The following is a 111228-nucleotide window of genomic DNA, read 5'->3' on the forward strand; positions in this document are numbered from 1 at the left end:
GGGGCTGGAGCGTTTCATCTTCAGCTTAGGCATCCGCCAGATCGGTGAGGCCACCGCCAAGCGCCTCGCGCGGCATTACGGCAGCCTCGAAGCGTGGCGCGCCGCCATGACCGAGGAGGCCCGGGACGAACTGGTCAGCATCGAGGATATCGGCCCCTCGGTGGCGCAGGATCTGCTGGACTTCTTCAAGGAGGTCCACAACGTGGCGGCGGTGGACGATCTGGTCGCCGCCATGCGGGACCTGGGCGGCGACGTCGAGGACGCCAAGGTGATCGAGGCCGGCGCGTCACCCGTGGCGGGCAAGGCGGTAGTGTTCACCGGCACGCTGGCCACCATGACCCGGCCCGAGGCCAAGGCCCGCGCCGAGGCCCTGGGCGCCAAGGTGGTGGGGTCGGTGTCGAAGAAGACCGATTACGTGGTGGCCGGCGCCGATGCCGGCTCCAAGGCCGCCGAGGCGGTCAAGCTGGGCATACCGATTCTGTCCGAGCAGGACTGGCTGGCGCTGATCGGCGCGGCGGGCTGACCGCCGGAGCTGCCGCCGGGCCGCGCCCCTCGGTGAAGTTGATGCCGGCGCGGAACATCTTGTCCGCCAGAAAGCCCTGCACGAAGGGTATGCCCATGGCCTGGGCGAAATCCAGCGCGCGTTCGCTGTCGCAACGGGTCAGCACCACCTTGTCGGGACCGAATTCCTTGATGGCGCGGATGGCCACCTCCAGGTCGCGGCGCGGCAGGGTGGTGATCTGCTCGGACCATTTGATCTTGGCGAACTCGGCGGTGTCGGGCAGGCGGAAGACCCGCAGGTCGCTCAGGGACAGGCCATCGACGCACAACGGCACGTTCAGCTCGGCGGCGCGCCGGGTCAGGGCGTCGAGATCGGCCGAATGCTGCAGGAAGTCGCCACGGTCGATCTCGGCGAGGATCTTGCCCGACAGCCGGGCCGGAACCCCGTCCATGAAGGTCTCGAACTCCTTGGAGACCAGGCTGGTGCCCAACAGGTTGATGGAAAAGGCCTTGTGCCGGTATTCGCCGATCTCGCGGCCGATGATCCGCATCAGCCGGGTATCCAGCTCGGCCTTGATCAGGTGGAACAGGGCCGGATTGGCCGCGATGTCGTGCCCGGGGCAGGCCGCCTGGCGAATCTGGTCCAGGGAGGCGAAGAATTCCAGGTATTCGATGCCCGGCTTCTTGCCCGCCCAGCGATAGACCGGCTGATTGAAGATCATGGCGCGGATGTCGCTGTCGCGCACCACGCGCACCACGGCCTCGAACTCCTTCAGTCCGATGGCCGGCCGGGTGGCGACGGGAGCCACCGTGACCAGCGCCTTGATGGAGGTGATCAGCTTGGCCAGATCTTGGCCGGCGTCGAACACCTTGAAATACTTGGCCTCGCCGTAGGAATTGACCCGGGGGGGCTCGTCGCCGAAGAACAGGGCTTCCAGGCGCGAGCACATGGTCTGGATCACCGCCGCCGAGATCTGGGCGCAGATGAACACCATGTCGCCCGACGACAGCACGAAGCAGCCGGAATCGGTGACGCTGAACAGGTTGCGGCTGATCAGGTCACGCCCCTTGGCCAGCTTCTCCCCGTGCTTGGGGTCGCCCTTGGCCCAGGAGGTGAAGACATGGACCACCCGCTTGCCGTAGGGCGAGCGGCGCACCTGGGCGATGGCCTTCAGCAGATCCTGATCGTCGCTCATGTCGAACGCCACCCCATGCTTGCCGATGAACTCACACCACCAGGCCTTCGCGAAGCGCGATGGCCGCCAGGGCGACCGGCGTCCTCACCCCCAGCTTGTTCATGATGTTCTCGCGGTGCCGGTCCACCGTCTTGACGCTGATTCCCAGGATTCCGGCCACCTTCTGGTTGGTGTAGCCCTCGGCCAGCAGCTTCAGCACCTGGCGCTCGCGCCCCGAAAGCGGCGCCGCCGCGCCGGCGGCCTGGCCCGGCCCGCCGTCGCCGGCATCCTGGATCAGGCGGGCCGAGGGCGAGACGTAGCGCCGCCCGGCCAGGGCTTCGGAGATGGCCGTCTCCAGATCCTGCCAACCACCCGTCTTCAGGGTGTAGGCGTCGGCGCCCAAGGCGAAGGCCCGCTTCATGGTCGTTCCGTCCCGAGTCCCGGTCAGCACGACGATCCGGCTGGCGGGACTGCGCCGTTTCACCAGGGGAATGATGTCCATTCCGTCCAGCCCCGGCATGGACAGGTCCAGGATGATCAGGTCGGGCATGGCCTCGGCGATCAGCCGGACCGCCGCCACGCCGTCATCGGCCTCGCCGACCACGTCGATCCACGCCATCTCCTCGAGGGCGCGGCGGATCGCGGTCCGCACGATTCCGTGATCATCGACAAGCACCGTTCGAACCGCCATCCGATCACTGTCCATCCCCGACACCAGCACCGTGATCACCCATCCACCGGAGAAGATATCACGGCACTCCAAGGCTCAGATCGAGACCTCGGTATGATATACCGTCTACATAACAAACAAATACCATATGACATAAGTATTCATACGGGTATTTGCGTCATTTCATCAAAATGAATGCCGACATCAGTTCTCTAACCCGGACCACGCAAAACATGCAATTGGGAGATTCCCCCATTCCGCAGTTGTCATCAATGAACAACCATTTATATTTCAGTTATATTTACACCGCAACTCTCAGTGCCACAGGAAAAATAACAAGTGGAATCAACAGCAGAGATCGACACCATCCAGATTTAAATCGGATGACACGGGAACTCGGCGAACGCTTCGCGTGCAGCGCAGCAAAATCTGGATCAACCTCATTCATAGTCTGGATACAATCCTTTCCACGACACATCGAGACCCAAGTTCGCGACACTTCGCCACGGTAGGGCGGGCGGGCCTCCGCCAGACCAGTTGCCGTTCGCGGCGCACTCCCGTATACGGTGAGACATGGCGGACGATCCCAACGACAGAAGGGCGGAACTGCAGCGCCGGGCGCGCGACCTCGCGGCCATGCGGGGCGCTGGGTCCAAGCCCGCCCAGCCCGAACCGGAGAAGGAAGCGGCTCCCCCCCCTCTGGCCGAGGCGGAGGCCGCCGCCACCGCCGCCCAGGTGGGCGCCGAGGCCCGCTCGTCCGGCCTTTTGGAACTGCTGGTCAGCCTGTTCAAGCCCAAGCCGGCCGCGCCGCCCAAACCGGTCCCCGTCCCCGTCGCCGCCGAGGGGCCGGCCTTCACCATCCTGGTGGCGGCGCTGGCGGGCGATTCCGACGGTGCCGCCGCCACCCAGCTCAATCAGGTCCTCTCCGCCCGCCCGGCCTTCCGGGTCAAGGCCGTACCGCGCATCTACCAGCTGGAGCGCCTGGACGACCCGGCCCAGGTGGCCGGCGTGTCGCTCAACACGAGGCACGCGGTGGCCGAGGAGGACGCCGACCTGCTGGTGTGGGGCGAATTCGGCAAGGACGGCTACCGCCTGCGGCTGGCCACCGCCAGCAACGACGACGAACGCGCCGCCTCGTTCGGCGCCACCACCCGCATCGAGCTGCCGGCCGAGCTGGGCGAGGGGCCGTCCAACCTGCTCTACGCCGCCTGCCTCGCCGCCGTCGAGGTGCCCACCGAGGCCCACCGCAACTCCATCCGCCGCCTGATGCCCGCGGCGGCCGCGCAGGTCGAGGGACTGGCCGCCAAGCCGCCGGTGCAGATGTCCATGGGCCAGCAGCGCTCGTGCCAGCTGGTGTTCGGCCACATCGCCACCATCAACGCCATGGTGGTGCCGCCCGACGAGACCAACCTGTGGTTCGACAAGGCCATCAACGCCTATCGCCAGGCCCAGCGCCGCCTCGCCCGCACCGACCCGTCGTGGGAAGCCGGGCTGATCCACAAGCATGTCGGCGCCGTGCTGTCGGCCAAGGCCGAGCGCTCCAAGGACCCGGCGCCGCTCCTGGAGGAGGCCATCAAGGAATGGCGGAACGCGGTGGAGCATCTGCCCCGCGCCATGATGCCGCAGGAATGGGCCTCGGCCCAGGTGCGGCTCGGCGTGGCGCTCTACCGCCTGGACCTCAAGACCGGCCAGACCGAGCTGCTGCGCGAATCGGTGCAGGCCCTGCAGGCCACGCTCCAGGTCTATTCCCGCACCGAGACGCCGAGCCGCTGGGCCGAGGTGATGCACAACATCGCCCAGGTGCTGGAAGTCTACGGCGACCAGCTGAAGAGCACCGAGGTCTTGAAGCGCTCCATCGACGCCTGCCATTCGGTGCTGGAGATCAGGACGCGGGAGCGCTCGCCCCTGTCCTGGGCCGCCACCCAGAACACCCTGGGCTCGGCCCTGTTCCTGCTGGACCGCCACTCCACCGGCGCCGGGCATCTGGCCGAGGCGGAAGCCGCCCTGGCCGCCGCGCTGGAGGTGTTCCAGGCCCACGGCGCCAAGGGACCGGCCAAGGTGGCGGCCAAGAATCTCGGCCATGTGCGAAAGCTGGCCGAAACCCGCAAGACCCGCCAGGTGATCGAGCCCCACTGGCTGGACGACCCCGACACCAAGTAGCTTCCCAAACCGGGCGCCGCGCACTATGGTCCGGCAGCCCCGAAATGACGTGATCATCCATGACCAAGCTCAGCCACATCCGCAATTTCTCCATCGTCGCCCACATCGACCACGGCAAGTCCACCCTTGCCGACCGCCTGATCCAGGCCTGCGGCGCCATCGAGGCGCGCGAGATGAAGGAACAGATCCTCGATTCCATGGACATCGAGCGCGAGCGGGGCATCACCATCAAGGCCCAGACCGTCCGCCTGGACTACAAGGCCAAGGACGGCAAGACCTACCAGCTGAACCTGATGGACACCCCCGGCCACGTGGACTTCGCCTACGAGGTCTCGCGCTCGCTGGCCGCCTGCGAGGGCTCGCTGCTGGTGGTGGACGCCTCGCAAGGAGTCGAGGCCCAGACGCTGGCCAACGTCTATCACGCGCTGGACGCCGGGCACGAGGTGGTGCCGGTCCTCAACAAGATCGACCTGCCCGCCGCCGAACCCGAGCGCGTCAAGCAGCAGATCGAGGACGTCATCGGCCTGGACACCACCGACGCGGTGATGATCTCGGCCAAGACCGGCATCGGCATCGAGGACGTGCTGGAAGCCCTGGTCACCCGCCTGCCGCCGCCCGAGGGCGAGGAGAACGAGCCGCTGCAGGCCCTGCTGGTGGATTCCTGGTACGACCCCTATCTCGGCGTCATCATCCTGGTGCGCATCAAGAACGGCGTGCTGAAGAAGGGCCAGAAGATCCGCATGATGGCCACGGGGGCCGCCTATCAGGTGGACAACGTGGGCTATTTCACGCCCAAGATGATCCAGTGCAACGAGCTGAAGCCCGGCGAGATGGGCTTCTTCACCGCCGCCATCAAGGCCGTCGCCGACACCAAGGTGGGCGACACCGTCACCGACGACAGAAAGCCCGCCGAAAGCCCGCTGCCCGGCTTCAAGCCCAGCGTGCCGGTGGTGTGGTGCGGCCTGTTCCCCATCGACGCCGCCGATTACGAGGATCTGCGCGACTCGCTCGCCAAGCTGCGCCTCAACGACGCCAGCTTCCAGTACGAGCCCGAGACCTCGGCCGCCCTGGGCTTCGGCTTCCGCTGCGGCTTCCTCGGCCTGCTGCATCTGGAGATCATCCAGGAGCGCCTCGAGCGCGAGTTCAACCTGGACCTCATCACCACCGCGCCGTCCGTGGTCTATCGCGTGCACAAGACCAACGGCGAGATGGAGGAACTGCACAATCCCGCCGACATGCCCGACCCGGCCCGCATCGACCACATGGAAGAGCCGTGGATCAAGGCCACCATCATGGTCCCCGACGAATATCTGGGGCCGGTACTGACGCTGTGCACCGAGCGCCGGGGCCAGCAGGTGGACCTGACCTATGCCGGCCAGCGGGCCATGGCGGTCTACAAGCTGCCGCTGAACGAGGTGGTGTTCGACTTCTACGACCGCCTGAAATCCATCTCCAGGGGCTATGCCAGCTTCGATTACGAGGTGGATTCCTACGCCGAATCCGATCTGGTCAAGGTGTCGATCCTGGTCAACGCCGAGCCGGTGGACGCCCTGTCCTTCGTGGTCCATCGCGCCAACGCCGAAAGCCGGGGACGCGGCATCTGCCAGCGCCTGAAGGAGCTGATTCCGCGCCAGATGTTCCAGATCGCCATCCAGGCCGCCATCGGCGGGCGCATCGTGGCGCGCGAAAGCATCAGCGCGCTCCGGAAGGACGTCACCGCCAAGTGCTACGGCGGCGACGCCACCCGCAAGCGCAAGCTTCTGGAAAAGCAGAAGGAAGGCAAGAAGCGCATGCGCCAGTTCGGCAAGGTGGAGATTCCGCAATCCGCCTTCCTGGCCGCGCTCAAGATGGGTGATTCCTAGGTGATCCCGAACCTGTCATCCTGAGGCGGAGCCGAAGGATCTTTCAGCGCCGACGCCGGTGGCTGAAAGACCCTTCGCTATGCTCAGGGTGACACGCGAGCAGGCGGGACCGGATGACCGGCAAAGCTTCCACACGGACGAATGACGGCGGATCGGCCGAACTGCGCGCCGAGGAGCTGGCGTCGCGCTTTGCGCCGCTGCTGGTCGAGGCCGAGCGGGTGGCGCAATCGGTGGCCCAGGGCGTCCACGGCCGCCGCCGCGCCGGGACCGGCGATGCCTTCTGGCAATACCGCCGGGCACAGCCGGGTGACGGGGCCGGGTCCATCGACTGGCGCCGTTCGGCCCGCTCCGACCACCTCTATGTGCGCGAGACGGAATGGGCGGCGTCCCAGACCGTCTGGCTGTGGCTGGATTCCTCGCCCTCCATGCACTGGCGCTCCGAGGCCGGACTGCCCACCAAGCACGACCGCGCCCGCCTGCTGGTCCTGGCGCTGGCCGCCCTGGCCCTGAGGGGCGGCGAACGGGTGGCCAGTCTGGCCGGCGACGCGCCGCCCTGCTGGGGCAGCGGAGCGCTGGCCCGTTTCGCCCTGGCCCTGGAGCAGGCCGCCGACGCCCCCCTGTCCCCGCCCGCCCGCCTGCCCAGCCACGCCACCCTGGTGCTGGCCGGCGACTTCCTCGACCCCCTGGACGGCATCGCCGCCCGCATCGAGGCCCTGGCCCGCATGGGGGCCGGCGGCCATCTGCTGCAGGTGCTCGACCCCGCCGAGGAAAGCCTGCCCTATGCGGGGCGCCTGCGCTTCCTGGGGCTCGAGGGCGAAGGCGAGCTGGAGACCGGCCGGGCCGAGGATCTGCGCGCCGCCTATCGGGACCGGCTGGCGGCCCAACGGGACGGGCTGGCCGCCCTGGCCCGCGCCCTGGGCTGGAGCTTCGCCACCCACCGCACCGACCGGCCGCCGGCGCCCTGCCTGCTGGCCCTGGCGCAGACGGTGGGAGGTCTGTGATGGGCAAGCCCACTCTTTCCATCGTCATCCCGGAAGCGCAACGCGCTATCCGGGATCCAGGGAAGCCAGAAACCCGAGGAGGCGTCTCCTGGATCCCGGCTCAAGGCCGGGATGACGATATAAGCCGAGGTCTGACCCCATGACCTTCCTGCCCGGCCTCGCCTTCGCCGCCCCCTGGGCCCTGGCGCTGCTGGCCGGGCTGCCGCTGTTGTGGCGGTTGCTGCGGGTGACGCCGCCCCGGCCGCGCAAGGTGCCCTTTCCCGCCCTCGGCCTGCTGCTCGGCCTCGGCACCAATCGGCGCGAGGCCGAGGCCACCCCGTTCTGGCTGCTGGTGTTGCGCCTGTTGCTGGCCGCCATCCTGATCCTGGCCGCCGCCGGCCCCAGCCTCGCCCCCCAGGCTTCCGCCAGGAGCGACGGGCCGCTGCTGCTGGTCATCGACGACGGCTGGGCGGCGGCGCGCGACTGGGACCGGCGGCGCGAGCACCTGGACCGGGTGCTGGCCGCCGCCGAGCGCGCCGGGCGCCCGGTCATGACCCTGGCCACCGCGCCGCCCGCCGATGGCGGACCGCTGACCCTGGGCCGCCTGATGCCGGCCTCGGAGGCCCGCGCCCAGGCGGCGGGCCTGGAGCCCCGCCCCTGGCCCACCGACCGCGCCGCCGCCCTGAAGGCGCTGGACGCCCTGCCCTTCGACCGGGCCGGGCAGGTGGTGTGGCTGCATGACGGGCTGGCCGATCCGGCGGACGGCGCCCTTTCGCGCCGGCTGCAGGGCTTGGGCGGTGGCCTGGAGATCGTGTCGGGACGGAGCGGCCGCCTGCTGCTGCCGGGGGCTCAGGGGGAACGCCTGATTCCGGCCATCCGCCGCCTGCCGGCGGACGAGCCCGAGACCGTCGCCATCCGCGCCCTGGACGCCAAGGGGGCGACCCTGGCGCGGGGCGAAGGCCGTTTCGAGCCCGGCCGGGCCACCGTGGACGTTCCCCTCGACCTGCCGACCCAGCTGCGCAACCGGCTGGCCCGCCTGGAGATCGAGGGCGAGCGTTCGGCCGGTTCCGTCCTGCTGCTGGACGAGAGCAGCCGGCGGCGAAGCGTCGGACTGGCCGGCGGCGATCCCTCGTCGGCGCCGCTGCTCGACCGCCTGTATTACGTGGACCGCGCCCTGTCCCCCCATGCAGAGCTGAAGCGGGGCGAGGCGGCGGAACTGGCCGCCGAATCCGGCCTGGACGTCATCGTCCTGGCCGACGTGCCGCTGCCCCCCGGCCCCACCGCCGCCCGGCTGGCCGCCCGGGTGGAGCAGGGCGCCGTGCTGGTGCGCTTCGCCGGGCCGCTGCTGGTCTCCAACACGACGCAAGGGGGCGCGACCGACGACCCGCTGCTGCCGGTGCGCCTGCTGTCGGGGGGCCGCGCCCTGGGCGGCGTGCTGTCGTGGACGACGCCCATGCGCCTCGCCCCCTTTCCCGAGACCTCGCCCTTCCACGGGCTCGCCATTCCCGACGACGTGGAAATCCGCTCGCAGGTGCTGGCCGAGCCGGGGCTGGAGCTGGCGGCCCGCACCTGGGCCAGCCTGACCGACGGCACGCCGCTGGTCACCGCCGCCCCCCGGGGCGAGGGACTGGTGGTGCTGATCCACACCAGCGCCAATGCCGAGTGGGGCAATCTGGCCCTGTCGGGCCTGTTCGAGGACATGCTGCGCCGCCTCGTCGCCCTGTCCCGGGGCGGACATGGCGCGGCCCTCGGGACGGGCAAGCTGGCCCCGGCCGAGCTGCTGGACGGGCTGGGGCGGCTTTCCCCCGCCGCCGGCATCGCCGCGCCGCTGGACCGCGAGAGCCTGCCCGCCACCGTCCCCCAGCCCCGCCATCCGCCCGGCCTCTACGGACCGGCCGAGGCGCGTGTCGCCTTCAACCTGAGCCCCGCCCTGCCCCCCGCCGAGCGCTTCGTCCCGCCGCCCGGCGCCGCCATGACCCGGCTGGGCGAGAGCCCGTCCGGCCTGGACCTGCTTGCCCCCCTGCTGCTGGCGGCGCTTCTCCTCGCCCTGATCGACATGGCCGCCACCCTGGCGTTGCGCGGGCTGTTGTGGCGGGCCGCCGCCCTGGCCCTTCTGCTGGGGGCGGGAACGGAGGCGAAGGCCGCCTCCTTCGCCCTGGAGGCGGGGCTGGCGACCCGGCTGGCCTGCGTCGCCACCAGGGATGCCGCCCTGGACCGCCTCTGCCTGGCGGGACTGCGCGGGCTGTCGGCGCGCCTCGCCGAGCGCTCCACCGCCGAACTGGCCGAGCCCATGCTGGTGGACCCCGACCGCGACCCGGTACTGTTCTTTCCCCTGCTCTACTGGCGGATCACCCCGGGCCAGCCGCAGCCCACCGAGCAGGCGGTGGAGAAGCTCAACGCCTACATGGCCAAGGGGGGCGTGATCCTGTTCGACACCGGCGACGAGGGCCAGGCCGGGGCCGGTCCCGACACCGCCGAACTGGAGCGCCTGCGCCGTCTGGTGGCCGGGCTGGCGCTGCCGCCCCTTTCCCCCATGGGGCCGGACCACGTGCTGACCCGCTCGTTCTACCTGCTGAAGGGCGTGCCGGGACGCTGGGACGGCGCCACCCTGTGGGTCAGCCAGGGTGCGGAAGCCGGCAATGACGGCGTCTCGCCGGTGGTGCTGGGCGGCAACGACTGGATCGCCGCCTGGGCGGTGGACGAGCGCGGACGCCCCACCCACGCCGTGGTACCGGGCGGCGAGCGCCAGCGCGAGTATGCCTACCGCTTCGGCATCAATCTGGTGATCTACGCCCTGACGGGAAACTACAAGGCCGATCAGGTCCACCTGCCGGCCATCATGGACAGGCTGAAGCGATGAGCGAGGCGCAGCCGAAGCGCAGGCGCGTTGAGCGCCCCGGAGCGAAGCGGAGGAGCCAAGGGCGCGGAGGCGCCCGCCCGGCGCTTGAGGGGCATAAGAAATGAGCTTTCACACGCTGGCCTTCGCACCCTTGTTCCCCTGGCCGGTGATCGCCGCGCTGGGAGCCGCCGCCGTGCTGCTGGTCGGTATCGGCGTTGCGCGGCGGGCCTCCGGCACCGCCTTGCGTGCCCTGGTGCTGGCCCTGCTGCTGGCCATGCTGGCCAATCCCCGCCTGCTGGCCGAGAACCGAACGCCGCTTCCCGACGTGGCGCTGGTGGTGGTGGACGACAGCCCGTCCCAGGCCATCGGCGACCGCCCGGCCCGGACCCGGGCGGCCCTGGACGAGCTGACCCGGCGCCTCGGCCTGCTGCAGGGGCTGGAGGTGCGGGTCGAGCGGGTGGGAGCGGAGCCGGGCGCCGACCGCGGCACGCGGCTGTTCGCGGCGGCCGAGCGGGCGCTGGCCGACGTGCCGCGCCGCCGGCTGGCCGGGGTGGCGCTGATCACCGACGGCCGCATCCACGACGTGCCAGCCGATTCGGGGCGCGCCCTGGGCGCGCCGGTGCACACGCTGCTGACCGGGCAAAGGGACGAGCGCGACCGCCGGCTGGCGCCCGGCATCTCGCCCGCCTTCGCCCTGGTGGGGGAAAACGCCACCCTGGCCTTCCGCGTCGAGGACCAGGGGGGCAAGGGCGAGGCGGTGGTGGCGGTGCGCCTGGACGGCAAGCCCTTCGCCGCCATCACCGTGCCGCTCAACCGCGACGCCACCCTGGAGGTGCCCATCCGCCATGCCGGCGCCAACGTGGTGGAACTGGAGGCCGAGCCCGGGCCGGGCGAGCTGTCCCTGGCCAACAACCGGGTGGCGCTCTCCATCTCCGGGGTGCGCAACCGGCTCAAGGTCTTGCTGGTGTCGGGCGAACCCCATGCCGGCGAGCGCACCTGGCGCAACCTCCTGAAGTCCGACCCGGCGGTGGACCTCGTCCACTTCACCATCCTGCGCCCGCCGGAGAAGGACGACCAGACCCCCATCCGCGAGATGAGCCTGATCAGCTTTCCGGTGCGCGAGCTGTTCGAGGAAAAGCTGTCGGAATTCGACCTGATCATCTTCGACCGCTATCGCCGCCGGGGCGTGCTGGCCTCGACCTATTACCGCAACCTCGCCCGCTACGTGACGGATGGCGGGGCGCTGCTGGCCGCCGTGGGGCCGGAATTCGCCGAAGCCGACGGCATCGCCGAATCCGCCCTGGCCGACGTGCTGCCGGCGCTCCCCACCGGACGCAAGCTGGAGCGCGAGTTCCGCCCCCGCCTCACCGATGCGGGCCGCCGCCATCCGGTCATGTCCGGGCTGCCGGGCACCAGGCCGGGCGACCCGCCATGGGGCAGCTGGATGCGCCAGATCGAGGTGGGGACCGCCAAGGGCGCCACCCTGCTGTCGGGCATCGACGACCGGCCGCTGGTGGTGCTGGACCGGGTGGGCGAGGGCCGCGTCGCCATGGTGCTGTCCGACACATTGTGGCTGTGGGCGCGGGGCTGGGAGGGCGGCGGCCCCCATGCCGAGATGGCGCGGCGCCTCGCCCACTGGCTGATGAAGGAACCCGACCTCGAGGAGAACGCCCTGTCCGCCACGGTGGAGGGCGGACGGCTGGTGGTGGCGGCGCGCGGCGCCGCCGGGGAAATGGAAGCGACCATCACCGCCCCCGACGGCACGCCGACGCCGCTTGCCCTGACCCCCGATGCCGAGGGCGTGGCGCGGGGAGCCGTGGAGGCCACCCAGGCCGGCCTGTGGCGGGTCGCCACCCCCGACGGCCGGGTCGCCCTGGCCGCCGCCGGCCAGGCCAATCCGGTGGAGCTGGCCGAGCTGACCGCCACCTCGGAGCGCCTCGCCCCGGTCGCCCGCGCCACCGGCGGCACGCTGGCCTGGCTGGCCGAAGGCGGCCTGCCCGAGCCCCGCCGGGTGAGCCCCGGTTCCACCGCCGGCGGGGCGGGCTGGATGGGCTTCGAGGCGAAGGGCGACTATGTGGTTGACGGCATTCGCGAAATCGCCCTGGCTCCCGCCCTGGCCCTGGCGCTTCTCGGCCTGGGCCTGCTGCTGGCGGCGTGGCGAAATGAGGCGAGGTGAAGCATTTTTTGCCGGTCATCGACAGATTCGATTTGGAATATCGGTCCAGCCGATGTAAGGAGTTCTTACCTATAGGTTAATGGGGGCCGGGCTGGGTAGACTGTGCCCGCCTCGCGACCAGGCAGGCCATCCGAAACGTGGGGGACGTCAGGACAGTGACCGAGCAGCGACTGATCCCGGCAGCCGGAAAGCGGCTCAAGGCGTTGCGTCGCGCCGCGTCCTGGGCCGTTCCCGAATGGCAGGTCTTCATCCGCCGCCCCAACGGCACCGCCGAGCACTTCACCTTCACCCGCAAGCGCCAGTTGATCCTGCTGGCCATCATGGCCGCCATCACCGTGTGGGCCGGCATCGTCTCGGCCCTCTTGACCCGCCAGCCCGACGAGATCGCCGCCAAGGAACGTCAGCTGGACGAGATGATGGCCGCCACCCGGACCGCCCAGTACCGGCTGGCCTCGTCCCAGAAGATGGTGGCCGACATCGCCCGCGAGGTGGATCTGGTCCATTCCAACATCGTGGTGCTGGCCGAGACCAACGCCGCCCTGGCCAAGGACCAGCCCCCCCGCAAGGTGGCCGCCCCCGCCAAGCGCGGCAAGAGCAGCGAGCCGGCCTTGAGCGACGACGGCGACGACGCCCGCGCCGTGCGCGAGCAGGTCCGCCGCCTGGAGGGCTCGCTGGAGCGCCTGCGCGTCGCCTATTCCCAGGCGGTGCAGAACACCGACGCCGCCGCCCAGTCGCGCATCTCGGACACCGAGCGCCTGCTGGCCCGGCTCGGCCTGGACGCATCCCGCCTGTTCGAGCGCCGCGACCGCGATTCCGGCCGCGGCGGCCCGTTCATCCCGCTCAACACCATGAGCGGCGATACCGGCCTGTCGGGTCTGGTCGATCGCCTGGACCGCTGGAGCGGCATCAAGGCGGTGATGCAGAAGATGCCGCTGGGCGAGCCGCTGCGCGAGGATTACGACCTCAATTCCGGCTTCGGCACCCGCAACGACCCGCTGAACCGCCGCACCGGCATGCACGAGGGTATCGATCTCGGCGCCCCGCACGGCACCCCCATCTACGCCACCGGCGACGGAATGGTGGAGTTCGCCGGCCCCTGGGACCGCTACGGCCTGACCGTTGAGATCAACCACGGCAACGGCGTCACCACCCGCTACGCCCACATGTCGCGCATCAAGGTCAAGGAAGGCCAGAAGGTGACCCGCTCGACGGTGATCGGCCTTCTGGGCAATACCGGGCGCTCCACCGGCCCCCATCTGCATTACGAGGTCCGCGTCGGCGACGTGGCCAAGGATCCCCTCAAATTCATCGCGGCAGGTGAAAATGCTCCCAAAGCTTGGTAAGGCCCTTGGGGCGGTGTCGGCCGCCGCCAATTCCGCGCGCCATCACGGCTCCAACGGCCTGCCGCTGTCGGTGATCGGCGCCGACGTGCGCATCGTCGGCAACATCTTCACCCAGGGCGAGATGCAGATCGACGGCCAGGTGGAGGGCGACATCTCCTGCCACCGCCTGCTGGTGGGCGAGGGCGCCCGCATCACCGGCGAGGTCACCGCCGAGACCGTGCAGGTCCATGGCGAGCTGAACGGCAAGATCAACGCCTCCTCGGTGGTGATCGCCAAGTCGGCCAAGGTGGTGGGCGACGTGATCCAGGACAGCCTGGAGATCGAGGCGGGCGCCTCCATGGAAGGCCGTCTGGTGCGCAAGGGCGGCTCCGCCGTCAAGGCGCTGGAAGGCCCCGCCGCCAAGGGCAACGGCGCCTCCGACCCCGCCGAGGCTCCGCCGCCGGCCAAGCCCGATCTCAATCAGGAAGCCGCCGGCACGGCATGATCGCCACCTATCATGCCACCCCGGGTGGCGTGACCCCAGGTGGCGTGACCCCAGGTGGCGTGCCCCCAGGTGGCGTAACCACGGGCGGGGCCGACGGCGTCACCCTGGGTGCCCTGTGGATCGACCTGCTGGACCCCTCGCCCGAGGAAATCGCCCTGGTCGAGGCCCGCACCGGGCTGGATCTGCCGTCCCGCGACCGCATGCAGGAGATCGAGGCGTCGTCGCGGCTGTCCCGCCTGGGCGATGCCCTGGTGATGACCGTGCCGGTGCTGACCGGCGCCTCGGGCTTCGAGCCGCGCAACAGCGCCGTGACCTTCATCCTGAGCGGCCCGCTGCTGGTGACGCTGCGCCACGACACGCCGCACGCCATGGCCACCTTCTCGGCGGCGCTGCCTTCGGCTCACCCCGCCCCGGTCAACGGCGGCGACGTGCTGCTGGGCCTGATGGAGGCCATCGTCGATCGTCTGGCCGACGTGCTGCAGGACCTGGGCGCCGGGCTGGACGTCATCTCGCACCGCATCTTCCACCAACCCCACGGCCCCGAACGCCGCCGCCGCCGCGCCGGCTCGCGCGAGATGGAGGCCCTGCTGCGCACCATCGGCCGCACCGGCGACCTGTCGGGCAAGGCGCGGGAAACCCTGCTGGGCCTCAAGCGGGCCGCCGCCTTCCTGCCCCACGGCGCCGACGCCCTGGGACTGGGCAACACCGCCGAACGCCTGCGGGCCATCGACCACGACCTGCACTCGCTGGCCGAGTACACCGACTTCCTGGGCAACAAGATCACCTTCCTGCTGGACGCCACCCTGGGGATGATCGGCATCCAGCAGAATCAGGTGATCAAGCTGTTCACCATCATGTCGGTGCTGTTCCTGCCTCCCACCCTGGTGGCCAGCTGGTACGGCATGAACTACAAGCTCATCCCCGAGCTGCAATGGGAATGGGGCTACGCCTGGGCCATCGGACTGGCGGTGGTGTCGGCGGTGCTGCCCTACCTGTTCTTCCGCCGCAAGGGCTGGGTCTGAACCAGCTGTCATGCTGAGCGAACGCGAAGCATCTTTCAGCCTGAAGCGGCAACCATCCTCGCCGGAAAGGCCCTTCGGCTCCGCCTCAGGGTGACAGGCGGGGTCCCTTGGCGGCCTGGGCCAGCCTGGCCTGTTCCGGGGTATAGGCGCTTCCCTGCCACAGCATGGAATAGGCGATCTCCTCGTTGCCGTTCTCGCACAAATCCAGCACGTCCCGGAACAGGGGCTGGAAGGTGGGCGAGCGGTGGGATTGCTCGTGCTCGGCGAAGCTTCTCCAGAAGGTGACGATCAGCGCTTCCCGCCCGGCCAGCGGCGACGCGACCGCCTGGCCCACCGTCGAGCCCTCGTTGGAGATCCGGCCCGAATTCAGGCAGACGAAGCCGCCGATGAAGCCGGTGTCCGAGTGCCAGGTCTTGACGTTCTCGCACAGCAGCGCCACCCGCTCCTCCAGGTCGTCCACCGTGTAGCCGGGGCGCAGCACCACCCGGTTGACCGTCACCACGCCATCGGGCGGAAATCCCTCGATCAGCATCCTCGCCTCCTATATTCGATGATGCTGATATTGTGATCGCCGGGCGGGGTTCAAGCCCCCCCTCTTGCCGCCGGCCCGATCCTCGGGAAAGATGGCGCCTCCAGGGAGGACAGGACATGGCGGCGGACACATCCCCCACACAGGCACAGGCCGCATTCGCCGCCGCCGCCCAGGCATGGCGGGACGGCCGCTGGGACGAGGCCGAACGCGGTTTTGCCGTCGCCGCCCTGCTGAACCCCGCCTGGGCCTCGGCCCATGCCAATCTGGGCGCCGTCCTGCGCCGCCAGGGCAAGCCGGCGGCGGCGGTGGCCAGCTATCGCCGCGCCCTGTCCTTGGGGGGCGACGACGCCTCCACCTTGTCGAACCTGGGCAACGCTCTGCGCGACCTGGGGCGGCTGGAGGAGGCGGAAACCGCCCTGCGGCGCGCCGTGGCGCTGGCCCCGGACAACCAGGGCTACGCCTACAACCTAGCCCTGGTGCTGCGCGACCGGCGCAGGCACGCAGAGGCCCACGCCATGCTGAGCGCGCTGGCGGCAGCCGATCCCGGTAATGCCGAAATCCAGTGGGACCTGGCGCTGGCCGACCTCTATGGCGGCGATTATGAGAAGGGCTTCGCCGGCTACGAATGGCGGACCCGGCTGGCCCGCAACCCGGTCAGCCCCCTGCCGGGGCCGCGCTGGACCGGCGACGACCCTGCGGGGCGCACCGTGCTCTTGCTGTCGGAGCAGGGCTTCGGCGACGCGCTGCAATTCGTCCGCTACGTTCCCCTGCTGGCGGAGCGGGGCGCCAAGGTGGTGCTGGAATGCCTGCCCGAGCAGAGCGAGCTGTTCGCCGGCCTGCCCGGACTGGCGGCGCTGGTGACCAAGGGCGCCGCCCCGCCTCGCCACGATTGCTGGGCGCCGCTGGCCAGCCTGCCCCACCTGATGGGAACGCGCTTCGACGCCATTCCGGCCCGGGTGCCCTATCTGGCGGCGCCGCCCAGGTCCAACCTGCGCCTGGAGGCGCCGCCCGGACAGAAGCTCGCGGTGGGGCTGGTATGGGCGGGCAAGACCACGCCGCGCGACCGCTCCTGGCCGTTGGAGGAACTGGCGCCACTGCTGGCCGATCCCCGCGCCACCTTCTATTCGCTGCAGTTGGGTCCGCGCGCCGAGGACCTGAAGCGCACGGGGCTCGACCGGCTGCTGCGCGACGCGAGCCCGGTGCTCAAATCCTTCGCCGATACCGCCGCCGTGATGGAGCGGATGGACCTGATCATCACCATCGACACCTCGGCCGCCCATCTGGCCGGAGCGCTGGGCCGTCCGGTCTGGGTGCTGCTGCGCTACGTTTCCGATTGGCGTTGGCAGGACGAACCGCTAACGTCACCCTGGTACCCGACCATGCGGCTGTTCCGGCAGCCCGAGCCCTCGGACTTCAAGACCCCGGTGGCCGAAATGGCCGCCGCGCTCGCCTCTCTCATCGACGAAAGAGAATGACATGCAAATCGCCAAGGACACCGTCGTCACCTTGACCTACCGCGTCAGCGATTCCGACGGCAACATCGTCGACGAGGGCGCCGAGCCCATCATCTACCTGCACGGCGGCCATGGCGGCCTGTTCCCCAGGCTGGAGGAAGCCCTGGAGGGCAAGGAAACCGGCCACGAGCTGTGCATCAAGCTGCAGCCCGAGGACGCCTTCGGCGAATACGACGCCGAACTGGTCAGCGTCGAGGAGGCCTCGCTGTTCCCCGACAACGTCCAGGTGGGCATGCAGTTCGAGCGCGTCATGGACGGCAACCAGGACGAAGCCATGCTGTTCTCGGTCACCGACGTGGCCGACGGCAAGGTGGTGGTGGACGGCAACCATCCGCTGGCCGGCATGGCGCTGGTCTTCGACTGCACCGTGGCCGAGGTCCGCGCCGCCTCGGACGAGGAGATCGAGCACGGCCACCCGCATTTCCCCGGCCATCACCACCACTAGAAAAGCGTCATCCCGAGCGGAGCCGAGAGATCTCATCCCGGCACAGCGGTACAGACGGAGATTCCTCGGCTCCGCCTCGGAATGACAGACCGGCATTATTGACTCCCCCGCCGCCCGGAGTATGTTCTGGGCCCCGTTTTCAGACCGCTTGAGCAGGAATCCGCCATGAGCTTCGCCGCCCTCGAAAAGACCATCGACGCCGCCTGGGAGGCCCGCGACGGCATCAACCTCCAGACCACGGGCGAGGTGCGCGACGCCGTCGAGGCGACCCTGGCCGCCCTGGATTCCGGAACGCTGCGCGTCGCCCAGAAGACCGACGGCACGTGGGTGGTCAACCAGTGGGCCAAGAAGGCGGTGCTGCTGTCCTTCCGCCTGTCCGACAACAAGGTGATGGGCGACGGCCCCGCCACCTGGTTCGACAAGGTCCCCACCAAGTTCGAGGGCTGGGACGATGCCCGCTTCCGCGCCGCCGGTTTCCGCGCCGTGCCGGGCGCCGTGGTGCGCCGCTCGGCCTTCATCGCGCCGGGTGTCGTGCTGATGCCCAGCTTCGTCAACCTGGGCGCCTACGTCGATTCCGGCACCATGGTCGATACCTGGGCGACGGTGGGCTCGTGCGCCCAGATCGGCAAGAACGTGCACATCTCGGGCGGGGCCGGCATCGGCGGCGTGCTCGAGCCGCTGCAGGCCGGTCCGGTGATCATCGAGGACAACTGCTTCATCGGCGCCCGCGCCGAGGTGGCCGAGGGCGTCATCGTCGAGACCGGCGCCGTGCTGTCCATGGGCGTCTATATCGGCGCGTCGACCAAGATCGTCGACCGCGAGACCGGCGAGGTGTTCATGGGCCGCGTCCCGGCCTATTCCGTGGTGGTGTCGGGCACCATGCCGGGCAAGCCCCTGCCCGACGGCACCCCCGGCCCCAACCTTTATTGCGCCGTCATCGTGAAGCGGGTGGACGAGCGCACCCGCTCCAAGGTGGGCATCAACGAATTGCTGCGCGACTGACTCTTCGCGGACCCGTGGATGCCCGGATCAAGTCCGGGCATGACGGCTTTTCAGGTTCGTCATTGCCGGGTTTGACCCGGCAATCCACGGCACGCGTGAACGGATGGCCTCTTCCATGACCCTTTCCGATCCCCTTCCCCTAGCCCAGGCCCTGATCCGCTGTCCCAGCGTGACCCCCGAGGACGCGGGTGCGCTGGACGTGCTGGCCGGGGCGCTGGAAGGGTTGGGCTTCGTCTGCCACCACATCCGCTCGGGCACCGGCGGGCCGGAGATCAGGAACCTCTATGCCCGCCTGGGCGCCGAGGGACCCAATGTCTGCTTCGCCGGCCACACCGACGTGGTGCCGCCCGGCAAGGGCTGGACGGCGGACCCGTTCGGCGCGACGGTGGACCAGGGCCGCCTGTTCGGACGTGGAAGCGCCGACATGAAGGGGGCCATCGCCTGCTTCGTCGCCGCCGTGGCGCGCCTCAAGCAGGAGGGAGCGCTGAAGGGCTCGGTCTCGCTGCTGATCACCGGCGACGAGGAAGGCCCGGCGGTGGACGGCACCGTCAAAGTGCTGGACTGGCTGGCGGCCCGGGGCGAACGCCTGGATTGCTGCATCGTCGGCGAGCCCACCAACCCGAGGAAGCTGGGCGACATGATGAAGATCGGCCGGCGCGGCAGCCTCAACTGCCGCCTGACCGTGTTCGGCACCCAAGGCCATTCCGCCTATCCCCATCTGGCCGACAATCCCATTCCCCGCCTGCTGGAAATTCTCCGCCTGCTGACGGAGAAGCCCCTGGACGAGGGCACCCCCCACTTCCAGGCCTCGACCCTAGCGCTGACCACGGTGGACGTGGGCAACCCCGCCACCAACGTCATTCCCGCCGAGGCCCGCGCCGGCTTCAACATCCGCTTCAACGACCTGCATAGCGGCGCGTCGCTGGAAAAGTGGATCAGGGACAAGGTCGCCCAGGTCGAGGGCGAGTGCGAGGTCAAGGTCGAGGTGTCGGGCGAATCCTTCCTGACGCCTCCCGGCGCCCTGTCCGAGGCCATCGCCCAGGCGGCCTTCGAGGTGACGGGATTGCGGCCCGAGGCCTCCACCTCGGGCGGCACCTCGGACGCCCGCTTCATCAAGAACCATTGCCCGGTGGTGGAGTTCGGGCTGGTCGGCCAGACCATGCACAAGTCGGACGAGCACGTGGCCGTCGCCGACATGGTGGCCCTGACCGAGATCTACCGCCGCGCCCTGCTGCGTCTGGCGGAATCGCCATGATCACCGCCGGCGACGTCTTCGCCGGCGTTTTCGGCGCCTGGCGTCTGGCCCGGCGCGATCCCACCGGGCTGGTCTGGTTCGATTCCAGCCCGCGGGGCTTCGTCAATTCCTTCTGGGGGCCGGCGCTGATCCTGCCCGGCTTCCTGGTGCTCAGGGCGCTGAACGGCGCCTTCGAGGAGGATCTGCTGCGGCCGCTGGCGGTGGAACTGATCGCCTACGTCATCGGCTGCGTCGCCTTTCCGCTGGCCCTGAGCCACATCTCGGAAGGACTCGAGCGCTCCCACCTCTATTTCCGCTACATCGTCGCCTACAACTGGTCGCAGGTCATCCAGATGGCGGTGCTGCTGCCGGTGGGTCTGCTGATCCATCTGGCGCCCGGCCCCGGCATGGCGCTGCTCAACCTGGCCATGACCGTGGTGGTGCTGGTCTACCAGGCCTACGTCGCCCACCAGGCGCTCGACGTCAAGCCCAGCGCCGCCGGCCTGCTGGTCCTCCTCGACCTGTCGCTGGGCGCCCTGATCCAGATGGTCGCCGCCCGCCTGCTGGGCGGCTGAACGTCCCCTCACCATGTCATCCCGACGCCTGGAGGGCGGAGGGATCTCATCCTGGCCCGACGTTTCAGAACCGGCACGGCTGATCCAGGCGGAGATCCTTCGCTTCGCTCAGGATGACAACTCACCCAAATAGAAACGGGCCGCTTTCCGGCGAAAGCGGCCCGCTCCTCATTCGATATCCTCGGACAAATTACTTCGCGGCGGCGATGGCGGCGTCGTAATTGGGCTCCTGGGCGATCTCGGGGACCAGCTCGGCATAGGTCACCTTGCCGCCCTTGATCACCACCACGGCGCGGGCCAGCAGGCCGGCCAGGGGGCCGTCGACGATCTTGACGCCATAGCGCTCGCCGAAGCCCTTGTCGCGCATGTCGGACAGGGACTGCACCCGCTCCAACCCTTCCGCGCCGCAGAAGCGCTTGTGGGCGAAGGGCAGATCGGCGGAAACGCACAGCACCGCCACGTTGCCCAGCTTGTCCAGCTCGGCGTTGAAGCGGCGCACCGAGGCGGCGCAGACGGGGGTGTCGATGCTGGGGAAGATGTTCAGCACCACGGTCTTGCCGGCCACCGAATCCAGGCCGACATCGGCCAGGTCGACGCTGGTCAGCGAGAAGGCGGGGGCGGCGGACCCCACCGCCGGCAGAGTGCCGTTGGTGTTGATGGGATTGCCCTTGAGGGTGATGGCAGCCATGGCGGAACCTCTGATTTTGTTCTTGGAAAGGCTCGACTTTGCCCCAGGCGCGCCCGCCAGGCAACCGATCGTCGGAATAAGGGGGAAGAAATTTCAGCGGCGCTTGATGGCGCCCCACACCAGCCAGGCGGTGATGGCCGGGGCGCAGATCAGCAGGACACGGTCCAGCGCCACGGCGAAGCCCCAGCGCTCGCCGGTGAGCAGCAGGGCCTGCTTGCACTTGTAGCGCTGCTGGAAGCTGCCCTCGCAGCTTTTCATCCGCTCCTGCATGGCCTTGCCGGTGTGGTTGTCGAAAATCTCGTCGGGCATGTCCTGGATGAAGAAGGTCCAGGTGGAAAAGCCCAGCCACAGGCAGCAGACGAGCGTCACCAGGATGTCGCCCAGACGCCGCCGCCTCTTGGGATCGGCCAGCCCCTCGGAAATGAAATCAGGCAACAGGAGCGACATCGGCGGCATGGGTCTGGAATCCTTCGAGCCCTGTCACGCTAGCAGGTCCCGGTTAAGGGACGATTAAATCCGACCCCGATACCCGGAATAACCCTTATCAGGTAATTACCTTACGGATAGTCCGCAAGTACCCTTCACTTTGCAGCGGCTCGACGATATTGTGTCGCCGCGTCTAGAAACGTCATATTTCGAAGGGGGGAACTGGCGACGGTTTCCGGCCGGGAAGGGGAAGCCCACGTTGCGTTCATCTCGAACTCGAATCGCCACCCGCCTGACGGCCGGGTTCGCCTCCGTTCTGCTGCTCACCGTGATCATGGCCGGAATGGCGGCCCGCACCATGCTGGTCATGGCCGACATGGCCGCCGACCTCTATGCCCATCCCTTCGCCGTCACCAACGCCCTGATGCAGGTGGAATCGCAGATCAACGCCATCCGCGCCGACATGCTGCTGATGATCTACAACCGCTCGCCCGACGACGTGATCCGGCTGTCGGGACAGGTGGCCGTCAAGGAGAACGAGATGGCCGCCAGCCTGGCGGTGATCCGTTCCCAGTACCTGGGGCCGAAAGATGACGTGAAGCGCCTGTCCGACAAGCTGGCCGAGTGGAAGGTGGTGCGCGACCAGAACATCCATTATTGCCAGAATGGCGAGTTCGATAAGGCGTCCGTGAATTCCCGCCAGTTCGCCTCACCCCAGATCATCGCCCTGCGCAGCGATCTGGCCAGCATCTATACCTTCGCCCAGGACAAGGCCGCCGAATTCGCCCGCCGCATCGCCGAGCGCCGCGACGCCGCGCTGCGCGACATCGCCCTGACCCTGGCGGGGCTGCTGCTGCTCGGCGTGGTGACGGCGCGGCTGATCACCCGGTCCATCGTGATGCCGCTGGGCCGGCTGCGCGACACCATGCACCTCCTGGCGGAAGGCGACCTCAGCGTCGCCATTCCCAACCACTCGCGCGTGGCCGAGGTGGCCCGCATGGCCGCCGCCGTCGAGGTGTTCAAGCAGTCGGCGCTGCGACTGAGAAGCGAGCGCTGGATCAAGGACGGCGTGGCCCGCCTGTCGCCGGCCCTGCAGCAGACCGACACGGTGGCCGAGTTCGCCTCGACCGCCCTGGACTTCCTGGTGCCGCTGGTGGGGGCCGGAATCGCCGTCTTCCACGTCCGGCAGCCGGCCGGCGGCCGGTTCGTGCGGGTGGCGAGCTGGGGCCTGTCGCCGTCCCATCACCAGCTTCCCGATTCCTTCGCCCCGGGGGAAGGCATCGCCGGCGAGGCGGCGCGCGGCGGCCAGCCCATCCTGACCCGGTCGCCGCCGGATTCCTGGCCGCGACTGGCCTCGGCCACCGGGGCGGCACCGCCCGCCGAGATTCTCAGCGTCCCCGTCATGTCGCGCGGCGTGGCCCTGGCCGTGCTGGAATTCGCCGGCTTCACGCCGTTCAGCGACGACCAGCGGGCGGTGATCGAGGCGGCCCTGCCGGTCCTGGCCCTCAACATGGAAATCCTGGAGCGCAACATCCGCACCCAGGACCTGCTGGAAGAAACCCAGACCCAGGCCGAGGAACTGCGCACCTCGGAAGAGGAATTGCGCACCCAGAGCGACGCGCTGCAGGCCGCCAACGAGGAATTGAGAGTCTCGGAAGAGGAATTGAAGGTTCAGCAGGAAGCCCTGCAGGCCGCCAACGAGGAACTGCGCCTGAAGACCGAGGCGCTGGAGGAGCGCGGCCTGGCGCTGGAGGAGGCCCGCGCCGAGGCCGACCGCCGCGCCGTCGAGGTGGAGCAGGCCAGCCGCTACAAATCCGAATTCCTGGCCAACATGAGCCACGAGCTGCGTACCCCGCTCAACAGCGTGCTGATCCTGGCCCGCGACCTGGCCGACAACGAGGCCGGCAACCTGTCCGCCGACCAGATGGAAGCGGCCCGCGTCATCCATGACAGCGGCACCCATCTGCTGGCGCTGATCAACGACGTCCTCGACCTCTCCAAGGTGGAGGCGGGCAAGATGACCCTGGCCCCGGTCACCGTCCCCCTGGCCGAGCTGGCCCAGGGCATCCGGGGACGCTTCACCCCGGTGGCGGCCGACAAGGGGCTGGACTTCCGGGTGGAGATGGCCGCCGACCTGCCGGAAACCCTGATGGCCGACCGGGGCAAGATCGAGCAGATCGTCAACAATCTGGTCAGCAACGCCATCAAGTTCACCTCCCGGGGGGGTGTCGCGGTCCAACTCGCCACCACCGGGGAAGGCAAGGTCCTCCACCTGTCGGTGGCCGACACCGGCATCGGAATTGCCGAAAAGGACCGCCAGCGCATCTTCGCCGCCTTCGAGCAGGCCGACAGCGGCACGTCGCGCCAGTTCGGCGGCACCGGCCTGGGCCTCACCATATCGCGCCGGCTGGCCCGCCTGATGGGGGGTGACATCACCCTGGACGCCAATGGCGATTGCGGCAGCGTCTTCACCCTGGTTCTGCCGCTGGACGGCACGGTCATCGCCACCGCCCCCTGCGCGCCCGAGCCGCCGCCCGCCGCCGCCAAGGAACCCGCCGCCGACGCCACGCCGCCCGCCGACGTGCCCAAGGCCGATGGAACGCTGCTGCTGGTCATCGAGGACGACCCGGTGTTCCGCCGCGTGGTCTGCGACCTCGCCCGGCTGCGGGGCTTCGCCACCATCACCGCCGACGACGGCAAGACAGGCCTGGAGCTGGCCCGCCTCCACCGTCCCGGCGGCATCGTCCTCGACATCGGCCTGCCGGGCATGAGCGGGTGGGAGGTGATCGAAATCCTCAACCGCACGCCGGAGACCCGGGGCATTCCCGTCCACGTCATCTCGGCCGGCGACGAACCGGCCAGGGCGGCCCGCCTGGGCATCGCCGGCCACCTGACCAAGCCGGCCAGCCGCGAGCAGATCGACGCCGCCTTCCAGGTCCTGCTGCGGACCGGACCGGCGGGCGGGCGCCGCCGCCTGCTGCTGGTGGACGGGGACGAATCCAGCCGCGCCGCCATCCACCAGACCCTGGCCGGCCTCGACCTGGACATCACCGTCGCCGAGACCGGCGCCCAGGCCCTCGAACGCATGACCGGGGCATCATTCGACTGCCTGGTGCTCGACCTTGCCCTGCCCGACATGCAGGGCGCCGAACTGCTGGAACGGGCCGAGGCCATGCCCGCCGGCCTGCCGCCGGTGATCGTCTATTCCAGCGGCGAGCTCAGCCGGGAACAGACCCTGAGAATCCGCGAGTTCACCGACAGCATCGTCATCAAGGGACCGCGCTCGCCCGAGCGCCTGCTGGACGAGGTCGGGCTGTTCCTGCACGCCATCGAGGCCAAGTCCAGTGGCAAGGAGAGGACGAGACCCGCAGCGGAATCCGCCGATTCGGCCCTGGCGGGGCGGACGGTTCTGCTGGTGGACGACGACATGCGCAACGCCTTCGCCCTGTCCAAGGTGCTCCGCGCCAGGGGGCTGAAGGTGCTGATCGCCCAGGACGGCACCAAGGCGCTGAGCCAGCTGCAGACCCAGGAGCGTGTCGATCTGGTGCTGATGGACATCATGATGCCGGGCATGGACGGCTACCAGACCATGGGGGAGATCCGCAAGGACCCGCGCTTCGCCAGGCTGCCCATCATCGCCCTGACCGCCAAGGCCATGGCGGGCGACCGCGACCGCTGCCTGGCCGCCGGCGCCGACGATTATCTCACCAAGCCGGTGGACATGGACCTTCTCGGCCGGGCCATGGCCCGGCAGATCGAGCGGAGGAGCCATGCCGACCCGCAATGACCGCCTGCGCGCCCTGGAGGTGGACCTGTTCGTCGAGGCGCTGGCCCGGCGGCACGGCTATGATTTCAGCCATTACGCCAAGGCGTCGCTGCGCCGCCGCGTCACGGCCCTGGCCCTGAGCCAGGGCTGCTCCACCATCGCCGAACTGCTGCCCCGGGTCATCCACGAAGACGGCCTGCTGCCCGCCATCCTGTCCACCCTCTCGGTGCCGGTCACCGAGATGTTCCGCGATCCGCCGGTCTTCCGGGCCATCGCCGAGCGGCTGTTTCCGGTGCTGGCCACCTATCCCCGCCTGAACATCTGGCAGGCGGGCTCGGCCACCGGCGAGGAGGCCTATTCCCTGGCCATTCTGCTGGAGGAGGCCGGGCTGCTGCACAAGGCCCAGATCTACGCCACCGACATCAACGACGCCGCCATCGCCAAGGCCGAGGAGGGAATCTTCGCCGCCGAGCACGTGGCGCGCTACGACGCCGCCTACCGCAAGGCCGGCGGCGCCAGGGGGCTGTCCCACTATTTCAGCCTGGGCTACGGCTTCGCCAAGATCAGCAGCGCCCTGAAGGACCACATCTCGTTCGCCCATCACAATCTGGTGTCGGATGGCGTGTTCTGCGAGGTGAACATGGTCATGTGCCGCAACGTGCTGATCTATTTCGACAAGACGCTGCAGGACCACGTGCTGGGCCTGTTCGCGGCCAGCCTGTCGCGGGGTGGCTTCCTGTGCCTGGGCACCCGCGAGAACCTGGGAGGCTCGGCCCAGGCGCACCATTTCCTGTCCATCGACGGCAACCTGCGCCTGTTCAAGAAGAGCGGAGACCTGGGATGAGGCGGATCGATGCGGTGGCCATCGGATGTTCGGCGGGCGGGATCAAGGCCCTGCACGACATCTTGCCGCTGCTGCCCGCCGACCTGGCCGTGCCGGTGATCGTCGTCTGCCATTCCGGCCCCTCCGCCCGCGATCTGCTGAGTTCGGTGCTGGCCCGCGACTGCGCCTTGCCGGTGGCCGAGGCGGAGGAACGCGCCACCGCCCGGCCCGGCCACATCTACGTGGCCCCGCCCGACTACCACCTGCTGGTCGAGCCCGACGCCACCTTCGCCCTGTCGGCGGAAGAACGGGTCAACAATGTGCGCCCCGCCATCGACCCCTTGCTGGAATCGGCGGCGGAGACCTGGGGGCCGGGGCTGCTGGCGGTGCTGCTGACCGGCTCCAACGAGGACGGCGCCGCCGGCATGGTCGCCGTGCGCGAGGCGGGCGGCACCTGCATCGTCCAGGACCCGGAAACCGCCGCCGCCGACGCCATGCCGCGCGCCGCCATCGCCCAGGGCGGCGCCGACTGGGTCGCGCCCCTGGACCGGATCGCCTTTCTCGTCACCTCGCTGTGCCAGACCTCCCTCCCGCCCCAGGACCATGCCCCATGAGCGCCCCCCGGCCGAAGATCCTCCCAAAGATCCTCATCGTCGATGACACGCCGGCCAATCTCCTGGCGCTGCGCAAGATCCTCAACAAGCTCGACGTCGAGGTGGTCGAGGCCACCGGCGGCAACGACGCCCTGATCCACTGCCTGGAACACGATTTCGCCCTGGCCCTGCTCGACGTCAACATGCCGGGCATGGACGGCTACGAGCTGGCCGAACTGATGCGTGGCGAGCCGCGCACCGCCCAGGTGCCCATCATCTTCGTCACCGCCGCCTATTCCGACGAGATCCACCGCCGCCGGGGCTATGACGCCGGCGCGGTGGAATACATCCAGAAGCCCGTCGACGACTTCATCCTGCGCTCCAAGGTGCGGGTGTTCCTGGACCTCTACCTCAGCCGCCGGGCGCTGGAGGCCGAGCTGGCCCGCAGCACCGCCATGACCCAGGTGCTGCGCGAAAGCGAGGCCCGCCTGCGCCACGCGGTGTCCGAGGCCCCCATCCCCATCATGATCCATGCCGAGGATGGCGCCGTGGTGCTGCTCAGCCGGGTGTGGACCGAACTGACCGGCTATGGCGCCGCGGACATCCCCACCGTCGCCGACTGGACGCGGCGCGCCTATGGCGACAAGGGCGACGAAATCGCGGCCCGCATCAAGGCCCTCTACACCATGGACGGCCCCCGCGCCGAGGGCGAGCACGAGGTGGTCACCGCCGACGGCTCCGTCCGGGTGTGGGACTTCCGCTCGGCCCCCATCGAGAAGCTGCCCGACGGGCGCCGCCTGGTGATCAGCATGGCGGTGGACGTCACCGACCGTCACCGCGTTCAGGCGGAACTGGCGGGCAAGACCGCCGACCTGGAACGCTCCAACGCCGATCTGGAGCAGTTCGCCTACGTCGCCAGCCACGACCTGCGCGAGCCGCTGCGCATGGTCAATTCCTTCCTCGGCCTCTTGGACAAGAAGTTCGGGCCGGCGCTCACCGATGAAGCCCGCGAGTATATCGGCTACGCCCGCGACGGCGCCAAGCGCATGGACTCGCTGATTCTCGACCTGCTGGAATACTCGCGCATCGGCCGCAACGCCCTGCCGGACCGGGCCATCGACCTGGGCCTGGCGCTGGCCACCGCGCGATCCAACCTGACGGTGGCCATCGAGGAGAGCGGCGCCACCCTCGACCTGCCCGAAAGCATGCCGGCCCTGTGCGTCGACATGGGCGAGTTCGTCCGGCTGTTCCAGAATCTGATCGGCAACGCCATCAAGTACCGCGCGCCCGACCGCGCGCCCGTGATCTCAGTCAGCGCCACGCCCCGGCCCAACGGCTGGGAATTCCGCGTCGCCGACAACGGCATCGGCATCGAGCCGCAATACTTCGACCGGGTCTTCCAGATCTTCCAGCGCCTGCATTCCCGCGCCGAGACGGCGGGAACCGGCATCGGCCTCGCAATCTGCAAGCGGGTGGTCAGCCGCTATCGCGGCCGCATCTGGGTGGAATCGGTGCCGGGCGAGGGCAGCACCTTCTGCTTCACCCTGCCCGCTTCCAGGCCGGGGATGTAGCCGGTCGAACCGGCTCTTCCTGTCATCCTGAGCGTGAGTGAAGGATCTTTCACGCGGGTGGTGGCCCGTAGAATCAGCCCTTGGGCACGCCCGAGGTGGTCGAGTGCTCGAAGTGCAGCGCCTCGCCGGGATGAACCACGTCGTGGGCGGAATGGGCGACGCGGGCGGCCTCGGCGAAGCCCGCCAGGATCAGCTTCAGCTTGCCGGGATAGGTGCAGATGTCGCCGGCGGCATAGATTCCCGGCGCGTCGGTGGCCCCGGTGGCCGGATCGACGGCGATCAGGTTGCGGTCCATGCCGAGATTCCACTGGGCGATGGGGCCGAGTTCGCTGGACAGGCCGTAGAAGGGCAGCAGCACGTCGGCCGGAAGGCTTCTGGCCTCACCCTCCAGGGTGGCGACCACCACCGCCGACAGCTTACCGTTCTCGCCGTCCAGCCCGTGCAGCTGATAGGGCACCACCAGCTCGATGGCACCCGATTCGGCCAGTTGCTTGAGCCGCGCCTCGGATTCGGGGGCGGCGCGGAACTTCGGCCGGCGATGCACCACCATCACCTTCTCCGCCACCTCGGCCAGCGAGATGGCCCAATCCACCGCCGAATCGCCGCCGCCGGCGATCACCACCTTCTTGCCGCGGAAATCCTCGCGACGGCGCACGAGGTAGAACACGCTGGTGCCCTCGAACCGCTCCAGCCCGTCCAGGGGCGGACGGTTGGGGCCGAAGGCGCCGCCGCCGGCGCAGATGATCACCGCCCGGGCGGCGATGGTGTCGCCGTTGGACAGGCCGCACAGCCAGCGCCCGTCGTCCAGGCGCGACAGCGTGCTCACCTGGGTGTCCAGGTGGTAGGTGGGATGGAAGGGCGCCGCCTGCTCGCTCAGACGCTCCACCAGATCGGCGGCCAGGATCGAGGGATGGCCGGGAATGTCGTAGATGGGCTTTTCCGGGTACAGCGCCGAAAGCTGGCCGCCCACCGCTTCCAGGGCATCGACCACGTGGCAGCGCACCTTGACCATGCCGCACTGGAACACCGTGAACAGGCCCACCGGGCCGGCGCCGACGATCACCGCATCGGTTTCGTGCTGGGCCATTGTAGTCTCCTTACCAGACGAACTTGGGAATGGCGGCGACGGGCGTCTCGCCGTGAAGGCGGGCCAGTTCGGCCAGCCGGGCCGGGTCGGCGGTCTCGCCCCATCGGATGCCCAGCTCGTCGGCATGGATGCCGCCGGTGACCAGCACCGCGTCGATACCGCCAGCCCGCGCCCCCCGGATATCGGTGTGCAGCGCGTCGCCCACCGCGCAGACGCGGGAGCGGTCATGGATGCCGAGTGCCGCCAGCGCCACGGCGTAGATGGCCGGATCGGGCTTGCCCCGGCTCACCACCTGGCCGCCCATGTCGGCATAGTGCTCGGCGATGGCCCCGGCGCAGGTGATGCGCTTGCCCTGGCGGATGACCACGTGGTCGGGATTGGCGCACACCATGGGCAGCCGCCGGGCCAGGGCGCGGTCCAGGATGGGCTGGTAGTCGGAAACGGTTTCCGTCACCTCCACCGGCCCGGTATTGAGCACGAAATCGGCCGCCTCGAGATCGACCGACCGGTAAGTCAATGTGTCGAAGACGTTGCGGTCGCGCTCCGGTCCCAGGTGATAGAGGTTGGTGCCCAGGGCGGCGAACACCGGATCGGCGCGGCGTTCCAGTTCCAGATGCACCGCCTCGCCCGAGGACAGCACCTCGTCGTAGAGATCGCGGGCGATGCCCAGCCGGGTCAGCTGCTCGATCAGGGCGGTGGCGCGGCGCGGCGCGTTGGACAGCATGATGGTGCGCTTGCCCGCCGCCCGGAGCGCGCCCAGGGTCTCGGCCACGCCGGGATAGGCGGTGACGCCGTCATGGATGACGCCCCACAGGTCGAGCACGAAGCCGTCATAGCGGCCGGCGATGGCCGACAGCCCGGAAAGCTGGACGATCACAGCCCTTGGCCCCGATGGTCGGCGCCCACTGCCTCGGCGATGGACTTGAAGCCGTCACGGGCCAGCAGTTCGACCATCTCGCGCTTGATGCGGGTGACCAAAGCCGGGCCTTCGTAGACCATGGCGGAGTAGAGCTGGACCAGCGAGGCGCCGGCCCGGATCTTGGCATAGGCCTCCGAGCCCGAGGCGATGCCGCCGACCCCGACGATGGGCAGCTTGCCCCGGGTCAGTTCGTAGACCCGCCGCAGCATGGCGGTGGAGGATTCGAACAGGGGCGCGCCCGACAGGCCGCCGGTCTCGCGCGCATTGGCCGAGCGCAGGGATTCGGGGCGCGCCACCGTGGTGTTGGAGACGATCAGCCCGTCCAGCGCGCCGTCCAGCGCCACGGCGGCGATGTCGGACAGGTCTTCCCAGGCCAGGTCGGGGGCGATCTTCAGCAGCAGCGGCGGAGCATCCGACGGCATGGCCTTGGTCAGCGCGGCGCGGGTGCGGCCCACCAGGGCCTCCAGCTGGTCCCGGCCCTGCAGCGCCCGCAGGCCCGGCGTGTTGGGCGACGAGACGTTGATCACCAGATAGTCGGACAGCGGCGCCAGGCGGGCGGCCCCCTTCTCGTAATCGGACGCCGCGTCCTCGGTGTCCTTGTTCTTGCCGAGATTGGCGCCGACGATGCCGGCGCGCGGCCGCGCCGCCAGCTTGTCGGCGACGAAGTCCAGGCCCTGGTTGTTGAAGCCCATGCGGTTGATGATCGCCCGGTCCTCGGGCAACCGGAACATGCGCGGCTTGGGATTGCCGGGTTGCGGCCGGGGCGTCACCGAGCCGATCTCCACGAAGCCGAAGCCCTGGCCCAGCATGGAATCGGGAACCTCGGCGTTCTTGTCGAAGCCGGCGGCCAGCCCGACCGGGTTGGGAAAGTCGCGGCCCCACAGCCTGACCTTCAGGGCATCGGGGTCATAGACCGGCTGCCTGGGCACCAATCCGGCCTTCAGCAGGCCGATGGTCAGGCCGTGGGCGGTTTCGGCGTCGAGCAGGCGGACCAGCGGTCCGGCAAGGCGGAAATAGTCCAAGGGTCAGTCCTCGATGGAAGGAAAGGTGTGGACGCCGTCGGCGCCCAGCTTCAGATCAGACACCCATTTCACCGCCGACAGCGGCAGGGGGCCGTAAAGATGGGGAAACAGCTGGCCGCCGCGCGACTTTTCCCATTTCAGCGCCTCGCCCAGGGCGCGCGGATCGACGGCGACCATCACCAGGTCGTCCTGGCCGGCCCGGTGCTTGGCGACGCTGGCCCTGACCTGGTCCGGGCCGGAAAAATGGATGAACCCGTCGGCGGCGTCCTGGGACGATCCGCCGTATACCCCTGTCGTCTGGGCATATTGCCACTCGATCCGATGGCATACATGATAGATGGTGCAGGGCGTGCTCATGGCGGCGGAACATACTGGAAGATGCGGCCGAAGGCTAGGGTGGCGCTTTTTTCGACGTGAATGCCACGCCGGGTGGCATTGCACATTTTTTCATGGCGGCGACGCCACTTGTTTGCGACCATGTCGCAGATGGGCAGCGGCAGCGGATTTGGCCGGGAGATGCATGGTGGGGACGAGATGAAGATTCTTATCGCCGATGACCATGAACTGTTTCGTGACGGGCTGCGCCATGTCCTCGACCAGTTCGAAGGACCGCCCATCATCATCGAGGCCAGCGATTTTCCCCAGGCCATCGCCGCCGTCCAGGCGGAAAAGGACATCGACATCGTCCTGCTGGACCTCACCATGCCGGGCATGGCATGGGCCGAGGGACTGGCCAAGCTGAAGGAATTGCTGCCCTCGGAAGTGCCGGTGATCGTGCTGTCGGCCTCGGATGATCGCCGCCACGTGCTGCAGGCGGTCAACATGGGCGCCGCCGGCTTCATCCCCAAGACCTCGTCGTCGCGCGTCATGCTGTCGGCGTTGAAGCTGGTGCTGTCGGGCGGCGTCTACCTGCCGCCCGCCCTGCTGGACCAGGGCGGCCCCGGTGGCGACGACGGCGCGCCGGTGGCGGGCGAGACCGCCATCGCGGCGCTCACCCCCCGCCAGCGCGAGGTTCTCGCCCTGCTGGGACAGGGCAAGTCCAACAAGGAAATCGCCCGCGTGCTGGAACTGGCCGAGGGAACGGTCAAGCTGCACGTGACGGCCATCCTGAAGGCGCTGAACGTCAACAACCGCACCCGCGCGGTGGTTGCCGCCTCGCATCTGGGGTTGACGGCCCCCGATGCCGCTCCCTGAGCCGGGACCCGAATGGCACCGACTTGACGCCGCCGAGACCCGCGCCCGCCTGGGCTGCGGGTCCGAGGGCCTGAGCGAGGCCGAGGCCGGGCTCCGCCGGCAACGGATCGGCTTCAACCGCCTGCCGGAAAAGCCGCCCAAGCCCGCCTGGGCGGTCTTCCTCGACCAGTTCCGCAACCTGCTGACCCTGATGCTGCTGGCCGCCGGTGTGCTGGCCGGGCTGGTGGGCGACACCACCGACATGGTGGTGGTGCTGGCCGTCACCCTGTTCAACGCCACGCTGGGCTATGCCCAGGAACGCCGGGCCGGGCGCATGCTGGGCGCGCTGAAGGCCATGCTGGCCCAGAAGGCCCGCATTCGCCGCGATGGCGCGGAAAGCGTGATCGCCGCCGAATTGCTGGTGCCCGGCGATCTGGTGCTGCTGAAGGCCGGCGATCGGGTGCCCGCCGACGGAAGGCTGGTGGACGGCCAGGACGTGGAGGCGGACGAGGCGGCGCTGACCGGCGAATCCGAACCGGTGGCCAAGATCACCGGGGCACTCGACCGTGATGCCATACCGTTGGCCGAGCGGGTCAACATGCTGTTCATGAACACGGTGGTGACGCGCGGCCGGGCCGTCCTGGTGGTGACCGCCACCGGACCGGCCACCGAGATGGGCAAGGTCGCCGCCCTGCTGGACGCCGCCGGGGAAGGCCCGACACCGCTGCAGGAACGCCTGGACCAACTGGGCCGCCGCCTCGCCCTGATCGCGGCGGTGGTGGTGGGCTTCGTCCTGATCCATGGCCTGCTGTCGGGCGAGCCCCTGGGCCAGATGCTGCTGACCGCCGTCGCCCTGGCGGTGGCCGCCATTCCCGAAGGCCTGCCCGCCGTGGTCACCGTCACCCTGGCGCTCGGCATGGTGCGCATGGCCGACCGGGGGGCGGTGATCCGCCGGCTGGCGGCGGTGGAGACCCTGGGCTCCACCAGCGTCATCTGCTCGGACAAGACCGGCACCCTCACCCTCGGACGCATGACCGCCCTGGAGGGCTGGGCGCTGGAGCGCTCCCACGCCTTCGCCGGCGATGGCCGCCCGGCCGGCCTGGAGGCCGCCCTGGCCCCGGCGGGACTGTGCACCGAGGCCCGCCTCAACCCCGCCACCGGCGAGGCGGTGGGCGATCCCACCGAGGTGGCGCTGCTGCGCCTGGCCGAGCGGGCCGGGGCATTGCCGGCGCCCGGCCGCTGGCGGCGGCTGGCGGAGCAGCCCTTCAGCTCGCTGGCCAAGCTGATGGCCACCCTGGACAGCGACGGCACGGCCTGCGTGCTCTCGGTCAAGGGCGCCCCCGACCGGGTGCTGGATCTGTGCGATTCCCTGCTGACCGAGGACGGCATCCGGCCGCTGGACGAGGAGACGCGCCGGAACATCGCCGCCCGGATGGACGAGATGGGCGGCCGGGCGCTCCGGGTCATCGCGCTCGCCGCCCGCCCCGCCGCCCCCGACGAGGATCTGGCCGCCGGGTTGAAGGGGCTGACACTGCACGCCCTGGTCGGACTGGCCGATCCGCCGCGCCCCGGCGCCGCCGACGCCATCGCCACCTGCCGCGCCGCCGGCATCACCGTGAAGATGATCACCGGCGACCACCGGGTGACGGCGGGCGCCGTGGCGCGCCAGCTGGGCCTGGACGGCGAGGTGGTCAGCGGCACCGACCTGGACGCCATGGACGACGGCGAACTGGAGCGAAGGGTGGAGGCCATCGCGGTGTTCGCCCGGGTGACGCCCGAGCACAAGGTGCGCATCGTCCGGGCGCTGAAGGCATGCGGCCACGTCACCGCCATGACCGGCGACGGAGTCAACGACGCCGCCGCCCTGCGCACCGCCGATATCGGCGTGGCCATGGGCCGCACCGGCTCGGACGTGACGCGCGAGGCCGCCGCCATGGTGCTGACCGGCGACGACTTCACCACGGTGGTGGGCGCGGTGCGCGAGGGCCGCGTCATCACCGACAACATCGTCAAGTTCGTGCGCTTCCAGCTGTCCACCAATATCGGCGCGCTGCTGGCGGTGCTGCTGGCGCCCTTATGCGGCCTGCCGGTGCCGTTCAGCCCCATCCAGATCCTGTGGGTCAACATCATCATGGACGGCCCGCCGGCCATGGCGCTGGCCTTCGACCCGGCGCGGCGCGGCCTGATGGACCAGCCGCCCAGGCGCCGCGACGCCCCCATCCTGCCGCTTTCGCGCCTGGCGCGGCTGTTCGGCTTCGGCCTGCTGATGGCGGTGTGCACCCTGGGCGTGCTGTGGTGGGAAGGCGGCATCGGCCAGGACATGACCCGGGCCCGCACCATGGCCTTCACCACCTTCGTGCTGTTCCAGGTGTTCAACGTCTTCAACGCCCGGGTGGGGGCGGAAAGCGCGCTCGGCATCGCCGCCCTGGGCAACGGCAAGCTGTGGGCGGCCCTGGCCGGCATCGTCGCGCTGCAGGCGGTGGCGGTGCATTGGGGCCCCGCCCAGGCCCTGTTCCACACCACCGACCTGGACCTCACCGAATGGGGAATCGCCGCGGCGCTGGGCGCCTCGGTCCTGGTGCTGGAGGAAGTGCGGAAGCTGGTGTGGCGGCTGATCAGCCCAGCGAGCGGGACAGGATGTCCTGAAGCTGGCGGCCGTTGACCGGCTTGTGCAGGATGGGGGTGCCCTGGGCCTCCGCCTCCTTGAGGCCTTCGCCGGTGACCGTGGTGTCGCCGGTGACCACGGCGCCGGGGATGGCGTCGCCGAAATTGTTGCGCAGCAGGGTGATGGCGTCGGTACCGGTCCGGCCGTCACGCAGCCGGAAGTCGGACAGGATGAAGCCGGGGGCCTCGCCCCCCTCCTCCTCGATCATGGCGACGGCCTCGTCCGCCGACTGGGCCGCGATGACGCGGTAGCCCCAGCTTTCGAACAGCATCTGGTAGCCGGCGAGCACGATGGCCTCGTCCTCGATGACGACCACCAGGGGCGGCAGGCCGGCGAGGTCGCGCGCCTGCGGATTCCGTCCTTCCGATGTCATCATGATGAATTCCAATGCGTCATCCCGGTTACATGATGCTCGCGAAGCCGCTTCAAGTGAAGCACGCGGTGGTCATACCCCCCTATACACAACGCTGGTGGGACGCGAACCGCCTGTCGGGGGTGGTGAAGGGTTGCTTTGCCGGGGCGATTCGTCCTTTACTTCCCCAACCAACCCGCCCCCCGGGAGAAAGCCTGTCCGATGACCGATACCATTGTGTTGCCCGCCGCCGGCGCCATGACCGAAGCCGACATCGACCCCACCCTCGATCTGGTCGCCGAGATCGACCGCCTGCGCAAGGAGCGCAACGCGGTGATCCTGGCCCATTACTACCAGGAGGGCGAGATTCAGGACCTGGCGGATTTCGTCGGCGATTCGCTGGACCTGTCGCGCAAGGCGGCGGCCACCGACGCCGACATGATCGTGTTCTGCGGCGTGCGCTTCATGGGCGAGGTGGCCAAGATCCTGTCGCCCAGCAAGCTGGTGGTGATCCCCGATGCCGAGGCCGGCTGCTCGCTGGAGGAATCCTGCCGGGCCGAGCCCTTCCGCGCCTTCAGGGCCAAGCACCCCGACCACATCGCGGTGACCTACATCAACTGTTCCGCCGAGGTGAAGGCGGCGTCGGACGTGATCGTCACCTCGTCCAACGCCGAGGCGATCATCCGCCAGCTGCCCGCCGACCGGCCGATCCTGTTCGCCCCCGACCGGCATCTGGGCGCCTACATGCAGAAGAAGACCGGGCGCGAGATGACGCTGTGGCCGGGCAGCTGCATCATCCACGAGCAGTTCTCCGAGAAGGAGCTGGTCAAGCTGAAGGTCCGCCACCCCAAGGCGCTGGTGGCCGCCCACCCGGAATGCCCGGAAACCATCCTGAAGCACGCCGATCACGTGGGCTCGACCCGCAACATCCTGGATTTCGTGCTCTCCAGCCCGGAGAAGGAATTCATCATCGCCACCGAGCAGCACATCATTCACCAGATGAGCAAGGCGGCGCCGGAAAAGACCTTCATTCCGGCGCCCGGCGCCGATGGCGGCTGTTCGTGCTCCAACTGTCCGTTCATGGCCAGGAACACGCTGGAGAAGATCTATCTCTGCCTGAAGAACGACGCCCCCGCCATCACCGTGCCGGAGGATCTGCGCGTGGCCGCCCTGAAGCCCCTGGAGCGCATGCTGGAGATGAGCAAGTCGGTGCCGATGTCGGGCGAGAAGACCAATGCGGCCTGAGGTGGACTGGGACGATGCGCGGCGGGTCATTCTCGCCGCGCTGGCCGAGGATACCGGAGCGGACAAGGGCGGCGAGGGCCAGGACATCACCTCGGCCTCGGTGATCCCCGCCGATCTGCGCTTCACCGGCGTCATGGCGGCGCGGCACACCATGGTGGTCGCCGGCTTGGCCGTGGCCCAGGAGGTGTTCCGCCTGGTGGTGCCGGAAGCCCGCTTCACGCCCAAGGTCGCCGACGGCGACAAGGTGGAGGCGGGAACGGTGCTGGCCGAGATGGAAGGCCCGGCCCGCGGCCTGCTCACCGCCGAGCGCACCGCGCTCAACCTGCTGCAGCTGCTGTCGGGCATCGCCACGCTGACCCGCCAGTACGTGGAGCGGATCGAGGGCACCGGCTGCACCCTGCTCGATACCCGCAAGACCATTCCGGGCCTCAGGCGCCTGTCCAAATACGCCACACGCTGCGGCGGGGCCAGGAACCACCGGATGGGTCTTTACGACGGCGTGCTGATCAAGGACAACCACATCGCCGTGTGCGGCTCCATCGGCGAGGCGGTGCGCCGCGCCAAGGCCGACGGGCGGCCCAACATCGAGGCCGAGTGCGATACCCTGGATCAGGTGGCCGAGGCGGTCGAGGCCGGGGCCGACATCGTGCTTTTGGACAACATGGGGCCCGACGTGCTGCGACAGGCCGTCGCCATCGTGGCGGGCCGGGCCAGGACCGAGGCGTCGGGCGGCGTGACTCTCGACACCATCAGGGCCATCGCCGAGACCGGCGTGGATTTCGTCTCGGTGGGACGCATCACCCAATCGGCCCCGGCGGTCGATATCGGGCTGGACTGGAGCTGACATGACGCGCACCGCCGACCCTTACGATCTGCTGGTCATCGGCTCGGGCGCCGCCGGCCTTTCGGTGGCGCTGGGCGTGCTGGCCCACCAGCCGGCGGCCCGGGTGGCGGTGCTGTCCAAGAACGACCTGTCGGAAGGCAGCACCAAATACGCCCAGGGCGGCATCGCCGCCGTGCTGGACGCCGCCGATTCCACCGAATCCCACATCGCCGACACGCTGAACGCCGGGGCGGGCATCTGCGTCGAGCCGGCGGTCAGGGCCGTGGTCGAGGGCGCGCCCGAGGCCATCCGCTGGCTGATCGATTGCGGCGTGCTGTTCGATCGCGAGGACGGCGACCTGCACCTGACGCGGGAGGGCGGGCATTCCCACCGGCGCATCGTCCATTCCGCCGACGCCACCGGCAAGGCGGTGGAGATGGCGCTGGAGGCCCGCATCCGCGAAAGCGGCGCCCATCTGTTCGAGCACCACAACGCCGTCGATCTGATCCGCGAGAAGCTGCCCCAGGGCCGCCTGGGCCGCTGCATCGGCGCCTATGCGCTGGACCGCCGCGACGGGCGCGTCCATCGCTTCGCCGCCCGCAACGTGGTGCTGGCCACTGGCGGCGCCAGCCGCGTCTACCTCTATTCCTCCAATCCCGACGGCTCCACCGGCGACGGCATCGCCATGGCCTGGCGCGCCGGCTGCCGTGTCGCCAACATGGAGTTCAGCCAGTTCCACCCCACCTGCCTCTACCACCCCAAGGCCAAGTCCTTCCTGGTGACCGAGGCGGTGCGGGGCGAGGGCGGCCTGTTGCTGCGTCCCGACGGCACCCGCTTCATGGACGAGTACGACCCGAGGGGCGAACTGGCGCCCCGCGACATCGTGGCCCGCGCCATCGACGACGTGATGAAGCGCCTGGGCTGCGAATGCGTCTATCTCGACATCAGCCACAAGCCGGCCGAGTTCGTGAAGTCCCACTTCCCCACCGTCCATGCCGAGGCGCTGAAATTCGGCATCGACATGACCAAAGAGCCCCTGCCGGTGGTGCCCGCCGCCCACTACACCTGTGGCGGCGTGCTGACCGACCTGATGGGCCGCACCGACGTGGACAACCTGTATGCCGTGGGCGAGGTGGCCTTCACCGGCCTGCACGGCGCCAACCGCATGGCGTCCAACTCGCTGCTGGAATGCCTGGTGCTGGGCGCGGCGGCCGCCCGCGACATCACGGCCCGAATCGGCACCATCACCGACATCCCCGAGATCGCGCCGTGGGACGAGACCTGGGTCACCGATTCCGACGAGGAGGTGGTGGTCGCCCACAACTGGGACGAACTCAGGCGCTTCATGTGGGACTATGTGGGCATCGTGCGCTCCACCAAGCGCCTGGAGCGGGCGCGCCACCGGGTCAAGCTGCTGAAGGACGAGATCGACGAGTATTACGGCAGCTTCCGCGTCACCTCGGACCTGCTGGAACTGCGCAACCTGTCCATGGTGGCCGACCTGATCATCCGCTCGGCCCTGGCGCGGCGCGAAAGCCGGGGCTTGCACTTCACCATCGACTTTCCCACCCTGGACAGCATCGCGCCGCCGCAGAACACCATCCTGGTGCCCAAGAACTTCTCCATCCGCCGCGTCGACTGAAGATATCGTATCGTCGTCCCGGCCTTGAGCCGGGACCCAGGAACCGTCTCCCCCTGGATCCCGGATAGCGCTTTGCGCTTCCGGGATGACGATGAGAAGATAGCGAAACGCAACCGAGGCACCGAGGCCCGCCCATGAACAACTCCGCCCGCCGCGTCATCTTCCCCAAGGGCGCCACCGTCTTCGCCGAGGGCGAGCCGGGCACCACCGCCTATGTGGTGGAATCGGGCCGGGTCGCGGTGTTCAAGACGGTGAAGGGCAAGCGGGTCAACATCGGCGACGTCACCCAGGGCGGCATCTTCGGCGAGATGGCGCTGATCGACGACCATCCGCGCATGGCCTCGGCGGTGGCCGAGGAGGAAACGGCCTGCGTCATCATCGGCAAGGAGCGCCTGTCCGAGCAGTTGGACAAGGCTCCCAAGGGCGTCAAGGTGATCGTCAACGCCCTGTTGGGCAATATCCGGGCCATGGGCGCCGAACTGGCCGAAGCCACGGTGATCCTGGCCCAGGACGCGGAATAGCCCGCCATGAAGCGCCGCGCCCTCCTCGCCGCCCTGCTTCTCCTGCCCGCCACGGCCGCCGCCGCCGAGAAGAAGGACGACAAGAAGAAGGAGGAGAAGAAGAAGGAAGGCAAAAGCGGCCCCCTGCCCATTCCGGCCAAGGGCCAGCGTTACGCCCGCATTCCCACCATCGCCCTGGAATTGTGGGATTCCTACGGCAACTTCCACCTGTCCACCGTGGACCTGCTGCTGCTGGTGCCGGAGGAGGCCAAGTTCTCCGAGAAGGTCATCTCGGACAAGATGCGCAAGGCGCTGAACGGCATTCCCTACGAGGAATACATGAGCACCAACCCGGCCCCCATGATCAAGGCCGCCATGCTGGAGCTGGTGCGCAAGGAACCGGGCTGCGAGCAGACCATGGACGTGCTGATCTCCAAGATGCTGTTCCGCTGATACCAATCCACACTTTGCGTCATGGCCGGGCTCGACCCGGCCATCCACGTGGAGCCGTTTGGCGCTATTCCAGGTGGAGCAACGTGGATGCCCGGATCAAGTCCGGGCATGACGAGAACAAGGACGGCGCGGATTGACCGCCCGACGCCCCTATTCCCCCGCCCCGAAGAATTCCAGCTGCCACTCCATCTCGGCCACCGACAGGGGGTGGTCGCCCTGCATGGGGTTGAGCACCTTGGACACCGACAGGCGCAGAAGCTTGCCCTGCAGCTGGCTGCCGAAGCCGGCGGACAGCCCGGCCTTCCAGGTCACCGCCACCATGCCCTTGGCGCTCTTGGTGTAGACCACCTTGCGCACCGCCTTGGGCGGCAATCCCGACAGCACCGCCAGGGCGGCGGTGACGAAGGCGTGATCGCCCGAGGACAGCGCGGTGTCCATGGCCGTCTCGTCCAGCTGGCCGGCGGCATGCAGCGCGCGGGCCCGCTGCAGGGCGGCGGCCTCGTCGGCGTCGCGCCTGGCCTCGCCCTTGGCGCCGCCATCGCCCTCGATCTCGTCGATGCGCCGCGACACCACGGCGGCCACCGCGGCGATGGCGTCGGGGTCCAGGTCCTTGCGCGCCGCCAGGGTCTGCAGCAGGTTGGCGGCGACGAAACGGGCCAGCTTCTGGGCGGTGCGGGCCGACAGCTGCGGGCGCTCGATCATGGGCCGGTGCCAGGCCTCGATATCGGCGGCGCGGTCGGCCAGGCGGTCCAGGGTCTCCTCGCGGATCTGGGCGGAGGGATTGCCCAGCAGCACGGCGATGGCCTCCACGTCGTCGGTGGCGGCGATGGCGTCGGCCACCTTGACGTTGACCACCGAACGCCGCGAGATGCAGGCCAGCGCGCCGGGAATGGGGCCGCCCCCGATGATTTCCAGCAGGTCGTCGTCGGTCAGCACCGGCGAGAATTGCAGCACCGGACCGGCCACCACCAGTTCGGCGTCGCGGGCCAGCCGGCGGATCACGTCGGGCGGCGCCCCGGCGACGTCCTGCAGCGCCTCGGACAGAATCTGGCGCACCTTGGGGATCTGGTCGCGGGCCAGCATCTCCAGGGATTCGTAGGTCATGCGACGCAGGCGGTCCTGCTCGTGGGGGGACAGGCCGGGGGCCACGCGGGCGATCTTGGCGGCGAGGTCGCCGCGCACCGCGTCGTCGGAATCGGTGGCGAGCAGCAGGTTGGCCTGGGCCGGAGCGTGGGGATTGGCCGCCACCTGACGGCGCACCTCGGCATCGGTATCCTCGGCCAGGAAGTAGAGGATCTCGGCCTTGACGTCGTCGCGGCCGGCCAGCTCGGCGCGGATCTTGGAATCGGGATGGGCGGCCAGCTGCTTGGCCTGCTCATAGTCCAGCGGCCCCTTGCGCCCGCCCCCGCCGAACAGCCGCTTGAGGAATCCGCCGCTCACGCTTCGCCCCCCTCCCTACCGCCGCAAGACGGCGCGATGTGCCAGGCGCCCTTGCCGCTGCGCTTGACCTGATACATGGCCTTGTCGGCCCGCGCGATCAATTCCTCGATGGTTTCCGTTTCGCCGCCGCCATGCACCGCCACGCCCAGCGAACAGCCCAGCGGCTTGTCCGCCCCGCCGGAGAAGCGGTCCAGGTCCTTGGCCGCCTCCAGCAGATCCTGGCAGCGCTTGATGGCGATGCGCTCCTCGGCGGCTTCCAGCCAGATGGCGAATTCGTCGCCGCCCAGGCGGGCCACCAGATCGATGGGGCGGGTGTGCTGCAGCATCATGTCGCGCACCGCCAGCAATGCCTCGTCGCCGGTCTGGTGGCCGTGGACGTCGTTGACCGCCTTGAAATTGTCGAGATCCACGTAGATCAGCGCGGCGGGCCGGCCCTCGCGCCGCAACCGGTGGAAGCGCCGGGCGATTTCCTCGAAGAAGGCGCGGCGGTTGAACAGGCCCGTCAGTCCATCGGTGCGCGACAGCTTGACCATGCGCTCGTGATTGGTGATCTGCTCGGACGCCAGTCCCACCTGATTGGCCACGTCGTCGATCAGCAGGCGGTCGTCGTCGCTCCAGGCGGCGCGGCTCATCTGCCGCCACAGCAGCACCGCGCCGTTAATGGAATGGCGGTAGCGGCACACGCTGGCCAGCACCCGCCACTCGCCCAGGTCGGAATCGTAATGGTCCGTGGATTCGAAGGTGTCGAGCACCGCCTTGGCGTCGCCGAACTGACCGTAATCGGCCGAAAGCGCGAAATCGGAATCGTCGGACTGGATGCGGAAGATCTGGCAGCCGGTGGCGCCCAGGGCACGGGCGGTGGCCTCGGCCGCCGCCTTCAGCATGTCGGCGGGGTCCACTTCGTCCCGGATGGTGCGCACGATGTAGCTGAGCAGGCGCTCGCGGTTGTTGGCGCGAGACAGCGCCGCGTCGCGCAGCCGCTCCTGGGTCACGTCGCGGCACACCCCGCGCGCGCCGCGCCATTCGCCGCCGTCGCCGCGGATGGGGGTGGAGGAGGCCAGCAGGCACAGCGGCTGGCCGTCGCTTTGCCGCATCCACACCTCGATGTCCTCGACGGGCGCCACCGCCTCGAACGGTCCGGGACCGTGGGATTCCTCTTCCTGCAGCACGAACTCGGCGGGACGGCGCCCCACCAGCTCGTCGGCGGCGAAGCCCAGCGCGCCCTTGGGACTGACGAAGACGAAGCGGCCGTCCGCCCCGGTCTCCCAGGCGAAGTCGCTGGAAATCTCCACCAGATCCTTGTAGCGCTGGCGCGATTCCACCAGGGCGGCCCGCAGATTGCGCTCCAGCGTCACGTCGCGGCCGAACAGGATGGTCTGGCCGGCATCGGCGGGGATGGACACCAGATCGAGGATCAGGGTGCCGCCGGTGGCCAGCGGCAGGCTTTCCACCGAGGTGGCGCCGGGCTGGGCCAGCAGGGCGGACAGGCAGCCCAGCCGGTCCTGGGCCACGGCCTGGGCCAGCGCCTCGCCACGGCCGTTGGCGGTGACGATGGCGCCGTCACGGTCGAGCAGCACCGCCGGCCCGGGAAGGGCGTTCAGCCCGTCCGCCCCCAGGACAACGCCAGGACGCCCTCCATGCGAGGACTTCCCCCTCGACACCTCTCCCGTTGCGCTCATCGGCTCTCGTTCCAGCTCATCTTGCCGTCCATCCTCCTTAACATAGGTATGTGCGCTTAACGATCCCCTAAAGGGGGATGGCTTGCCTTGGGGGCCGGAGCGCGCTACGTCTTGCCCATGGACAAGGACTTTCCCGATCTGTCGCGCATCGAGACCTGGGTGTTCGACCTGGACAACACGCTCTATCCGGCGTCGTCCAGCCTGTTCCCCCAGATCGACGTGCGCATGCGCCGCTTCATCGCCGAGCGCCTGCACCTGTCGCTGGACGACGCCTTCGCGCTGCAGAAGCGCTACTATCGCGAATTCGGCACCACCCTGCGCGGGCTGATGCTGATGCACAGGATCGAGCCCGACGAGTTCCTGTCCTTCGTCCACGACATCGACTGCACCGTGCTGGACGCCGCCCCGCGCCTCGACGCCGCCCTGGCGGCGCTGGCGGGGCGCAAGCTGATCTTCACCAACGGTTCGGAGCGCCACGCCGAGAACGTGCTGGCCCGCCTGGGGCTGACGCGCCATTTCGAGGGCATCTTCGACATAAGGGCGGCGCGCTTCATCCCCAAGCCCCAGCCCGAATGCTACCAGCTGATGATCGACCGCCACGCCGTCGATCCCCGCGGCGCGCTGATGGTCGAGGACATCCACCGCAACCTGCGTCCCGCCGCCGCCATCGGCATGACCACGCTGTGGGTCAGGGAGGACGGCCACCCCGACACCGAGGTGCTGGGCCAGGACACGGGCGACCTCGCCCACGTCCACCACGTCACCGACGACCTGGCCGCCTGGCTGGAACGGGCAGCAGGCAAGCCTTAGGTGGCGGCGATGGATTTGTCTTTCCGACGCGTGATCTGAAGCTGTCCGTCGCCACCTTTGACGTAAGCGGTCTTACCCACCGCAAGATTGTCAAGGATGGTAACCAGAGCGCGAGGGATGGCTGCGAATTCCCTGGAACCGCGATTGCCGCAATTGTATGTGGCGATGGCCGCCCGGATCTGATCACGCGTCACCGGCTTTCCGTCGTTTCCGATCATCGGATCCCCCATAAGGTCAATAATGCGGTGGAGGCTTCTCATCTTGCTGTGAAGCCGTATAACCGGCCTCCGCCGCGGCAAGACGAACACGCAGACGACGAATTTCGGTGGTGAGATCGTCGATGGTTCGCCCCTGCCGAGCCACCACCTCGGACAATTCCTCCGCCATGACCTCATGGTGGGAGAGCCGGCTTTCCAGGGCGACAAGACGCCGGCTCACTTCGTCGCCCCAGGCCTCGTCAGTCATTCCCGATCCCTCTTCCATCGCCGCGAAACGTTTGGCGCCCGATCTTCCGACAGCGTCCCATGCTTTGGTGGCCCCTGCCGGAATCGAACCGGCACGCCCGAAGGCGAGCGATTTTAAGTCGCTTGCGTCTACCAGTTCCGCCAAGGGGCCTTGGGGGAGTGGGCTTCTTATAACCCAGCCTTGCCCACGTCCCAAGCGCCGGTTGGGCGAAAATGGTCAGACCAAATCACCGGTTGCTAATATTAAGACATTTGGATTAAATAATGTTCGCCTCTTATGAGGGATTTGTTTTGCATCTATGCGTTCCTGGCGTGCGAGACAGGTGACCCGGGCCACCTGGACGCCTGCGCTGCACCAGTGAATGGACGCAACGTTTCAGGGAAAGGGACGAACAATCCATGGCCTTTGGAATTGCCGCGCGCTTTGGCGCCGCCCTGGTCGCCATGTCGGTGGGCACCGCCGCTGCCTTGGGATGGTTCGGCAACAGCCACGCGGTCTCCCTGATCGAACAGGCCGAGCAGCGCGAGCTGATGGGCCGCTTCGAGCAATTGTCCGATTCCATCGGCGGCGCCGCCGATCAGGCCAAGGCCATGGCCGCGCTGGTGGCCAACCTGCCCGGAATTCCCCATCTGGTCGCCACCGGCAACCGCGAGGCCCTGGCCGCCCAGATGGTTCCCACCTTCAAGGCCATCGCCGCCCCGTTCGGCATCGAGCAGTTCCAGTTCCACACGCCGCCCGCCACCTCGTTCCTGCGCGCCCATGCGCCCGCCAAGTTCGGCGACGACCTGTCCGCCATCCGCCAGACCGTGGTGGAGACCAACGCCACGCAAAAGCCCACCCACGGCCTGGAATACGGCGTGGCCGGGCTGGGGGTGCGCGGGCTGATGCCGCTGTTCGACGATGGCAAGCATGTGGGATCGGTGGAGTTCGGCCTGTCCTTCGGCCAGCCCTTCTTCGCCGAGTTCAAGAAGGCGTTCGGCGTCGACGTGGCGCTGCACGTCAAGGCCAAGGACGGGTTCAAGGTCTTCGCCGGCACCATCGGCAATTCGGCGCTGTCGCCCGAGGAAATCGCCGCCGCCCTGGGCGGCCGGGACGTCATCAAGGCGATGGAGGACGGCAAGGGCGGGCGCGTCGCCGTGCTGGGCCGCGCCGTCAAGGATTACGGCGGCAGGCCGCTCGGCGTGGCCGAGATCGCCATGGACGCCTCCCACTACGCCGCCCAGCTGTCCGAGGCGCGCCGCACCATGACCGCCCTGATCCTGGGCGCCGTCGTGGTGGCGGCGATTCTGGGCATGGTGCTGAGCCGGTCCATCACCGGTCCGGTGCTCGCCATGAGCGCCGCCATGGACCGCATCGCCCGGCGCGATTTCGCGGTGACCATTCCCGGCCAGGAGCGCAACGACGAGATCGGCCACATGGCCCGCGCCGTCCAGGTGGTGCAGAAGGAGGTGGAGCGCACCGCCGAACTGGAGGCATCCCAGCAGCGAAGCCTGGCCGAGCTGGAAAGCGGGCAGAAATCCCTCAAGGACGGCATGCAGCTGCAGCTGGAGGGTATCGTCGAGGCCGCCATGCAGAGCAACGAGGCCGGCGTGGTACTGGCCCGCATGTCGGGCTCGGTGCGTCGCGCCTCGGAGCAGAGCCAGTCCATCGCCAGCGCCATCGAACAGCTGGTGGCCTCAGTCAACACCATTGCCCAGTCCTCGGAAATCGCCGCCGGCGAGGCCTCCGACGCCGAGGCCGCCGCCCGGGAGGGCGTCGCCGCCACCGCCGCCGCCCGCCGGGCCATGGACGGGCTGCTGCAGGCGGTGTCGGACGTGGGCGCCAAGATCGAGGCCCTCTCGGGGGCCTCGGATCAGATCGCCGCCATCATCGACCAGATCGAGGCCATCGCCGGCCAGACCAACCTGCTGGCGCTCAATGCCACCATCGAGGCCGCCAGGGCGGGCGAGGCGGGAAAGGGCTTCGCCGTGGTGGCCGGCGAGGTCAAGACCCTGGCCAACCAGACCGCCAAGGCCACAATCGACATCCGCTCGCGCATCGAGGCCCTGGTCGCCGACATGGACGGCGCCCGCGCCTCCATGGAGCGGTCGCGCGGTGCCGCCAACGACGGCATGGCGGCGGTGGGTCAGGTCACCGGCGGACTGGAAGCCATCGCCGGGCGCATCGACGGCGTGACGCGGCGCATGCACGACATCGCCGGCATTCTCAGCCAGCAGAACGCCGCCGCCGCCGAGGTCTCGGCCGCCACCGGCGAAATCGCCAGCCTGTCCGAGCACAATCTGGAAGAGATCGCCCAGGTGCTGGGCGCCATGACCGAGGCGGCCGGCGTGCTGGATCGCCGCGCCGAGGATTTCGCCAAGCTGGGCACGGCCGAAACCCTGCTGCAGGTGGCCAAGAACGACCATATCCGCTTCAAGCGCTCCATCATCGACCGCATCATGGGCCGCAACGACCTGACGCCCGACCGGCTGGCCGACCACCATGCCTGCCGCCTGGGCAAGTGGTACGACACCCTGACCGACGGGCGCCTGACCGGCCTGTCCGCCTATGCCCGCCTGAAGGAACCCCACCAGGCGGTCCACGCCCACGGCAAGCGGGCCCTGGAACTGCATGCCCGTGGCGAGGTGGAGGCGGCCCTGGCCGAGGTGGAGCTGCTGAACGAAACGTCGCATCAGGTCCTCGCCCTGCTGGAGGAAATGGCCGTGGCCTTGCGCCGCGCCGCCTGAAAACCGGCATTCCATCGGCCCCGAACCGGCCCGCGACATTGACAGAAGGCGGGCCGGCCTCTATCTCTTGCCGGTCGCGATAGGCCCCTTCCCGGGCCTGCTCTCTTACCTTTGGGGAAGCTTCATGTTCGGCGCCCTTGCCCGGCGGATCTTCGGAACCGCCAACGACCGAGTTCTCAAGCCGCTGAAAAAGCATGTCGAGGCGATCAACGCCCTCGAGCCGGCCTTCGAGAAGCTTTCCGACGACGAACTGAAGGCCAAGACCGCCGAGTTCCGCCAGCGCCTGGAGAACGGCACCGAACTGGACGACCTGCTGGTCGAAGCCTTCGCCACGGTGCGCGAAGCCGCCAAGCGCACCTTGGGGCAGCGCCACTTCGACGTTCAGCTGCTGGGCGGCATGGTCCTGCACCAGGGCCGCATCTCCGAGATGCGCACCGGTGAAGGCAAGACCCTGGTGGCCACCCTGCCGGTCTACCTCAACGCCCTGTCGGCCAAGGGCGTCCACGTGGTCACCGTCAACGACTATCTGGCCACCCGCGATTCCGAGTGGATGGGCCAGATCTACCGCTTCCTCGGCCTCACCGTCGGCGTCATCACCCACGGCCTCGACGATGTCGAGCGTCAGGCCGCCTATGCCTGCGACGTCACCTACGGCACCAACAACGAGCTGGGCTTCGACTATCTGCGCGACAACATGAAGTTCCGCCTGGAGGAAATGGTCCAGCGGCCCTTCAACTACGCCATCGTCGACGAGGTGGACTCCATCCTGGTGGACGAGGCGCGCACGCCGCTGATCATCTCCGGCCCCACCGAGGACAATTCCGAGCTGTACCGGCTGGTGGACAAGCTGATGCCGTCCCTGGTGGCCGAGGATTTCGAGAAGGACGAGAAGGTGCGCGCCGTGACGCTCACCGACCGCGGCACCGAGCACGTGGAAGAGATGCTGCAGGCCGCCGGCCTGATGAAGGGCACGCTCTACGACATCGGCAACGTCTCCCTGGTCCATCACGTCAACCAGGCCCTGCGCGCCCACAAGCTGTTCACCCGCGACGTGGACTACATCGTCAAGAATGACAAGGTCATCATCATCGACGAGTTCACCGGCCGCATGATGGAAGGCCGCCGCTATTCCGAGGGCCTGCATCAGGCGCTGGAGGCCAAGGAAGGCGTCACCATCCAGAACGAGAACCAGACGCTGGCCTCGATCACCTTCCAGAACTATTTCCGCCTCTACCCCAAGCTGGCCGGCATGACCGGCACCGCCATGACCGAGGCCGGCGAGTTCCAGGAAATCTACAATCTCGAAGTGGTGGAAATTCCCACCAACCTGCCGGTCAGCCGCAAGGATTTCGACGACGAGGTCTACCGCACCGCGCGCGAGAAGTACGAGGCCATCGTCGCCCTGATCGAGGAGTGCCGGGGCCGCATGCAGCCGGTGCTGGTGGGCACCACCTCCATCGAGAAGTCCGAGCTGCTCTCGGACATGCTGAAGAAGAAGAAGATCCCGCACCAGGTGCTGAACGCCCGCTACCACGAGCAGGAAGCCTATATCGTCGCCCAGGCCGGCGTGCCCGGCGGCGTGACCATCGCCACCAACATGGCGGGCCGCGGCACCGACATCCAGCTGGGCGGCAACCTGGACATGCGCATCCGCATGGAACTGGCCGAGATCAAGGACGAGGCCGAGCGCGCCAGGCGCATCGACGGCATCAAGGCGGAGATCGAGGTCAACAAGCAGAAGGTCCGCGAATCCGGCGGCCTCTACGTGGTCGGCTCGGAACGCCACGAGAGCCGGCGCATCGACAACCAGCTGCGCGGCCGCTCGGGCCGCCAGGGCGATCCCGGCGCCTCCAAGTTCTTCCTGTCCCTGGAAGACGATCTGATGCGCATCTTCGGCTCGCAGCGCATGGACGGCATGCTGCAGAAGCTGGGGCTCAAGGATGGCGAGGCCATCGTCCATCCCTGGATCAACAAGGCCCTGGAAAAGGCCCAGCAGAAGGTCGAGGCCCGCAACTTCGACATCCGCAAGAACCTGCTGAAGTTCGACGACGTGATGAACGACCAGCGCAAGGTCATCTACGAACAGCGCAAGGACCTGATGAGCGCCGACGACGTCTCGGAAGAGATCGTCGCCTTCCGCCACGAGGTCATCGCCGAGATGGTCGGCCGTTTCATCCCCGAACGCGCCTATGCCGACCAGTGGGAAACGGCGGCGCTGCACGAGGAAGTGCTGCGCGTCTTCAACCTGGACCTCCCCATCGCCGATTGGGCCAAGGAGGAAGGCATCGCCGACCAGGAAATCCGCTCGCGCATCACCGACCACGCCGACCGCAAGGCGGCGGCCAAGGCCGCCGAATACGGCCCCGAAACCATGCGCATGGTCGAAAAGAGCATGCTGCTGCAGATCCTCGACCAGGCGTGGAAGGAACACCTGCTGCAGCTCGACCATCTGCGCCAGGGCATTTCGCTCAGGGCCTATGCCCAGCGCGATCCGCTCAACGAGTACAAGCGCGAAGCCTTCAACATGTTCGAGCAGATGCTGCTCGACCTGCGCGAGCGCGTCACCTCGATCATGGCCCATGTCCAGCTGCGCTTCTCCAACGAGGAGGAGGCAGAACAGGCCCTGACGCCCCAGCGGCCCAGCCGCACCCAGGAAACCCGCGAGGACCCCGCCTTCTCCGGCGGCGGCGGCGCGGTGGCGCTCTCCCAGCGCAGCACCGCCGTCGACCCCAACGACCCCGCCACCTGGGGCGCCACGCCCCGCAACGCCCCCTGCCCCTGCGGCTCGGGCAAGAAGTACAAGCACTGCCACGGGGCGGTGGGCTGAGCCATCCTTGATGCCGTCATCACTGGGCTTCGATTCCTCGCCCGCCTGCGGGCGAGGAGCGGCCGTCCCGGCAATATCCTCTCCTCGACAAATTTGGCTGGCCGAAAGCAATATCTTAAAATATTCTAAACACCGCTGGATGGGGAGGCGGTCAAAATTTAGACGGGCAGCCTGTGGCGCCTATTGCCATCGGTGCCGGACTCAGTCTTTTTCGAGATCGCACTAGAGGGGCGGGCCTCAAATATGAAACGCGCTGTCATGCCGAGTACGGCGAAGCATCTTTCAGCCCCGGGCGTTTGCCGCGGGTGCCTGAAAGACCCTTCGCCTCAGGCTCGGGGTGACAATCCGTCTCCGATTTAATTTTCGCCACTCTGAATTGTCAGGAACCGCTTAGAGAAAGTCCGCCGATCACGCCCAGCCGAACTTAATGATGTCGCTGCCATCGATGAAACGAGGAGTGAGACATGAAAAAGATCACACGCTGGGCAGGCTTGGGCGCCACTGCGGCCTTGGCCGCCTGCGCCACCCCTGCGGACGTCTCCGACGTTTACAAGGTCCTGGGCTCCCCTACGCCTGCGGGCACTCCCTTCACCCAGGCTCTTTTTCAGGAATATAAGGCCTACACGCTGCAGCAGGCCGTCCCCGAAGTGGAATGGCGCGACGCCTCGCTGACGGCCCGCAAGGCCTTGCGCGTTGCGGCCGGCGAAGTGGTTCAGCCGGATGAACTGACCCTGCGGCCGATTCCCGGCCCGCGCCAGCCGGAACTGGGCGCGGCCCGCGGCCGTCTGGTGTCCTACCTTGCCTCCGGAGCCGCCGAGCGGGTTCCCGCCGCCGCCGCCAAGGCCCAGGTCGCCTTTGATTGCTGGCTGGAGCAGGAGGCCGAAGGCAATGCCGCCGGTCCCTGCCGCACCACCTTCCTGGCCCATGAGCCGATGCTGAAGAAGCCGGCCCCCACCAATGCCATGGCCGCCGAGGTGCGCCGGTCCTTCTCGGTCGCCTTCGACTCGGGGTCGGCCAAGCTGTCGCCCCAAGCCTTGCAGACGGTGAAGGAAGCCGCCGCCGCCCAGGCGCAGCTGCATGCTCCCATGGTTTCGGTCACCGGCCATACCGACACGGTCGGCACCGCCGAGGCCAATATGCGGCTGGCCCGGCACCGTGCCGACGCGGTCGTCGGCGCCTTGACCAAGGAAGGTGTCCCGCCCGGAATGATTTCCGAAGGAGCCCTGGGCGAGGGCAGCCTTGCCGTCGCCACCACCGACAACAAGGGCGAGGCCAAGAACCGCCGCGTCGAAATCGCCTTGGCTGGAACGCCCTGGTCCCGCGGCTACGGCTACGGCGGTTATGCCTACGGCGACCGTGCCGGCTATGGCTGGGGCGGCGGATATGGCTGGGGCCATTGGGGCCGCAACGCCTATGTTGTCTTCTTCACTCCCGGCTCCAGCCGGCTGGGCACCCACGACATCGAGCGCCTGAAGGCCGTCGTGGCCGCCCAGAAGGATCTGAAGCCCAAGTCCGTTCGGGTTATCGGCTTCACCGACAGCACCGGCTCGGCGGCGACCAACACCCGTCTGGCCCGCGAACGGGCCCAGGCTGTGGCTGCCGAGATCGGGCGGCTGGGCGGCTCGGCCGCAGCGGTGGAAAGCGCGCCCGGCGGCGGATGGGGGCCCGGCCATGACGGGCGAGCCCGTCGCGTCGAGATTCTCTTCGACTTCTGATCGACCCGGCTGCCGGCGCCCCGGCCCCCCAAGGGGCCGGACCGGCGCCCGGCCGCATACGACTGTGGGAGCAAACATGATGAAGACATCCCGTATCGCCGCGATGGTCGCCTGCCTGATGCCCGCTCTGGGCGGATGCTCGGGCATCTATTACGCCAGCGAGGCCAAGCCCACCAATCTGGTTCCTCCCGGCGAGCTGCGCTTCAATGCCGCCGCCATTTCCTACCAGAACGACCTGACCGCCCTGGTCGGCACCATCGCCGTCTACAACAAGGCGGAGAAGAGCCTGCAGGTGCTGGAGCCGGTGGCCAACGCCTTCGATCCCCGCACCCGGCCGGTGGTCGAGACCGTCAACCAGACCCTTTACAAGTCGGTGATCACCTCCAACTTCGTCACCGACGTGCCGCTGATCAGCGCGGCGCTGAAGGATGCCGGCGGCCAGGATCTGGAGGTGACGGTCACCGACGAGGCCCACGGCATGGTGCCCAGCTACTCGCCCGACATCATCAACCATCTGGGCAGCCGCTATCGGCCCACCAACGCCCAGGAGGAGATCGTCTACGTCACCGACGTCTGGCAGCGCCGCTTCAATGCCGCCCTGCTCACCGCCGTTCCACACAGCGGCTGGACCGCCAACACCGGTGTGGTGGTCTACAACACCAAGACCTACGTCCGGACGGATGCCTTCAAGGACGGCCGCTACCTGACGGTGACGGTGGTTCCCTTCTCCAACCCCACCGACGGTCTCCCCTCCCTGGCCAAGGCCCCCCTGCCCACCTCCGCGGTGGCAGTGATCAAGCCGCAGATCGCCAACCCCTACGCCTATACCTGGCGTGGCGACCACTGGCGTCACCACGGATGGCATGGCAACGGGTACGGCTGCGGTTACGGCTACGGTTACGGCGACCGCTGCCCCCGCGCCAAATAGGACGGAATGGAAGCGATACGGAGCGGGCCGGAAACGGCCCGCTCTTTTTTGGGTAATGCCTAACGAAAAGGGCGGGAAGCCGTGGCCTCCCGCCCTTCTCTTTTTTCGGACTTCGACCGCTTAGCGGGTCGGAACCGGAGTCTCGCCGGTATAGTCGTAGAAGCCACGGCCGGTCTTGCGGCCCAGCCAGCCGGCCTCGACATACTTCACCAGCAGCGGGCAGGGGCGGTACTTGGTGTCGGCCAGGCCGTCATGCAGCACCTGCATCACCGCCAGACAGGTGTCCAGGCCGATGAAGTCGGCCAGTTCCAGCGGGCCCATGGGGTGGTTGGCGCCCAGCTTCATGGCGGTGTCGATGCAGGTCACCGAACCGACGCCCTCGTACAGGGTGTAGACCGCCTCGTTGATCATGGGCAGCAGGATGCGGTTGACGATGAAGGCGGGGAAGTCCTCGGCCGAGACCGGCTTCTTGCCCAGCTTCAGGGTCATCTCGCGCACCAGGGAGAAGGTCTCCTCGCTGGTGGCGATGCCGCGGATCAGCTCGACCAGCTGCATGACCGGCACCGGGTTCATGAAGTGCATGCCCATGAACTTGGCGGGACGGTCGGTGGCGGCGCCCAGGCGGGTGATGGACAGCGACGAGGTGTTCGACGCGATGTGGGCCTCGGGCTTCAGCACCGGGCAGAGCTGGGCGAAGATGGCCCGCTTGATCTTCTCGTCCTCGGTGGCCGCCTCGATGACCAGATCGCTGTCCGAGAAATCGGCATAGGCGGTGGTCGGCTTGATGCGGCCCAGCGTGGCGGCCTTGTCGGCCTCGGTCAGCTTGCCCTTGGAAACGGCGCGGTCCAGGTTCTTGGTGATGGTGGACAGGCCCTTCTTCAGGGCCTCGTCGCTGATGTCCAGCAGGATCACGTCGAAACCGGAGGCGGCGCAGACATGGGCGATACCGTTGCCCATCTGGCCCGCGCCGATGATACCGATCTTCTTGATAGCAGTCATTGTTGGGCTCCCGGATGGTAGGGCGTTTGCCGTTGGGCAGGTTGCTCGAGGGTTACTTGTTCAGTTCGGCCGCCAGTTCAGGCAGCACCTTGAAGAGATCCGCCACCAGGCCGTAATCGGCGACCTGGAAGATGGGGGCCTCCTCGTCCTTGTTGATGGCGACGATGACCTTGGAATCCTTCATGCCGGCCAGGTGCTGGATGGCGCCCGAGATGCCGACGGCGATGTAGAGGTCGGGGGCGACGATCTTGCCGGTCTGGCCCACCTGGAAGTCGTTGGGGACGAAGCCGGCGTCCACGGCGGCGCGGCTGGCGCCCACGGCGGCGCCCAAGCGGTCGGCCACCGCTTCCAGCAGGGGAAAGTTGTCGCCCGACTGCATGCCGCGCCCGCCCGAGATGATGACCCGCGCGCTGGTCAGTTCGGGGCGCTCGGACTTGCTGAGCTGGCTGTCCACGAAGGAGGACAGGGCGGGATCGGCGGCGGCCGCGACCGTCTCGACCGCGGCGGAGCCACCGGTGGCGGCGGCCGCCTCGAAGCCGGTGCCGCGCACGGTGATCACCTTGACCGCGTCCTTGGACTGCACGGTGGCCAGCGCGTTGCCGGCATAGATGGGACGCACGAAGGTGTCGGGCGACACCACCGCCGTGATCTCGGAAATCTGCGCCACGTCCAGCAGCGCCGCGACGCGGGGGCTGACGTTCTTGCCCGACGTGGTGGCGGGGGCCAGGATGTGGCTGTAGCCGCCGGCGAGGCTGACCACCAGGGCGGCCAGGGGCTCGGCCAGATGGTTGGCGTAGAGGGCGGAATCGGCGCTCAGCACCTTGGCGACGCCCGCCACCTTGGCGGCGGCCTCGGCCACCGCGCCGATGCCGGAACCGGCCACCAGCACATGGACCTCGCCGCCGATCCTGGTCGCGGCGGTGACGGTGTTCAGCGTGGCGGATTTGAGAGCGCCGCCTTCATGCTCTGCCAGAACCAGAATGGTCATTCGTTCGTCCTCTTTCGCGTCATCCTGAGCCGAAGGCGAAGGATCTTTCACCAAGATCGTCGCCAACAGCGGCTGAAAGATGCTTCGCTCGCGCTCAGCATGACAGCCGGGTTCAGATCACCTTCGCTTCGTTCTTCAGCTTGTCCACCAGGGCGGCCACGTCGGCCACCTTGATGCCGGCCTTGCGCTTGGGCGGCTCTTCCACCTTCAGCGTCACTAGGCGCGGGCTGACATCGACGCCCAGATCGGCCGGCGACACCGTGTCGATGGGCTTCTTCTTGGCCTTCATGATGTTGGGCAGGCTGGCGTAGCGCGGCTCGTTGAGGCGCAGGTCGGTGGTCACCACGGCGGGCAGCACGAGGGTCACCGTCTCCAGGCCGCCATCGACCTCGCGGGTCACGGTGACGGCATCGGCGCCGATCTCCACCTTGCTGGCGAAGGTGCCCTGGGCACAGCCCAGCAGGGCGGCGAGCATCTGGCCGGTCTGGTTGCTGTCGTCGTCGATGGCCTGCTTGCCCAGGATGATCAGGCCGGGGGATTCCTTGGCCACCAGGGCCTTCAGCACCTTGGCGACGCCCAGCGGCTGCACCTCGTCGTCCGTCTGCACCAGAACACCCCGGTCGGCGCCCATGGCCAGCGCGGTGCGCAGGGTCTCGGAGCACGCGGCCGGGCCCACCGACACCACCACCACCTCGGTGGCCTTGCCGGCTTCCTTGAGGCGAACCGCCTCTTCCACCGCGATCTCGTCGAACGGATTCATGGAGAACTTGACGTTCTGGGTCTCGACCCCGGACCCGTCCGACTTCACCCGAATCTTGACGTTGTAATCGATCACCCGCTTGATCGCGACCAGGACTTTCATTTGTCTTTCAATCCTCTAATCCGGAGTGCGGATAAATCGGCATCGCCGGGCGGAATTTACTATTGCATTGCACAATATGACGGGAGGTTGGGGTTGTCAACGCGCACCCCCCGGCACCCAAAGCACGTCGGCGGCGCCATTGCCGTTGGCGAGGCGGGCCAGGACGAACAGCAGGTCGGACAGGCGATTGGCGTAGATGATCGCCGTCGGGCTGACCGTCTCCATTTCGGCCAGGGCGACCATCAGGCGCTCGGCGCGGCGCACCACGGTGCGGGCATGATGCAGGTGGGCGGCCAACGGAGAGCCGGCGGGCAGGATGAAGGAGGTGAGCGGCGCCAGCGTCTCGTTGGCGGCGTCGATCTCGGCCTCCAGCCGGTCCACCTGGGACTGGACGACGCGCAGGCGCGCCCCCGGGGCCTCGTCGGCGGCGGCAGGGGTGCACAGATCGGCCCCCAGGTCGAAGAGGTCATTCTGCAGCCGTTCCAGCAGCCCCATCATCTCGGGGCCGGCATGCAGGCGGGCCAGCCCGATCACCGCGTTGGCCTCGTCCACCGTGCCATAGGCCTCGACCCTGAGGGCGTGCTTGTCCACCCTGGTCCCGTCGCCCAGTGAGGTCTTGCCCTTGTCGCCCGTCCGGGTATAGATGCGCGTCAGCGTGACCATCGCCTCGTTTCCTTGCTGTCTGCCGAAAAGGTTTATGACACGGGGAGGCGGGAAACCTCTATACTCGGCTTTCACCGAACGGCATCGAATTTCCGGCACCATGCGTCTATCCCCCATCATGAGCGGCTATATCGGGCGTCAGTTCGCCTCGGCCTTTGCCACCGTGCTGCTGGTGATCCTGGGCATCATCCTGCTGTTCGACGTCATCGAGCTGATCCGCCGCGCCGCCGCCCGCCCCGATCTGGGAATCGGCACCATCCTGCTGATGGCCTTCTTCAAGCTGCCCCAGATGCTGCACACGGTGCTGCCCTTCGCGGTGATGATCGGCGCCATGGTGTGCTTCTGGCGCCTGACCCGCACCCACGAGCTGGTGGTGGCCCGCGCCGCCGGCATCTCGGTCTGGCAGTTCATCACCCCGGTGCTGTTCGTGGCCGGGGTGTTCGGCGTGTTCGAGATCACCGCCTTCAACCCCATGGCGGCGGCCATGTACGGCCGCTACGAACGCCTGCAGGACGAGTTGCTGAGCAACAAGCCCAGCGCCTTCGACCTGTCCGAGGGCGGGCTGTGGCTGCGCGAGCCCCACAACGACGGCGAAATGGTGGTCTATTCCGAATCCGTGCGCCAGGACGGCCTGGTCCTGCACCTCAGGGACGCGCAATTCTTCCTCTACGACCGCCCCGACCATTTCCACCAGCGCATCGCCGCCGAATCCGCCTCGCTGGTGGACGGCACCTTCGAGGTGCGCCGCGCCTGGGTGATGGAAGGCGGCAAGCCGTCGGTCTTTCTCGAGCAGATGCGCATTCCCACCCAGCTGACCCTGTCGCGCATCCACGACAATTTCGCCGCGCCCGAGACCCTGTCCTTCTGGCAATTGCCCGGCTTCATCCGTTTCTTCGAACGGGCCGGCTTCACCGCCAACAAGCATCGCCTGTACCTGCAGTCGCTGCTGGCCTCGCCGGTGCTGTATTGCGGCATGGTGCTGATGGCGGCGGTGTTCTCGCTGCGGCCCAACACAAGGTCGGGCGGATTGCTGGCCCGCATCGGCGCCGGCGTGGCCGCCGGCTTCGCCGTCTATTTCTTCTCCAAGGTGATCTACGCCCTGGGTCTGTCGGCCACCCTGCCGCAGACCCTGGCGGCCTGGACGCCCCCCCTGGTCGCCGGACTGATCGGCCTGTCGGGGCTGTTCCATCTCGAGGACGGCTGATGGCGTCTGGCCTGCTGCGCAATCCGTGGACCTGGGCCATTCTCGCCCTGGTGCCCCTGGTGCTGTTTCCCGGCATCGACATCGCCGTCTCGGCCCTGTTCTTCGACGCGGCGAGCCGCGGCTTTCCCTTCCGCATCCATCCCCTGGGGGAATTCGCCCGCAAGATCCTGCCCATCTTCCTGTTCGCCGCCGCCGGGCTGATCGCCCTGGCCGGCGTCGCGGCCGCTTTCGTCAAGAGGCCGGTGGCCGGCATCCGCCCGCGCATGGCGCTGATGGTGGTGGCATCCCTGGCCCTGGGACCCGGCCTGGTGGTCAATGTGGTCCTCAAGGACAATTGGGGCCGGGCGCGCCCCTCGACCATCGCCGAGTTCAACGCCGGGCACCAGCCCGCCCGCCAGTTCACCCCCGCCCTGGCCCTCTCGGACCAGTGCCCGGACAATTGCTCGTTCCCCTCGGGCCACGCGGCGCTGGGCTTCTGGACGGTGTCTCTGGCCCTGCTGGCCCCGCCGCGCCGCCGCGCCGCCGCCCTGGCCGCCGCCTTCGGGTTCGGCGCCGCCATGGGTCTGGTCCGCATCGCCCAGGGCGGGCATTTCCTGTCCGACGTCGCGTTTTCCGGCGTCATCGTCGTCGCCATCACCATGGGGTTGTACCGGCTGATTCGCCCCGACGACCGCAGTGCAGCACAAAAAAATAGTTATCAGGAGGCCGTTTCCGGCCCGTAAGCCCCTATGCGGAGGCCTGATTCTCAGGTAATGATATAGGTTCAGGCTGACCTTGGCGCGCACGGGCCGGGCGGAATGCCCTCGCGTGGGTGCGGGGGATTTTGTTTACTTACGACGAGAATGACACATGGCATGGAACCGAGATAATCATGGCAGGGGCGAGCGCGGTCGCGGTCGTCGGGACGACTTTGGCGAACCGGCTTTCGATCCGCGCCCGTCGCGGCCGATGGCACCGAGCTCTTTTGACCGTCAGATGGTCAGTCAGGCGAACGTCACCGCCACTGTGAAGTGGTTCAATGCCTCCAAGGGCTTCGGCTTCGTCGCCCCCTCCGACGGCAGCCCGGACGCCTTCCTGCACATCTCCGCTCTCGAGCGCGCCGGCCTGACCCAGGTCGCCGAAGGCGCCACCCTGGTGGTGGACCTCGGCGCCGGCCAGCGCGGCCCGCAGGTGGTGATGGTCCATGAAGTGGACAGCACCACCGCCACGCCGCGCGCCCCCCGCCGGGAAGAGCGCGGCCCGACCCAGACCGTCGAGGGTGTGGTCAAGTTCTTCTCCGCCGAGAAGGGCTTCGGCTTCGTCGCCTGCGACGAGGGCGGCAAGGACGTGTTCGTCCACGTGAAGGCGCTGGAGCGCTCGGGGATCAAGACCCTGGAATCCGGTCAGCGCGTTCGCGTCACCACCACCCTGGGGCTGAAGGGCCCGCAGGCGGATACGGTCGCGATCCTCTAGGTCGTAGAGCCAGGCCCTCCCCCATACGGAGGGCCTGGTCCGATCTCGAGGAAATTTGCTTGATTTGAATCCGGCATTCTGGTACCACAATACTCATTACTGCTTTGTCTCCCTGAGATTGGGCGGGACACGGTGATGAGCCGGGTCCCGCCACTTTTTTGCCACTTGAAATTTTCTTGCGCGCAGACTGCGATTTACGCAAGTAAGTGGTAACCGCATTTATGCTGCATCGCACAAAAACCTGTCGCATTCCACCCCCGTTTCGGTGCAGACTGTCTCCTAAGGGGGATGCCTGACCAAGGAATTGGGCGAGGAACTGGAATGCTTGGACCCGCGGAACTTCGCGAAATCTATGACTGCCTCAAGGGCATGGGACTGGAGCCGGTGCGCGTCGCCGACAACCGTGGCCCCTATCTCACCCCCGCCTATGCCGCCGGCAAGGCCCTGACCAAGGCCGTGCGCGCCGCGTCGCCTCTCGCCGTCGCGGCCCCGCCGGCCACCGGGGCCGATACGGCCAAGTAGTCACAGGCAGCTCCGCAGCCCCTCGCGGTAGGTGGGGTAGAGCAGGCGAACGCCCAGCTCCCGCTTCATCCGCCCGTTGTCCACCCGCTTGTTGTCGGCGTAGAAGCTGAGCGCCATGGGCGACAGGGTCGTCCGCGCCTCCTCCCAGGGAATTTCCGGCGGCGGATCCACCCCCAGCAGGGCGCAGGCATGGGCGATGACGTCCTGCGGCGGGGCCGCGTCGTCGTCGCACAGATTGTAGATGGCCCCGGGCCGGGGCTGGGCCAGCGAGGCCTGCACGGCGGCGGCGATGTCCTCCACATGGATGCGGCTGAACACCTGCCCGGGCTTGACCACCCGGCGGGCCTGGCCGGCCCGCACGCTATCCACCGCCGAGCGGCCGGGACCGTAGATTCCCGCCAGCCGGAAGATGTGCGCCCCCAGGACGCGCCAGCGCGTCTCGGCGGCCAGCCGCCGGCGGGACCGGTCGAGGCCGGGATTGGGCGGCGTGTCCTCGTCCACCGGTCCGCCGCCATGGTCGCCATAGACCCCCGTGGTGGAGAGATAGCCGACCCAGGCGGGAGAGGCCGCCCGGATGGCCCCCTCCATCAGGTCGAGCACCGGATCGCCGTCGCCGTCCGGCGGCACCGAGCACAGCACCGCGTCGATTCCGTCGAGGCAGCCGGCCGGCAGCGGATGGCCACGGTCGAAGGGCAGCACCCGCACACCGGGGCAGTCCACCGCCTCGCCCGAGCGGCTGGTGCCGGTCACCTCCCACCCCGCCCCGGCCAGCCGGCGGGCGATCACCCGGCCGGAAAAGCCCAGCCCGAACAGGAAAAATCGCTTGGCCATCTCTCTTCCCTTGCACCCTGCGCACAATCGGCGAGACTACCGCCCCATGAGACCATACGCCATCCCCCTGCTGCTGTTGCCGCTGCTGTGGCTGCCCGCCCCCGCCCCGGCCGAGACCATCAACCCGAAGATGGAATACCGCACCTGCCTGAATCTGGCCCGCGCCAAGCCCGAGGACGGCTGGGAGGAGGCGCTGGCCTGGGCGTCCCTGGGCGGCGGCGAGCCGGCGCGGCATTGCGCGGCGGTCGCCCTGATCGGACTGGGCAAGTACGAGGAGGCGGCCAGGCGCCTGGAGGCCCTGGCCTCGTCCAGCCGGCGCGAGGAAACCCTGCGCGCCGAAATGCTGGCCCAGGCGGGGCAGGCCTGGCTGCTGGCCGGCAAGCCCCAACAGGCCCTGGCCGTCCAGGACACCGCCCTGAAGCTGGTCCCCGGCCATCCCGAACTGATGCTGGACAAGGCGGTGACGCTGGCCTCGGTCAGCCATTACGCCGAGGTGGCGGAGTTGCTCGGCACCCTGCTGAAGGCCCAGCCCAACCGCATCGAGGCCATGGTGCTGCGCGCCGTGGCCTACCGCTACCTGGACAAGCCGGACCTGGCCAAGGAGGACCTGGCCCGTGCCCTGGTGCTGGACCCGGCCTTTCCCGACGCCCTCTTGGAGCGCGGCATCATCCGCCGCCTGGAGGACGACCGGGCCGGCGCCCGCGAGGACTGGATGAAGGCCATCGCCGCCGCGCCCGAAAGCACCGCCGCCGACACGGCGCGCCGGAACCTGGAGATGATGGACGTCACGGTGAAGTGATCTTCTCTCCTGTCATCCCGACGCCCTTGGGCGGAGGGATCTCATCCTGGAACGGCGTTTCAGAACCGGTACCGATGGTCCAGACGGAGATCCCTCGGCTTCGCTCGGGATGACAGAACCGATTACCGGGATTCGGACCTTGTTCCCTAAAGCCGCCGCGCCTCCTCGTCCCTGGTCAGCGTGGTGAGCGCCAGGGCGTGGACGCGGCCGGCCAGTTCCTCGGCCAGCAGGGCGTTGACCATGCGGTGACGCTCCACCCGGCTTTTGCCGGCGAAGGCCTCGGAGACGATTTCCAGGCGGAAATGGCTTTCGCCTTGCGGGTTGTGCCCGGCATGCCCGGCATGACGGTGGGATTCGTCGATGATGTCCAGGCGGGACGGAGCCAGCCCGTCCTCGAGCTTCTTGCGCATCACCGGTGTCACCTGCATGTCTAAGGCCCTTTCGCCCGTTTGAACCCTCCCCAATTGGGGCCAGCGGAGCCCGCCGTCAAGAGGCCGTTCGGCAGGGCCGCATTTTCCGCAGGCACCTTGCCTTGGCGCTTTCGAGCCTCCATTATGACCGGTGCCATGAAAGCGACCAACGCCCGCAGATCCTGGCGGCCGGCCTTCGGCCCCACTCCGGCGCAACCGGCCACCCGCCGTTGCGACCATCCCGGCTGCGCGCTGGAGGCCGAGTACCGCGCCCCCCAGGCCCGCGACCGGCTGACCGATTACTACTGGTTCTGCCTGGACCACGTCCGCGAGTACAATTCCGCCTGGAACTACTACGAGGGCATGGGCGCCGAGGAGATCGAGGCCGAGTTGCGCAAGGACACCACCTGGCAGCGCCCCACCTGGCCGCTGGGGATTCAGGGCGCCCGGCGCAAGTTCGCCTACACCATCCACGACCCCTTCGAGGTGTTCGAGGACACCGCCACCGAGGAGGCGCGGCCCAAGGCCCGCGTGCCCACCCCGGAGGAGGAGGCCATGGCGGTGCTGGACCTCAGCCCTCCGCTCACCGCCGAGGCGCTGAAGGCCCGCTACAAGGAGCTGGTCAAGCAGCACCATCCCGACGCCAACAACGGCGACAAGGAAGCCGAGGAGCGCTTCAAGCGCATCAACCACGCCTACAACACCCTGAAGCTCAGCCTGAGCCTGTAAGCAGCAGCCCCCCAAGGACGAGAGTATGACCTCCAAGACCCAGAGCCCGCTTGCCTCCGACCATCCGCTCGCCATGCCCGACACCCAGGTGTCCGCCCGCGAGGTGTTCGGCATCGACATCGACATGATGGTCCCCGCCTTCTCGGTGGGCAGCGAGCACGTGCCCGACGTGGACCCGGCCTACCGCTTCGATCCCGACACCACCAAGGCCATCCTGGCCGGCTTCGCCTATAACCGCCGCGTCATGGTCCAGGGCTATCACGGCACCGGCAAGTCCACCCATATCGAGCAGGTGGCGGCCCGGCTCAACTGGCCGTGCATCCGCGTCAACCTGGACAGCCACGTCAGCCGCATCGACCTGATCGGCAAGGACGCCATCGTGGTCAAGGACGGCAAGCAGATCACCGAGTTCCGCGAAGGCATGCTGCCCTGGGCGCTGCAGCATCCCTGCGCCCTGGTGTTCGACGAATACGACGCCGGCCGCCCCGACGTGATGTTCGTGATCCAGCGCGTCCTCGAGGTCGAGGGCCGCCTGACGCTGCTCGACCAGAACCGGGTGATCCGGCCGCACGCCGCCTTCCGCCTGTTCGCCACCGCCAACACCGTGGGCCTGGGCGACACCACCGGCCTCTACCACGGCACCCAGCAGATCAACCAGGGCCAGATGGACCGCTGGAACATCGTCGCCACCCTGAATTACCTGGCGCACGACGACGAATGCTCCATCGTGGTGGCCAAGCTGAAGGAATACGACACCCCCGAGGGCCGCGACCTGGTGTCCAAGATGGTGATGCTGGCCGATCTCACCCGCCAGGGCTTCATGAACGGCGACATCTCGACGGTGATGAGCCCGCGCACGGTGATCACCTGGGCCGAGAACACCCGCATCTTCACCGACCACGGCTACGCCTTCCGCGTGACCTTCCTCAACAAGTGCGACGAGGTGGAGCGGCCCATCCTGGCCGAGTACTACCAGCGCTGCTTCGGCACGGACCTGCCCGAGGGGCCGGCCCGCATGCTGGCCTAAGGGCCTGGGGAGAGATCTTGCAGCAGAACTCCACGGGCAAGGACGGCAGCAGGGGTGAAAGCGTCGGCGACACCATCCGCCGCGCCACCGCCGCCACCCTGAAGGCCATGTCCGGCCAGCCCGAGCTGGACGTGGGCTTCGCCGCCGGCAACGGCAGCGTGCGCGGCACGGAAATCCGCCTGCCCGCGCCGCCGCGCACCATCCTGGCCTCGGACCTGGCCCGGCTGAGGGGCACCGCCGATGCCATCGCGCTTCGGCTGCGCTACCATGACGACACCGTCCACGTGCGCCGCATGCCGCAGCTGCCCGACGCCCGCAAGATCTACGACATGGTCGAGCAGGCCCGGGTCGAGGCCCTGGGGGCGCGGCTGATGCCCGGCGCGGCCCTGAACATCGCCGAGGTGCTGGAGGTCAAGGCCCGCGCCGAGGGCCTGGACCGCGCGGTGAAGCGCGAGCAGGTGCCGCTGGCCGACGCCATGCGCCTGATCGCGCGCGAGGTCTTCGCCGGCCTTCCGCCGCCGCCCTCGGCCCGCACCGCCGTGGATCTGTGGCGCGACGAGATCAGGGCCAAGGCCGGCCCGACGCTGGACGCGCTGAAGGACCTGCTGCGCGACCAGGAGGCCTTCGCCAAGGGCCTGCACCGGCTGCTGCGCGACCTGGATTTCGGCACCGACCAGCCGTCGGAAGCCGACGAATCCGAGAATTCGCAGCAAGACGGACAGGAGCAGGAGGCCCAGGGCGCCGGCCAGGAAAAGGAAGGCGAGCAGGAGGGCCAGGGCCCCCAGCAGGAAGGCGACACCCAGGCCCCCGGCTCGTCGGAAGGCAGCGGCGAGGACGAGGGCGAGGGCGACGGCGAGGAGATGATGCTGACCGGCTCGGGCACCGAGGAGCCGGGCGGCCCGTCCAAGCAGAGCCAGGAACAGCTGTCCAATTCGGCCGCCATGCAGGACCGGCCGTACAAGCCCTTCACCACCCAGTTCGACCAGATCGTCACCGCCGAGGATCTGTGCGAATCGGAGGATCTGAACCGCCTGCGCCGCCAGCTGGACCAGCAGCTCTCACACCTGCAGGGCGTGGTGTCCAAGCTGGCCAACCGCCTGCAGCGGAAATTGATGGCGCAGCAGACCCGCAACTGGGATTTCGACCTGGAAGAGGGCATGCTCGACACGGGACGCCTGGCGCGCATCGTCGCCAACCCCATGCATTCCCTGTCCTTCAAGATCGAGAAGGACACCGACTTCCGCGATACCGTGGTCAGCCTGCTGATCGACAATTCCGGCTCCATGCGAGGCCGCCCCATCACCGTGGCGGCCATGAGCGCCGACATCCTGGCCCGCACCCTGGAGCGCTGCGGCGTCAAGGTGGAGGTGCTGGGCTTCACCACCCGGGCGTGGAAGGGCGGCAGCGCGCGCGAGAAGTGGCAGGCCGAGGGCAAGCCGGCCAATCCCGGCCGTCTCAACGACCTGCGCCACATCGTCTACAAGGCGGCCGACGCTCCCTGGCGCCGGGTGCGGCGCAATCTCGGCCTGATGCTGAAGGAAGGCATCCTCAAGGAGAACATCGACGGCGAGGCGCTGATGTGGGCGCATGAGCGCCTGATCGCGCGGTCCGAGCAGCGACGCATCCTGATGGTCATCTCGGACGGCGCCCCGGTGGACGATTCGACGCTGTCGGCCAATCCCGGCAACACCCTGGAAAAGCACCTGCGCGACGTCATCGCCTATATCGAGAACCGCTCGCCGGTGGAACTGGTGGCCATCGGCATCGGCCACGACGTCACCCGCTACTATCGCCGCGCCGTCACCATCATGGACGCCGAGGAACTGGGCGGCACCATGATGCGCCAGCTGACCTCCCTGTTCGACGACGAGGCCGAGGCCCCGGGCGGCCGGCGCCGGGCGGGCTGACCATGACCGGCGCCGGCGTGGAGGTCAACCAACCCGGCAGCACGGACAAGGAGTCCGATCCCGCCCGCCCGTCCCGCCTGCCGCAGCCGAGGCTGCTGCTCGGACTGATCACCGCCATCGCCGTGCTGGGCGGCATGGCCGGGTTGGGCACCCTGACCTGGTTCGACCATCAGGTCGCCCTGGCCGACTGGAACGCCAATCTCAGCCTGTCGGCCCGGCTGCTGGAATCCCACACCCGCGCCGCCCACGGCACCGCCCACGCCAATCTCGGCATGATCGGCGACCATGTGGCGGGCCGTCCGCTGGCCAGCCTCAAGAACTCCCGCCACGAGCAGCTCTGGCTGGACTCCGTGCTGGGCAATCTTCCCTACGGCGTCGCCATCGCCATCCACGACGAGCGCGGCGATCCGGTGCTGGCCGCCGACCGCCTGGGCCTGTTCGCCGCCAGCGCCGCCCATCGCGACTACTTCACCCTGGCGCTGGCCCGGCCGGGCCGCACCGTGATGAGCGCCGTGGTCCCCGGGCGCGGCGACCAGGAGCGGGTGATCATCTTCAGCCGGGCCATCCTCGACCCGTCCGGCCGCGCGGTGGGGGTGGGGGAAATCGCCATCCGAACCGATTATTTCATCGATTTCTACCGCGACATGCAGCCCGAGCCCGGCTCCATCTTCCTGGTATCGCGCCAGGATGGCGGGCTGGTGGCGCGCTATCCCATGCCCGACGCCACCTTCACCCGCTTCGACACCTCCAAGCCGCCCTTCACCCGGTTCTCCCAGGGGCCGGCCGGGCTCTACCGCTCCACCTCGGTGGTGGACGGGATCGAGCGGCTGGTGGCCTATCGCAACCTTCCCGACCTGGAGATGGTGGTCACCTCGGGCATGCCCACGGAGGTGGTGTTCCGCGAATGGAGCGTGCGCACAAGGCGCAACGTGCTGCTGTTCACCACCGCCATGGCGCTGCTGCTGGTGCTGGCCGCCATCACCGGCGAGAGCCTGCGGCACGAGGCGCGGCTGCTGGCCACCGGCGAGCGCCGCACCCGCGAGCTGACCTCCGCCCTGGCGGAAAAGGACGTGCTGTTCCAGGAAGTCCACCACCGGGTGAAGAACAACCTTCAGGTCATCTCCTCGCTGCTGACCATGCAGTCGCTGCACGTCACCGACGAGAAGGTCAAGGCGACCTTGAAGGACGCGCTCGACCGCATCCATTCCATGGGTCTGGTGCACCAGACCCTGTACGAGCGCAACCTCGCCTCCAACGTCGATCTCGGCACCTATTTCGGCAAGCTGGCCGAGGCGCTGGCCGGGTCCTATGCCGCCGCGCCCGGCGGCGTCACCGTCGAGGTGGAGGTGGAGGGCACCCTGGACCTGGAACGCGCCGTGCCGCTCGGCATGCTGGCCAACGAGGTGCTGTCCAACGCCATGAAGCACGCCTTCTCGGACGGACGGCGGGGCACCATCTGGGTGACCCTGGTGCGCGAGGCGGGGGAATGGCACTTCACGGTGCGCGACAACGGCGTGGGCATGCCCGACAAGCCGGGACGCGGCATCGGCATCGGCCTGATCCGCGCCCTGGCCCGCCAGCTGGGCGGCCGCTCCCACATCTTCGTCGACGAGGGAACGGTGGTGTCGGTGACGTTTCCGGCGTGATGCGGGCGAGACGCCCGCGCTCCGAACGTCCAATGGGGCGCGGGCGTCCCGCCCGCTTTCCCCTACTTGGCCTTGGGGCGGAAGGCCTTGCACACCGCCGGGTCGGTGTCGATGAAGGCACCGCCGATCAGGTCGATGCAATAGGGCACCGCCGGCATCACCGCGTTCAGGCAATCGGCGATGGCCGAAGGCTTGCCCGGCAGGTTGATGATCAGGCTTTTGCCCCGGATGCCCGCCGTCTGGCGCGACAGGATGGCGGTGGGCACCACCTTCAGGCTTTCGCTGCGCATCAGCTCGCCGAAGCCCGGCATCATCTTGTCGCACACCGCCTCGGTGGCTTCGGGCGTCACGTCGCGGGGCGCCGGGCCGGTGCCCCCCGTGGTGACGATCAGGGCGCAGCCCTCGGTATCGGCCAGTTCCTTCAGCGTCGCCTCGATCAGCGCCTGCTCGTCCTCGATGACGCGCGCCACCGGACGCCAGGGCGTGGACAGGAAGCGGGTCATCTCGGCGATGATGGCGGGTCCGCCCTTGTCCTCGTAGACGCCCCGGCTGGCGCGGTCCGAGATGGTGACGACCCCGATGGGGACGGGCTGTTCGGTCATGACGAATTCTCCTGGAAAAGGATCACGGAGTGTGATGACCTCAATGGGCCGGGTCAAGAGCACGAGGGCAGCATGATCATCACCACCACCGATTCCGTCGAGGACAAGCGCATCACCGCCTATCTCGGCATCGTCTGCGGCGACGCGGTCATGGGCACCAACATCTTCCGCGACATGATGGCCAGCGTGCGCGACATCGTCGGCGGCCGCTCGGGCGCCTACGAGACGGTGCTGCGCCAGGCCAAGGAGGCGGCGCTGTCCGACATGCAGGCCCAGGCCGCTCAACTGGGCGCCGACGCGGTGGTGGCCGTCGATCTGGACTACGACACGGTGGCGGGCGACGGCAAGACCATGCTGATCGTCTCGGCCAACGGCACGGCGGTCAAGCTCGGTTAACCATACGTTAAGACTTACAACGGGTTCCGCGCGGTTTCTAAGATATTCCGTGACTTTCCGGCCGTAATTGCGCTAGATAATTGGATTCTGGCGCTGCGGAATCACGACCTTGTCCAAACGTCTCGTCTTCGCCGTTGTGGGTTTGGCCTTGTTGGGCGCGTGCTCCTCGCCGCCGCCGCCCCGGCTGGCCGCGCCGCCCCCCATCCTCGACCCCGACCAGGCCTGCCTCAAGGATCTGCGCGACCGCCGGGTGGCGTTCGAGCCGCAGGCGGCGTTCGGCAATCCGGGTTCCTGCGCCATCGCCAATCCGGTGAGGGTGACCGCCAATTCCGGGGCGGCATGGAACCGTCCCGGCGTGATGTCGTGCTCCATGGCGCGCACCGTCGAGCGCTTCGAGACCCAGGTGGTGCAGGCCGCGGCCCAGCGCATCTTCGGCCAGAGGGTGGCCAGGCTCCACCACATGGGAACCTATGACTGCCGCAGCCGCCGCACGGAAACCACGGTGGCGTCCTCGGGCGAGGGCCGAAGCCGGGGCGGCCGCCTGTCCGAGCACGGCAAGGGCCAGGCCATCGACATCGGCGGCTTCGAACTGGCCGACGGCACCATGATCTCGGTGAAGAAGGACTGGCAGGGCGCCGGCAAGAAGAGCGATTTCCTCCACGCGGTGGCCCGGGCATCCTGCGAGCACTTCAACGTGGTGCTGACCCCCAACCACAACAAGCTGCACGCCGACCACCTGCACCTGGACATCGGCCCGCACAAGCTGTGTTCCATGTGAGGAATGGCCTCACGCCGGAAACGGCTCTCCTTTGGACACTGTGGATTGAACCACAGAGACACAGAGACACAGAGAAAGCACCGAGAAAAAGATAAACAGTTTTATTCCTCTGTGCTTTCTCTGTGTCTCTGCGCCTCTGTGGTGAACTCACCGGCCGCCAAAATTCTCCGGCGACACCGAAAGTGGCTCTACAGCACCGTCAGCATGCTGGCCACCAGCGGGTGGCGGACGATGTCCTTTTCGTTCAGATGCACCACGGCGACGTCGGGCAGGTCCGACAGCCGCGCCGCGATGTCGGCCAGCCCGGACATGCCGGGCAGCAGGTCGCTCTGGTCCGGGTCGCCGGTCAGCACCATGGTGGAGTGCCAGCCCAGCCGGGTCAGCAGCATCTTGATCTGGCCGTAAGTGCAGTTCTGCGCCTCGTCGATGACGATGAAGGCGTTGTTCAGGGTGCGGCCGCGCATGTAGGCGATGGGGGCGATCTCGATGGAGCCGTCGGCCAGCAGGGCCCGCAGCCGCTTGCCGCCCAGGCGGTCCGACAGGGCGTCGTAGAGGGGACGCAGATAGGGCGCCAGCTTCTCCTGCAGGTCGCCGGGCAGGAAACCCAGGGATTCGCCCGCCTCCACCGCCGGGCGCGACAGCATGATGCGCGCCACCTTGCCCTCCTCGAAGGCCTCCACCGCCGCCGAGATGGCCAGATAGGTCTTGCCGGTCCCCGCCGGCCCCAGCGCCAGGGTCAGGTTGCCCTCATTGATGGCCTTGAGCAGCTGGCGCTGATTGTCGCTTTGCGGGCGGACCTTGCGCACGTAGCTCTGCTCGCGGTGCTGGTCGTCCTCGCCCAGCGGGCTCCAGGCCTTCTCGGCGGGATACAGCGACACCACCGGCTCATTCTTGGACGCGGCAACCCGCGTAGCGCGCTTGGCCATCAGGGACTCCTTCGGATGGATGAGGAAGACGGCAACAAAAAAGGGCCTCTCGACACGAGAGACCCTTGGCGGGAGAGGCGGAGGATGCTGCGGCCCACCTGCGGCGGGCGCCCCTGTCCGGAAACGGCTTCCGGTGCTCGGCTCAAGCAGCGAATCAACGGGATTTCCTCCGTCCGTGATCACGACCCGCAAAAACCTTAATCAACGGAGACTCGGCTTGTCGACAACAAATCGGCTCCGTCACCTGATTGTCATACCATATGTGGAGTTAATGGGATGTGAACGGGGTCACTCAGGCTCGTGCGGGCAAGATGCCCGCGCTCCGGGCCACCCATGCCCATGGAGCGCGGCCGTCCCGGCCGCTTCCCCCCTCAGTCGCTTGCCGGGGCGGGCGGGGTCACCCTGAGCGAGGTGATCTGGTTGCGCTGGCGCCGGGCGATCTCGAAGCGGAAGCCGTAGAAACGGAACACCTGGCCCACGTCGGGAATCTGCCGCGCCTCGTGCAGGACCAGCCCGGCGATGGTGGCGGCGTCTTCGTCGGGCAGCCGCCATTCGAACTGCCGGTTGAGGTCGCGGATGGTCACCGAGCCGTCGATGATGTAGGAGCCGTCCGATTGCGGCCTGACGCCGGCCACCGCCACGTCGTGCTCGTCGGTGATGTCGCCGACGATCTCCTCCAGGATGTCTTCCAGGGTCACCACCCCCATCAGGGTGCCGTACTCGTCCACCACCAGGGCGAAATGCTCGCGCCGCGACCGGAAGGCCTGCAGCTGCTCCAGCAGGGTGGTGGAATCGGGAATGAACCAGGGGGCCGAGGCCAGTTCCACCACGTCCAGGCCGTCCAGGTCGCCTTCCAGGGCGCGGACGGCGCGCAGCAGGTCCTTGGCGTGGACCACGCCGACGATGTTGTCGGGCTCGTCCTTCCACAGGGGCACGCGGGAGAAGGGGCTGCCCACCACCAGTTCGAGGATCTCGGCGGCGGGCAGGCCGGCATCGACGGTGACCACGCCGCGCCGGTGGGTCATCACCTGCCCGACCTCCACGTCGCCCAGTTCCAGGATGGAGCGCAGCATGCGCCGCTCCTCCTTGACCTCCTCCTCGCCGGCATGGACCTCGATGGCCCCCCTCAGTTCCATCATGGAGGCTTCCAGGCTGGTCGCCGAGGCGTAGGACGCTCCGAACAGGCGGAACAGCAGGCGCACGATGATTTCGATGGCCCGCACGAAGGGGGTGAAGACCAGAACCAGGGCGGTCACCGGGGCCGCCACCCGCAAGGCGACCCGGTTGGCGTGATAGATGGCGTAGGTCTTGGGCAGCACCTCGCCGAACAGCACGACCACCACGGTCATGCCGGCGGTGGCGTAGGCGATGCCGGCGTCGCCGAACAGGCCGATCAGCACGCCGGTGGCCAGCGACGAGGCCAGGATGTTGACGATGTTGTTGCCGAGCAGCAGGGAACCGATCAGCCGGTCGCGCGCTTCCAGCAGCTTGTTGACCAGACGGGCGCGCCGGCTGCCGTCCTGTTCCAGCTGATGCATCACCGGGCGGGAAACCGCGGTCAGCGCGGTCTCCGATCCGGAAAAGAAGGCCGACATCACCAGCAGGACACCGATGGCGACCAGCGACAGCGTCAACTCGTCCATCCCCTTACCTCCCGGCCGCCATCTCCGCCAGCATGGAGGCCAGTTCGGCCTCCGGCACCTCGCGGGTCAGGAAGCTCTTGCCGATGCCCTTGGCCAGCACGAAGGTGACCTTGCCGTCCTTGACCTTCTTGTCGCCGGCCATGTGGTGAATCAGCCGGTCCACCGCCCACAGCCGGGGCCGGGGCAGGGCGGCGGGCAGGCCCACCGCGTTCAGGTGGCGCTCCAGCCGCTCGGCATCGGCGGCGGGCGCCAGCCCCAGGCGGGCCGACAGGCGCAGCGCCATCACCATGCCGATGGCCACCGCCTCGCCGTGCAGCATCTCGTCGGAAAAGCCGGTCTCGGCCTCGAGCGCATGGCCGAAGGTGTGGCCGAGGTTGAGCAGGGCGCGCACGCCGCCTTCCCGCTCGTCGGCGCCGACGATGCGGGCCTTGGCGCGGCACGAGGTGGCGACGGCGTGGCGCCGCGCCTCCATGTCGCCGTCGATCACCTTTTGCCCGTTCTCCTCCAGCCAGGCGAAGAACGGCTCGTCGTCGATCACCCCGTATTTCACCACCTCGGCATAGCCGGCCAGCACCTGGCGCCGGGGCAGGGAATCCAGCACCGCCGTGTCGGCCAGCACCAGCCGGGGCTGGTAGAACGAGCCGATCAGGTTCTTGCCCTGGCGGGTGTTGATGCCGGTCTTGCCGCCCACCGAGGAATCCACCTGGGACAGCAGGGTGGTCGGAATCTGCACGAAATCCACGCCGCGCAGCAGGATCGAGGCGGCGAAGCCGGTGAGGTCGCCGATCACGCCGCCGCCCAGGGCCACCACCATGGTTCCGCGCTCGGCCCGGGCCTCCAGCATGGCGTCGAGCAGGGCCTCCAGATGCTTGAAATCCTTGGTCTGCTCGCCGGCCGGCACCACGGTGTGCATGGTGGTCGCCCCGGCCTCGGCCAGGCTTTTCTGCACCCGCTCGAGACAGAGCGGCGCCACGTTGGCGTCGGTGACCACCAGGGCGCGGCCGCCCTTCATCAGCGGCTTGATCATCTCGCCCGCCCGGTCCAGCAGGCCGGGGCCGATGTGGATGGAATAGCTGCGCTCGCCCAGTTCGACCTGGACCTGTTCAGGGGCGGCGCTCATGTCTTGTTCTCCGAATTCAAATGCTCGATCAGGCCTTCCATGACGCGGATCACGGTGGCCTCGGGGATTTCGTCGGTGGAATCGACGATGATGTCGGCCTCGGCGTAGATGGGATAGCGGGCTTCCATCAGGCGGCCGAGAATCTCGCGCGGGTCGCCCTGCTTGAGCAGCGGCCGGTGGTCGCGGCCCACCGTGCGCTTCAAGAGCAGGTCGAGATCGGCCCGAATCCACACCGAGGTGCCGGTGCGCTTGATGCGCTCGCGGGTGGTGGGGTCGACGAAGGCGCCGCCCCCGGTGGCCAGCACCACCGGCGGGCCGTCCAGCAGACGGGCGATCACCTTGCGCTCGCCGTCGCGGAAGGCGGCCTCGCCGAAGCGGGTGAAATAATCGCTGATGGTGCTGCCCGAGGCGGCCTCGAACTCGGCGTCGGAATCGACGAAATCCAGGCCCAGACGGGCGGCGAGGCGGCGGCCGACGCAGGACTTCCCCGCCCCCATCAGGCCGACCAGGACGACGGTGCGGCCGATGCGCCCCGCAAGCAGCGGCGCCAGTCTCGCCAGTTCGTCGGCCATGCCCTGATCCACGGTCGGTCCCGATCCCACAAAAAAGCGTTGAGCCGGCGTTGATCCCCGCCGCCTTGGCCGATACACTGCGCCCACGAACGCAATGGGGCCGCTTCTGCCGCTTTTAGCCGCACGTCGGCGGTCCTGTCCAGAAATGTCGCCATCGCGAGAGGTCTTCCGTCTCCCATGAGCAAGATTGCCGGCCTTATCGTTGCCCTGCTGCTGGCGGTTCTCGTCGGCGGCGGACTGTTCCTGTCCACCTGGGACCCGCCGCCCCCGTCGGCGAAGATCGAGAAGGTCGTGCCGGATGCCCGTTTCCCGCGCTAAAGCCCTGCCCCTGGCCCTGGCCCTCGGCGCCGCCTTCGTGGCGCCCGCCGCCCTGGCCCAGCAGCCGGGCAAGCCGCTGATCCTGACCTCGCCCAACCTGGAAGCGCCGCCCCCCGCCGCCAAGCCGGAAGGCGCGGCGACGCCGCCCTCCGCCGCCGGCGAATTCCCCGGCGGCCCGCCCAAGGCCGCTCCCCGCTTCGAGGTGGAGGAGCTGAAGGCCCCCGACCCCGACGCCGTCGGCGCCCTCGACGAGGGACAGGGCGGTCTGGGCATGGGCATGTGGCACGGTACCTCCGCCGCCGTGGTCCGCAAGATTCTGCCGGCCCTGCCCGCCGCCCCCGGCTCGCGGGCGGCCCATTCCCTGTCGCGCCGCCTGCTGCTGTCGGCGGCCGCCGCTCCCGACGGCAATCGCGGCCAGACTCCGTCCCTGCTGGAGCTGCGCGCCGAGCGGCTGTTCGCCATGGGCGAAATCGACGGCCTGGCCGCCCTGCTGAAGGCGGCGCCCGCCTCGCTGGCCTCGCCCGGGCTGTCGCGCCTCAAGGTGGACACCTTCCTGCTGGCCGGCGATTCCAAGGCCGCCTGCGCCGAGGCCGCGATCATGGCCCAGGGCGCGCCGCTCGACCCGCGCCTCGCGGTGTTCTGCCAGCTGTCGGCCGGCAAGACGCTGGAAGCCGGCATGGCGCTCGACCTGATGCGCGAGCGCAAGGACGCCGACCACGCCTTCATCGCCGCCGCCGAGGCCATGGGCGGAACGCCGCCGGCCAAGGTGGACAAGCTGCCGCAACCGACTCCGCTGCATCTGGCCGCCTTCAAGGCCGCCAAGCTGCCGCTGCCCGCCGATGCCGCCGCCAATGCGCCGCCGTCCATGCTGCGCGCCATCGCCGACAATCCCGGCATGGCCGCCGACCATCGGATCACCGCCGCCGAGCGGGCCGAGGCGCTGGGCATCCTCGATACCGAGGCCCTGCGCGCCCTGATGGCGGCGGTCACCCTGACCCCCGCCGAGCAGCAGGCCGCCGCCACCCAGGGCGACAGGAGCCCCAAGGGCCGCGTGCTGTGGCTGCGTGCCGTGGGCGCCGAGCAGGCCGCCCCCGCCCGGGCCGAGTTGATCTCCCGGGTCCTGCTGGCGGCGGCGGAGCGCCACGCCTTCGCGGCCACCGCCCGGCTCTACGCCCCGCTGATCGCCGAATTGAAGCCGGCCCCCGATCTGGCCGCCATCGCCCCGGTGCTGGCCCGCGCCCTTTACGCCGTGGGACGGCCCGAGGCGGCGGGCAACTGGCTGGCCCTGGCCAAGTCCGATCCGGCCGCCGCCAAGACCGCCGCCGGATTGTGGCCGCTGACCCGCATCGCCCGCGTCGGCCTCGATCCCAGCCCGGCCGATGCGTTCGGCGCCTGGCTGGAGGGCGCCCAGTTGAACGAACGCCGCACCGTGGTCACCCTGGCCATGCTGCAGGCGGTGGGGGAAAACATCCCCGCCTCGGCCTGGGTGGCCCATGCCGCCGGCAGTGCCGCCGGTCCCGCGCCCAAGCCGGCGCTGAAGGCGTTGCTGCGCGCCGCCGCCGAGGGGGCGCGCCGGGGCGAGACGGCACTGCTGTCCATCGCCGCCCTGGGCGAAACCGGACTGGAGGCCGCCGACCCCGACACAATCAACCGGGTGGTGGTGTTCCTGCGTCAGGCCGGGTTCGAGCGCGAGGCCCGGGAACTGGCCATGGAAGCGGTGCTGGCCAACGGCGGATGAACGCGCCCTTCGACCGCCATATCGAGTCCTTTCTCGAGATGATGCAGGTCGAACGCGGGGCCAGCCCCAACACGCTGGACGCCTATGGCCGCGATCTGGCCGATTTCGCCGAATTCCTGGACGGGCGCGGCCTCAGGCCCCTGAGCGCCGACGGGCGGGCGGTGGCCGCCTATGTCGCCCGTCAGGCGGAGATCGGCATGGCGGCCCGCACCCAGGCGCGGCGGCTGTCCTGCCTGAAGCAGTTCTACGGCTTCGTCTTCGCCGAGCGCCTGCGGCCCGACGATCCCACCGCCAATATCGACGCGCCGCGCCTGGGCCGCCCCCTGCCCAAGTACCTGCGTCGGGAAGAGGTGACCGCCCTGCTGGACGCCGCCCGCGCCCTGGAGGGGCGGGACGGCATCCTGATGACCGCTTTGCTGGAGACCCTTTACGCCACCGGGCTGCGCGTCTCCGAGCTGGTGTCGCTGCCGCTCGCCGCCGTGGCCCGCGACCCCTCGGTCCTGGTGGTGCGCGGCAAGGGCGCGAAGGAGCGCATGGTGCCGTTGTCCGATCCCGCCCGCGCCGCCCTGATCCAGTGGAAGGCCGAGCGCGCCGCCATGGTGCCGAAGGCCAGGCCGTCCCGCTGGCTGTTTCCCTCCGGCGGCGCCACCGGCCACCTCACCCGCTCGGGCTTCGCCAAGATGCTGGCCCGGGTGGCGGTCCAGGCCGGCCTCGATCCCGCCAGGGTGTCGCCCCACGTGCTGCGCCACTCCTTCGCCAGCCATCTGCTGGCCGGCGGCGCCGACCTCAGGAGCGTCCAGGAAATGCTGGGCCATGCCGACATCGCCACCACGGAAATCTATACCCATCTGATCGACGACGAAGCCGGACGGCTGGTCCGCGCCCACCATCCCCTGGCCGGCAAGGCCCCACCAAAGCGCTAAGTATATTCATAAGCGCTTATGCCTTAGCGCATATGCATCTAATGGATGCAATAATCATGATCTCGCGATAAGCATTTCCACTTATTCACGTTCCGTTCCGTTGACAGCCCCTGGCGACCCCGCCAATTCTGTAGGCGCCTTAGGGAGTTATCCATTCTCTCCCGAGGCGAGGGCATCACTCGCTCTAGTTGGGGAGAGCATCGGACATGACCGACGACGAGTTCACGGAGACGTTACGGCGGCTGGGGCTTTCCCAGGCTGCCCTGGCCCGATTGCTGGACGACCTGGGAGAGCAGCAGCCCGCCCCCACCACGGTGTGGCGCTGGGCCGACGGACGGTCGCGGGTTCCCATCGGCGTGGGCGCCCTGCTGCGGCTGCTGGAACAATTGCCGTCCGACCTGCGCAATCAGGTCACCCGCAAAGCCCTTCGGGCCTGACAACGGCAGAGGGCGGCCGTCACCGGCAACGTCCGCCACCCGGCCGAGCCCCCCTTCGCGGCGCTCAGGACGACGACAGAACCAGTCCGTCATGTCATCCCGAGACTTGGCGAGGGGTCCTTCACGCCATGGCGGCGGCCGGCATCAGGCGGCGCGGCTGGCCGGGGATTCGGTCAGCAGGGCGTAGAGCGCGTCGGAATTGTCGGTGCCGCGCAGCTTCTCGCACACGCCCTTGTCGCGCAGCAGCCGCGACACCCGGGCCAGGGCCTTCAGATGGTCGGCGCCGGCGGATTCCGGGGCCAGCAGCAAAAAGATCAGGTCCACCGGCTGTTCGTCGATGGATTCGAAGGCGATGGGCTTCTCCAGGCGGGCGAAGACGCCGTACAGGCGCTCCATGGCCGGCAGCTTGCCGTGGGGGATGGCGATGCCGTTGCCCACGCCGGTGGTGCCCAGGCGCTCGCGCTCCAGCAGCACGTCGAAGATGGCCCGCTCGTGCAGGCCGGTAATCTCGGCGGCCTTCCTGGCCAGGTCCTGCAGCGCCTGCTTCTTCGAGGTGGCGCGCAGATTCGGAATGACGGCGGCCGGGCTGATCAGATCGGTGATTTCCATGAATCCACCCTATGAGCGCGGAACGCCTGGTTCCGCTGGGTCTTCACATAACGCGCGCGGGATGCACTCTACCGCGCCAGGCTCCCCGTCCCGTCTCTCCCACGGGGCGGGCGGAAAATAGGCCCCGACTTGTCCGAAGTCAAGCATGGCGGACGGAGGGGCGAATCACATGCCCAGCGACTTCTCGCGCCGGCGCTGGACCGACGAGCCGATGTTCATGGCCTCCCGGTATTTTGCCACCGTCCGGCGGGCGATGTCGATGCCTTCGGCTTTGAGCGCGTCGACGATGGAATCGTCGGACAGCACGCTCTTGCCCTCGCCGTCGATCAGCGCCTTGATGCGGTGGCGGACCGCCTCGGCGGAATGGGCGTCGCCGCCGTCGGCCGAGCCGATGGCCTGGGTGAAGAAATACTTCAGCTCGTATATGCCTCTGGGCGTGGCGATGTACTTGTTGGAGGTGACGCGGCTGACCGTGCTTTCGTGCATGGAGATGGCGGTGGCGATGTCTCTCAGCACCAAGGGCCGCAGGTGCTGGACCCCCAGGCGGAAGAAGGCGTCCTGCTGGCGCACGATCTCGGTGGCCACCTTGAGGATGGTGGTGGCGCGCTGGTGCAGGGACTTGACCAGCCAGTTGGCCGACTGGAAGCGCTCGGAGATGTAGGTCTTGTCGTCCTTGCTGCGCGCCGCTCCGGCGATCTTGGAATAATAGCGGGTGTTGACCAGCACGCGGGGCAGGGTGTCGGAGTTCAGCTCCACCACCCAGGCGCCGTCCTGGGTGCGGCGCATCAGCACGTCGGGAGTGACCGGCTGGGCGACGATATGGTCGAAGGCCAGCGCCGGCTTGGGGTCCAGCGCCTTGATCTCGCCGATCATCTCGGCCAGGTCCTCGGCGTCGACGCCGCAGACCCGCATCAGGCCGGGCAGGTCGCGGCGGGCCAGCAGCTCCAGATTGTCCAAGAGCGCCTGCATGGCGGGGTCCAGGCGGTTCTTCTCGGCCAGCTGCAGCCCCAGGCATTCCTTGAGCGAGCGGGCGAAGACGCCCACGGGGTCGAAGCCCTGGACGCGCCGCAGCACCACTTCCACATGCTGGCGGGTACAGCCCAGCTTTTCCGCCAGTTCATCCAGGTCGCCGATCAGGTAGCCGGCCTCGTCCAGCATCTCGATCAGGTGAAGGGCGATCAGGCGGTCGGCGGGGACCGGGATATCCATGGCCACCTGGGCCGCCAGGTGGTCGCGAAGCGAAATCTCGCCCGCCACCATCTGTTCCAGGTTGGATTCGCCATCGTCGAACCCGCCGCCGCCGCCACCCACATTGCCCCACTGGCCGAGCGATTCGTCCTGGACGGAATCCGACGCGCTGTCGTTGTTGAAGGTGTTGTCGTAATCCACGTCCATGCCGTCCTCGGCCCCGCCGGCGCCCATGCCGTCCAGCAGCGGCGCCTCGGCGGGGGCGGAATCGAGGACGGGAAGGTCGGAAGCGTCGACCTTGGGTTCGGAAGGCTCGGAACCGCGCTCGCCCTCTTCCCGCTCCAGCAGCGGGTTGCGCTCCAGCTCCTGGTCGATGAAGGCGGCCAGCTCGAAATTGGACAATTGCAGCAGCTTGATCGCCTGCTGCAATTGCGGCGTCATCACCAGAGACTGGGTCTGGCGGATATCAAGCCGGGGACCGATGGCCATGGCGGGGCGTTACATGCTGAACCGCTCGCCGAGATAGACGCGCCGCACCCCTTCGTGGGCGACGATCTCGGCGGGGCGGCCCTCCATCAGAACCGCGCCATCGTGCAGGATGTAGGCACGGTCGATGAGGTCCAGGGTCTCGCGCACATTGTGGTCGGTGATCAGCACCCCGATGCCGCGATGCTTGAGATGGGCGACCAGATCGCGAATGTCCGACACGGCGATGGGGTCGATGCCGGCCAGCGGCTCGTCCAGCAGGATGAAGTGCGGGCGGCAGGCAAGCGCCCGGGCGATCTCGACGCGGCGGCGCTCGCCACCCGACAGCGCCATGGCCGGAGCGCGGCGCAGATGGCTGATGGAAAACTCGGCCAGCAGGCTTTCCAGGTCGTGCTGGCGGCGTTCCTGGTCGGCCTCCACCACCTCGAGCACCGCCATGATGTTGCCCTCCACCGAAAGCCCTCTGAAGATGGAGGCCTCCTGCGGCAAGTAGCCGATGCCCAGCCGGGCCCGGCGGTACATGGGCAGGTCGGTGATCTCGGTGCCGTCCAGCAGGATGGAGCCGACATCGGGGTTGATCAGGCCGGTGATACAGTAGAAGCAGGTGGTCTTGCCGGCGCCGTTGGGACCCAGCAGGCCCACCGCCTCGCCCCGCTGCACGGCGATCGAGACGTCGCGCAGCACGGGACGGCCCTTGAAGCTCTTGCCCAGGTTGCGGGCCACCAGGCCGGGATTGTCGGCCACCAGACGCGGTCCGGAAGCAATCGGGGATACGGCGCCGAGCGGTGACCCTGGCTTGATGCTTTTCATCGTCCCCCCGATCCGGACGCCGGCACGTTGCCGGTGAAGCCCGCCTTGCCCGGCGGCTCGCCCTTATCGCCTCTTTTTTGCGGAATGAACATGCCCTGAACCCTTTGCCCGCTTTCGGCGGCGCCGGCGGCGGTGGGGAACAGCTTGCTGACCCCGGTGTTGAGGTTCACGTGCGCCCATCCCCCTTCCAGCTGATTGCCGCCTTCACGGCTGATCTTAACCGAACCGGAGACGGTGGCGATACCGGTTTCGGCGTTGTAGTCGCCCCTCTCGCCGGTCACCGTCTCGCTCTTGGACTGGATCACCACGTGGCCGTAGGCGTCGGCGCGCTGCAGTTCCAGGCCGCCGCCGTCATCCGGGGTGTTGCCCGATTGCGCCGGCTTGGCGCCCGTCCTGGGTTGCGTGGCGGACTTGTCCTTGAAATGGGCGGTCAGCACGTCGCCCTTCAGCGTCTTTTCGCCCTGCTGGGTGGCGACGGCGTCGCCGCGCAGCACCGCCATCTTCTTCAGCTCCCAGTATTCCAGGCTTTCGGTGGCGGTGAAGGTGTCGGTGGGGGTGACCAGCTTGGCCGGGGCGCCCTTCAGCACGAAGATGGACTTGTCCAGGTCGTAGATGGCCTTGTGGCCGGTGGCGGTGTCCTTGGGGGAACGGATGACCACGTTGCCGTCGGCGTCCAGGCGCCAGATCTCGTCGCCGTTGGCCCCCTTGCGGTAATGGGCGGTCAGCACGTCGGCGTCCACGGTCATGGTGCCGCGCACGGCGTGGGCGTTGCCGCGCGCGATGACCCGCAATTCCTCGGAATGCCATTCGATGCCGTTGTCGGCGTAGACCTGGATCTGCTGGTCGCCGGACTTGCTCATCTCGAAGCCCTGGGCGGCTGCCGGGCGGGGGGCCGCCGCCAGGAGGGCCACGAGAACCAGCGGTATCAGAGCGGGCGGCTTCATCGCGTCTTGGCTCCCTTGCTCCGGCCCTTGTCCTGGGCCTTGTGGCTGACGGCGCGCAGGTTCAGCTGCGACTTGCCGGTGAAGGTGATGTCGTGGCTCTTGCCGGTGATCTCGAAGCCGGCCGAGCGGATGGCGCCCTGCGGCCCGTGGCCTTCCACCGGCTCGAAGCCCCGCGCCGAATTGGTGGCCAGTTCCACCGTGGCGGTGGGGGTGTGAATCTCGTAGCCGGTATCGTGGTAGAGGTTCACGCCGCCCGACAGCTCCAGCACCTTGGTGGACTGATGATAGATGCCCGCCACGGAATCCACCACGATATTGGCTCCCGACGACGAGGTGAAATCGGCCTTGGGATTGACCAGGTGGATGAGGTCGGGCTTGCCGGGCAGCTGGGTGGCGCTGTCGGCGGTGACCGCGAAGGGTCGGTTGGCGTCGCTGATGCCGAAATAGCGGGCGTTCTGCATCACCAGGGTATCGACCGACTTGGGCGACAGATTGGCGAAGCCCAGCTTGAAGCCGCCTTCCATCTGCGACAGCTTGGGCCACACCACCACCAGGCCCAGCAGCAGGGCGGCCAGGGCGGGCAGGGCGATCTTCATCACCGAGACGAAATGGGAGTGGTCGGCGAAGGGTCCCCGGCGCGGCCCCCTCTGGCGCCGTCCGGACGGGTGGCGCTCTTGGGGGGGCAGGGAGTCGCTGTCGGCGCGCAGGCTCATGCCAGCCCGGCCCTCAGGCAGTCGTGGACGTGCAGCACGCCCACCGGGCGTCCGTCGCCCTCCACCACGAACAGGCTGGTGATGGACCGCGCGTTCATCTGGCGCAGCGCCTCGGCGGCCAGCAGGTTGGGCGGCACGGTGCGGGGCGAGGCGGTCATCACCTCACGGGCCTTGGCGGTCAGCAGATCGGGGCTCATGTGGCGGCGCAGATCGCCGTCGGTGAGGATGCCGGCCAACCGGCCCTCGCCATCCACCACGCCGGCGCAGCCCAGACTCTTGGCGGTCATCACCAGCAGCACGTCGGCCATGGCGGTCTCGGCGCCCACCAGGGGCAGGCCGTCGCCGCCATGCATCAGGTCCGAGACCTTGAGCAGGCGCTGGCCCAATTGCCCGCCGGGATGGAAGACCTTGAAGTCGGCGGCGGTGAAGCCCTTGCGCTCCAGCAGGGTCACCGCCAGGGCGTCGCCCAGCGCCAGCATCATGGTGGTCGAGGTGGTGGGGGCGAGACCCATGGGGCAGGCCTCGGGATTGGCGGGCAGCACCAGGGCGACGTCGGCGGCGGTGGCGAGCGTCGAGCCGTCGCGCGACGTGATGCCGATCAGCCCGATGCCGAAGCGCCTCGTATAGGCGATGATGTCGCCCAGTTCCGGCGTCTCGCCCGAATTGGACAGCGCCACCACGGAATCGTCGCGGGTCACCATGCCGAGATCGCCGTGGCTGGCCTCGGCCGGGTGGACGTAGAAGGCGGGACAGCCGGTGGAGGCCAGGGTGGCGGCGATCTTGCGCCCCACATGGCCGCTCTTGCCCATGCCGGTGACGATGACCCGACCCGGCGCGCCCTCGATCAGGGTGACGGCCTTGAGGAAGGGGCCGTCCAGGCTCGCCGCCAGGGAATCCAGCGCGCGGGCCTCGGTGTCGAGAACCCGGCGGGCGGTGGCGAGGGCATCGGAATCGGCGGTCATCGATACATCCGGTCAAACTGATCCGTTCCCCGCCCTTGGCGGCGAGGGTGCATAACTATACGCAACGGCCCGGTGACGGAAAGGCAAAACGAAGCCGGTTGGTCCGTTTCGTGCATTCCGGCCCGGCGGCCGAGGGGGTGACCTGGGTGGATACGCCTTCTTTACCCGTCATGGCCGGGTTTGCCCCGGCCATCCATGGACCCCCGGATCAAGTCCGGGGGTGACGGCAAGGAAAGGGCTGAAAAATCAATGCGAGAAGATGTCTTCCGCGTCCCAGCCGGCCAGATCCAGCTCGGCGCGGTCGGGCAGGAAGGAGAAGCAGGCCTCGGCCAGGGCGCGGCGGCCCTCGCGGTCCAGCAGGATTTCGAAGCGGTCCTTGAGCTGGTGCAGGTAGAGCACGTCCGACGCGGCATAGGCCAGCTGGTCGGCGGAAAGCTCGGGCGCGCCCCAGTCCGAGCTTTGCTGCAGCTTGGACAGGTCGACGCCCAGGAATTCCTTGCACAGCGTCTTGAGGCTGTGGCTCTCGGTGTTGGTCCGGGTGAGCCGCGAGGCGATCTTGGTGCAGAACACCGGATTGCAGCGCACGCCCAGGTAACGCCGCAGCATGGCCACGTCGAAGCGGGCGAAGTGGAACAGCTTGGTCACCGACGGGTCGGACAGCATGCGGACCAGGTTGGGCGAGTTCCACTCGGGCCTGGGATAGTGCACCACATGGGCGTCGCCGTCGCCGGCCGAGAGCTGCACCACGCACAGGCGGTCGCGGCTCAGGTTGAGGCCCATGGTCTCGGAATCGATGGCGACCAGCTTGCCGAGATCGAGGCCGTCGGGGAGGTCGTTCTTGTGGTAGAAAACGGTCACGGAGCCGCTCCTTCTGATCCCCGGCTGGGGGAGGGCGGCTCCGCGTCCGATGTGTCCATCAGCTAGACCGCGCCGCGGTTAAGAGATGGTGCCCAGGAGAAGACTCGAACTTCCACGACATCACTGCCACACGGACCTGAACCGTGCGCGTCTACCAATTCCGCCACCTGGGCAGGTAGCTCCCGGACCGCCTCAGCCGTCCGAGGCGCGAAGAAATATTCGAGGCGACGGGCGGTGTCAACGATGTTTTTTCGCCCCGATCCGCTTTTTTGCGCCCGGCCCCGCGCCCTTTACACCCGGCCGGCTTATGGGCTAGCTTCCGACCCAAAGATTTAGCCTTGTTTGGGCAGGGGCGGCACCGATGCCGCCGAACGAATGGAGGGACGGCATGGCACGGCGCGTGGTCACGGTGTTCGGAGGTTCGGGCTTCATCGGCAGGAACGTGGTCAAGCGCCTCGCCGCCCAGGGCTGGGTGGTGCGCGCCGCGGTCCGGGACCCCATCGCCGCCGAGTTTCTGAAGCCCATGGGCGACGTGGGTCAGGTGACGCCGCTGCGCGCCGACATCACCGACCCCAAGTCGGTGGCCATGGCGGTGGCCGGCGTGGACGCGGTGGTCAACCTGGTGGGCATTCTCTACGAGAGCGGCCGGGCCACCTTCGACGCCATCCACGTCAAGGGCGCCGCCAACGTGGCGCAGGCGGCCAAGGCGGCGGGCGCCACCCGGCTGGTCCACATGTCGGCGCTGGGCGCCGACAAGAATTCCGAGGCCGCCTACGCCCGTTCCAAGGCCCTGGGCGAGGAGGCGGTGCTGGCCGCCTTCCCCGGCGCCTCGATCGTGCGCCCCTCGGTGGTGTTCGGCCCCGACGACGATTTCTTCAACCGCTTCGGCAAGATGGCCATGGTGTCGCCGGTGTTGCCGGTGTTCACCGGTGACGGATTCAAGCCGGTATGCGGCGAATCGGGCTGTTCCATCGACCTGTTCGGCTCGGGCGGCCCCATCTTCCAGCCGGTCAGCGTCTCCGACGTGGCCCAGGCCATCGTCTCCATGCTCGACGATCCCCGCCATGCCGGCAAGACCTTCGAACTGGGCGGCCCGCGCCGCTACACCATGAAGGAGGTCATGGAACTGGTGAATGCCTCCACCGGCCTCGACCGCCTGCTGGTGCCGCTGCCCTTCGGCCTGGGCATGCTGCAGGCCACCTTCCTGCAGATGCTGCCCAAGCCCATGCTGACCAAGGATCAGGTGCGGATGATGAAGGTGGACAACGTGGTCCGGGGCGGCAAGCCGGGCCTGACCGAGTTGGGCATCACGCCGACCTCGGCCGAGGCGATCCTGCCGCTCTACATGAAGCGCTACGGCAAGCATCTTCCGCCGGGCCGCGATCAGGCCGCCTGAGGCCGCCAACGCGGCGGCATCGGCAACGTCCGCGCGACGTCGTCAATGCACGCTCATGGGCTCCATCTCGTGCTGGACGATGGCGGCGAAGGCGGTGTCGCGCGACGGCGCCGCGCCGATCACCGTGCCATCGGCGGCATGGATGGACCAGCCGCCCTGGCCGTTGTTGTCCTCGTGCTTGAAATAGGCGACGGCCGGCAGGCCCCAATTGAGGAAGTCGGTGGCGCTCATCAGGTGGTGGCCCGCGATGACGGGCTTGTTGTCCATGGTCTTCATGTTCAGACCTCCCTCTTCTGGCCGGTTCTGGCCCGGGACGGGGCCGACGGGGCATCGTCGGCGGAAACGGTGATGGTATGGGGGGCCTCGCCCGCCCGCCCGATGGGAATGGTGCGGACCTTGGGCTCCGGCACCCGGCGGATCAGGTCCACGTGCAGCAATCCATTGTCCAGCGACGCGCCCATCACTTCCATGCCGTCGGCCAGCAGGAAGGCCCGCTGGAACTGCCTGGAGGCGATGCCGCGATGGATGAAGACGCGGCTGCCCTCGTCATCGGCCTGCCGGCCGCGGATGACCAGCTGGTTGTCCTCCAGCGCCACCGACAGGTCGTCCCACGAGAACCCGGCCACCGCGAGCGTGATGCGCAGGCCGTTCTCGGAAATCTGTTCGATGTTGTAGGGCGGATAGCCCTCGGGCGAGGACTTGGAAATACGGTCGAGCAGCCGGTCGAAATGATCGAAGCCGAGCAGCAGCGGGGAATTGAACGCGGACAAACGGGACATGATCTTCGTCCTCCTCGGGCATGAGCGAGTACGCCAAGGAAGGGCCCGACCATCGGCACCCTTCGACATATTATCTTGGGGGGAATTAAAGGATCGTCAAGCGAAGCGGGGGAAATGGAGCCGTTTCCCCTGGATCCCGGCTCGAAGCCGGGATGACGGTTCAGGCCTCACCAGCCCTTCCTGAGGCCGCCCACCAGGTCGACGTAGTCGTGCTCCACGTCGGGCGAGATCAATCCGTGGCGGATCAGGAAGTCGATGATCACCAGATTGACGTTGAACTTGAACTCGTCGGTATCCTTGACCAGACGCGCCACCTCCTCCACCGGCATCAGGGTGAAGCCCTGGAGTTCGCCGTCGGTGTTGCGCGGCGTGAAGCCCTCGGGGACCTCCAGGTCGTAGCAGAACATCACGTCGGGCTTGAGGCCCCACTCGTCCTCCAGGCAATAGGCGACGGCGCCCACCGGCCGTGCCGTGGCGGCCAGCGCCGCCGGGATGTCGGCCTCCTCGGCCGCTTCCTTGATCAGGTTGTCCGCCAGCGACAGGTCGCTGGGCTGGCCGCCCGCCACCATGTTGTCCAGCTTGCCCGGCGCCACGCTCTTGTCCTTGGCGCGCCGGCCGATCCACAGGTGAAGACCGTCGGGACGGCGCACCAGGCCGTTGACGTGGACGCCGTAGGCGCGGATGCCGAACAGGCTGACCACGCCCCGGTCGATGCTCATCAGGGCCGGATCGCCGAAGCGGGCCGACACCCGGTAGCGCTCGCCCCGCAGCCTGGGCGTGCCCCACTCCTCGGCCAGTTCGCGGGCCACCTCGTCGATGGCGTTGCCGCGCGCCTCGGGCGTGGCGAGCGCCGGGTGGAGGCTGACCCCCTCGACGGACACCCGGAAGGCCTCGGGGAAAGCGGCGAGCCGATGGGCCACGTCGTGGCGGATCCAGCCGACCCACTTGCCCTCCACCGAGAACGGCCGGAACTTGGCCAGGTCGTGACGGTTGCAGGTGCGGATGTGGTCGAGGAAGGCCATGGTCGGGCTCCGGCGGAAGACGCGCCAGGGTGCAGAAGCCGCCTCCAAAGGTCAAGGCCGCCCGCCATTTAAGAAATGTTCATATGAGGCCTCCACCCTCTATTCTCTTTGCGGGAAAAGCGGTAAAAGAGACGCATGAGGACCCTTTACCATCACCCGCTCTGCCCCTTCTCGCGCCTCGTGCGCGTCGTGCTCGCCGAGAAGAAGCTGGATGTCGAGCCCCGGATCGAAAAGACCTGGGAGCGCCGGCCCGAGTTTCTCGCCCTCAATCCGGCCGGACTATTGCCCGTGCTGGTCGAGGAGGACGGCGCCGCCCTGAGCGACGCCACCGCCATCGTCGAGTACCTGGAGGAGACCAGCCGCGAGACGCCGCTGCTGCCCGCCGAACCCCTGGCCCGCGCCGAGGTACGGCGCCTGGTGGCCTGGTTCGGAAGCAAGTTCCACGCCGAGGTCACCGACCATCTGGTGGGCGAGAAGGTGTTCAAGCGCCTGGAATCAGGCAGGAACGAGCCCGATTCGCGCCGCATCCGCGCCGGCTACGCCCATATCCACCAGCATCTGGACTATGTGGGCAGCCTGGCCGAGCGCCACGGCTATCTGGCCGGCGGCGTGTTCACCCTGGCCGACATCGCCGCCGCCGCGCAGATTTCCGCCGTGGATTACCTGGGCGACGTGCCGTGGGACCAGCACGCCCCGGCCAAGGACTGGTACGCCCGCGTCAAGTCGCGTCCCAGCTTCCGCGCGCTGCTGGCCGACCACCTGCCCGGCCTGCCCCCGCCCCGGCATTACGCCAACCCGGATTTCTAGCTAGAACATCAGGCTGCCCAGGGCCGCCGCTCCGAACACCATCAGCATGGCGCCCGACAGGTGGTTGAACAGCCGCATGCGCTCGGGCGTGAAGCGGTTGCGCGCCGCCGAGGCCAGGGCGGCCAGGGTCAGCCACCAGAGCGCCGAACCGGCGAAGATTCCCGCCACCAGCAGGATTGTCGGCATGCCCAGGCCGGGGCGGCCCATGGGGCCGAGGGCGGCGAACACGCCCGCCACGCCGAAGATGGTGCCGGGATTGGTGATGGTGATGGCGAAGGTGGACAGGAAGTCCCGCGCCATGCCCGGCCCCTTTCCCGGCTCCGCCTCCACCGCCACCGCCGCCGAGCGCCAGGTGTGGAGTCCGAGGCCCAGCATGAAGACGCCGCCGACCACCTTCAGCATCATCATCTGGCCGTCGATGAAGCTCATCACCGCCCCGATGCCGAAGGCCGCCACCGCTCCGAACAGGGAATCGGCCACCGCCGCCCCCAGCCCGGCGACGAAGGCGGCCAGCCGTCCGTCGGCCAGCGCCTTCCTGATGCACAGGATGCCCACCGGCCCGATGGGCGCGGCGATGGCGAAACCTATGGCGATTCCGCGCAGGAATGGGATGACGGAGTCCACCGGATGACCTTCGACGGGAAACGGGGCGCCAGGAAAGACCAAAACCTCGCCCCAGGCAACAGCCGCGATCTCACCCCGCCCGCTCTGGAGGGCGTGGCGGGGAGCGATTCCCGTTATGCGAAATTAGACTCAGACACACGTTTCCTTTTCAGCCGCAAACATCTATAAATGCATCCTTTGGTTCGCAAGCCCTGAAAAAGTGATCGCATTATAGTGGCTACCTGGAGGAATGACCGATGATTCTGGGTCCCGTCATCAACGTGGCGATCGGACTGATCGCCATCTTCGCGCTGATGGCCCTGGTGGTGAGCGGCACCACCTCGGCCCTGACCTCGTTCCTGAACACGGCAGGCACGTCCCTGGCCAGCGCCGTGAAGAACCTGCTCAACGATCCCGCCGGCAAGGGTCTGGCCGCCCTGGTCCTCAAGCATCCCCAGGTGACGCCCCTGGTGGTCCCGGGCGCGACCGAGGCGCCGATCCAGCGCGGCAAGCTTCCCACCAATATCGAGCCCGGCAAATTCGCCCTGGCGCTGATTCAATCGGTTCAGCTGAAGCAGGGACTGGCACCGCTGGAGCTGAAACAGGCGCTCGACGCCGTCCCCGATGCCCAGATCAAGGGCATGCTGTCCCAGCTCTACACCCAGGTCGATGGTGATCTGACCAAGCTGGAAGCGGAGCTTTCCGGCTGGTTCGACAATGCCATGAAGCATCTGAGCGCCGCCTATGCCAGCAAGATGCGCATGTGGACCTTCGTGATCGCCGTCATCCTGGCGGTGGTCTTCAACGTGGATGCCCTCCACGTGGCCCGCGGCATCTGGGCCAGCCCGGAACTGGTCGGGCAACTGGCCGGCGTCCAGGGCGTGGACGCCGACGCCTTCGCCGCCATGAAGCAGCTGGCGGCGGGCGGCTTCCCCGTGGGCTGGACCCCGGAGCGCATCGCCGCGCTTCAGGCCAAGGGAGGATGGCTGCAAGTGCTGACCATGATTCCCGGATGGCTGTGCACCGCCGCCGCCTCCATGCTGGGAGCGCCGTTCTGGTTCGACCTGCTGAAGAAGCTGCGCAGCGCCGCCGCCCCGGCGGCGGCGGTGGCCCCGGCCCCGGCCCCGGCCCCGGCCAAGTAGGACCGGCGCCGGACTATCCCTTGACCGGCAGTGGCGGAAAGAACCGGGTGGGCAGGGCGATCTCGTCCTGCCCCGCCACCAGCGCCAGTTCCCGCCCGCCCGTCGCCCGGGTCCTCTCCAGCACGCCGTACAGGCTGGACACCGCCATGGACAGGGCCTCGGGCAGGTCGCGCCCCTTGAGCAGATGGGCCAGCAGCAGCGCCGACAGGGTGTCGCCGCCGCCATTGGGCGGCGTGGCGAAGCGCAGGCGGGGCGTGCGCACCATCCAGGCTCCCTCGCCGTTCACCGCCAGACAGCCGATCATCCCCTCGCCCGCCGGCAGACTGGTGGTGACCACCGCCCGGGTGCCCCGCTCCATCAGCAGACGCGAGGCCGCAAGGGCGTCATCGGCGGTGTCGATGGGCCGACCGGTCAGCATTCCAAGCTCGAAACGGTTGGGCGTGGCGATGTCGGCCAGGGGAGCCAAGGTGTCGGCGAAGACTTCCGGAATGCCCTCGGCGACGTAAAGCCCCCCGTCCTCGTCGCCCATCACCGGGTCGCAGACATAAAGGGCGGCGGGATGGAGGTGGCGCAGGCGGCGCACCGCCTCGGCCACCACCTCGCCGGTCCCGGCCAGCCCCAGATAGCCGGACAGCACCGCGCCGAACGAGGACAGCAGCCCGGCCGCCTCCAGCCCGTCCACCACGTCGCCGAGCGATCGGGCCGGATGGGCTCCGCCCCGCCAGGCGCCGTAGCCGGGATGGTTGGAGAACTGCACGGTATCCACCGGGCACGCCTCCAGCCCCAGGCGCTGCAGGGCGAAGATGGCGGCGGAATTGCCCACGTGCCCGAAGGTCACCGCCGATTGGAAAGAAAGAATCTTCATGTCCAGGCCGGTATAGACGATGCAATGTTGCGCCGCAACCGGACCATCGGGTAGTCTGCGCAGCCTTTTGTCACTTTGTCGGAGTTTCGTCCATGGCGACCACCGCGCGGCCCCGCCGTTCCGTCCTCTACATGCCCGGTTCCAATCCGCGCGCCCTGGAAAAGGCCCGGACGCTTCCCGCCGACGGCCTGATCCTCGACCTGGAGGACGCGGTCGCCCCCGATGCCAAGGAAGAGGCCCGCAAGCAGGTTGTGGATGCGGTGAAGGCCGGCGGCTACGGCGCCCGCGAGCTGCTGGTGCGCGTCAACTCGCTGGCCACCCCCTGGGGCCAGGCCGACGTGGCCGCCGCCGCCGCGTCGGGCGCCCATGCCGTGCTGATCCCCAAGGTGGAAAGCGCCGACACCGTGCGTCAGGTCGAAGCCATCATGGCCGCCAACGGCGCCCCCGCCGACATGGCCATCTGGTGCATGATGGAGACGCCGCGCGGCATGCTGAAGGCCGAGGAGATCGCCGGGTCCACCCCGCGCATGGGCGGCTTCGTCATGGGCACCTCGGATCTGGCCAAGGACCTGCACTGCGCCCATACCCGCGACCGCCTGCCCATGATCACCTCCCTGGGCCTGTGCCTGCTGGCGGCGCGCGCCTATGGCCTGGCGGCGCTGGACGGCGTCTATCTCGACCTCAACGACGACGAGGGCTTCGCCCATTCCTGCCAGCAGGGCCTCGAACTGGGCTTCGACGGCAAGACCCTGATCCACCCCAAGACCATCGACGCCGCCAACCGGGTCTTCGCCCCGGCGGAGAGGGAGATCGAGTGGTCGAAGAAGATCATCGCCGCCCACGCCGAAGCCTCGGCCGCCGGCAAGGGCGTGGTGGTGGTCGACGGCAAGCTGATCGAGAACCTGCACGTGGAGAACGCGCGGCGCATCGTGGCGCTCGCCGACCAGATCGCCGCCATGGCGGCCGCCTGACACCCTCCCCGTTTCACCCCGTCATGCCCGGACTTGATCCGGGCATCCATGGACCCCCGGGTCAAGCCCGGGGGTGACGAAAATAAAAGGGTCCCGCAATGACCAAGACCAACGCCGGCAATTTCTTCGAGGATTTCCGCCTCGGCCAGGTGATCAACCACGCCACGCCGCGCACCGTCACCAGCGGCGACGTGGCCATGTACACCGCGCTCTACGGCTCGCGCTTCGCCGTCAATTCCTCGGCCGAGTTCGCCAGGTCCATCGGGCTGGCCGCCGAGAGCATGGGCCACATCGCCCCCGTGGACGACCTGCTGGCCTTCCACGTGGTGTTCGGCAAGACCGTCCCCGACATCAGCCTCAACGCCGTGGCCAACCTGGGCTATGCCGTCGGCCGCTTCGGCGAGATGGTCTATCCCGGCGACACCATCACCACCACCTCGACGGTGATCGGGCTCAAGGAAAACTCCAACAAGCAGACCGGCGTGGTCTATGTCCGCTCGGTGGGCACCAACCAGCTCCACGAGATGGTGGTGGAATACGTGCGCTGGGTGATGGTGCGAAAGCGCGACCAGAACGCCCCCGTCGCCGAGGAGAAGGTGCCGGACCTCGCCGCTTCCGTCGCCGCCGCCGATCTGGTGATCCCCGAGGGCCTGAAGCTGGCCGCCTACGACACCACCCTGGCCGGCAGCCCGCATCTGTGGGACGACTACGCGGTGGGCGAGAAGATCGACCATGTGGACGGCATGACCATCGAGGAAGCCGAGCACATGATGGCCACCCGCCTGTGGCAGAACACCGCCAAGGTCCACTTCAACCAGTACACCGAGGGCCAGGGCCGCTTCGGCCGCCGCCTGATCTATGGCGGCCACATCATCAGCCTAGCCCGCGCCCTCTCCTTCAACGGGCTGGGCAACGCCTTCAAGATCGTCGCCATCAACGGCGGCCGCCACACCAACCCCACCTTCGCCGGCGACACCATCCACGCCTGGACCGAGGTGCTGGAAAAGATCGAGGTGCCCGGCCGCAAGGACGTCGGCGCGCTGCGCCTGCGCCTGGTCGCCACCAAGAACCAGCCCTGCGCCGCCTTCCCCTTCAAGGCGGAAAACGGCAAGGACTTCGACCCCGCCGTGGTGCTGGACTTCGACTACACGGTGCTGATGCCCCGGAAGAAGTAATACCAAACTGCGATGAGCGCCACTCATCGCAATTTGGTTAGGCCCAAAGGGCCGCGCCGCTTATGCGGCGGGAGCCAAGGGCGCTCGCGCCCGCCCGGCGATTGAGGGCGATGCGCTGATCGGTTCCGATCAGTGCGTCTTGGTATAAGGCGGGATGGATGATGCGAGGGGATTCGTCCCCTCGCGCTTCCCCAATCCATCTCCCCACCCGATCGCCGCCATCTGATAAAAGCGCTTCACCCCAGGCATTTGGCCGTATCACACTCACCTCGGTGTTCGGCCCTACTCCCTCCGGGTAGGATTTCCCGCCGGAAAGTGTGGTCCCTATCGTTGACTCCGAGGGCTCGAGGGGCTAAACACCTACACCGCATCGCCGCAAAGGGCCGATACAAGGCCTTCGTCGTCCGTATTTCAGGGGCTATTGCCATGACAACGCGCACCCGGCCGCTTTCGCCTCACGTTCAGGTTTACAGGATGCCGTTCACCGCCATCCTGTCCATCAGCCACCGCATCACCGGCGTGGCTCTCGCGGTCGGCACGATCGTGCTGGCGTACTGGCTGGCCTCGGCCGCCTATGGCCCCGCCGCCTATGCCAGCGCCCAGGCGTTGCTCGGCTCGTGGCTGGGCAAGCTGGTGCTGTTCGGCTGGACCGGCGCCCTGTTCTATCACCTGTGCAACGGCATCCGTCACCTGTTCTGGGACAAGGGCCGTGGCTTCGAGATCGCCGAGGCCGACAAATCGGGCCGCATGGTCGTGGGCGCCGCCGCCGCGCTGACCCTGCTGGCCTGGATCTTCGGCCTGTAATCGGGAGCGCCCACAATGAGCCTCGAATCCCCTGTCGGCCGCGCCCGCGGCCTCGGTTCCGCCAAGGAAGGCGCCGGCCACTGGATCGCCCAGCGCGTCACCGCCATCTTCCTGATCCCCCTGTCGCTGTGGTTCGCCGTCTCCGTGATCGGCCTGTCGCACGCCGACTACGCCACCTTCAAGGCGTGGATGGCCAAGCCCGGCAATTCCTCGCTGCTGCTGCTCACCGTTCTCACGGTGCTGTACCACGCCCAGCTGGGCCTGCAGGTGGTGATCGAGGACTACGTCCACTGCGACTGCAAGAAGGTCGCGGCCCTGGTCGGGTCCAAGCTGGTCATCGCCTTCCTCGCCGTCTTCATGACGGTGTCGATCCTCAAAGTCGCGATTGGAGCCTGACGTCATGGCCGCCTACAAGATCATCGACCACACCTACGACGTGGTGGTTGTCGGCGCCGGTGGCGCCGGCCTGCGCGCCACCATGGGCATGGGTCAGGCCGGCTTCAAGACCGCCTGCATCACCAAGGTGTTCCCCACCCGCTCCCACACCGTGGCCGCCCAGGGCGGCATCGGCGCCTCGCTCGGCAACATGGCCGAGGATACCTGGCAGTGGCACATGTACGACACCGTCAAGGGGTCGGACTGGCTGGGCGACCAGGACGCCATCGAGTACATGTGCCGCGAGGCCGTGCCGGCCGTGCATGAGCTGGAACACTTCGGCGTGCCCTTCTCGCGCACTCCCGAGGGCAAGATCTACCAGCGCCCGTTCGGCGGCCACATGTCCAATTTCGGCGAGAAGCCGGTGCAGCGCGCCTGCGCCGCCGCCGACCGCACCGGACATGCCATCCTGCACACCCTGTATTCCCAGTGCCTGAAGCACCAGTGCGAGTTCTTCATCGAGTACTTCGCCCTGGACCTGATCATGGATGCCGACGGCACCTGTCGCGGCGTGGTGGCCTGGAACCTGGACGACGGCACGCTGCACCGCTTCCGCGCCCATCAGGTGGTGCTGGCCTCGGGCGGCTATGGCCGCGCCTACTTCTCCTGCACCTCGGCCCACACCTGCACCGGCGACGGCCACGGCATGGTGACCCGCGCCGGCCTGCCGCTGCAGGACATGGAGTTCGTGCAGTTCCACCCCACCGGCATGTACGGTTCGGGCTGCCTGATCACCGAGGGCGCCCGCGGCGAGGGCGGCTACCTGACCAACTCCGCCGGCGAGCGCTTCATGGAGCGTTACGCCCCCACCGCCAAGGACCTGGCGTCCCGTGACGTGGTGTCGCGCGCCATGACCATGGAAATCCGCGAAGGCCGCGGCGTGGGCAAGGACAAGGACCACATCTTCCTGCACCTGGAGCACCTGGGCGCCGAGACCCTGGAGCTGCGCCTGCCCGGCATCACCGAGACCGCCAAGATCTTCACCGGCGTCGACGTGACCAAGGCCCCGGCCCCCGTGCTGCCCACCGTCCACTACAACATGGGCGGCATCCCCACCAACCTGCACGGCGAAGTGCTGCGTCCCACCAAGGACAATCCCGACGCCACGGTGCAGGGCCTGATGGCCATCGGCGAGGCCGCCTGCGTGTCGGTGCACGGCGCCAACCGCCTGGGCACCAACTCGCTCTTGGACATCGTGGTGTTCGGCCGCGCCGCCGCGCTGCACGCCGCCAAGATCCTCAAGCCCGGCACGCCGCACAAGCCCCTGCCCAAGGACGGCTCGGACCTGGCGGTGTCGCGCTTCGACCGTCTGCGCAACGCCTCCGGCTCCATGCATACCAGCGAAATCCGCCTGGCCATGCAGAAGACCATGCAGATGGACGCGGCGGTGTTCCGCACCTCCAAGTCGCTTGCCGAGGGCTGCCAGAAGATGGGCGAGGTGGCCTCCACCCTGCCGCAGATCAAGATCAACGACCGCTCCACCGTGTGGAACTCGGATCTGGTCGAGGCTCTCGAGCTCGAGAACCTGATGGACTGCGCGCTCGCCACCATCGTCGGCGCCGAAGCCCGCCACGAAAGCCGCGGCGCCCACGCCCACGAGGATTACCCCGAGCGTGACGACGTCGAGTGGCAGAAGCACACCCTGGCCACCGTCAAGGACGGCAAGGTGACCCTGGATTACCGTCCGGTGCACACCTACACGCTGACCGACGAGGTCGAGTACATCAAGCCGCAGAAGCGCGTGTACTAAGGAAGGGTAAGGAGAACGCACATGGTTGATTTCGCCCTGCCCGCCAACTCGCGGGTCCAGCCCGGCAAGGTCTACAAGGCCACTGGCGCCAAGAACGTCAAGGTCTTCAAGATCTACCGCTATGACCCCGATTCCAACGCCAACCCGCGGCTGGACAGCTACGAGGTTGACCTCGACGCCTGCGGCCCCATGGTCCTGGACGCCCTGCTGAAGATCAAGAACGAGATCGACTCGACCTTGACCTTCCGCCGCTCGTGCCGTGAAGGCATCTGCGGTTCGTGCGCCATGAACATCGACGGCACCAACACGCTGGCCTGCCTGAAGCCCATCGAGGACATCAAGGGCGACGCGGCCATCTATCCACTGCCGCACATGCCGGTGGTCAAGGACCTGATCCCCGACCTGACCCTGCCCTACGCCCAGTTGGCCTCCATCAAGCCCTGGATGCAGACCCAGACCGCTCCGCCCCCCGACGGCGAGCGGCTGCAGAGCCCGGAAGAGCGCGAGAAGCTCGACGGCCTGTGGGAATGCATCCTGTGCTTCTGCTGCCAGACCAGCTGCCCCAGCTACTGGTGGAACGGCGACCGCTATCTCGGCCCGTCGGTGCTGCTGCAGGCCGCCCGCTGGATTCTCGACACCCGCGACGAGATGACCGGCGAGCGTCTGGACGCGCTTGAGGACCCCTTCAAGCTCTACCGCTGCCACACCATCATGAACTGCACCAAGACCTGCCCCAAGGGCCTCAATCCCGCCAAGGCCATCGGTGCCATCAAGGAAAAGATCGCCGAGCGCCGCCTCTGACGCGGACTTGACGGTCGGACAGACGAAAGGGGCGGCTCCCATGGGAGCCGCCCCTTTTCCGTTCCGCTCACTCCCCTGCGGCCTGTCCCTTGCCCCGGCGCTCGCGCTCCCAGGCCTTGACCTGGGAACTGGAGAACGGATCGACCAGGGAACCGTCGGCCATGCGCATCTCGGGGTCGTAGCAGTAATAATTGGCGCGATGGGGAACGGTCAGGCGGCACTGCCACTTGATCTCATCGCTCAGAATGGCCTTTAGGCCGTAAACCTCGCAGGCCTCGGCGGCCAGGCGGTCGCGTTCGGCCCTCGTGGTGTCGCCGCCGTAGCAGACGCTGACCTGCCCGTCATAGCCGGGGAGTTTCTGCTTCTTGATGGACCTGCCCATCTCGCGGCGATCGACGAATGCCTCGCCCATGGAGCAGCCGCCCAGCAGCGCGGCCAGCAAGACGAAGGCGGTAGTGCGGAGGACATGCATCAGGGGGGCCCATGGAAACCGGGGAAGCGCCCCCATTGTTTAAACCAACTCCCCTCTTTTGGGAACATTCCTGCGCCAGGGACGTTGTCACTGGAACCACTCGAGGCTATTCTCGGGGAAATGGCGTCTACCCCTGGGGTGGGAAAGAGGAGTAGGTCTATGTCCGACGGCAAGAAATTCCGGCTGGTTACCCGCAGCGACTTCGACGGTCTGGTCTGCGCGGTGCTGCTGAAGCAGCTCGATCTCATCGACGACATCAAGTTCGTCCATCCCAAGGACATGCAGGACGGCATCATCGAGATCGGACCGAAGGACATCACCACCAACCTGCCCTTTGTGGAGGGCGTGCACATCGCCTTCGACCACCACCTGTCCGAGACCATCCGGGTGGGCAAGAAGGAGAACCACGTCATCGAGGCCGAGGCCCCCTCGGCCGCCCGCGTCGTCTATAACTACTACGGCGGCGCCAAGGTGTTCCCGGCCGCCTGGGACGAGATGATGGCGGCGGTGGACCAGGGCGATTCCGCCCAGTACTCGCTGGACGAGATTCTCAACCCCACCGGCTGGACGCTGCTGAACTACATCATGGACGCCCGCACCGGCCTGGGCCGCTTCCGCGAGTTCCGGGTGTCCAACTACCAGCTGATGATGGACCTGATCGATTACTGCCGGAACCACAACATCGACCAGATCCTCGCCCTGCCCGACGTCAAGGAACGCACCGACATCTATTTCGAGCACGCCGAGAAGTTCAAGGATCAGATCAAGCGCTGCTCCACCGTCCACAAGAACCTGGTGGTGCTGGACCTGCGCGGCGAGGAGACCATCTTCGCCGGCAACCGCTTCATGATCTACGCGCTGTACCCGGAGACCAACATCTCCATCCACGTGCTGTGGGGCGTGAAGAAGCAGAACACCGTCTTCGCCATCGGCAAGTCCATCGTCAACCGCTCGTCCAACACCAATGTGGGCGAGCTGTGCCTGAAATACGGCGGCGGCGGCCACATGAACGCCGGCACCTGCCAGGTGGACAACGCCGTGTGCGACAAGGCACTGGGCGACATCATCGCCAAGATCAACGCCGACGGCTGAACGGCCCCGGCCTTCATCACCGGGCGGGAGGCGACTCCCGCCCGCTTTCGTTTCGGGAGCTTGAGGGAATTATGGGCGAAGGCCCCCTGTTCGCCTACCGCGCCAAGGTCCAAAGCGGCGAGGTCCGGCCCGACGTCGCCCAGGAACTGGCCATGGAGAAGCTGCAAAGCCTCCATCACGCCCTGGCGCGCTACCGTCCCTCGCTGGGCGAGACCGGCTGGCTGGCCCGCTTCGGCCTGAAGAAGGCGGCGCCGGAATCGGCCTGGACCTGGGGCGGCGGCGACCTGGAGGCCCAGGCGGCGCCCAAGCACGGCCTCTACATCTTCGGCGAGGTGGGACGCGGCAAGTCCATGCTGATGGACCTGTTCTTCCACACCGCCTCCATCCCGGGCAAGAAGCGCGTCCACTTCCACGAGTTCATGCGCGACATTCACGCCGACATCCACAAATGGCGCCAGACGCCGTCCCGCGGCGATGCCGACCCCATCCCCAAGCTGGCCCGCTCCATCGCCTCGGAAGCCTGGCTGCTGTGCCTGGACGAGTTGCAGGTCACCGACATCGCCGACGCCATGATCGTCGGCCGGCTGTTCAAATGCCTGATGGATGACGGGGTGATCGTGGTCATCACCTCCAACCGCCATCCCAACGACCTCTACAAGGACGGGCTCCAGCGCGAGCGCTTCATTCCCTTCATCAAGCTGATTCAGGACAAGCTGGACATCCTGGAACTGAACTCGGACCGCGACTACCGTTTGGGCCGCAAGCGCGGCCTGCAGGTCTATCACGCCCCGCTGGACGAATCCTCGGATGCGGCGCTGGAGATGGCCTTCGCGCGGCTGACCGAAGGTGCCAGCGCCATTCCCCACACCATCGAGGTCAATGGCCGGCAATTGCGCATCCCCCTGGCCGCCGTGGGCGTCGCCCGCTTCTCCTTCGCCCAGTTGTGCGGCACGGCGCTGGGTCCCAGCGACTACCTGGCGCTGGCGTCGCGCTACCACACCCTGGTGCTGTCCGACATCCCGCTGCTGTCGCCCGCCAACAAGGACGAGGCAAGGCGCTTTGTCACCCTGGTCGATGCGCTTTACGAGCACAAGGTGACCCTGATCTGCTCGGCGGCCGCACCGCCGGAAACCCTGTACCCCGAGGGCGTCGGCGCCTTCGAGTTCCAGCGCACCGTATCGCGCCTGATGGAGATGCAGGCGGAAGATTATGTGATGCGGGAGTGGGTGGGGTAGCCCCGCACTGTATACAATTTAAAATTGCCGTTGTCGTTGATAGAATTTTCCATCCGGGTATATACTCCTGGCAAACAACTGCCTGGAGTTGCGCCCAATGGGGGGATGGCTAACTTTTACTCAGAATGACGTAATCTTAACAATTTCCCGGGGAGCAGCCTGGTGGATCGTGGCCGCCTTGGTCATCCTGATCGCAGGCATCCCGTTTGCCTGGTATGGAGGCGAGGGCAAACAGCAGCGGCTCGACCGAGAAAGGCAACTTGACCGGGCCGGAAAACTCCATGGAGCCCCAGAGTCCCAGCCCAGCGCAAGGCATGTCAGGGATATTAATTGGGGCCCTGCGATGCATGAGGCGATGGAAATTCTCATCGTGATCCTCGTTCTTGGAGTTGCCGTGCAACTGGGCACGGATATCGCTTCATCCGGCGACAAGGCCAAACTGGCAGATACCGTTTCCACCCGCACATCCCTGCTCGCCTTTCTGGTGGTTGGATTGCTGATCTGCAGCAAATGGGTTGGAACCATGCGCGGCAGGGTCGAATCCGACAATAAGAGCCTGAATGAAGAGTTGGCTCGCTTTGAGGCAAAAGTCGCGATCCTGGATCTGGTGACCAGCCCCACTAAGAGACAGTCAGATAAGGCAGATGAGGTAAAGAAGCTCTTGGCGAGGCTATAGATCCGTGGACAACGACTCATCAATTCCATCGGTTCGAATTCTAGGCCATATCGCACGCGCATTTGACGGCATCAGAAAAGGCCGCAGTCGTATTTTATTTTTATTATTGATTATATTCTCACTCTTAATTCAGCCAACCCTTACCCTCCTCAATCTTGCCCCCACTATTTCCACAAAGGAAAAAACAATCGCCAACGCCGTCAAGAAGGATGGCACGGAGGCTGTCAGGCAGCCAGTTCTCTCGGCTGGCAAGCAGGCTCCACAGACACACCCCAGAATTACTCCCGTCACCCTCACACTCCCCGCCCGCCCCAATCTGTCGCTTTATTTTTCCAAGGGGGAGTGCGTTCACCCCTTGGCGGTCTGCCCCCCGGGAGTTGGCTGCCAAGTCCCCGGCAAGGAGGCCGCAAGCGAGCGTGAGGCTTGCCCCCGGCGAACAGGCAGCGAAACATTGCTGCTGCCTGACGTTGTTCCGGATTATCTGCGCCCCCACTCCGAAGGACGCAACCTCAAGGTGGAGGCCAAGGGATATTGGGGTGGCCAAGCCGAAGCCAGGGAAGCCGCATGGACACGCGCGATAAATACCTGCGCCGCCGTAACTCGAAAGTGGCCCTGGATAAGCTGCATAGAAACCATTGAGAACGTTGCCCCAGGCCCGCTCAGCCGCCGGATCGAGTTGATCCCGACGTGCTAGGCAAACATTGTATGCAACTTTTCCGCACTTTTATTGTTTATAAAAACACGGTATCAAGGAGACACATGAAGGCAACTTCTGCCTTGATTTGCATTATGCCACTCCATCTGTCGCATTGCGTCAAACGGATTGTAGCGGACATGAAACGGCTTATTTCAACTCTTGGCACGTTCGCAGTTTGCGCAGCCCTAGTCGGCTGCACCGCAGACCAACTCCGGAAAGACGCTATTCGGGTCTTGGGTGGCATAGACGCATCAGATCGCCCCCCTCCGAGGCCATCCGAGCCTGACGCTTCACCATCGCCTCCAGCCCGCAATGCCGCTCCCTCTCAGGCCAACGATGGACATCTGTCGCCGCCCCTGACAGCCGAACGCATCCGAGAGGGCCACACCAGCCGCATGATCGGTCTGGACCGCATCGTCGCCACCCTGCCCAAGGTTGCGGATGCCGAACTCAGGGGGGATTGGCTGAAGCAAGGTGTCGGCGGCCAAGCCGAACCGGTAGCAAGGCTTTCCTTTAACAACCGCGTATTCTTCGACACGGACAGTGACAGAGTCCTGCGCGACGCAGAGGCCATAATTTCCGCGATCTCCCGTGTCATTACATCGGACCAGACCAAGCCGCAGATCATGGTCATTGGCCACACGGATTCTCAGGGCAGTGACGTCTATAATCTTGAATTGTCGCGTCGCAGGGCCGAGTCGGTTGCCGCGCAACTGATTCTCCACGGAGTTCCTCACCCGCAAATTCAATTGGTCGGAATGGGAGAGGCGCAGCCCGTGGCATCCAACCGGACTCCGAACTGTAGAGCGCAGAATAGGCGGGTGGAGTTCCTGATTTCCGCCCGGCAAGACACCAACGACGCAGCACTTGCGACCCCATCACAGCCACCTTGCCCCAACTGCACCACCCGAACCGTCGAAGTGGCGGTTGCCTCGGTGACCGCGGAGGGCATCCCCGTTTCACCTCCCCGCATGCTGGCGATTCCCAGTTATGTCCGAGACAGCGGCTTTCCGGCGGCAGTGCCCCCCCTGCCCCCCGCCCCCACGCAGCCTGCGCCCCCGGCTCCCCCCCAGTCGTCGCCCCCGCCGGTTCAAGCCGAGCCAGCCCCCGCGCCCAAGCCTGCGCCTCAGCCGGATACGGCTTCCTCGCCAGCGTCCGGCCTTCCGGCGCGGCGGGTTGCCCAACTCAAGCCGGCTTCGGCAACCACCCTGACCCAGGAGGAGCGAGCCGCCATGGTGCGCCTGGGTATTCTGCCATCCCATTGAGCCCGTGCTGAAGCCTGCGGAGAAGCCCCATGTCCAGTGACCTGATCAACCTGGTGAACGACCTGATATCGGATGATCCGCTGGCGAGCATCACCGCCAAGGCTAGCCCGGACTTGCTGGAGGAAACCGTCTCCAGGGATATCGAGACCGCCATAGACGACGAAATGCTTCTCGACGAGCACGGGCACACCCAAGGCATGAAAAGCTATGTGGTCCTCCCCATTCTTGAAGCCATCGGGACTTGGCAGAAGCGTTATCGCGAGGTCATGCATGCACTGCAGCTTCGACAGGAGCGCGTCTCGGCGGAGTTCAGTTACGAGGCGGGGCGGCAGCGCCTCAATGCCGATCGCAAGGCCAAGGAGGGGGCCGCACAAACGGAACACACCAGCCATCCGCGCTACAAGGAACTGCTAAGCAGGGTGGCGACAACGGAAAAGCGGTACAAAGACATGCTGGCGGAAAACCGGGGCAAGATCCCGCACGGCTATTCGCGAGTATACTACATCATTCCGCTTATGCTGGTCGGCCTGTCGGAATGGTTCATCAATTACCCGACCTTCCGTGAAGCCTACGCACCATTTTTCGCAATGGCGGCAACGGCCATCATTGCCGTCTCATTTGCCGCAGCCAGCCACTTTCACGGCCTGGTTCTCAAGCAACGCTTACGGATGTTCAACAAATCCGTGGACCAGCGCGAGCGCATCCAAACCATTGCCGTCATCAGCTTGGTGACTTTCTTCTTCCTCATCGCCCTGGGAACGGTCACCTACGAACGGTACGGCTTCATATCCGCCCAATTCGGACTGAGCTCCGGACTGGGGCCGGATGTTCTGGGCAATGGCCGAGCCACGGAATCGGTTGAGGGCAGACTGCTTCAGACGGTCATTCTCAATGTTCTGGTCTGGTTCGCCGGATGCCTGGTGTCATATTTCTTCCACGACCCCATTCCGAACTTCAACGAAGCCCGACTCGATGCGCAGCGGGCCCAGGATGAGCTGGAGAAGTTCAACCGCCAACTTGCCACCAAACGAGAGCAAATCGCCGCGCAATTCCTCGAGGCCGAGGCCATTCTTGACAATCAGGCGCGGGATCAGAACGACCAGCTGCGCACCATTCGCGGTCTGCGGGAAAAACTGATGAACGCCCGGGTCAACATACTGCGTTCAGCCAGCCAGCAGATCAACGCCAACCTGGCGGCATACCGAAATGCCCTGGTCACCGGAGCGACCCGCCAGAAGCGACCGCTGGTATTCGGCCCCAATCGCCTGCCTCTGGCACGGTTCAATACGGAGCGCCTGGAGTACCCGGCAGCTGAATTGCAGGCCTACTTCCCCGAGTCCTAAGTCCCGACGCAACTATTGTCGCAGGATCCAGCCATGATCATCAACAAAATCGCATCCTCCATCCTGCTGTGCCTGGGCCTGGGCGCGGCGTCAGCCACGGCGGCGGAAGTGGAATCCCGGGTCTTCAACAAGAGCGGCATCGAATCGTGGTGCAACCAGGCATCACCTCGCCAGACCGTCATCTATGTGGATGAGAGCATCATTTCACAAGGGGACGACAAGTGGGCCCGCCAGATTCTGAACAAGGTTCATTTCGCCCCGAGGGAACGGGTGCAGGTCGTCGCCTTGCGGGCCGAAGCGGGCATCGCGGAGCAGCGGTTCAGCCTTTGCTATCCCGACTACAGCAGCGCCGAGTTGGAGGACCTCCGGCGGGGCCAGAAAATCAGCGAGATCTTCACCGGAACCCCAATGGACCAGATGAAGCAGGCCCGCGAACAATTCGAACGCGGCTTCCGCGTCGCCCTGTCCTCCTTCATCGTCAAGGGACAGGGAGGCGGGATCATGCCAATCCAGGGCGGAGCGCTCCCCGACAAGTCCATCGCCGAAGCGATGTTCTATGACGAGAAGCGCTTTGCCACGGAAAACGGCGTCTCACGCTTGATCGTGTTCTCGGACATGCTGCAGAACAGCCAGTCTTTCCAGCCAGCAAAGGCAAGCGACCCCGTCGCCATGGGCGCCGATGCCGCCAAGCGGTATGCCATGCGTTTCAATCTGGCCGAAGTTCACATCTTCGGAATCGGAAGCACGGTTCCGGCCGGAGATCCCGTCAACCGCAAGATGGAGGCATTCTGGCGATCGTTCCTCCATGCCAATGGAGCCTATCTGGAGCAATTCTCCAACACCTTGAACCTCGGCGATTCGCGAAGCATTTCGGTCAAACGTTGGCGCGGGGCTTTGGCCGTGGGCGATCTCCATTCCGAGGTGAACCTGCGGGCCATGACCGACGAATCCGGAGCCCTGACCAACAGCTGGCTGATCGTCAACAACACTGGCGGCCTCCCTCTCGAAGGCAAGGAGAAGTGTGTTGAAGGCGGTTGCGAGATCAGCGCCAGACTGCGGACCGATGTGGGAGCCTTCAAACGCGGCGACGTTCTGCTGCTCCGCGGCAACGCCAAGGAAATGCGGGGAAGCCTCAAGGATCCCGCCGGGGCGAAGTTCTCGGATGGAAAGCCGGCAGAGTACTCCATCGGGCTCATCCGCGACGATACCGCGCGCTTCTGAGGAGCCCCCACCCCCACGGGCAGGTAATATCCCCCTCCGGGTAGGTTTTCCTATAACGAGTCCAAAGCATTATCGCCTTGGTCCTACCGCTTCGTCCCCAGTGTTCGGAAATCCCAAGGTTTCCCGGCGGAGCGGGTTTGCGCGCGGCGCATGCCAATCCGCTTGCCCTTGGGCGCGAATCGCGTTACCTAAGCCCCCCAGGCCATTTTCGCGCGCGCGGCGCGCCCCACCCGTTCGTCTAGAACCATCTCACGATTTCGAGGGAACTCCATCCATGGCACGCAAGAAGATCGCTCTCGTAGGGTCCGGCAACATCGGCGGCACGCTCGCCCACCTGATCGGCCTCAAGGAACTGGGTGATGTCGTCATGTTCGACATCGCCGAGGGCATCCCCCAGGGCAAGGGCCTCGACATCTTCGAGTCCACCCCGGTCGAGGGCGTGGACTGCCGCTATTCCGGCGCCAATGACTACTCGGCGATCAAGGGCGCCGACGTGGTGATCGTCACCGCCGGCGTGCCCAGGAAGCCCGGCATGAGCCGTGACGACCTGGTCGGCATCAACCTGAAGGTCATGGCCGCCGTCGGCCAGGGCATCAAGGAGAACTGCCCCAACGCCTTCGTGATCTGCATCACCAATCCGCTGGACGTGATGGTCTGGGCGCTGCAGCACTATTCGGGCGTGCCCGCCAACATGATCGTCGGCATGGCCGGCGTGCTGGATTCGGCCCGCTTCCGCACCTTCCTGGCGGAAGAGTTCAACGTCTCGGTCGAGGACGTCACCGCCTTCGTGCTGGGCGGCCACGGCGACACCATGGTTCCCCTGGTCCGTTACTCCACCGTCGCCGGCATTCCGCTGCCCGACCTGGTGAAGATGGGCTGGGTCACCCAGGAGAAGCTGGACAAGATCGTGCAGCGCACCCGTGACGGCGGCGCCGAGATCGTCAACCTGCTGAAGACCGGCTCGGCCTACTACGCCCCCGCCGCCTCGGGCGTGGTGATGGCCGAATCCTTCCTGAAGGACAAGAAGCGCGTCCTGCCCGTCGCCACCCTGGTCAAGGCCGGCACCTACGGCCAGCCCGACGACGTGTTCGTCGGCGTGCCGGTGGTGATCGGCGAGAAGGGCGTGGAGCGCGTGGTCGAGATCGAGCTGAACGCCGCCGAGCAGGCCGAGTTCAACAAGTCGGCCGACGCCGTTCGTGGCCTGGTCAAGGTCGCCAAGGGCCTGATGGGCTAATCGATACGACACTCAAGGGGAGCAAGACCCGATGAACATTCATGAGTATCAAGGCAAGCAGGTGCTGGCCAAGTACGGCGTCGCCGTGCTGAAGGGCGGCGTCGCCTACACCCCCGACGAGGCGGTGCAGGTTGCCAAGGAACTGGGCGGCCCGGTGTGGGTCGTGAAGTCGCAGATCCATGCCGGCGGCCGCGGTGCCGGACGCTTCAAGAACGACCCCAACGGCAAGGGCGGCGTCCGCGTCGTCAAGTCGGTCGAAGAAGTGAAGAGCAATGTCGATCAGATGCTGGGCCAGATCCTGGTCACCAAGCAGACCGGTCCGGCGGGCAAGGAAGTCAAGCGCGTCTACATCGAGCAGGGCTGCGACATCAAGCGCGAGCTGTACCTGTCCATGCTGGTCGACCGCGCCACCTGCCGCGTCACCATCGTCGCCTCCACCGAGGGCGGCATGGAGATCGAGGAAGTGGCCCACAAGAACCCCGAGAAGATCCTGAAGGTCGCCATCGACCCGGTCGAGGGCTTCCAGCAGTACCACGGCCGCCAGATCGCCTTCGGCCTGGGCCTCGAGGGCAAGCAGGTCAACACCTGCGTCAAGTTCGTCGGCGCGCTGTACAAGGCCTTCATGGACCTGGACTGCTCCATCGTCGAGATCAACCCGCTGGTGGTCACCGGCGCCGGCGAGCTGATCGCTCTCGACGCCAAGGTGAACTTCGACGACAACGCGCTGTTCCGTCACAAGGACATCGAAGAGCTGCGTGACGAGTCCGAGGAAGACCCGGCCGAGCTCGAAGCCGCCCGCCACAGCCTGAACTACATCAAGCTGGATGGCCAGATCGGCTGCATGGTCAACGGTGCCGGCCTGGCGATGGCCACCATGGACATCATCAAGCTGTACGGCTCCGAGCCGGCCAACTTCCTCGACGTCGGCGGCGGCGCCACCAAGGAGCGCGTCACCACCGCCTTCAAGCTGATCCTGTCCGATCCCAACGTCGAAGGCATCCTGGTCAACATCTTCGGCGGCATCATGCGCTGCGACGTCATCGCCGAAGGCGTTGTCGCCGCCGCCCGCGAAGTCTCGCTGAACGTGCCCCTCGTCGTGCGCCTGGAAGGCACCAACGTCGAGCTGGGCAAGAAGATCATGGCGCAGTCGGGTCTGCCGATCATTGCCGCCGACAACCTCGCCGATGCCGCCGAGAAGGTGGTGAAGGCCGTGAAGGAGGCTGCATAAAAATGGCCGTTCTCGTTAATTCCAACACGAAGGTGATCTGCCAGGGCTTCACCGGAGCCCAGGGCACCTTCCACTCCGAGCAGGCCATCGCCTACGGCACCAAGATGGTTGGCGGCGTGACCCCCGGCAAGGGCGGCACCACCCACCTGGACCTGCCGGTGTTCAACACCGTCGCCGAGGCCAAGGCCAAGACCGGCTGCAACGCGTCCGTGATCTACGTGCCGCCGCCCTTCGCCGCCGACGCCATCCTGGAAGCCATCGACGCCGAGATCGAGCTGGCCGTCTGCATCACCGAGGGTATCCCGGTGGCCGACATGCTGGCCGTCAAGCGGGCGCTGCAGGGCTCCAAGACCCGTCTGATCGGGCCGAACTGCCCCGGTGTCATCACCCCCGGTGAGTGCAAGATCGGCATCATGCCCGGTCACATCCACCAGCGCGGCAAGATCGGCATCGTGTCCCGTTCGGGCACCCTGACCTACGAAGCGGTGGCGCAGACCACCGCCACCGGTATGGGCCAGACCACCTGCATCGGCATCGGTGGCGACCCCATCAACGGCACCAACTTCGTGGACAGCCTGGAGCTCTTCCTGGCCGACCCCGAGACCCAGGCGATCATCATGATCGGCGAGATCGGCGGCGACGCCGAGGTCCAGGGCGCCGAGCTGCTGAAGCGCTCCAAGGTGAAGAAGCCGACCGTCGGCTTCATCGCCGGCCGTACCGCTCCGCCCGGCCGCCGCATGGGCCATGCCGGCGCGGTGATCTCGGGTGGCAACGACACCGCCGACTTCAAGGTGGAAGCCCTGTTGTCCGCCGGCATCGCCGTCGCCGACTCGCCCGCCTCGCTGGGCTCGACCATGGTGAAGCTCCTCAAGGGCTGAACCGCTTAGTACCAAACGGTCCGGCGCGTCGCCGGAGCGCCGGACCGCCGGTGCGTCGGACCGTTTTTAATAATAATAAGAAAGCAGTTTGCGCCGTTAACGAGCGGCGCCCGGCGGCGCCGCCCGGCCCAAGCACGAAAGGGACGCGGGCAAGAACCTGCGTCGAATCCCGAACATGACAAAGCAGTTCGACGAATCGTCCTTTCTGAGCGGCGGCAACGCCGTCTTCATCGCCGAGCTTTACGCCCGCTATCTGGAAGACCCCTCCTCGGTGGATTCCTCGTGGGTGGCCTTCTTCCAGGATCTGAAGGACGACGGCTCCGCGCTCATTCAGGACTTCAAGGGCACCGCCAGCGCGCGGCGCGACGTCAAGATCATCGGCGCCATCGATCCCGAGGCCGCCGCCGCCGCTGCCGCCGCCGCCAAGAAGGCGGGCAAGGACGGCGCCAAGGCCGCCCCCGCCCCGGCGGTCGATCCGGCCGCCATCCGCCAGGGCCAGATCGATTCGATCCGCGCCCTGATGCTGATCCGCTCGTATCGCGTGCGCGGCCATCTGATGGCCAAGCTCGACCCGCTGGGCCTCACCAAGCCCGAGCAGCACCCCGAGCTGGACTACCGCACCTACGGGTTCACCGATGCCGATCTCGACCGCGAGATCTTCATCGACCACGTGCTGGGCCTGGAGACCGCCACGCTGCGCTCCATCGTCAGCATCGTGCAGGAAACCTACTGCTCGAACATCGGCGTCGAGTTCATGCACATCCAGGACCCCGACCAGAAGGCCTGGATTCAGAAGCGCATCGAATCGATCCACAACCGCACCGACTTCACGGCGCGCGGCAAGACCGCCATCCTGGAGCGCCTGACCGAGGCCGAGGGCTTCGAGCGTTTCCTGCAGATGAAGTACACCGGCACCAAGCGCTTCGGCCTGGAAGGCGGCGAGTCCGTCATTCCGGCGCTGGAGCAGATCCTCAAGCGCGGCAGCCAGCTGGGCGTCGACGAGGTGGTGCTGGGCATGGCCCACCGCGGCCGTCTCAACGTGCTGGCCAATTTCATGAAGAAGCCCTACCAGGCCATCTTCTCGGAATTCCAGGGCAACGCCGCCAACCCGGAAGACGTCCAGGGCTCGGGCGACGTGAAGTACCACCTGGGCACCTCCGCCGACCGCGATTTCGACGGCAAGGTGGTCCACCTGTCGCTGATGCCCAATCCCAGCCACCTGGAAGTGGTCGGCCCGCTGGTGGTCGGCAAGGTGCGCGCCAAGCAGACCCAGTTCGGCGATACCGAGCGCAAGCGGGTGATGGGCATCATCCTGCACGGCGACGCCGCCTTCGCCGGCCAGGGCGTGGTGCCCGAGACCATGCTGCTGTCGCAGCTCAAGGGCTACTGCACCGGCGGCACCATGCACATCATCATCAACAACCAGATCGGCTTCACCACCGCGCCGCAGTACTCGCGCTCCGGCCCCTATTCGTCGGACGTGGCCAAGGGCTTCCAGGCCCCGGTGTTCCACGTCAACGGCGATGACCCCGAAGCCGTGGTGCACGTGGCCCGCATCGCCACCGAGTACCGCCAGGAATTCGGCGCCGACGTGGTGATCGACATGGTCTGCTACCGCCGCCACGGCCACAACGAGTCGGACGAGCCGGCCTTCACCCAGCCGCAGATGTACCGCAAGATCGCCGCTCACCCCACCACGCGGGCCATCTACATGGAGAAGCTGGTGGCCGAGGGGACGCTGTCGCGCTATGACGCCGACGCCATCTTCGCCAATTTCCAGGCCCGCCTGGAGCAGGACTACGAAGCGGCCAAGAGCTTCAGGGTCAACAAGGCCGACTGGCTGGAAGGCAAGTGGCAGGGCCTGGCCCAGTTGGCCGAGGAAGAAGAGTTCCGCGAGGAGAAGACCGGCGTCTCCGCCGACATCCTCAAGGAAGTGGGGCACGCGCTGGCCACCACTCCCGAGGGCTTCAACGTCAACAAGAAGATCGTCCGCCAGCTGGCCGCCAAGAAGGACATGGTGGACAAGGGCGAGGGCATCGACTGGGCGACCGCCGAGGCCCTGGCCTTCGGCACCCTGCTGGTGGAGGGCAACCCCGTCCGCCTGTCGGGGCAGGATTGCGGGCGCGGCACCTTCTCGCAGCGCCATTGCCGTCTGACCGACCAGGAGACCGAGGACCGCTTCGAGCCCCTGAACCACATCCGCCCCGGCAACCAGGCCTATTTCGAGGTCATGGACAGCCCGCTGTCGGAAGAGGCGGTGCTGGGCTTCGAATACGGCTACTCCCAGGCCGAGCCCAACACGCTGACCCTGTGGGAAGGCCAGTTCGGCGACTTCGCCAACGGCGCCCAGGTGATCATCGACCAGTTCATCAACTCGGGCGAGTCCAAGTGGCTGCGCATGTCGGGTCTGGTGATGCTGCTGCCCCACGGCTATGAAGGCCAGGGGCCGGAGCATTCCTCGGCCCGCTGGGAGCGCTATCTCCAGCTCTCCGCCGAGGACAACTGGCAGGTCTGCAACATCACCACCCCGGCCAACTACTTCCACGCTCTGCGCCGTCAGCTGCGCCGCAACTTCCGCAAGCCGCTGATCATCATGACGCCGAAGTCGTTGCTGCGTCACAAGCTGTGCGTCTCCAAGCTGGACGACCTGGTCACCGGCTCGCGCTTCCGCCGCGTGCTGCCCGAGACCGAGAATCTGGTCGCCGATGCCAAGATCCGCCGGGTGCTGCTGTGCTCGGGCAAGGTCTATTACGATCTGCTGGAGGAGCGCACCAAGCGCGGTCTCAAGGACGTGGCCATCATCCGCGTCGAGCAGCTCTATCCCTGGCCCAAGGACACCATCAAGGCCCAGCTCGCCCGCTATCCCAACGCCGAATTGCTGTGGGTGCAGGAAGAGCCGGCCAACATGGGCCCATGGACCTTCGTCGACCGCCGTATCGAGTTCATCTGCGAGGAACTCGACATCAAGGCGAGGAAGGCCCTGTACTGCGGACGCCGCGCCGCCGCGTCGCCCGCCACCGGCCTGTACAAGACCCACGTGGCCGAACAGGAATGGATCACCGGCATGGCGCTGACCGGCGAACTGGTCACCCTGCCCCAGCCGTTCCGCCGCGCTTCCAAGCTCTCCCGCCTGACCGCCTAGAAAGGGGAAACCAAGAAAATGACCACCGAAATCAAGGTGCCCACCCTGGGCGAGTCCGTCACCGAAGCCACCGTCGCCAAGTGGTTCAAGAACGTGGGCGATGCCGTCCGCGCCGATGAGCCCCTGGTCGAGCTGGAAACCGACAAGGTCACCGTCGAGGTCAACGCGCCGGCCGCCGGCACCCTGACCGACATCGTGGCCGCCGCCGGCGCCACCGTGGAAGTGGGCGCCCTGCTGGGCGTGCTCGGCGCCGCCGGTGCCGCCGCCGCCGCCGCGCCGGCCCCCAAGGCCGCCGCCCCGGCTCCGGCCGCGGCTCCCGCCGCCGCCCCGGCCGCTCCCGCCGTCATGCCGTCGGCCAAGAAGATCGCCGCCGATTCCGGTGTCGATACCTCGGCCATCGCCGGCACCGGCAAGGACGGGCGCGTCACCAAGGGCGACGTGCTGGCCGCCGCCGCCGCGCCCGCCGCCGCCCCGGCTCCCGCCAAGCCCGCCGCTCCGTCGGGACCGCGCGCCAAGGCCGACCGCGAGGAGCGGGTCCGCATGACCCGCCTCAGGAAGACCATCGCCGGCCGCCTGAAGGAAGCCCAGAACACCGCCGCCATGCTGACCACCTTCAACGAGGTGGACATGGGCGCGCTGTTCGACCTCAGGAACCAGTACAAGGACCAGTTCGAGAAGCGCCACGGCGTCAAGCTGGGCTTCATGTCCTTCTTCGTGAAGGCCTGCGTCGCCGCGCTGAAGGACTGGCCCGCCGTCAACGCCGAGATCGACGGCGAGGATCTGGTCTACAAGAAGTACTACGACATCGGCGTGGCCGTGGGCACCCCCCAGGGCCTGGTGGTGCCGGTGCTGCGCGACGCCGACCAGCTGTCCTTCGCCGGGGTCGAGCAGGGCATCGCCAACCTGGGCAAGAAGGCCCGCGACGGCAAGCTCAGCATGGAAGACCTGATGGGCGGCACCTTCACCATCTCCAACGGCGGCGTCTACGGCTCGCTGATGAGCACCCCCATCCTCAACACGCCCCAGTCGGGCATCCTGGGGATGCACAAGGTGCAGCAGCGCCCCATGGTCATGCCCGACGGCAAGATCGAGGCGCGGCCCATGATGTACCTGGCGCTCTCCTACGACCACCGCATCATCGACGGCCGCGAGGCGGTGTCGTTCCTGGTGCGCGTCAAGGAGTGCATCGAGGACCCGCAGCGCATCCTGCTCGAGATGTAGGATCAGCCACGCTTAACCGTCATGGCCGGACTTGATCCGGCCATCCATGGACCCCCGGAC

General features: G+C 67.7%; 104 protein-coding genes and 2 tRNA genes. 66 read left to right on the forward strand and 40 right to left on the reverse strand.

What is annotated here, in order from left to right; genetic code table 11:
• On the forward strand, positions 1 to 523 hold a 523-nt coding region (locus ACV4UZ_RS08120), incomplete at its 5' end, for a helix-hairpin-helix domain-containing protein (RefSeq protein ID WP_491600389.1).
• Here the strand turns inward: ACV4UZ_RS08120 and ACV4UZ_RS08125 are convergent.
• Together ACV4UZ_RS08125 and ACV4UZ_RS08130 are read right to left on the reverse strand one after the other, a co-directional pair.
• Positions 459 to 1697: an EAL domain-containing protein gene (locus ACV4UZ_RS08125; protein ID WP_491600390.1), complete on the reverse strand. Its 1239-nt coding sequence runs from the start codon at positions 1695 to 1697 to the stop codon at positions 459 to 461. The genes ACV4UZ_RS08120 and ACV4UZ_RS08125 overlap by 65 nt on opposite strands.
• A 31-nt stretch (positions 1698 to 1728) precedes the next feature.
• The gene (locus ACV4UZ_RS08130) at positions 1729 to 2382 is read right to left on the reverse strand and encodes a response regulator (protein WP_491600613.1); all 654 of its coding nucleotides are present in this window, start codon (positions 2380 to 2382) and stop codon (positions 1729 to 1731) included.
• A gap of 537 nt (positions 2383 to 2919) precedes the next feature.
• Here ACV4UZ_RS08130 and ACV4UZ_RS08135 point away from each other — a divergent pair.
• The 8 genes from ACV4UZ_RS08135 (at position 2920) to ACV4UZ_RS08170 (ending at position 15212) form a co-directional block, all read left to right on the forward strand.
• On the forward strand, positions 2920 to 4506 hold the full coding sequence (locus tag ACV4UZ_RS08135) for a hypothetical protein (RefSeq protein ID WP_491600391.1): 1587 nt from the start codon (positions 2920 to 2922) through the stop codon (positions 4504 to 4506).
• A 59-nt stretch (positions 4507 to 4565) separates the two neighbouring features.
• Positions 4566 to 6368 (forward strand): translation elongation factor 4, encoded by a 1803-nt coding sequence (gene lepA / locus ACV4UZ_RS08140; protein ID WP_491600392.1) that lies wholly within the window; start codon positions 4566 to 4568, stop codon positions 6366 to 6368.
• Between the two features lie 113 nt (positions 6369 to 6481).
• A complete protein-coding gene (locus tag ACV4UZ_RS08145; RefSeq protein ID WP_491600393.1) occupies positions 6482 to 7369 on the forward strand; it encodes a DUF58 domain-containing protein in 888 nt (295 codons plus the stop codon).
• A 139-nt stretch (positions 7370 to 7508) separates the two neighbouring features.
• On the forward strand, positions 7509 to 10208 hold the full coding sequence (locus ACV4UZ_RS08150; RefSeq protein ID WP_491600394.1) for a DUF4159 domain-containing protein: 2700 nt from the start codon (positions 7509 to 7511) through the stop codon (positions 10206 to 10208).
• 100 nt (positions 10209 to 10308) lie between these two features.
• Entirely contained in the window at positions 10309 to 12363 is a 2055-nt protein-coding gene (locus tag ACV4UZ_RS08155) for a hypothetical protein (RefSeq protein ID WP_491600395.1), read from the forward strand.
• 155 nt (positions 12364 to 12518) lie between these two features.
• Entirely contained in the window at positions 12519 to 13706 is a 1188-nt protein-coding gene (locus ACV4UZ_RS08160) for a peptidoglycan DD-metalloendopeptidase family protein (RefSeq protein ID WP_491600396.1), read from the forward strand.
• Positions 13687 to 14190: a bactofilin family protein gene (locus ACV4UZ_RS08165; protein WP_491600397.1), complete on the forward strand. Its 504-nt coding sequence runs from the start codon at positions 13687 to 13689 to the stop codon at positions 14188 to 14190. Before ACV4UZ_RS08160 ends, ACV4UZ_RS08165 begins: the two co-directional genes overlap by 20 nt.
• The gene (locus tag ACV4UZ_RS08170) at positions 14187 to 15212 is read left to right on the forward strand and encodes a magnesium transporter CorA family protein (protein ID WP_491600398.1); all 1026 of its coding nucleotides are present in this window, start codon (positions 14187 to 14189) and stop codon (positions 15210 to 15212) included. Before ACV4UZ_RS08165 ends, ACV4UZ_RS08170 begins: the two co-directional genes overlap by 4 nt.
• 85 nt (positions 15213 to 15297) lie before the next feature.
• Here the strand turns inward: ACV4UZ_RS08170 and ACV4UZ_RS08175 are convergent, their stop codons facing one another.
• A complete protein-coding gene (locus ACV4UZ_RS08175) occupies positions 15298 to 15744 on the reverse strand; it encodes a ligand-binding protein SH3 (protein WP_491600399.1) in 447 nt (148 codons plus the stop codon).
• A 116-nt stretch (positions 15745 to 15860) separates the two neighbouring features.
• On the opposite strand from ACV4UZ_RS08175, the gene ACV4UZ_RS08180 reads away from it, so the two are divergent.
• The 5 genes from ACV4UZ_RS08180 (at position 15861) to ACV4UZ_RS08200 (ending at position 20514) form a co-directional block, all read left to right on the forward strand.
• Positions 15861 to 17219: a tetratricopeptide repeat protein gene (locus tag ACV4UZ_RS08180; RefSeq protein ID WP_491600400.1), complete on the forward strand. Its 1359-nt coding sequence runs from the start codon at positions 15861 to 15863 to the stop codon at positions 17217 to 17219.
• Position 17220: 1 nt separating this feature from the next.
• Positions 17221 to 17703 carry an FKBP-type peptidyl-prolyl cis-trans isomerase gene (locus tag ACV4UZ_RS08185; RefSeq protein ID WP_491600401.1) on the forward strand — a complete coding sequence of 161 codons (483 nt, stop codon included), beginning with the start codon at positions 17221 to 17223 and terminating at the stop codon, positions 17701 to 17703.
• Positions 17704 to 17868: 165 nt separating this feature from the next.
• A complete protein-coding gene (gene dapD, locus ACV4UZ_RS08190; RefSeq protein ID WP_491600402.1) occupies positions 17869 to 18705 on the forward strand; it encodes a 2,3,4,5-tetrahydropyridine-2,6-dicarboxylate N-succinyltransferase in 837 nt (278 codons plus the stop codon).
• A gap of 115 nt (positions 18706 to 18820) precedes the next feature.
• Positions 18821 to 19960, forward strand: coding sequence for a succinyl-diaminopimelate desuccinylase (gene dapE, locus ACV4UZ_RS08195; protein WP_491600403.1), 1140 nt, complete (start codon positions 18821 to 18823; stop codon positions 19958 to 19960).
• The gene (locus tag ACV4UZ_RS08200; RefSeq protein WP_491600404.1) at positions 19957 to 20514 is read left to right on the forward strand and encodes a hypothetical protein; all 558 of its coding nucleotides are present in this window, start codon (positions 19957 to 19959) and stop codon (positions 20512 to 20514) included. Before dapE ends, ACV4UZ_RS08200 begins: the two co-directional genes overlap by 4 nt.
• A 190-nt stretch (positions 20515 to 20704) precedes the next feature.
• Here ACV4UZ_RS08200 and tpx read toward each other — a convergent pair whose 3' ends face one another.
• Entirely contained in the window at positions 20705 to 21202 is a 498-nt protein-coding gene (gene tpx / locus ACV4UZ_RS08205; protein ID WP_491600405.1) for a thiol peroxidase, read from the reverse strand.
• Positions 21203 to 21295: 93 nt separating this feature from the next.
• Positions 21296 to 21658 (reverse strand): hypothetical protein, encoded by a 363-nt coding sequence (locus ACV4UZ_RS08210; protein ID WP_491600406.1) that lies wholly within the window; start codon positions 21656 to 21658, stop codon positions 21296 to 21298.
• A 229-nt stretch (positions 21659 to 21887) separates the two neighbouring features.
• Here ACV4UZ_RS08210 and ACV4UZ_RS08215 point away from each other — a divergent pair, with 229 nt between their 5' ends.
• Genes ACV4UZ_RS08215 through ACV4UZ_RS08230 form a run of 4 tightly spaced genes read left to right on the forward strand, consistent with a single transcriptional unit; the run spans position 21888 to position 28381 of the window.
• Positions 21888 to 25415, forward strand: a complete 3528-nt coding sequence (locus ACV4UZ_RS08215) for a response regulator (protein WP_491600407.1) — start codon at positions 21888 to 21890, stop codon at positions 25413 to 25415.
• Positions 25399 to 26238: a CheR family methyltransferase gene (locus ACV4UZ_RS08220; protein ID WP_491600408.1), complete on the forward strand. Its 840-nt coding sequence runs from the start codon at positions 25399 to 25401 to the stop codon at positions 26236 to 26238. The genes ACV4UZ_RS08215 and ACV4UZ_RS08220 overlap by 17 nt, the downstream gene beginning before the upstream one ends.
• Positions 26235 to 26831 carry a chemotaxis protein CheB gene (locus ACV4UZ_RS08225; RefSeq protein WP_491600409.1) on the forward strand — a complete coding sequence of 199 codons (597 nt, stop codon included), beginning with the start codon at positions 26235 to 26237 and terminating at the stop codon, positions 26829 to 26831. The genes ACV4UZ_RS08220 and ACV4UZ_RS08225 overlap by 4 nt, the downstream gene beginning before the upstream one ends.
• A complete protein-coding gene (locus ACV4UZ_RS08230) occupies positions 26828 to 28381 on the forward strand; it encodes a sensor histidine kinase (protein WP_491600410.1) in 1554 nt (517 codons plus the stop codon). The genes ACV4UZ_RS08225 and ACV4UZ_RS08230 overlap by 4 nt, the downstream gene beginning before the upstream one ends.
• 73 nt (positions 28382 to 28454) lie before the next feature.
• Here ACV4UZ_RS08230 and ACV4UZ_RS08235 read toward each other — a convergent pair whose 3' ends face one another.
• The 4 genes from ACV4UZ_RS08235 to ACV4UZ_RS08250 are packed head-to-tail and all read right to left on the reverse strand — an operon-like array spanning position 28455 to position 31766.
• The gene (locus tag ACV4UZ_RS08235; protein ID WP_491600411.1) at positions 28455 to 29468 is read right to left on the reverse strand and encodes an NAD(P)/FAD-dependent oxidoreductase; all 1014 of its coding nucleotides are present in this window, start codon (positions 29466 to 29468) and stop codon (positions 28455 to 28457) included.
• 10 nt (positions 29469 to 29478) lie between these two features.
• The gene (locus ACV4UZ_RS08240; protein WP_491600412.1) at positions 29479 to 30345 is read right to left on the reverse strand and encodes a TIGR01459 family HAD-type hydrolase; all 867 of its coding nucleotides are present in this window, start codon (positions 30343 to 30345) and stop codon (positions 29479 to 29481) included.
• A complete protein-coding gene (locus ACV4UZ_RS08245) occupies positions 30342 to 31409 on the reverse strand; it encodes a quinone-dependent dihydroorotate dehydrogenase (protein ID WP_491600413.1) in 1068 nt (355 codons plus the stop codon). The genes ACV4UZ_RS08240 and ACV4UZ_RS08245 overlap by 4 nt, the downstream gene beginning before the upstream one ends.
• Positions 31410 to 31412: 3 nt before the next feature.
• Positions 31413 to 31766: a DUF952 domain-containing protein gene (locus tag ACV4UZ_RS08250; protein ID WP_491600414.1), complete on the reverse strand. Its 354-nt coding sequence runs from the start codon at positions 31764 to 31766 to the stop codon at positions 31413 to 31415.
• Between the two features lie 177 nt (positions 31767 to 31943).
• On the opposite strand from ACV4UZ_RS08250, the gene ACV4UZ_RS08255 reads away from it, so the two are divergent.
• Both ACV4UZ_RS08255 and ACV4UZ_RS08260 read left to right on the forward strand, forming a co-directional pair.
• Positions 31944 to 32603, forward strand: coding sequence for a response regulator (locus tag ACV4UZ_RS08255; RefSeq protein ID WP_491600415.1), 660 nt, complete (start codon positions 31944 to 31946; stop codon positions 32601 to 32603).
• Positions 32590 to 35244, forward strand: coding sequence for a cation-translocating P-type ATPase (locus ACV4UZ_RS08260; RefSeq protein WP_491600416.1), 2655 nt, complete (start codon positions 32590 to 32592; stop codon positions 35242 to 35244). The genes ACV4UZ_RS08255 and ACV4UZ_RS08260 overlap by 14 nt, the downstream gene beginning before the upstream one ends.
• Here ACV4UZ_RS08260 and ACV4UZ_RS08265 read toward each other — a convergent pair.
• The gene (locus ACV4UZ_RS08265; RefSeq protein ID WP_491600417.1) at positions 35198 to 35623 is read right to left on the reverse strand and encodes a response regulator; all 426 of its coding nucleotides are present in this window, start codon (positions 35621 to 35623) and stop codon (positions 35198 to 35200) included. The genes ACV4UZ_RS08260 and ACV4UZ_RS08265 overlap by 47 nt on opposite strands.
• 198 nt (positions 35624 to 35821) lie before the next feature.
• Between ACV4UZ_RS08265 and nadA the strand changes: the two genes are divergently transcribed.
• The 5 genes from nadA to ACV4UZ_RS08290 all read left to right on the forward strand — a co-directional run bounded on the left by nadA (position 35822) and on the right by ACV4UZ_RS08290 (position 40262).
• A complete protein-coding gene (nadA, locus tag ACV4UZ_RS08270) occupies positions 35822 to 36844 on the forward strand; it encodes a quinolinate synthase NadA (protein ID WP_491600418.1) in 1023 nt (340 codons plus the stop codon).
• On the forward strand, positions 36834 to 37688 hold the full coding sequence (gene nadC / locus ACV4UZ_RS08275) for a carboxylating nicotinate-nucleotide diphosphorylase (RefSeq protein WP_491600419.1): 855 nt from the start codon (positions 36834 to 36836) through the stop codon (positions 37686 to 37688). Before nadA ends, nadC begins: the two co-directional genes overlap by 11 nt.
• Position 37689: 1 nt before the next feature.
• Positions 37690 to 39309, forward strand: coding sequence for an L-aspartate oxidase (gene nadB / locus ACV4UZ_RS08280; RefSeq protein WP_491600420.1), 1620 nt, complete (start codon positions 37690 to 37692; stop codon positions 39307 to 39309).
• Positions 39310 to 39443: 134 nt separating this feature from the next.
• Positions 39444 to 39830 carry a Crp/Fnr family transcriptional regulator gene (locus tag ACV4UZ_RS08285; protein WP_491600421.1) on the forward strand — a complete coding sequence of 129 codons (387 nt, stop codon included), beginning with the start codon at positions 39444 to 39446 and terminating at the stop codon, positions 39828 to 39830.
• 6 nt (positions 39831 to 39836) lie between these two features.
• Entirely contained in the window at positions 39837 to 40262 is a 426-nt protein-coding gene (locus ACV4UZ_RS08290) for a hypothetical protein (protein ID WP_491600422.1), read from the forward strand.
• Between the two features lie 150 nt (positions 40263 to 40412).
• Here the strand turns inward: ACV4UZ_RS08290 and ACV4UZ_RS08295 are convergent, their stop codons facing one another.
• Positions 40413 to 41702 (reverse strand): DUF2336 domain-containing protein, encoded by a 1290-nt coding sequence (locus tag ACV4UZ_RS08295; RefSeq protein ID WP_491600423.1) that lies wholly within the window; start codon positions 41700 to 41702, stop codon positions 40413 to 40415.
• Positions 41699 to 43381 (reverse strand): sensor domain-containing diguanylate cyclase, encoded by a 1683-nt coding sequence (locus tag ACV4UZ_RS08300; protein ID WP_491600424.1) that lies wholly within the window; start codon positions 43379 to 43381, stop codon positions 41699 to 41701. Before ACV4UZ_RS08300 ends, ACV4UZ_RS08295 begins: the two co-directional genes overlap by 4 nt.
• 87 nt (positions 43382 to 43468) lie before the next feature.
• Between ACV4UZ_RS08300 and ACV4UZ_RS08305 the strand changes: the two genes are divergently transcribed.
• Positions 43469 to 44191, forward strand: coding sequence for a pyrimidine 5'-nucleotidase (locus ACV4UZ_RS08305; protein WP_491600425.1), 723 nt, complete (start codon positions 43469 to 43471; stop codon positions 44189 to 44191).
• Here ACV4UZ_RS08305 and ACV4UZ_RS08310 read toward each other — a convergent pair.
• The 3 genes from ACV4UZ_RS08310 to ACV4UZ_RS08320 form a co-directional block, all read right to left on the reverse strand.
• Complete coding sequence (locus ACV4UZ_RS08310) at positions 44188 to 44409, reverse strand: hypothetical protein (RefSeq protein ID WP_491600426.1); 222 nt, start codon at positions 44407 to 44409, stop codon at positions 44188 to 44190. The genes ACV4UZ_RS08305 and ACV4UZ_RS08310 overlap by 4 nt on opposite strands.
• Before the next feature lie 16 nt (positions 44410 to 44425).
• Entirely contained in the window at positions 44426 to 44656 is a 231-nt protein-coding gene (locus ACV4UZ_RS08315) for a SlyX family protein (protein ID WP_491600427.1), read from the reverse strand.
• A 65-nt stretch (positions 44657 to 44721) separates the two neighbouring features.
• Positions 44722 to 44806 (reverse strand) — tRNA-Leu (locus ACV4UZ_RS08320).
• Between the two features lie 248 nt (positions 44807 to 45054).
• Between ACV4UZ_RS08320 and ACV4UZ_RS08325 the strand changes: the two genes are divergently transcribed.
• The 4 genes from ACV4UZ_RS08325 (at position 45055) to ACV4UZ_RS08340 (ending at position 52852) form a co-directional block, all read left to right on the forward strand.
• Positions 45055 to 47382 (forward strand): methyl-accepting chemotaxis protein, encoded by a 2328-nt coding sequence (locus tag ACV4UZ_RS08325; protein WP_491600428.1) that lies wholly within the window; start codon positions 45055 to 45057, stop codon positions 47380 to 47382.
• A 124-nt stretch (positions 47383 to 47506) separates the two neighbouring features.
• Positions 47507 to 50209: a preprotein translocase subunit SecA gene (gene secA / locus ACV4UZ_RS08330; protein ID WP_491600429.1), complete on the forward strand. Its 2703-nt coding sequence runs from the start codon at positions 47507 to 47509 to the stop codon at positions 50207 to 50209.
• 464 nt (positions 50210 to 50673) lie between these two features.
• Complete coding sequence (locus ACV4UZ_RS08335) at positions 50674 to 51924, forward strand: OmpA family protein (protein WP_491600430.1); 1251 nt, start codon at positions 50674 to 50676, stop codon at positions 51922 to 51924.
• 76 nt (positions 51925 to 52000) lie between these two features.
• Positions 52001 to 52852 carry a hypothetical protein gene (locus tag ACV4UZ_RS08340; RefSeq protein ID WP_491600431.1) on the forward strand — a complete coding sequence of 284 codons (852 nt, stop codon included), beginning with the start codon at positions 52001 to 52003 and terminating at the stop codon, positions 52850 to 52852.
• A 120-nt stretch (positions 52853 to 52972) separates the two neighbouring features.
• On the opposite strand, the gene ACV4UZ_RS08345 is transcribed toward ACV4UZ_RS08340, so the two are convergent.
• The 4 genes from ACV4UZ_RS08345 to ACV4UZ_RS08360 form a co-directional block, all read right to left on the reverse strand.
• On the reverse strand, positions 52973 to 53851 hold the full coding sequence (locus ACV4UZ_RS08345) for a 3-hydroxybutyryl-CoA dehydrogenase (RefSeq protein WP_491600432.1): 879 nt from the start codon (positions 53849 to 53851) through the stop codon (positions 52973 to 52975).
• A 52-nt stretch (positions 53852 to 53903) separates the two neighbouring features.
• Positions 53904 to 54839, reverse strand: coding sequence for an electron transfer flavoprotein subunit alpha/FixB family protein (locus tag ACV4UZ_RS08350; protein ID WP_491600433.1), 936 nt, complete (start codon positions 54837 to 54839; stop codon positions 53904 to 53906).
• Between the two features lie 112 nt (positions 54840 to 54951).
• Complete coding sequence (locus ACV4UZ_RS08355; RefSeq protein ID WP_491600434.1) at positions 54952 to 55701, reverse strand: electron transfer flavoprotein subunit beta/FixA family protein; 750 nt, start codon at positions 55699 to 55701, stop codon at positions 54952 to 54954.
• A 96-nt stretch (positions 55702 to 55797) separates the two neighbouring features.
• On the reverse strand, positions 55798 to 56364 hold the full coding sequence (locus ACV4UZ_RS08360) for a cob(I)yrinic acid a,c-diamide adenosyltransferase (protein ID WP_491600435.1): 567 nt from the start codon (positions 56362 to 56364) through the stop codon (positions 55798 to 55800).
• Positions 56365 to 56464: 100 nt separating this feature from the next.
• On the opposite strand from ACV4UZ_RS08360, the gene lptG reads away from it, so the two are divergent.
• From lptG to ACV4UZ_RS08380, 4 genes are all read left to right on the forward strand, one after another.
• On the forward strand, positions 56465 to 57568 hold the full coding sequence (lptG, locus tag ACV4UZ_RS08365; RefSeq protein WP_491600436.1) for an LPS export ABC transporter permease LptG: 1104 nt from the start codon (positions 56465 to 56467) through the stop codon (positions 57566 to 57568).
• Entirely contained in the window at positions 57568 to 58290 is a 723-nt protein-coding gene (locus ACV4UZ_RS08370) for a phosphatase PAP2 family protein (RefSeq protein WP_491600437.1), read from the forward strand. The genes lptG and ACV4UZ_RS08370 overlap by 1 nt, the downstream gene beginning before the upstream one ends.
• 127 nt (positions 58291 to 58417) lie before the next feature.
• Positions 58418 to 59020, forward strand: coding sequence for a cold-shock protein (locus tag ACV4UZ_RS08375; protein WP_085374424.1), 603 nt, complete (start codon positions 58418 to 58420; stop codon positions 59018 to 59020).
• 321 nt (positions 59021 to 59341) lie between these two features.
• On the forward strand, positions 59342 to 59542 hold the full coding sequence (locus tag ACV4UZ_RS08380) for a hypothetical protein (protein WP_491600438.1): 201 nt from the start codon (positions 59342 to 59344) through the stop codon (positions 59540 to 59542).
• On the opposite strand, the gene ACV4UZ_RS08385 is transcribed toward ACV4UZ_RS08380, so the two are convergent.
• Positions 59543 to 60373 (reverse strand): SDR family oxidoreductase, encoded by an 831-nt coding sequence (locus ACV4UZ_RS08385; protein WP_491600439.1) that lies wholly within the window; start codon positions 60371 to 60373, stop codon positions 59543 to 59545. It abuts the gene before it with no gap.
• Positions 60374 to 60419: 46 nt separating this feature from the next.
• On the opposite strand from ACV4UZ_RS08385, the gene ACV4UZ_RS08390 reads away from it, so the two are divergent.
• Positions 60420 to 61172 (forward strand): tetratricopeptide repeat protein, encoded by a 753-nt coding sequence (locus tag ACV4UZ_RS08390; protein WP_491600440.1) that lies wholly within the window; start codon positions 60420 to 60422, stop codon positions 61170 to 61172.
• Between the two features lie 146 nt (positions 61173 to 61318).
• Here the strand turns inward: ACV4UZ_RS08390 and ACV4UZ_RS08395 are convergent, their stop codons facing one another.
• The gene (locus tag ACV4UZ_RS08395) at positions 61319 to 61600 is read right to left on the reverse strand and encodes a BolA family protein (RefSeq protein WP_491600441.1); all 282 of its coding nucleotides are present in this window, start codon (positions 61598 to 61600) and stop codon (positions 61319 to 61321) included.
• A 138-nt stretch (positions 61601 to 61738) separates the two neighbouring features.
• Here ACV4UZ_RS08395 and ACV4UZ_RS08400 point away from each other — a divergent pair, with 138 nt between their 5' ends.
• The 4 genes from ACV4UZ_RS08400 to ACV4UZ_RS08415 are packed head-to-tail and all read left to right on the forward strand — an operon-like array spanning position 61739 to position 66891.
• Positions 61739 to 62311: a J domain-containing protein gene (locus ACV4UZ_RS08400; protein WP_491600442.1), complete on the forward strand. Its 573-nt coding sequence runs from the start codon at positions 61739 to 61741 to the stop codon at positions 62309 to 62311.
• 25 nt (positions 62312 to 62336) lie between these two features.
• A complete protein-coding gene (gene cobS / locus ACV4UZ_RS08405) occupies positions 62337 to 63338 on the forward strand; it encodes a cobaltochelatase subunit CobS (RefSeq protein ID WP_491600443.1) in 1002 nt (333 codons plus the stop codon).
• A gap of 17 nt (positions 63339 to 63355) precedes the next feature.
• Positions 63356 to 65245 carry a cobaltochelatase subunit CobT gene (cobT, locus tag ACV4UZ_RS08410; RefSeq protein ID WP_491600444.1) on the forward strand — a complete coding sequence of 630 codons (1890 nt, stop codon included), beginning with the start codon at positions 63356 to 63358 and terminating at the stop codon, positions 65243 to 65245.
• Between the two features lie 2 nt (positions 65246 to 65247).
• Positions 65248 to 66891: a sensor histidine kinase gene (locus ACV4UZ_RS08415; RefSeq protein ID WP_491600445.1), complete on the forward strand. Its 1644-nt coding sequence runs from the start codon at positions 65248 to 65250 to the stop codon at positions 66889 to 66891.
• Positions 66892 to 66953: 62 nt separating this feature from the next.
• Here ACV4UZ_RS08415 and mog read toward each other — a convergent pair whose 3' ends face one another.
• Positions 66954 to 67493, reverse strand: a complete 540-nt coding sequence (gene mog, locus ACV4UZ_RS08420) for a molybdopterin adenylyltransferase (protein ID WP_491600446.1) — start codon at positions 67491 to 67493, stop codon at positions 66954 to 66956.
• A 72-nt stretch (positions 67494 to 67565) separates the two neighbouring features.
• On the opposite strand from mog, the gene ACV4UZ_RS08425 reads away from it, so the two are divergent.
• Both ACV4UZ_RS08425 and ACV4UZ_RS08430 read left to right on the forward strand, forming a co-directional pair.
• Positions 67566 to 67889: a YbjQ family protein gene (locus ACV4UZ_RS08425; protein WP_491600447.1), complete on the forward strand. Its 324-nt coding sequence runs from the start codon at positions 67566 to 67568 to the stop codon at positions 67887 to 67889.
• Between the two features lie 109 nt (positions 67890 to 67998).
• Entirely contained in the window at positions 67999 to 68667 is a 669-nt protein-coding gene (locus tag ACV4UZ_RS08430) for an extensin family protein (RefSeq protein ID WP_491600448.1), read from the forward strand.
• A gap of 188 nt (positions 68668 to 68855) precedes the next feature.
• Here the strand turns inward: ACV4UZ_RS08430 and ACV4UZ_RS08435 are convergent, their stop codons facing one another.
• From ACV4UZ_RS08435 to ACV4UZ_RS08450, 4 genes are all read right to left on the reverse strand, one after another.
• Positions 68856 to 69593: a PhoH family protein gene (locus ACV4UZ_RS08435; RefSeq protein WP_491600449.1), complete on the reverse strand. Its 738-nt coding sequence runs from the start codon at positions 69591 to 69593 to the stop codon at positions 68856 to 68858.
• Between the two features lie 371 nt (positions 69594 to 69964).
• Positions 69965 to 71236 (reverse strand): HlyC/CorC family transporter, encoded by a 1272-nt coding sequence (locus tag ACV4UZ_RS08440; RefSeq protein WP_491600450.1) that lies wholly within the window; start codon positions 71234 to 71236, stop codon positions 69965 to 69967.
• A gap of 4 nt (positions 71237 to 71240) precedes the next feature.
• On the reverse strand, positions 71241 to 72356 hold the full coding sequence (gene aroB, locus ACV4UZ_RS08445; protein WP_491600451.1) for a 3-dehydroquinate synthase: 1116 nt from the start codon (positions 72354 to 72356) through the stop codon (positions 71241 to 71243).
• Positions 72353 to 72928 carry a shikimate kinase gene (locus ACV4UZ_RS08450; RefSeq protein ID WP_491600452.1) on the reverse strand — a complete coding sequence of 192 codons (576 nt, stop codon included), beginning with the start codon at positions 72926 to 72928 and terminating at the stop codon, positions 72353 to 72355. The genes aroB and ACV4UZ_RS08450 overlap by 4 nt, the downstream gene beginning before the upstream one ends.
• Before the next feature lie 177 nt (positions 72929 to 73105).
• Here ACV4UZ_RS08450 and ACV4UZ_RS08455 point away from each other — a divergent pair, with 177 nt between their 5' ends.
• The 4 genes from ACV4UZ_RS08455 to ACV4UZ_RS08470 all read left to right on the forward strand — a co-directional run bounded on the left by ACV4UZ_RS08455 (position 73106) and on the right by ACV4UZ_RS08470 (position 76344).
• Complete coding sequence (locus ACV4UZ_RS08455; RefSeq protein WP_491600453.1) at positions 73106 to 73246, forward strand: hypothetical protein; 141 nt, start codon at positions 73106 to 73108, stop codon at positions 73244 to 73246.
• On the forward strand, positions 73227 to 74984 hold the full coding sequence (locus ACV4UZ_RS08460) for an antifreeze protein (RefSeq protein ID WP_491600454.1): 1758 nt from the start codon (positions 73227 to 73229) through the stop codon (positions 74982 to 74984). Before ACV4UZ_RS08455 ends, ACV4UZ_RS08460 begins: the two co-directional genes overlap by 20 nt.
• The gene (locus tag ACV4UZ_RS08465; protein ID WP_491600455.1) at positions 74981 to 75907 is read left to right on the forward strand and encodes a site-specific tyrosine recombinase XerD; all 927 of its coding nucleotides are present in this window, start codon (positions 74981 to 74983) and stop codon (positions 75905 to 75907) included. Before ACV4UZ_RS08460 ends, ACV4UZ_RS08465 begins: the two co-directional genes overlap by 4 nt.
• A gap of 206 nt (positions 75908 to 76113) precedes the next feature.
• Positions 76114 to 76344, forward strand: coding sequence for a helix-turn-helix domain-containing protein (locus tag ACV4UZ_RS08470; RefSeq protein WP_085374408.1), 231 nt, complete (start codon positions 76114 to 76116; stop codon positions 76342 to 76344).
• A gap of 144 nt (positions 76345 to 76488) precedes the next feature.
• On the opposite strand, the gene ptsN is transcribed toward ACV4UZ_RS08470, so the two are convergent.
• The 8 genes from ptsN to ACV4UZ_RS08510 all read right to left on the reverse strand — a co-directional run bounded on the left by ptsN (position 76489) and on the right by ACV4UZ_RS08510 (position 83087).
• Entirely contained in the window at positions 76489 to 76953 is a 465-nt protein-coding gene (gene ptsN, locus ACV4UZ_RS08475; protein WP_491600456.1) for a PTS IIA-like nitrogen regulatory protein PtsN, read from the reverse strand.
• Positions 76954 to 77118: 165 nt separating this feature from the next.
• Positions 77119 to 78630 carry an RNA polymerase factor sigma-54 gene (rpoN, locus tag ACV4UZ_RS08480; RefSeq protein WP_491600457.1) on the reverse strand — a complete coding sequence of 504 codons (1512 nt, stop codon included), beginning with the start codon at positions 78628 to 78630 and terminating at the stop codon, positions 77119 to 77121.
• Positions 78631 to 78639: 9 nt separating this feature from the next.
• A complete protein-coding gene (lptB, locus tag ACV4UZ_RS08485) occupies positions 78640 to 79437 on the reverse strand; it encodes an LPS export ABC transporter ATP-binding protein (protein WP_491600458.1) in 798 nt (265 codons plus the stop codon).
• Positions 79434 to 80381 (reverse strand): LptA/OstA family protein, encoded by a 948-nt coding sequence (locus ACV4UZ_RS08490; RefSeq protein WP_491600459.1) that lies wholly within the window; start codon positions 80379 to 80381, stop codon positions 79434 to 79436. The genes lptB and ACV4UZ_RS08490 overlap by 4 nt, the downstream gene beginning before the upstream one ends.
• Complete coding sequence (lptC, locus tag ACV4UZ_RS08495) at positions 80378 to 81094, reverse strand: LPS export ABC transporter periplasmic protein LptC (RefSeq protein ID WP_491600460.1); 717 nt, start codon at positions 81092 to 81094, stop codon at positions 80378 to 80380. The genes ACV4UZ_RS08490 and lptC overlap by 4 nt, the downstream gene beginning before the upstream one ends.
• On the reverse strand, positions 81091 to 82056 hold the full coding sequence (locus ACV4UZ_RS08500) for a KpsF/GutQ family sugar-phosphate isomerase (protein ID WP_491600461.1): 966 nt from the start codon (positions 82054 to 82056) through the stop codon (positions 81091 to 81093). Before ACV4UZ_RS08500 ends, lptC begins: the two co-directional genes overlap by 4 nt.
• A 246-nt stretch (positions 82057 to 82302) precedes the next feature.
• Complete coding sequence (locus tag ACV4UZ_RS08505; RefSeq protein WP_491600462.1) at positions 82303 to 82914, reverse strand: ribonuclease D; 612 nt, start codon at positions 82912 to 82914, stop codon at positions 82303 to 82305.
• 86 nt (positions 82915 to 83000) lie between these two features.
• A tRNA-Leu gene (locus ACV4UZ_RS08510) sits at positions 83001 to 83087 on the reverse strand.
• Between the two features lie 215 nt (positions 83088 to 83302).
• Here ACV4UZ_RS08510 and ACV4UZ_RS08515 point away from each other — a divergent pair.
• Complete coding sequence (locus ACV4UZ_RS08515) at positions 83303 to 84310, forward strand: complex I NDUFA9 subunit family protein (protein ID WP_491600463.1); 1008 nt, start codon at positions 83303 to 83305, stop codon at positions 84308 to 84310.
• Between the two features lie 42 nt (positions 84311 to 84352).
• Here ACV4UZ_RS08515 and ACV4UZ_RS08520 read toward each other — a convergent pair whose 3' ends face one another.
• The 3 genes from ACV4UZ_RS08520 to ACV4UZ_RS08530 all read right to left on the reverse strand — a co-directional run bounded on the left by ACV4UZ_RS08520 (position 84353) and on the right by ACV4UZ_RS08530 (position 86111).
• A complete protein-coding gene (locus ACV4UZ_RS08520) occupies positions 84353 to 84586 on the reverse strand; it encodes a DUF1150 family protein (protein WP_491600464.1) in 234 nt (77 codons plus the stop codon).
• Between the two features lie 2 nt (positions 84587 to 84588).
• Positions 84589 to 85089: an Hsp20 family protein gene (locus ACV4UZ_RS08525; protein ID WP_491600465.1), complete on the reverse strand. Its 501-nt coding sequence runs from the start codon at positions 85087 to 85089 to the stop codon at positions 84589 to 84591.
• A 167-nt stretch (positions 85090 to 85256) separates the two neighbouring features.
• The gene (locus tag ACV4UZ_RS08530; protein WP_491600466.1) at positions 85257 to 86111 is read right to left on the reverse strand and encodes a DUF4743 domain-containing protein; all 855 of its coding nucleotides are present in this window, start codon (positions 86109 to 86111) and stop codon (positions 85257 to 85259) included.
• 135 nt (positions 86112 to 86246) lie between these two features.
• On the opposite strand from ACV4UZ_RS08530, the gene ACV4UZ_RS08535 reads away from it, so the two are divergent.
• Complete coding sequence (locus ACV4UZ_RS08535; RefSeq protein WP_491600467.1) at positions 86247 to 86918, forward strand: glutathione S-transferase family protein; 672 nt, start codon at positions 86247 to 86249, stop codon at positions 86916 to 86918.
• On the opposite strand, the gene ACV4UZ_RS08540 is transcribed toward ACV4UZ_RS08535, so the two are convergent.
• A complete protein-coding gene (locus tag ACV4UZ_RS08540) occupies positions 86919 to 87542 on the reverse strand; it encodes a LysE family translocator (RefSeq protein WP_491600468.1) in 624 nt (207 codons plus the stop codon).
• Between the two features lie 236 nt (positions 87543 to 87778).
• On the opposite strand from ACV4UZ_RS08540, the gene ACV4UZ_RS08545 reads away from it, so the two are divergent.
• Positions 87779 to 88663, forward strand: a complete 885-nt coding sequence (locus tag ACV4UZ_RS08545; RefSeq protein ID WP_491600469.1) for a hypothetical protein — start codon at positions 87779 to 87781, stop codon at positions 88661 to 88663.
• Positions 88664 to 88676: 13 nt separating this feature from the next.
• Here the strand turns inward: ACV4UZ_RS08545 and pdxY are convergent, their stop codons facing one another.
• Positions 88677 to 89528, reverse strand: a complete 852-nt coding sequence (gene pdxY, locus ACV4UZ_RS08550; RefSeq protein WP_491600470.1) for a pyridoxal kinase PdxY — start codon at positions 89526 to 89528, stop codon at positions 88677 to 88679.
• Between the two features lie 92 nt (positions 89529 to 89620).
• On the opposite strand from pdxY, the gene ACV4UZ_RS08555 reads away from it, so the two are divergent.
• The 6 genes from ACV4UZ_RS08555 to ACV4UZ_RS08580 all read left to right on the forward strand — a co-directional run bounded on the left by ACV4UZ_RS08555 (position 89621) and on the right by ACV4UZ_RS08580 (position 95464).
• Positions 89621 to 90499: an HpcH/HpaI aldolase/citrate lyase family protein gene (locus ACV4UZ_RS08555; protein ID WP_491600471.1), complete on the forward strand. Its 879-nt coding sequence runs from the start codon at positions 89621 to 89623 to the stop codon at positions 90497 to 90499.
• A gap of 98 nt (positions 90500 to 90597) precedes the next feature.
• Entirely contained in the window at positions 90598 to 91674 is a 1077-nt protein-coding gene (locus tag ACV4UZ_RS08560) for a MaoC family dehydratase (protein ID WP_491600472.1), read from the forward strand.
• Positions 91675 to 92100: 426 nt separating this feature from the next.
• Positions 92101 to 92478, forward strand: coding sequence for a succinate dehydrogenase, cytochrome b556 subunit (gene sdhC / locus ACV4UZ_RS08565; protein ID WP_491600473.1), 378 nt, complete (start codon positions 92101 to 92103; stop codon positions 92476 to 92478).
• Positions 92479 to 92493: 15 nt separating this feature from the next.
• Positions 92494 to 92874 carry a succinate dehydrogenase, hydrophobic membrane anchor protein gene (sdhD, locus tag ACV4UZ_RS08570; protein ID WP_491600474.1) on the forward strand — a complete coding sequence of 127 codons (381 nt, stop codon included), beginning with the start codon at positions 92494 to 92496 and terminating at the stop codon, positions 92872 to 92874.
• A 4-nt stretch (positions 92875 to 92878) separates the two neighbouring features.
• Positions 92879 to 94663, forward strand: a complete 1785-nt coding sequence (gene sdhA, locus ACV4UZ_RS08575) for a succinate dehydrogenase flavoprotein subunit (RefSeq protein WP_491600475.1) — start codon at positions 92879 to 92881, stop codon at positions 94661 to 94663.
• 21 nt (positions 94664 to 94684) lie between these two features.
• Complete coding sequence (locus tag ACV4UZ_RS08580; RefSeq protein ID WP_491600476.1) at positions 94685 to 95464, forward strand: succinate dehydrogenase iron-sulfur subunit; 780 nt, start codon at positions 94685 to 94687, stop codon at positions 95462 to 95464.
• Between the two features lie 67 nt (positions 95465 to 95531).
• Here ACV4UZ_RS08580 and ACV4UZ_RS08585 read toward each other — a convergent pair whose 3' ends face one another.
• The gene (locus ACV4UZ_RS08585; RefSeq protein WP_491600477.1) at positions 95532 to 95936 is read right to left on the reverse strand and encodes a hypothetical protein; all 405 of its coding nucleotides are present in this window, start codon (positions 95934 to 95936) and stop codon (positions 95532 to 95534) included.
• Positions 95937 to 96095: 159 nt separating this feature from the next.
• Between ACV4UZ_RS08585 and ACV4UZ_RS08590 the strand changes: the two genes are divergently transcribed.
• The 12 genes from ACV4UZ_RS08590 (at position 96096) to odhB (ending at position 111168) form a co-directional block, all read left to right on the forward strand.
• Positions 96096 to 97028: an exopolyphosphatase gene (locus tag ACV4UZ_RS08590; protein ID WP_491600478.1), complete on the forward strand. Its 933-nt coding sequence runs from the start codon at positions 96096 to 96098 to the stop codon at positions 97026 to 97028.
• 71 nt (positions 97029 to 97099) lie between these two features.
• The gene (gene zapE, locus ACV4UZ_RS08595) at positions 97100 to 98263 is read left to right on the forward strand and encodes a cell division protein ZapE (RefSeq protein ID WP_491600479.1); all 1164 of its coding nucleotides are present in this window, start codon (positions 97100 to 97102) and stop codon (positions 98261 to 98263) included.
• A gap of 169 nt (positions 98264 to 98432) precedes the next feature.
• A complete protein-coding gene (locus ACV4UZ_RS08600; protein ID WP_491600480.1) occupies positions 98433 to 98939 on the forward strand; it encodes a hypothetical protein in 507 nt (168 codons plus the stop codon).
• A gap of 4 nt (positions 98940 to 98943) precedes the next feature.
• A complete protein-coding gene (locus tag ACV4UZ_RS08605) occupies positions 98944 to 99633 on the forward strand; it encodes a hypothetical protein (protein ID WP_491600481.1) in 690 nt (229 codons plus the stop codon).
• A gap of 398 nt (positions 99634 to 100031) precedes the next feature.
• The gene (locus ACV4UZ_RS08610) at positions 100032 to 100901 is read left to right on the forward strand and encodes an OmpA family protein (RefSeq protein WP_491600482.1); all 870 of its coding nucleotides are present in this window, start codon (positions 100032 to 100034) and stop codon (positions 100899 to 100901) included.
• Between the two features lie 29 nt (positions 100902 to 100930).
• Positions 100931 to 102244 carry a hypothetical protein gene (locus ACV4UZ_RS08615; protein WP_491600483.1) on the forward strand — a complete coding sequence of 438 codons (1314 nt, stop codon included), beginning with the start codon at positions 100931 to 100933 and terminating at the stop codon, positions 102242 to 102244.
• Between the two features lie 33 nt (positions 102245 to 102277).
• Complete coding sequence (locus tag ACV4UZ_RS08620; protein ID WP_491600484.1) at positions 102278 to 103465, forward strand: hypothetical protein; 1188 nt, start codon at positions 102278 to 102280, stop codon at positions 103463 to 103465.
• Between the two features lie 274 nt (positions 103466 to 103739).
• Positions 103740 to 104699: a malate dehydrogenase gene (gene mdh, locus ACV4UZ_RS08625; RefSeq protein ID WP_491600485.1), complete on the forward strand. Its 960-nt coding sequence runs from the start codon at positions 103740 to 103742 to the stop codon at positions 104697 to 104699.
• Between the two features lie 31 nt (positions 104700 to 104730).
• The gene (gene sucC / locus ACV4UZ_RS08630) at positions 104731 to 105927 is read left to right on the forward strand and encodes an ADP-forming succinate--CoA ligase subunit beta (protein ID WP_491600486.1); all 1197 of its coding nucleotides are present in this window, start codon (positions 104731 to 104733) and stop codon (positions 105925 to 105927) included.
• 2 nt (positions 105928 to 105929) lie between these two features.
• Positions 105930 to 106805 (forward strand): succinate--CoA ligase subunit alpha, encoded by an 876-nt coding sequence (gene sucD, locus ACV4UZ_RS08635; protein WP_491600487.1) that lies wholly within the window; start codon positions 105930 to 105932, stop codon positions 106803 to 106805.
• A 175-nt stretch (positions 106806 to 106980) separates the two neighbouring features.
• Positions 106981 to 109947 carry a 2-oxoglutarate dehydrogenase E1 component gene (locus tag ACV4UZ_RS08640; RefSeq protein WP_491600488.1) on the forward strand — a complete coding sequence of 989 codons (2967 nt, stop codon included), beginning with the start codon at positions 106981 to 106983 and terminating at the stop codon, positions 109945 to 109947.
• Between the two features lie 18 nt (positions 109948 to 109965).
• A complete protein-coding gene (gene odhB / locus ACV4UZ_RS08645; protein WP_491600489.1) occupies positions 109966 to 111168 on the forward strand; it encodes a 2-oxoglutarate dehydrogenase complex dihydrolipoyllysine-residue succinyltransferase in 1203 nt (400 codons plus the stop codon).
• Positions 111169 to 111228 lie beyond the last annotated feature (60 nt).

Source organism: Paramagnetospirillum sp. (assembly GCF_058402745.1).

Bases quoted from the DNA above. Each gene is read 5' to 3' on its own strand.
- aroB (WP_491600451.1), bottom strand. From the start codon at position 72,356: ATGAGCGCCGCCCCTGAACAGGTCCAGGTCGAACTGGGCGAGCGCAGC.
- ACV4UZ_RS08340 (WP_491600431.1), top strand. From the start codon at position 52,001: ATGATGAAGACATCCCGTATCGCCGCGATGGTCGCCTGCCTGATGCCC.
- ACV4UZ_RS08210 (WP_491600406.1), bottom strand. From the start codon at position 21,658: ATGCCGCCGATGTCGCTCCTGTTGCCTGATTTCATTTCCGAGGGGCTG.
- ACV4UZ_RS08520 (WP_491600464.1), bottom strand. From the start codon at position 84,586: ATGAAGACCATGGACAACAAGCCCGTCATCGCGGGCCACCACCTGATG.
- ACV4UZ_RS08255 (WP_491600415.1), top strand. From the start codon at position 31,944: ATGAAGATTCTTATCGCCGATGACCATGAACTGTTTCGTGACGGGCTG.
- ACV4UZ_RS08440 (WP_491600450.1), bottom strand. From the start codon at position 71,236: ATGGACGAGTTGACGCTGTCGCTGGTCGCCATCGGTGTCCTGCTGGTG.
- ACV4UZ_RS08360 (WP_491600435.1), bottom strand. From the start codon at position 56,364: ATGGTCACGCTGACGCGCATCTATACCCGGACGGGCGACAAGGGCAAG.
- ACV4UZ_RS08450 (WP_491600452.1), bottom strand. From the start codon at position 72,928: ATGGCCGACGAACTGGCGAGACTGGCGCCGCTGCTTGCGGGGCGCATC.
- ACV4UZ_RS08265 (WP_491600417.1), bottom strand. From the start codon at position 35,623: ATGATGACATCGGAAGGACGGAATCCGCAGGCGCGCGACCTCGCCGGC.
- ACV4UZ_RS08460 (WP_491600454.1), top strand. From the start codon at position 73,227: ATGCCCGTTTCCCGCGCTAAAGCCCTGCCCCTGGCCCTGGCCCTCGGC.
- ACV4UZ_RS08150 (WP_491600394.1), top strand. From the start codon at position 7,509: ATGACCTTCCTGCCCGGCCTCGCCTTCGCCGCCCCCTGGGCCCTGGCG.
- pdxY (WP_491600470.1), bottom strand. From the start codon at position 89,528: ATGAAGATTCTTTCTTTCCAATCGGCGGTGACCTTCGGGCACGTGGGC.
- ACV4UZ_RS08490 (WP_491600459.1), bottom strand. From the start codon at position 80,381: ATGAAGCCGCCCGCTCTGATACCGCTGGTTCTCGTGGCCCTCCTGGCG.
- ACV4UZ_RS08390 (WP_491600440.1), top strand. From the start codon at position 60,420: ATGAGACCATACGCCATCCCCCTGCTGCTGTTGCCGCTGCTGTGGCTG.
- ACV4UZ_RS08130 (WP_491600613.1), bottom strand. From the start codon at position 2,382: ATGGACAGTGATCGGATGGCGGTTCGAACGGTGCTTGTCGATGATCAC.
- ACV4UZ_RS08125 (WP_491600390.1), bottom strand. From the start codon at position 1,697: ATGAGCGACGATCAGGATCTGCTGAAGGCCATCGCCCAGGTGCGCCGC.
- ACV4UZ_RS08300 (WP_491600424.1), bottom strand. From the start codon at position 43,381: ATGAGCGCAACGGGAGAGGTGTCGAGGGGGAAGTCCTCGCATGGAGGG.
- sucD (WP_491600487.1), top strand. From the start codon at position 105,930: ATGGCCGTTCTCGTTAATTCCAACACGAAGGTGATCTGCCAGGGCTTC.
- ACV4UZ_RS08455 (WP_491600453.1), top strand. From the start codon at position 73,106: ATGAGCAAGATTGCCGGCCTTATCGTTGCCCTGCTGCTGGCGGTTCTC.
- ACV4UZ_RS08435 (WP_491600449.1), bottom strand. From the start codon at position 69,593: ATGGCCAAGCGCGCTACGCGGGTTGCCGCGTCCAAGAATGAGCCGGTG.
- ACV4UZ_RS08535 (WP_491600467.1), top strand. From the start codon at position 86,247: ATGAGGACCCTTTACCATCACCCGCTCTGCCCCTTCTCGCGCCTCGTG.
- ACV4UZ_RS08235 (WP_491600411.1), bottom strand. From the start codon at position 29,468: ATGGCCCAGCACGAAACCGATGCGGTGATCGTCGGCGCCGGCCCGGTG.
- ACV4UZ_RS08545 (WP_491600469.1), top strand. From the start codon at position 87,779: ATGATTCTGGGTCCCGTCATCAACGTGGCGATCGGACTGATCGCCATC.
- nadA (WP_491600418.1), top strand. From the start codon at position 35,822: ATGACCGATACCATTGTGTTGCCCGCCGCCGGCGCCATGACCGAAGCC.
- zapE (WP_491600479.1), top strand. From the start codon at position 97,100: ATGGGCGAAGGCCCCCTGTTCGCCTACCGCGCCAAGGTCCAAAGCGGC.
- ACV4UZ_RS08610 (WP_491600482.1), top strand. From the start codon at position 100,032: ATGATCGGTCTGGACCGCATCGTCGCCACCCTGCCCAAGGTTGCGGAT.
- ACV4UZ_RS08385 (WP_491600439.1), bottom strand. From the start codon at position 60,373: ATGGCCAAGCGATTTTTCCTGTTCGGGCTGGGCTTTTCCGGCCGGGTG.
- ACV4UZ_RS08580 (WP_491600476.1), top strand. From the start codon at position 94,685: ATGGTTGATTTCGCCCTGCCCGCCAACTCGCGGGTCCAGCCCGGCAAG.
- lptG (WP_491600436.1), top strand. From the start codon at position 56,465: ATGCGTCTATCCCCCATCATGAGCGGCTATATCGGGCGTCAGTTCGCC.
- ACV4UZ_RS08560 (WP_491600472.1), top strand. From the start codon at position 90,598: ATGACCAAGACCAACGCCGGCAATTTCTTCGAGGATTTCCGCCTCGGC.
- ACV4UZ_RS08180 (WP_491600400.1), top strand. From the start codon at position 15,861: ATGGCGGCGGACACATCCCCCACACAGGCACAGGCCGCATTCGCCGCC.
- sdhD (WP_491600474.1), top strand. From the start codon at position 92,494: ATGAGCCTCGAATCCCCTGTCGGCCGCGCCCGCGGCCTCGGTTCCGCC.
- ACV4UZ_RS08620 (WP_491600484.1), top strand. From the start codon at position 102,278: ATGATCATCAACAAAATCGCATCCTCCATCCTGCTGTGCCTGGGCCTG.
- mog (WP_491600446.1), bottom strand. From the start codon at position 67,493: ATGACCGAACAGCCCGTCCCCATCGGGGTCGTCACCATCTCGGACCGC.
- tpx (WP_491600405.1), bottom strand. From the start codon at position 21,202: ATGGCTGCCATCACCCTCAAGGGCAATCCCATCAACACCAACGGCACT.
- dapE (WP_491600403.1), top strand. From the start codon at position 18,821: ATGACCCTTTCCGATCCCCTTCCCCTAGCCCAGGCCCTGATCCGCTGT.
- ACV4UZ_RS08315 (WP_491600427.1), bottom strand. From the start codon at position 44,656: ATGACTGACGAGGCCTGGGGCGACGAAGTGAGCCGGCGTCTTGTCGCC.
- ACV4UZ_RS08310 (WP_491600426.1), bottom strand. From the start codon at position 44,409: ATGATCGGAAACGACGGAAAGCCGGTGACGCGTGATCAGATCCGGGCG.
- sdhA (WP_491600475.1), top strand. From the start codon at position 92,879: ATGGCCGCCTACAAGATCATCGACCACACCTACGACGTGGTGGTTGTC.
- ACV4UZ_RS08350 (WP_491600433.1), bottom strand. From the start codon at position 54,839: ATGACCATTCTGGTTCTGGCAGAGCATGAAGGCGGCGCTCTCAAATCC.
- sucC (WP_491600486.1), top strand. From the start codon at position 104,731: ATGAACATTCATGAGTATCAAGGCAAGCAGGTGCTGGCCAAGTACGGC.
- secA (WP_491600429.1), top strand. From the start codon at position 47,507: ATGTTCGGCGCCCTTGCCCGGCGGATCTTCGGAACCGCCAACGACCGA.
- ACV4UZ_RS08380 (WP_491600438.1), top strand. From the start codon at position 59,342: ATGCTTGGACCCGCGGAACTTCGCGAAATCTATGACTGCCTCAAGGGC.
- mdh (WP_491600485.1), top strand. From the start codon at position 103,740: ATGGCACGCAAGAAGATCGCTCTCGTAGGGTCCGGCAACATCGGCGGC.
- ACV4UZ_RS08230 (WP_491600410.1), top strand. From the start codon at position 26,828: ATGAGCGCCCCCCGGCCGAAGATCCTCCCAAAGATCCTCATCGTCGAT.
- ACV4UZ_RS08555 (WP_491600471.1), top strand. From the start codon at position 89,621: ATGGCGACCACCGCGCGGCCCCGCCGTTCCGTCCTCTACATGCCCGGT.
- ptsN (WP_491600456.1), bottom strand. From the start codon at position 76,953: ATGGAAATCACCGATCTGATCAGCCCGGCCGCCGTCATTCCGAATCTG.
- ACV4UZ_RS08465 (WP_491600455.1), top strand. From the start codon at position 74,981: ATGAACGCGCCCTTCGACCGCCATATCGAGTCCTTTCTCGAGATGATG.
- lptC (WP_491600460.1), bottom strand. From the start codon at position 81,094: ATGAGCCTGCGCGCCGACAGCGACTCCCTGCCCCCCCAAGAGCGCCAC.
- ACV4UZ_RS08370 (WP_491600437.1), top strand. From the start codon at position 57,568: ATGGCGTCTGGCCTGCTGCGCAATCCGTGGACCTGGGCCATTCTCGCC.
- ACV4UZ_RS08345 (WP_491600432.1), bottom strand. From the start codon at position 53,851: ATGACTGCTATCAAGAAGATCGGTATCATCGGCGCGGGCCAGATGGGC.
- ACV4UZ_RS08585 (WP_491600477.1), bottom strand. From the start codon at position 95,936: ATGCATGTCCTCCGCACTACCGCCTTCGTCTTGCTGGCCGCGCTGCTG.
- ACV4UZ_RS08640 (WP_491600488.1), top strand. From the start codon at position 106,981: ATGACAAAGCAGTTCGACGAATCGTCCTTTCTGAGCGGCGGCAACGCC.
- ACV4UZ_RS08250 (WP_491600414.1), bottom strand. From the start codon at position 31,766: ATGAGCACGCCCTGCACCATCTATCATGTATGCCATCGGATCGAGTGG.
- odhB (WP_491600489.1), top strand. From the start codon at position 109,966: ATGACCACCGAAATCAAGGTGCCCACCCTGGGCGAGTCCGTCACCGAA.
- ACV4UZ_RS08170 (WP_491600398.1), top strand. From the start codon at position 14,187: ATGATCGCCACCTATCATGCCACCCCGGGTGGCGTGACCCCAGGTGGC.
- ACV4UZ_RS08155 (WP_491600395.1), top strand. From the start codon at position 10,309: ATGAGCTTTCACACGCTGGCCTTCGCACCCTTGTTCCCCTGGCCGGTG.
- nadC (WP_491600419.1), top strand. From the start codon at position 36,834: ATGCGGCCTGAGGTGGACTGGGACGATGCGCGGCGGGTCATTCTCGCC.
- ACV4UZ_RS08515 (WP_491600463.1), top strand. From the start codon at position 83,303: ATGGCACGGCGCGTGGTCACGGTGTTCGGAGGTTCGGGCTTCATCGGC.
- ACV4UZ_RS08355 (WP_491600434.1), bottom strand. From the start codon at position 55,701: ATGAAAGTCCTGGTCGCGATCAAGCGGGTGATCGATTACAACGTCAAG.
- ACV4UZ_RS08375 (WP_085374424.1), top strand. From the start codon at position 58,418: ATGGCATGGAACCGAGATAATCATGGCAGGGGCGAGCGCGGTCGCGGT.
- ACV4UZ_RS08175 (WP_491600399.1), bottom strand. From the start codon at position 15,744: ATGCTGATCGAGGGATTTCCGCCCGATGGCGTGGTGACGGTCAACCGG.
- cobS (WP_491600443.1), top strand. From the start codon at position 62,337: ATGACCTCCAAGACCCAGAGCCCGCTTGCCTCCGACCATCCGCTCGCC.
- ACV4UZ_RS08185 (WP_491600401.1), top strand. From the start codon at position 17,221: ATGCAAATCGCCAAGGACACCGTCGTCACCTTGACCTACCGCGTCAGC.
- ACV4UZ_RS08145 (WP_491600393.1), top strand. From the start codon at position 6,482: ATGACCGGCAAAGCTTCCACACGGACGAATGACGGCGGATCGGCCGAA.
- ACV4UZ_RS08590 (WP_491600478.1), top strand. From the start codon at position 96,096: ATGTCCGACGGCAAGAAATTCCGGCTGGTTACCCGCAGCGACTTCGAC.
- ACV4UZ_RS08415 (WP_491600445.1), top strand. From the start codon at position 65,248: ATGACCGGCGCCGGCGTGGAGGTCAACCAACCCGGCAGCACGGACAAG.
- sdhC (WP_491600473.1), top strand. From the start codon at position 92,101: ATGACAACGCGCACCCGGCCGCTTTCGCCTCACGTTCAGGTTTACAGG.
- dapD (WP_491600402.1), top strand. From the start codon at position 17,869: ATGAGCTTCGCCGCCCTCGAAAAGACCATCGACGCCGCCTGGGAGGCC.
- ACV4UZ_RS08325 (WP_491600428.1), top strand. From the start codon at position 45,055: ATGGCCTTTGGAATTGCCGCGCGCTTTGGCGCCGCCCTGGTCGCCATG.
- ACV4UZ_RS08525 (WP_491600465.1), bottom strand. From the start codon at position 85,089: ATGTCCCGTTTGTCCGCGTTCAATTCCCCGCTGCTGCTCGGCTTCGAT.
- ACV4UZ_RS08335 (WP_491600430.1), top strand. From the start codon at position 50,674: ATGAAAAAGATCACACGCTGGGCAGGCTTGGGCGCCACTGCGGCCTTG.
- ACV4UZ_RS08395 (WP_491600441.1), bottom strand. From the start codon at position 61,600: ATGCAGGTGACACCGGTGATGCGCAAGAAGCTCGAGGACGGGCTGGCT.
- ACV4UZ_RS08200 (WP_491600404.1), top strand. From the start codon at position 19,957: ATGATCACCGCCGGCGACGTCTTCGCCGGCGTTTTCGGCGCCTGGCGT.
- ACV4UZ_RS08400 (WP_491600442.1), top strand. From the start codon at position 61,739: ATGAAAGCGACCAACGCCCGCAGATCCTGGCGGCCGGCCTTCGGCCCC.
- ACV4UZ_RS08425 (WP_491600447.1), top strand. From the start codon at position 67,566: ATGATCATCACCACCACCGATTCCGTCGAGGACAAGCGCATCACCGCC.
- rpoN (WP_491600457.1), bottom strand. From the start codon at position 78,630: ATGGCCATCGGTCCCCGGCTTGATATCCGCCAGACCCAGTCTCTGGTG.
- nadB (WP_491600420.1), top strand. From the start codon at position 37,690: ATGACGCGCACCGCCGACCCTTACGATCTGCTGGTCATCGGCTCGGGC.
- ACV4UZ_RS08500 (WP_491600461.1), bottom strand. From the start codon at position 82,056: ATGACCGCCGATTCCGATGCCCTCGCCACCGCCCGCCGGGTTCTCGAC.
- ACV4UZ_RS08530 (WP_491600466.1), bottom strand. From the start codon at position 86,111: ATGGCCTTCCTCGACCACATCCGCACCTGCAACCGTCACGACCTGGCC.
- ACV4UZ_RS08225 (WP_491600409.1), top strand. From the start codon at position 26,235: ATGAGGCGGATCGATGCGGTGGCCATCGGATGTTCGGCGGGCGGGATC.
- ACV4UZ_RS08165 (WP_491600397.1), top strand. From the start codon at position 13,687: ATGCTCCCAAAGCTTGGTAAGGCCCTTGGGGCGGTGTCGGCCGCCGCC.
- ACV4UZ_RS08470 (WP_085374408.1), top strand. From the start codon at position 76,114: ATGACCGACGACGAGTTCACGGAGACGTTACGGCGGCTGGGGCTTTCC.
- ACV4UZ_RS08285 (WP_491600421.1), top strand. From the start codon at position 39,444: ATGAACAACTCCGCCCGCCGCGTCATCTTCCCCAAGGGCGCCACCGTC.
- lptB (WP_491600458.1), bottom strand. From the start codon at position 79,437: ATGAAAAGCATCAAGCCAGGGTCACCGCTCGGCGCCGTATCCCCGATT.
- ACV4UZ_RS08290 (WP_491600422.1), top strand. From the start codon at position 39,837: ATGAAGCGCCGCGCCCTCCTCGCCGCCCTGCTTCTCCTGCCCGCCACG.
- lepA (WP_491600392.1), top strand. From the start codon at position 4,566: ATGACCAAGCTCAGCCACATCCGCAATTTCTCCATCGTCGCCCACATC.
- ACV4UZ_RS08135 (WP_491600391.1), top strand. From the start codon at position 2,920: ATGGCGGACGATCCCAACGACAGAAGGGCGGAACTGCAGCGCCGGGCG.
- ACV4UZ_RS08615 (WP_491600483.1), top strand. From the start codon at position 100,931: ATGTCCAGTGACCTGATCAACCTGGTGAACGACCTGATATCGGATGAT.
- ACV4UZ_RS08260 (WP_491600416.1), top strand. From the start codon at position 32,590: ATGCCGCTCCCTGAGCCGGGACCCGAATGGCACCGACTTGACGCCGCC.
- ACV4UZ_RS08220 (WP_491600408.1), top strand. From the start codon at position 25,399: ATGCCGACCCGCAATGACCGCCTGCGCGCCCTGGAGGTGGACCTGTTC.